The organism is Paenibacillus sp. 2KB_20 (assembly GCF_052115765.1).
GTDB lineage: Bacteria > Bacillota > Bacilli > Paenibacillales > Paenibacillaceae > Paenibacillus_AQ.
Window position 1 is genome coordinate 980,021 of the sequence record NZ_JBFRHH010000001.1, and the last position, 115,343, is coordinate 1,095,363.

The 115,343-nt window shown below is 48.1% G+C and carries 113 protein-coding genes, 1 pseudogene and 1 riboswitch (2 of these 115 running past the window's edge); of the genes and pseudogenes, 19 read left to right on the forward strand and 95 right to left on the reverse strand.

The window, feature by feature from the left end; translation table 11 throughout:
- Positions 1 to 31 carry the final stretch of a bactofilin family protein gene (locus tag AB4124_RS04605; protein ID WP_441971376.1) on the forward strand. The gene continues 389 nt to the left of window position 1, outside the view, so 31 of the gene's 420 nt are visible here — the last part of the coding sequence; the start codon falls outside the window, past its left edge; its stop codon occupies positions 29 to 31.
- Between the two features lie 135 nt (positions 32 to 166).
- Here AB4124_RS04605 and AB4124_RS04610 read toward each other — a convergent pair whose 3' ends face one another.
- Positions 167 to 943 (reverse strand): ABC transporter permease, encoded by a 777-nt coding sequence (locus AB4124_RS04610; RefSeq protein WP_441971378.1) that lies wholly within the window; start codon positions 941 to 943, stop codon positions 167 to 169.
- Entirely contained in the window at positions 933 to 1,850 is a 918-nt protein-coding gene (locus AB4124_RS04615) for an ABC transporter ATP-binding protein (RefSeq protein ID WP_076324733.1), read from the reverse strand. Before AB4124_RS04615 ends, AB4124_RS04610 begins: the two co-directional genes overlap by 11 nt.
- Before the next feature lie 586 nt (positions 1,851 to 2,436).
- Here AB4124_RS04615 and AB4124_RS04620 point away from each other — a divergent pair.
- Positions 2,437 to 2,628 (forward strand): annotated as a pseudogene (locus AB4124_RS04620) (helix-turn-helix domain-containing protein); the annotation flags it as partial.
- A gap of 111 nt (positions 2,629 to 2,739) precedes the next feature.
- Here the strand turns inward: AB4124_RS04620 and AB4124_RS04625 are convergent.
- Together AB4124_RS04625 and AB4124_RS04630 are read right to left on the reverse strand one after the other, a co-directional pair.
- Positions 2,740 to 3,666: an LCP family glycopolymer transferase gene (locus AB4124_RS04625; RefSeq protein WP_441971380.1), complete on the reverse strand. Its 927-nt coding sequence runs from the start codon at positions 3,664 to 3,666 to the stop codon at positions 2,740 to 2,742.
- Between the two features lie 387 nt (positions 3,667 to 4,053).
- Positions 4,054 to 4,371 carry a hypothetical protein gene (locus AB4124_RS04630; RefSeq protein ID WP_215157799.1) on the reverse strand — a complete coding sequence of 106 codons (318 nt, stop codon included), beginning with the start codon at positions 4,369 to 4,371 and terminating at the stop codon, positions 4,054 to 4,056.
- Between the two features lie 303 nt (positions 4,372 to 4,674).
- Between AB4124_RS04630 and AB4124_RS04635 the strand changes: the two genes are divergently transcribed.
- Entirely contained in the window at positions 4,675 to 5,043 is a 369-nt protein-coding gene (locus AB4124_RS04635; RefSeq protein WP_076324736.1) for a helix-turn-helix domain-containing protein, read from the forward strand.
- Positions 5,044 to 5,134: 91 nt separating this feature from the next.
- Here the strand turns inward: AB4124_RS04635 and AB4124_RS04640 are convergent, their stop codons facing one another.
- The 4 genes from AB4124_RS04640 to AB4124_RS04655 all read right to left on the reverse strand — a co-directional run bounded on the left by AB4124_RS04640 (position 5,135) and on the right by AB4124_RS04655 (position 13,941).
- Complete coding sequence (locus tag AB4124_RS04640) at positions 5,135 to 5,281, reverse strand: hypothetical protein (RefSeq protein WP_179090689.1); 147 nt, start codon at positions 5,279 to 5,281, stop codon at positions 5,135 to 5,137.
- A 320-nt stretch (positions 5,282 to 5,601) separates the two neighbouring features.
- On the reverse strand, positions 5,602 to 10,197 hold the full coding sequence (gene gltB / locus AB4124_RS04645) for a glutamate synthase large subunit (RefSeq protein WP_441971383.1): 4,596 nt from the start codon (positions 10,195 to 10,197) through the stop codon (positions 5,602 to 5,604).
- A gap of 697 nt (positions 10,198 to 10,894) precedes the next feature.
- The gene (locus tag AB4124_RS04650; protein WP_430136301.1) at positions 10,895 to 13,162 is read right to left on the reverse strand and encodes a YhgE/Pip family protein; all 2,268 of its coding nucleotides are present in this window, start codon (positions 13,160 to 13,162) and stop codon (positions 10,895 to 10,897) included.
- Between the two features lie 197 nt (positions 13,163 to 13,359).
- Entirely contained in the window at positions 13,360 to 13,941 is a 582-nt protein-coding gene (locus AB4124_RS04655) for a TetR/AcrR family transcriptional regulator (RefSeq protein WP_076324739.1), read from the reverse strand.
- A gap of 331 nt (positions 13,942 to 14,272) precedes the next feature.
- Between AB4124_RS04655 and AB4124_RS04660 the strand changes: the two genes are divergently transcribed.
- Positions 14,273 to 15,448 (forward strand): MGDG synthase family glycosyltransferase, encoded by a 1,176-nt coding sequence (locus AB4124_RS04660; RefSeq protein ID WP_430183286.1) that lies wholly within the window; start codon positions 14,273 to 14,275, stop codon positions 15,446 to 15,448.
- Between the two features lie 99 nt (positions 15,449 to 15,547).
- Here AB4124_RS04660 and AB4124_RS04665 read toward each other — a convergent pair whose 3' ends face one another.
- The 3 genes from AB4124_RS04665 to thpR all read right to left on the reverse strand — a co-directional run bounded on the left by AB4124_RS04665 (position 15,548) and on the right by thpR (position 17,852).
- Positions 15,548 to 16,231: a metal-dependent hydrolase gene (locus tag AB4124_RS04665; protein WP_076324741.1), complete on the reverse strand. Its 684-nt coding sequence runs from the start codon at positions 16,229 to 16,231 to the stop codon at positions 15,548 to 15,550.
- A 42-nt stretch (positions 16,232 to 16,273) separates the two neighbouring features.
- Complete coding sequence (locus AB4124_RS04670) at positions 16,274 to 17,173, reverse strand: cell wall hydrolase (protein ID WP_441971386.1); 900 nt, start codon at positions 17,171 to 17,173, stop codon at positions 16,274 to 16,276.
- A gap of 91 nt (positions 17,174 to 17,264) precedes the next feature.
- Positions 17,265 to 17,852 carry an RNA 2',3'-cyclic phosphodiesterase gene (thpR, locus tag AB4124_RS04675; RefSeq protein WP_441971388.1) on the reverse strand — a complete coding sequence of 196 codons (588 nt, stop codon included), beginning with the start codon at positions 17,850 to 17,852 and terminating at the stop codon, positions 17,265 to 17,267.
- A gap of 301 nt (positions 17,853 to 18,153) precedes the next feature.
- On the opposite strand from thpR, the gene AB4124_RS04680 reads away from it, so the two are divergent.
- A complete protein-coding gene (locus AB4124_RS04680) occupies positions 18,154 to 19,107 on the forward strand; it encodes a D-2-hydroxyacid dehydrogenase (protein ID WP_441971390.1) in 954 nt (317 codons plus the stop codon).
- Between the two features lie 309 nt (positions 19,108 to 19,416).
- Positions 19,417 to 19,728: an MGMT family protein gene (locus AB4124_RS04685; protein WP_441971392.1), complete on the forward strand. Its 312-nt coding sequence runs from the start codon at positions 19,417 to 19,419 to the stop codon at positions 19,726 to 19,728.
- Between the two features lie 126 nt (positions 19,729 to 19,854).
- Here AB4124_RS04685 and AB4124_RS04690 read toward each other — a convergent pair whose 3' ends face one another.
- Genes AB4124_RS04690 through AB4124_RS04700 form a run of 3 tightly spaced genes read right to left on the reverse strand, consistent with a single transcriptional unit; the run spans position 19,855 to position 21,626 of the window.
- Positions 19,855 to 20,835 carry a TRM11 family SAM-dependent methyltransferase gene (locus AB4124_RS04690; protein WP_441971394.1) on the reverse strand — a complete coding sequence of 327 codons (981 nt, stop codon included), beginning with the start codon at positions 20,833 to 20,835 and terminating at the stop codon, positions 19,855 to 19,857.
- A 50-nt stretch (positions 20,836 to 20,885) separates the two neighbouring features.
- A complete protein-coding gene (locus AB4124_RS04695; protein WP_441971396.1) occupies positions 20,886 to 21,467 on the reverse strand; it encodes a hypothetical protein in 582 nt (193 codons plus the stop codon).
- A 9-nt stretch (positions 21,468 to 21,476) separates the two neighbouring features.
- Complete coding sequence (locus tag AB4124_RS04700) at positions 21,477 to 21,626, reverse strand: hypothetical protein (RefSeq protein ID WP_441971398.1); 150 nt, start codon at positions 21,624 to 21,626, stop codon at positions 21,477 to 21,479.
- A gap of 216 nt (positions 21,627 to 21,842) precedes the next feature.
- On the opposite strand from AB4124_RS04700, the gene AB4124_RS04705 reads away from it, so the two are divergent.
- Both AB4124_RS04705 and AB4124_RS04710 read left to right on the forward strand, forming a co-directional pair.
- Positions 21,843 to 21,983, forward strand: coding sequence for a hypothetical protein (locus AB4124_RS04705; RefSeq protein WP_441971400.1), 141 nt, complete (start codon positions 21,843 to 21,845; stop codon positions 21,981 to 21,983).
- Positions 21,984 to 22,222: 239 nt separating this feature from the next.
- Positions 22,223 to 22,609 (forward strand): NAD(P)-dependent oxidoreductase, encoded by a 387-nt coding sequence (locus tag AB4124_RS04710; RefSeq protein ID WP_441971402.1) that lies wholly within the window; start codon positions 22,223 to 22,225, stop codon positions 22,607 to 22,609.
- A 157-nt stretch (positions 22,610 to 22,766) separates the two neighbouring features.
- On the opposite strand, the gene AB4124_RS04715 is transcribed toward AB4124_RS04710, so the two are convergent.
- The 23 genes from AB4124_RS04715 to AB4124_RS04825 form a co-directional block, all read right to left on the reverse strand.
- Positions 22,767 to 23,480, reverse strand: a complete 714-nt coding sequence (locus tag AB4124_RS04715; RefSeq protein ID WP_441971403.1) for a nitroreductase family protein — start codon at positions 23,478 to 23,480, stop codon at positions 22,767 to 22,769.
- The gene (locus AB4124_RS04720; RefSeq protein WP_441971405.1) at positions 23,440 to 25,209 is read right to left on the reverse strand and encodes a SagB family peptide dehydrogenase; all 1,770 of its coding nucleotides are present in this window, start codon (positions 25,207 to 25,209) and stop codon (positions 23,440 to 23,442) included. The genes AB4124_RS04715 and AB4124_RS04720 overlap by 41 nt, the downstream gene beginning before the upstream one ends.
- Positions 25,187 to 25,810: a hypothetical protein gene (locus AB4124_RS04725; protein ID WP_441971407.1), complete on the reverse strand. Its 624-nt coding sequence runs from the start codon at positions 25,808 to 25,810 to the stop codon at positions 25,187 to 25,189. Before AB4124_RS04725 ends, AB4124_RS04720 begins: the two co-directional genes overlap by 23 nt.
- A 32-nt stretch (positions 25,811 to 25,842) precedes the next feature.
- The gene (locus AB4124_RS04730; RefSeq protein ID WP_441971644.1) at positions 25,843 to 26,385 is read right to left on the reverse strand and encodes a DUF6609 family protein; all 543 of its coding nucleotides are present in this window, start codon (positions 26,383 to 26,385) and stop codon (positions 25,843 to 25,845) included.
- A gap of 210 nt (positions 26,386 to 26,595) precedes the next feature.
- On the reverse strand, positions 26,596 to 27,735 hold the full coding sequence (locus AB4124_RS04735; protein WP_441971409.1) for a M20 metallopeptidase family protein: 1,140 nt from the start codon (positions 27,733 to 27,735) through the stop codon (positions 26,596 to 26,598).
- Entirely contained in the window at positions 27,732 to 28,484 is a 753-nt protein-coding gene (locus tag AB4124_RS04740) for a hypothetical protein (RefSeq protein WP_441971411.1), read from the reverse strand. The genes AB4124_RS04735 and AB4124_RS04740 overlap by 4 nt, the downstream gene beginning before the upstream one ends.
- Positions 28,477 to 29,346 carry an ABC transporter ATP-binding protein gene (locus AB4124_RS04745; protein ID WP_441971413.1) on the reverse strand — a complete coding sequence of 290 codons (870 nt, stop codon included), beginning with the start codon at positions 29,344 to 29,346 and terminating at the stop codon, positions 28,477 to 28,479. Before AB4124_RS04745 ends, AB4124_RS04740 begins: the two co-directional genes overlap by 8 nt.
- A 10-nt stretch (positions 29,347 to 29,356) precedes the next feature.
- Positions 29,357 to 30,148, reverse strand: a complete 792-nt coding sequence (locus tag AB4124_RS04750) for a hypothetical protein (protein ID WP_441971414.1) — start codon at positions 30,146 to 30,148, stop codon at positions 29,357 to 29,359.
- Positions 30,149 to 30,166: 18 nt separating this feature from the next.
- Positions 30,167 to 30,982, reverse strand: coding sequence for a SagB family peptide dehydrogenase (locus AB4124_RS04755; protein ID WP_441971416.1), 816 nt, complete (start codon positions 30,980 to 30,982; stop codon positions 30,167 to 30,169).
- 39 nt (positions 30,983 to 31,021) lie between these two features.
- On the reverse strand, positions 31,022 to 31,813 hold the full coding sequence (locus AB4124_RS04760) for a hypothetical protein (protein ID WP_441971418.1): 792 nt from the start codon (positions 31,811 to 31,813) through the stop codon (positions 31,022 to 31,024).
- Between the two features lie 15 nt (positions 31,814 to 31,828).
- The gene (locus AB4124_RS04765; protein WP_441971420.1) at positions 31,829 to 32,662 is read right to left on the reverse strand and encodes a SagB family peptide dehydrogenase; all 834 of its coding nucleotides are present in this window, start codon (positions 32,660 to 32,662) and stop codon (positions 31,829 to 31,831) included.
- Positions 32,622 to 33,548, reverse strand: a complete 927-nt coding sequence (locus tag AB4124_RS04770) for a thiopeptide-type bacteriocin biosynthesis protein (protein ID WP_441971422.1) — start codon at positions 33,546 to 33,548, stop codon at positions 32,622 to 32,624. Before AB4124_RS04770 ends, AB4124_RS04765 begins: the two co-directional genes overlap by 41 nt.
- 44 nt (positions 33,549 to 33,592) lie before the next feature.
- Entirely contained in the window at positions 33,593 to 35,503 is a 1,911-nt protein-coding gene (locus AB4124_RS04775) for a TOMM precursor leader peptide-binding protein (RefSeq protein WP_441971424.1), read from the reverse strand.
- 2 nt (positions 35,504 to 35,505) lie between these two features.
- Positions 35,506 to 36,780: a hypothetical protein gene (locus AB4124_RS04780; protein WP_441971426.1), complete on the reverse strand. Its 1,275-nt coding sequence runs from the start codon at positions 36,778 to 36,780 to the stop codon at positions 35,506 to 35,508.
- 3 nt (positions 36,781 to 36,783) lie between these two features.
- A complete protein-coding gene (locus tag AB4124_RS04785; protein WP_441971428.1) occupies positions 36,784 to 37,860 on the reverse strand; it encodes a hypothetical protein in 1,077 nt (358 codons plus the stop codon).
- Positions 37,820 to 40,414: a lantibiotic dehydratase gene (locus AB4124_RS04790; protein WP_441971430.1), complete on the reverse strand. Its 2,595-nt coding sequence runs from the start codon at positions 40,412 to 40,414 to the stop codon at positions 37,820 to 37,822. Before AB4124_RS04790 ends, AB4124_RS04785 begins: the two co-directional genes overlap by 41 nt.
- A gap of 54 nt (positions 40,415 to 40,468) precedes the next feature.
- Positions 40,469 to 42,304 carry a TOMM precursor leader peptide-binding protein gene (locus AB4124_RS04795; protein ID WP_441971432.1) on the reverse strand — a complete coding sequence of 612 codons (1,836 nt, stop codon included), beginning with the start codon at positions 42,302 to 42,304 and terminating at the stop codon, positions 40,469 to 40,471.
- A gap of 3 nt (positions 42,305 to 42,307) precedes the next feature.
- Positions 42,308 to 43,354, reverse strand: a complete 1,047-nt coding sequence (locus tag AB4124_RS04800; RefSeq protein WP_441971434.1) for a hypothetical protein — start codon at positions 43,352 to 43,354, stop codon at positions 42,308 to 42,310.
- Positions 43,347 to 45,782: a hypothetical protein gene (locus AB4124_RS04805; protein WP_441971436.1), complete on the reverse strand. Its 2,436-nt coding sequence runs from the start codon at positions 45,780 to 45,782 to the stop codon at positions 43,347 to 43,349. Before AB4124_RS04805 ends, AB4124_RS04800 begins: the two co-directional genes overlap by 8 nt.
- 78 nt (positions 45,783 to 45,860) lie before the next feature.
- Positions 45,861 to 46,022, reverse strand: a complete 162-nt coding sequence (locus AB4124_RS04810; RefSeq protein WP_441971438.1) for a thiazolylpeptide-type bacteriocin — start codon at positions 46,020 to 46,022, stop codon at positions 45,861 to 45,863.
- A gap of 283 nt (positions 46,023 to 46,305) precedes the next feature.
- On the reverse strand, positions 46,306 to 47,280 hold the full coding sequence (locus tag AB4124_RS04815; RefSeq protein ID WP_441971646.1) for a TRM11 family SAM-dependent methyltransferase: 975 nt from the start codon (positions 47,278 to 47,280) through the stop codon (positions 46,306 to 46,308).
- 16 nt (positions 47,281 to 47,296) lie between these two features.
- The gene (locus AB4124_RS04820) at positions 47,297 to 48,247 is read right to left on the reverse strand and encodes an MsnO8 family LLM class oxidoreductase (RefSeq protein WP_441971440.1); all 951 of its coding nucleotides are present in this window, start codon (positions 48,245 to 48,247) and stop codon (positions 47,297 to 47,299) included.
- A gap of 24 nt (positions 48,248 to 48,271) precedes the next feature.
- Positions 48,272 to 49,687 carry a deoxyguanosinetriphosphate triphosphohydrolase family protein gene (locus AB4124_RS04825; RefSeq protein WP_076324747.1) on the reverse strand — a complete coding sequence of 472 codons (1,416 nt, stop codon included), beginning with the start codon at positions 49,685 to 49,687 and terminating at the stop codon, positions 48,272 to 48,274.
- 585 nt (positions 49,688 to 50,272) lie between these two features.
- On the opposite strand from AB4124_RS04825, the gene AB4124_RS04830 reads away from it, so the two are divergent.
- A complete protein-coding gene (locus AB4124_RS04830) occupies positions 50,273 to 55,234 on the forward strand; it encodes an alpha/beta hydrolase fold domain-containing protein (protein WP_441971443.1) in 4,962 nt (1,653 codons plus the stop codon).
- Between the two features lie 297 nt (positions 55,235 to 55,531).
- Here AB4124_RS04830 and AB4124_RS04835 read toward each other — a convergent pair whose 3' ends face one another.
- The 32 genes from AB4124_RS04835 to AB4124_RS04990 all read right to left on the reverse strand — a co-directional run bounded on the left by AB4124_RS04835 (position 55,532) and on the right by AB4124_RS04990 (position 82,181).
- A complete protein-coding gene (locus AB4124_RS04835; RefSeq protein WP_441971445.1) occupies positions 55,532 to 56,314 on the reverse strand; it encodes a glycoside hydrolase family 73 protein in 783 nt (260 codons plus the stop codon).
- The gene (locus AB4124_RS04840) at positions 56,301 to 56,753 is read right to left on the reverse strand and encodes a phage holin family protein (protein WP_441971446.1); all 453 of its coding nucleotides are present in this window, start codon (positions 56,751 to 56,753) and stop codon (positions 56,301 to 56,303) included. The genes AB4124_RS04835 and AB4124_RS04840 overlap by 14 nt, the downstream gene beginning before the upstream one ends.
- A 279-nt stretch (positions 56,754 to 57,032) precedes the next feature.
- The gene (locus tag AB4124_RS04845; RefSeq protein ID WP_441971448.1) at positions 57,033 to 57,170 is read right to left on the reverse strand and encodes an XkdX family protein; all 138 of its coding nucleotides are present in this window, start codon (positions 57,168 to 57,170) and stop codon (positions 57,033 to 57,035) included.
- A 19-nt stretch (positions 57,171 to 57,189) separates the two neighbouring features.
- A complete protein-coding gene (locus AB4124_RS04850) occupies positions 57,190 to 57,774 on the reverse strand; it encodes a hypothetical protein (RefSeq protein WP_441971449.1) in 585 nt (194 codons plus the stop codon).
- A gap of 11 nt (positions 57,775 to 57,785) precedes the next feature.
- Positions 57,786 to 60,434 (reverse strand): hypothetical protein, encoded by a 2,649-nt coding sequence (locus tag AB4124_RS04855; protein WP_441971450.1) that lies wholly within the window; start codon positions 60,432 to 60,434, stop codon positions 57,786 to 57,788.
- Positions 60,435 to 60,980 (reverse strand): YmfQ family protein, encoded by a 546-nt coding sequence (locus AB4124_RS04860; RefSeq protein WP_441971452.1) that lies wholly within the window; start codon positions 60,978 to 60,980, stop codon positions 60,435 to 60,437. It abuts the gene before it with no gap.
- The gene (locus tag AB4124_RS04865) at positions 60,977 to 62,035 is read right to left on the reverse strand and encodes a baseplate J/gp47 family protein (protein WP_441971454.1); all 1,059 of its coding nucleotides are present in this window, start codon (positions 62,033 to 62,035) and stop codon (positions 60,977 to 60,979) included. The genes AB4124_RS04860 and AB4124_RS04865 overlap by 4 nt, the downstream gene beginning before the upstream one ends.
- Positions 62,028 to 62,441, reverse strand: coding sequence for a DUF2634 domain-containing protein (locus tag AB4124_RS04870; protein WP_441971455.1), 414 nt, complete (start codon positions 62,439 to 62,441; stop codon positions 62,028 to 62,030). Before AB4124_RS04870 ends, AB4124_RS04865 begins: the two co-directional genes overlap by 8 nt.
- Complete coding sequence (locus AB4124_RS04875; RefSeq protein WP_441971648.1) at positions 62,438 to 62,734, reverse strand: DUF2577 domain-containing protein; 297 nt, start codon at positions 62,732 to 62,734, stop codon at positions 62,438 to 62,440. Before AB4124_RS04875 ends, AB4124_RS04870 begins: the two co-directional genes overlap by 4 nt.
- A gap of 6 nt (positions 62,735 to 62,740) precedes the next feature.
- The gene (locus tag AB4124_RS04880; protein ID WP_441971457.1) at positions 62,741 to 63,706 is read right to left on the reverse strand and encodes an XkdQ/YqbQ family protein; all 966 of its coding nucleotides are present in this window, start codon (positions 63,704 to 63,706) and stop codon (positions 62,741 to 62,743) included.
- Positions 63,707 to 63,718: 12 nt separating this feature from the next.
- A complete protein-coding gene (locus AB4124_RS04885; protein ID WP_441971458.1) occupies positions 63,719 to 64,438 on the reverse strand; it encodes a LysM peptidoglycan-binding domain-containing protein in 720 nt (239 codons plus the stop codon).
- A 1-nt stretch (position 64,439) separates the two neighbouring features.
- Complete coding sequence (locus tag AB4124_RS04890) at positions 64,440 to 66,317, reverse strand: hypothetical protein (protein WP_441971459.1); 1,878 nt, start codon at positions 66,315 to 66,317, stop codon at positions 64,440 to 64,442.
- A 193-nt stretch (positions 66,318 to 66,510) separates the two neighbouring features.
- Entirely contained in the window at positions 66,511 to 66,933 is a 423-nt protein-coding gene (locus AB4124_RS04895) for a phage tail assembly chaperone (RefSeq protein ID WP_441971461.1), read from the reverse strand.
- Between the two features lie 29 nt (positions 66,934 to 66,962).
- Positions 66,963 to 67,421 (reverse strand): phage tail tube protein, encoded by a 459-nt coding sequence (locus AB4124_RS04900; protein WP_430111902.1) that lies wholly within the window; start codon positions 67,419 to 67,421, stop codon positions 66,963 to 66,965.
- A 1-nt stretch (position 67,422) separates the two neighbouring features.
- Positions 67,423 to 68,742: a phage tail sheath family protein gene (locus AB4124_RS04905; protein ID WP_441971463.1), complete on the reverse strand. Its 1,320-nt coding sequence runs from the start codon at positions 68,740 to 68,742 to the stop codon at positions 67,423 to 67,425.
- Complete coding sequence (locus tag AB4124_RS04910) at positions 68,743 to 68,916, reverse strand: hypothetical protein (protein ID WP_441971465.1); 174 nt, start codon at positions 68,914 to 68,916, stop codon at positions 68,743 to 68,745.
- The gene (locus AB4124_RS04915) at positions 68,913 to 69,350 is read right to left on the reverse strand and encodes a phage tail terminator family protein (RefSeq protein ID WP_441971467.1); all 438 of its coding nucleotides are present in this window, start codon (positions 69,348 to 69,350) and stop codon (positions 68,913 to 68,915) included. The genes AB4124_RS04910 and AB4124_RS04915 overlap by 4 nt, the downstream gene beginning before the upstream one ends.
- Before the next feature lie 289 nt (positions 69,351 to 69,639).
- Positions 69,640 to 70,041 (reverse strand): hypothetical protein, encoded by a 402-nt coding sequence (locus AB4124_RS04920; RefSeq protein WP_441971468.1) that lies wholly within the window; start codon positions 70,039 to 70,041, stop codon positions 69,640 to 69,642.
- Positions 70,038 to 71,423, reverse strand: a complete 1,386-nt coding sequence (locus tag AB4124_RS04925) for a hypothetical protein (RefSeq protein WP_441971470.1) — start codon at positions 71,421 to 71,423, stop codon at positions 70,038 to 70,040. The genes AB4124_RS04920 and AB4124_RS04925 overlap by 4 nt, the downstream gene beginning before the upstream one ends.
- A 1-nt stretch (position 71,424) precedes the next feature.
- The gene (locus AB4124_RS04930) at positions 71,425 to 71,976 is read right to left on the reverse strand and encodes a YmfQ family protein (RefSeq protein ID WP_441971650.1); all 552 of its coding nucleotides are present in this window, start codon (positions 71,974 to 71,976) and stop codon (positions 71,425 to 71,427) included.
- A 7-nt stretch (positions 71,977 to 71,983) separates the two neighbouring features.
- Positions 71,984 to 73,138, reverse strand: coding sequence for a baseplate J/gp47 family protein (locus AB4124_RS04935; protein WP_441971472.1), 1,155 nt, complete (start codon positions 73,136 to 73,138; stop codon positions 71,984 to 71,986).
- Positions 73,138 to 73,596, reverse strand: a complete 459-nt coding sequence (locus tag AB4124_RS04940) for a DUF2634 domain-containing protein (RefSeq protein ID WP_441971474.1) — start codon at positions 73,594 to 73,596, stop codon at positions 73,138 to 73,140. The genes AB4124_RS04935 and AB4124_RS04940 overlap by 1 nt, the downstream gene beginning before the upstream one ends.
- Positions 73,589 to 73,978 (reverse strand): hypothetical protein, encoded by a 390-nt coding sequence (locus tag AB4124_RS04945; protein WP_194544499.1) that lies wholly within the window; start codon positions 73,976 to 73,978, stop codon positions 73,589 to 73,591. The genes AB4124_RS04940 and AB4124_RS04945 overlap by 8 nt, the downstream gene beginning before the upstream one ends.
- A complete protein-coding gene (locus AB4124_RS04950) occupies positions 73,971 to 74,948 on the reverse strand; it encodes an XkdQ/YqbQ family protein (RefSeq protein WP_441971476.1) in 978 nt (325 codons plus the stop codon). The genes AB4124_RS04945 and AB4124_RS04950 overlap by 8 nt, the downstream gene beginning before the upstream one ends.
- Positions 74,945 to 75,589, reverse strand: coding sequence for a LysM peptidoglycan-binding domain-containing protein (locus AB4124_RS04955; RefSeq protein ID WP_441971478.1), 645 nt, complete (start codon positions 75,587 to 75,589; stop codon positions 74,945 to 74,947). The genes AB4124_RS04950 and AB4124_RS04955 overlap by 4 nt, the downstream gene beginning before the upstream one ends.
- Before the next feature lie 66 nt (positions 75,590 to 75,655).
- On the reverse strand, positions 75,656 to 77,503 hold the full coding sequence (locus AB4124_RS04960; RefSeq protein WP_441971480.1) for a hypothetical protein: 1,848 nt from the start codon (positions 77,501 to 77,503) through the stop codon (positions 75,656 to 75,658).
- Between the two features lie 175 nt (positions 77,504 to 77,678).
- The gene (locus AB4124_RS04965; RefSeq protein WP_076324773.1) at positions 77,679 to 78,113 is read right to left on the reverse strand and encodes a phage tail assembly chaperone; all 435 of its coding nucleotides are present in this window, start codon (positions 78,111 to 78,113) and stop codon (positions 77,679 to 77,681) included.
- A 137-nt stretch (positions 78,114 to 78,250) separates the two neighbouring features.
- Positions 78,251 to 78,658, reverse strand: coding sequence for a phage tail tube protein (locus AB4124_RS04970; RefSeq protein ID WP_098748814.1), 408 nt, complete (start codon positions 78,656 to 78,658; stop codon positions 78,251 to 78,253).
- 60 nt (positions 78,659 to 78,718) lie between these two features.
- Positions 78,719 to 80,185: a phage tail sheath family protein gene (locus AB4124_RS04975; protein WP_441971483.1), complete on the reverse strand. Its 1,467-nt coding sequence runs from the start codon at positions 80,183 to 80,185 to the stop codon at positions 78,719 to 78,721.
- A gap of 2 nt (positions 80,186 to 80,187) precedes the next feature.
- Complete coding sequence (locus AB4124_RS04980) at positions 80,188 to 80,397, reverse strand: hypothetical protein (protein WP_076324776.1); 210 nt, start codon at positions 80,395 to 80,397, stop codon at positions 80,188 to 80,190.
- A gap of 10 nt (positions 80,398 to 80,407) precedes the next feature.
- Positions 80,408 to 81,247 carry a hypothetical protein gene (locus tag AB4124_RS04985; RefSeq protein WP_441971485.1) on the reverse strand — a complete coding sequence of 280 codons (840 nt, stop codon included), beginning with the start codon at positions 81,245 to 81,247 and terminating at the stop codon, positions 80,408 to 80,410.
- Positions 81,248 to 81,704: 457 nt separating this feature from the next.
- Positions 81,705 to 82,181 (reverse strand): ArpU family phage packaging/lysis transcriptional regulator, encoded by a 477-nt coding sequence (locus tag AB4124_RS04990; RefSeq protein WP_379407268.1) that lies wholly within the window; start codon positions 82,179 to 82,181, stop codon positions 81,705 to 81,707.
- Positions 82,182 to 82,479: 298 nt separating this feature from the next.
- On the opposite strand from AB4124_RS04990, the gene AB4124_RS04995 reads away from it, so the two are divergent.
- Both AB4124_RS04995 and AB4124_RS05000 read left to right on the forward strand, forming a co-directional pair.
- Positions 82,480 to 82,899 (forward strand): helix-turn-helix domain-containing protein, encoded by a 420-nt coding sequence (locus AB4124_RS04995; RefSeq protein WP_430111926.1) that lies wholly within the window; start codon positions 82,480 to 82,482, stop codon positions 82,897 to 82,899.
- Between the two features lie 70 nt (positions 82,900 to 82,969).
- On the forward strand, positions 82,970 to 83,395 hold the full coding sequence (locus tag AB4124_RS05000; RefSeq protein WP_076324780.1) for an ImmA/IrrE family metallo-endopeptidase: 426 nt from the start codon (positions 82,970 to 82,972) through the stop codon (positions 83,393 to 83,395).
- Between the two features lie 193 nt (positions 83,396 to 83,588).
- Here AB4124_RS05000 and AB4124_RS05005 read toward each other — a convergent pair whose 3' ends face one another.
- From AB4124_RS05005 to AB4124_RS05030, 6 genes are all read right to left on the reverse strand, one after another.
- A complete protein-coding gene (locus AB4124_RS05005; RefSeq protein WP_441971487.1) occupies positions 83,589 to 84,338 on the reverse strand; it encodes a hypothetical protein in 750 nt (249 codons plus the stop codon).
- Positions 84,339 to 84,438: 100 nt separating this feature from the next.
- A complete protein-coding gene (locus AB4124_RS05010; protein ID WP_441971489.1) occupies positions 84,439 to 85,218 on the reverse strand; it encodes a helix-turn-helix domain-containing protein in 780 nt (259 codons plus the stop codon).
- Between the two features lie 6 nt (positions 85,219 to 85,224).
- Positions 85,225 to 85,821: a LysE family translocator gene (locus AB4124_RS05015; protein ID WP_441971491.1), complete on the reverse strand. Its 597-nt coding sequence runs from the start codon at positions 85,819 to 85,821 to the stop codon at positions 85,225 to 85,227.
- Positions 85,822 to 86,155: 334 nt separating this feature from the next.
- Positions 86,156 to 86,299 (reverse strand): hypothetical protein, encoded by a 144-nt coding sequence (locus AB4124_RS05020; protein ID WP_430111932.1) that lies wholly within the window; start codon positions 86,297 to 86,299, stop codon positions 86,156 to 86,158.
- 222 nt (positions 86,300 to 86,521) lie between these two features.
- On the reverse strand, positions 86,522 to 87,271 hold the full coding sequence (locus tag AB4124_RS05025) for a polysaccharide deacetylase family protein (protein WP_076324784.1): 750 nt from the start codon (positions 87,269 to 87,271) through the stop codon (positions 86,522 to 86,524).
- Entirely contained in the window at positions 87,268 to 87,858 is a 591-nt protein-coding gene (locus AB4124_RS05030; RefSeq protein WP_213643276.1) for a YkoP family protein, read from the reverse strand. Before AB4124_RS05030 ends, AB4124_RS05025 begins: the two co-directional genes overlap by 4 nt.
- A gap of 608 nt (positions 87,859 to 88,466) precedes the next feature.
- On the opposite strand from AB4124_RS05030, the gene AB4124_RS05035 reads away from it, so the two are divergent.
- Positions 88,467 to 88,664 (forward strand): hypothetical protein, encoded by a 198-nt coding sequence (locus tag AB4124_RS05035; protein ID WP_076324785.1) that lies wholly within the window; start codon positions 88,467 to 88,469, stop codon positions 88,662 to 88,664.
- Between the two features lie 81 nt (positions 88,665 to 88,745).
- Here AB4124_RS05035 and AB4124_RS05040 read toward each other — a convergent pair whose 3' ends face one another.
- The 9 genes from AB4124_RS05040 to AB4124_RS05080 all read right to left on the reverse strand — a co-directional run bounded on the left by AB4124_RS05040 (position 88,746) and on the right by AB4124_RS05080 (position 97,132).
- Entirely contained in the window at positions 88,746 to 89,435 is a 690-nt protein-coding gene (locus AB4124_RS05040) for an ABC transporter permease (RefSeq protein ID WP_441971494.1), read from the reverse strand.
- Positions 89,428 to 90,351, reverse strand: coding sequence for an ABC transporter ATP-binding protein (locus AB4124_RS05045; protein WP_441971496.1), 924 nt, complete (start codon positions 90,349 to 90,351; stop codon positions 89,428 to 89,430). The genes AB4124_RS05040 and AB4124_RS05045 overlap by 8 nt, the downstream gene beginning before the upstream one ends.
- Before the next feature lie 143 nt (positions 90,352 to 90,494).
- Positions 90,495 to 91,427, reverse strand: coding sequence for a sensor histidine kinase (locus AB4124_RS05050; RefSeq protein WP_280530279.1), 933 nt, complete (start codon positions 91,425 to 91,427; stop codon positions 90,495 to 90,497).
- Positions 91,427 to 92,125, reverse strand: coding sequence for a response regulator transcription factor (locus AB4124_RS05055; protein ID WP_076324789.1), 699 nt, complete (start codon positions 92,123 to 92,125; stop codon positions 91,427 to 91,429). The genes AB4124_RS05050 and AB4124_RS05055 overlap by 1 nt, the downstream gene beginning before the upstream one ends.
- A gap of 697 nt (positions 92,126 to 92,822) precedes the next feature.
- Positions 92,823 to 93,182: a DMT family transporter gene (locus AB4124_RS05060; RefSeq protein ID WP_076324790.1), complete on the reverse strand. Its 360-nt coding sequence runs from the start codon at positions 93,180 to 93,182 to the stop codon at positions 92,823 to 92,825.
- 4 nt (positions 93,183 to 93,186) lie between these two features.
- A complete protein-coding gene (locus tag AB4124_RS05065; protein WP_076324791.1) occupies positions 93,187 to 93,756 on the reverse strand; it encodes a TetR/AcrR family transcriptional regulator in 570 nt (189 codons plus the stop codon).
- 274 nt (positions 93,757 to 94,030) lie between these two features.
- Positions 94,031 to 94,837, reverse strand: coding sequence for an energy-coupling factor transporter transmembrane component T family protein (locus AB4124_RS05070; protein ID WP_430111945.1), 807 nt, complete (start codon positions 94,835 to 94,837; stop codon positions 94,031 to 94,033).
- The gene (locus tag AB4124_RS05075) at positions 94,834 to 96,510 is read right to left on the reverse strand and encodes an ABC transporter ATP-binding protein (protein ID WP_441971499.1); all 1,677 of its coding nucleotides are present in this window, start codon (positions 96,508 to 96,510) and stop codon (positions 94,834 to 94,836) included. Before AB4124_RS05075 ends, AB4124_RS05070 begins: the two co-directional genes overlap by 4 nt.
- Positions 96,503 to 97,132, reverse strand: coding sequence for an ECF transporter S component (locus tag AB4124_RS05080; RefSeq protein ID WP_076324794.1), 630 nt, complete (start codon positions 97,130 to 97,132; stop codon positions 96,503 to 96,505). The genes AB4124_RS05075 and AB4124_RS05080 overlap by 8 nt, the downstream gene beginning before the upstream one ends.
- Positions 97,133 to 97,223: 91 nt before the next feature.
- Positions 97,224 to 97,336, reverse strand: a riboswitch (TPP riboswitch).
- 163 nt (positions 97,337 to 97,499) lie between these two features.
- On the opposite strand from AB4124_RS05080, the gene asd reads away from it, so the two are divergent.
- Complete coding sequence (gene asd / locus AB4124_RS05085) at positions 97,500 to 98,303, forward strand: archaetidylserine decarboxylase (RefSeq protein WP_076324795.1); 804 nt, start codon at positions 97,500 to 97,502, stop codon at positions 98,301 to 98,303.
- Between the two features lie 65 nt (positions 98,304 to 98,368).
- Here asd and AB4124_RS05090 read toward each other — a convergent pair whose 3' ends face one another.
- From AB4124_RS05090 to pdxR, 3 genes are all read right to left on the reverse strand, one after another.
- Entirely contained in the window at positions 98,369 to 99,214 is an 846-nt protein-coding gene (locus tag AB4124_RS05090; protein WP_441971502.1) for an SDR family oxidoreductase, read from the reverse strand.
- A 483-nt stretch (positions 99,215 to 99,697) separates the two neighbouring features.
- Positions 99,698 to 100,483 (reverse strand): helix-turn-helix domain-containing protein, encoded by a 786-nt coding sequence (locus AB4124_RS05095; protein WP_076324797.1) that lies wholly within the window; start codon positions 100,481 to 100,483, stop codon positions 99,698 to 99,700.
- 59 nt (positions 100,484 to 100,542) lie between these two features.
- Entirely contained in the window at positions 100,543 to 102,006 is a 1,464-nt protein-coding gene (gene pdxR, locus AB4124_RS05100) for a MocR-like pyridoxine biosynthesis transcription factor PdxR (protein WP_441971652.1), read from the reverse strand.
- Between the two features lie 123 nt (positions 102,007 to 102,129).
- On the opposite strand from pdxR, the gene AB4124_RS05105 reads away from it, so the two are divergent.
- Both AB4124_RS05105 and AB4124_RS05110 read left to right on the forward strand, forming a co-directional pair.
- Positions 102,130 to 102,744 carry a pyridoxamine 5'-phosphate oxidase family protein gene (locus AB4124_RS05105; RefSeq protein ID WP_441971504.1) on the forward strand — a complete coding sequence of 205 codons (615 nt, stop codon included), beginning with the start codon at positions 102,130 to 102,132 and terminating at the stop codon, positions 102,742 to 102,744.
- Positions 102,745 to 102,869: 125 nt separating this feature from the next.
- Entirely contained in the window at positions 102,870 to 104,168 is a 1,299-nt protein-coding gene (locus AB4124_RS05110; protein ID WP_441971506.1) for an aminotransferase class I/II-fold pyridoxal phosphate-dependent enzyme, read from the forward strand.
- Between the two features lie 116 nt (positions 104,169 to 104,284).
- Here AB4124_RS05110 and AB4124_RS05115 read toward each other — a convergent pair whose 3' ends face one another.
- Entirely contained in the window at positions 104,285 to 104,959 is a 675-nt protein-coding gene (locus AB4124_RS05115) for a hypothetical protein (protein ID WP_441971508.1), read from the reverse strand.
- Between the two features lie 235 nt (positions 104,960 to 105,194).
- Between AB4124_RS05115 and AB4124_RS05120 the strand changes: the two genes are divergently transcribed.
- Positions 105,195 to 105,317, forward strand: a complete 123-nt coding sequence (locus tag AB4124_RS05120) for a hypothetical protein (protein WP_009592125.1) — start codon at positions 105,195 to 105,197, stop codon at positions 105,315 to 105,317.
- A gap of 130 nt (positions 105,318 to 105,447) precedes the next feature.
- Here AB4124_RS05120 and AB4124_RS05125 read toward each other — a convergent pair whose 3' ends face one another.
- The 4 genes from AB4124_RS05125 to AB4124_RS05140 form a co-directional block, all read right to left on the reverse strand.
- Positions 105,448 to 106,668 (reverse strand): ABC transporter permease, encoded by a 1,221-nt coding sequence (locus tag AB4124_RS05125; RefSeq protein WP_441971510.1) that lies wholly within the window; start codon positions 106,666 to 106,668, stop codon positions 105,448 to 105,450.
- Positions 106,665 to 107,417, reverse strand: a complete 753-nt coding sequence (locus tag AB4124_RS05130) for an ABC transporter ATP-binding protein (RefSeq protein WP_213643262.1) — start codon at positions 107,415 to 107,417, stop codon at positions 106,665 to 106,667. The genes AB4124_RS05125 and AB4124_RS05130 overlap by 4 nt, the downstream gene beginning before the upstream one ends.
- Positions 107,418 to 107,527: 110 nt before the next feature.
- Positions 107,528 to 108,874, reverse strand: coding sequence for a DEAD/DEAH box helicase (locus AB4124_RS05135; RefSeq protein ID WP_441971513.1), 1,347 nt, complete (start codon positions 108,872 to 108,874; stop codon positions 107,528 to 107,530).
- Positions 108,875 to 109,131: 257 nt separating this feature from the next.
- Positions 109,132 to 110,016 carry a LysR family transcriptional regulator gene (locus AB4124_RS05140; RefSeq protein WP_339273690.1) on the reverse strand — a complete coding sequence of 295 codons (885 nt, stop codon included), beginning with the start codon at positions 110,014 to 110,016 and terminating at the stop codon, positions 109,132 to 109,134.
- A 211-nt stretch (positions 110,017 to 110,227) separates the two neighbouring features.
- Here AB4124_RS05140 and AB4124_RS05145 point away from each other — a divergent pair, with 211 nt between their 5' ends.
- Positions 110,228 to 111,508 carry an adenylosuccinate synthase gene (locus AB4124_RS05145; protein WP_441971515.1) on the forward strand — a complete coding sequence of 427 codons (1,281 nt, stop codon included), beginning with the start codon at positions 110,228 to 110,230 and terminating at the stop codon, positions 111,506 to 111,508.
- Here AB4124_RS05145 and AB4124_RS05150 read toward each other — a convergent pair.
- Entirely contained in the window at positions 111,495 to 112,247 is a 753-nt protein-coding gene (locus tag AB4124_RS05150) for an alpha/beta fold hydrolase (RefSeq protein WP_441971517.1), read from the reverse strand. The genes AB4124_RS05145 and AB4124_RS05150 overlap by 14 nt on opposite strands.
- 147 nt (positions 112,248 to 112,394) lie before the next feature.
- Between AB4124_RS05150 and AB4124_RS05155 the strand changes: the two genes are divergently transcribed.
- Positions 112,395 to 113,354 (forward strand): helix-turn-helix transcriptional regulator, encoded by a 960-nt coding sequence (locus AB4124_RS05155; RefSeq protein ID WP_441971518.1) that lies wholly within the window; start codon positions 112,395 to 112,397, stop codon positions 113,352 to 113,354.
- Positions 113,355 to 113,377: 23 nt separating this feature from the next.
- On the forward strand, positions 113,378 to 114,211 hold the full coding sequence (locus AB4124_RS05160) for a nucleotidyltransferase domain-containing protein (protein ID WP_441971520.1): 834 nt from the start codon (positions 113,378 to 113,380) through the stop codon (positions 114,209 to 114,211).
- 11 nt (positions 114,212 to 114,222) lie between these two features.
- Here the strand turns inward: AB4124_RS05160 and AB4124_RS05165 are convergent, their stop codons facing one another.
- The gene (locus tag AB4124_RS05165) at positions 114,223 to 114,996 is read right to left on the reverse strand and encodes an SDR family NAD(P)-dependent oxidoreductase (RefSeq protein ID WP_339267951.1); all 774 of its coding nucleotides are present in this window, start codon (positions 114,994 to 114,996) and stop codon (positions 114,223 to 114,225) included.
- A gap of 92 nt (positions 114,997 to 115,088) precedes the next feature.
- Positions 115,089 to 115,343 carry the 3' portion of a chemotaxis protein CheX gene (locus tag AB4124_RS05170; RefSeq protein WP_076324811.1) on the reverse strand. Its footprint extends 204 nt past the window's final position, so only the last 255 of its 459 coding nucleotides appear in the window; the start codon falls outside the window, past its right edge; the stop codon is at positions 115,089 to 115,091.

Below are 115,343 nucleotides of genomic sequence, written 5' to 3' on the forward strand. Positions count from 1 at the left end.
ACTGCCGCTTCAGCGCTCGGAAGCAGGTTAACCTGGCGTATGGACGACCACCCGAACCCGGCAGTTTTATATCGCTCGGCCCGGTCTTTCAGCCGACATAATCAAAGAGCCCCTTTCCATCCATGTGATTCACAGGGGTAGAAGGAGCTCTTTTCTTAACCATAAATTAAGCTGCAACGTCTCTCTTCGTAAAGGCCAACCAAGAGATAAGCATGAACAACAAGCAATAAACAACCAGAATCGTGATGGAGAAACCCAGCCCCGCTCCTCCCGGTCCGACAGGCGATTGGATATAGCCGCTTAGGTCGATGTGGAGAAAGAGTAAATACTTCGCCCATTCAAACCGCTCCGGATTAAAGATAAAACCGAAAATATCCTTGGTGAACAAGAGCATCAGCGATAATCCAATCGCCAGACCGCCAGAACGAAACACCGTAGAGAGCATAAACGCAATTAACGAGATGACCAGCGCCTGGATCGTATCGGTCAACAGGAGAAGCAGCGAGTTGTTCATCGATGATCCCGCGAATCCGTCCGATAATCCGGTGTTGCCGGAAAACAACAGCAGCGACATAGCGATCCCTGCCACGGCCGTAATTCCCGCACAGAGCAGACCGAATAGAATCAGGGATGTGAATTTGGACAACAGAATCTTCCCTCGGCTCCACGGCCGGATCAGCAGCAATTTGATGGTGCCTCCGGCAAACTCCCCGGCCACGATATCCGCAGCGATAATTACCGTAAATATCGTACTTAGGTAGATGGTGAAACTCTCCGTCCATGTAAATACGGTCCAGACATCCATCGGAGCATTCGTATAGTACAGCATGATAGGCATGGCCGCATTAAACAAGAGGAGAATCGCCAGCATGACCCATGTCCTTACGCGATAGTAAATTTTCATATTCTCATTGGCAACAAGACGGGTAAAGTTATTCAACAACGGATCCCCCTCCCGTCATTTCCAAAAATTGATCCTCTAGCGAACGGGTCACCGGCTGAATGGCATATACGCGTATGCCTGCCCCAACCAATGCCGCGTTGATATCCGCAATCATATTCTCGTCGCCGCGAACAATGATTCGGTGATCGCGGGCTGACGCTTGATATTCCTGGAGCAGCGCTGCCGCTGCATCCGCATCATTGACGGTAAATGCGGTCTCTTCAAACACCCGCTCTCCCTCAGCCGTCCGCAGCTGACGGATATCAATCAGCTTACCGTGACGTATAATGCCAACGGTATCACACATCAGTTCCATTTCAGACAGCAAATGACTGGAGACGAATACGGTCGTCCCTTCCTCCTGCGTCAATCTGCGCAAATAATCACGCAGCTCCCGAATGCCCTGCGGGTCCAAGCCATTCGTAGGCTCGTCCAGGATCAGAAGCTTCGGCCGGTGCAGCAGTGCCTGTGCCACGCCAAGCCGTTGGCGCATCCCCAGCGAATAGGTCTGCACTTTCTCATGAATCCGATTCCCGAGACCGACAAGTTCCACGACCTCATCGATACGTTCTTTGGTAATGCCCTGCATCATACGCGCAAAATGCTTCAGATTGTTATAACCAGACAAAAATTTATACATCTCAGGGTTCTCGACAATCGCCCCAATCTGAGCGGCTGCCTGTTCATAATTCTTCCGTATGCTGTAACCCCCGATGGTAATATCCCCTTGGGTAATGGACATCAGCCCGACCATCATGCGAATGGTCGTTGTCTTGCCTGCTCCGTTCGGCCCAAGAAATCCGAAGATTTGTCCAGGGGGGATATCTAAAGTCACATGATCTACCAAAACCTTGGACGAGATTTTCTTCGTAACCCCGAGCAGTCTTACCAGCGGTTCCTGTTTCATGTAATCTATTCTCCTTTGCCCTTGTATCATGTCAATCTCCACAATTATACAATACTAGGGCAAAGGACAAAATTGTTGAAATGCATGACCCCTACACTGCATAGGAATGGAGCCGTCTACTTGTAATGCACCAACAAAGCCGATTGACACTCCTTGCAGACTCCCGCCGGAACATTATGCTTATAGAAGCCGGTTTTATACAAGTTGTGGCATTGGGTGATGGGAAGCATCCGACAGCAACTGACGCAATACATCATCACTTCTTTCATCCCGTCATCTCCTCTTTCGGGATTGATGCATCTATTCTATGCACAGAATGATACATAATGTATCCACAATAAAAATTCTATATAAATTGTTACTCTTTGTCAAACGTAAATAAATCAAATCATGTTAAGACTATAGGACCTGAAATGTCTATTATATTAGAAGGTTAAAGATACATTTTTTTCTAAATTTTAAATAATTGCTACAATATGTATTGACGATAGACCGAAATTAAGATACATTTTGTATCATATTAGATGTTTTTATATGAATGTATGTTTGCTCTAAATTAATGGAACTTGTAGAGAGGTGAGTATAAATGTCATATGGATCTCGCATTGCAAAATTGCGGGAGCAAAATGGTTGGACCCAAGAAGAGCTATCCGAACGTATTGGAATCAGTCGGGCTTCTTTATCACATTATGAAAAGGATCGCCGAGAACCAAATCTGGAAACGCTAACAAGATTAGCGGACGTATTTCAAACCACGATTGATCAAATCATTGGAAGATAGTCTGTTCAATCCCCCTACTCAAAAAACAATCAAAATAACCTAAAACTTCGTTATTCTCCTTCACACACAAAACCCCCTCTACTCAAAAAGGGGGTTTTGTGTTACGAGTCATTCCATATACGCTCTTAAAGTAGACGTTATCTTGTCTCTTTCTTGATCACCGACGATATAATACCAAATTCCATTCATTTTTTGACCATGGCCAGCAATTTCAACCTGTTCAACCTTTTTCAGTTTTTGACGGTACTCTGTTACAAACATCTTCATCTCTTCAAACGAAATATCCGTTTTGACACTGCTCCCAATGTTATCCAGAAGTGATTCCAATTTAAACACAGTCGAAATCCTTATTAACTTATTTAAGATCCCTTTCAGAACTTCCCGTTGCCTTGTATTTCTACCTAAGTCTCCCTTAGGATCTTCAAAGCGCATACGCGAGAATGCCAGTGCTTCATCACCGTTTAAGTTCAACTTCCCCTCATCAAACTCATAGCCAGCATATGCGAACCCCATATTGTTATTTACGGTGACTCCACCCAATGAATCTACAATGCTGGAGAAGCCCTCCATGTCTACTTTAATGTAGTAATCGATAGGGTATTGCAAAAAATTCTCGACGCTGCTGACCGACATCTCAACGCCTCCAAAGGCATAGGCATGATTGATTTTATCCACCGTTCCATGTCCTACAATATCAGTCCTCGTATCACGTGGGATATTAAAAATCAGTACTGACCCCTTTGCAGGGTTTACTGCCATTAATATCATGACGTCGGATCGCCCACGATCATAGGGCCTTTGGTCTACGCCCAAAACCAGAACAGTAAATGGATCAGCGTCCCTCATATTTTTATCACCGACCTGAATTGTCGTCCGATCCTGTACGAAGGTTGGGACTACAGGCGAAGGCTCCCGTTCTTCGTAAATCCGATTAGCTGTCGATTTAATGGATTGATACGTATACAGAAGATACGCAGAAGGCAGCAGTATAAGAATAGCTAGAAGCCACAGGACCCATTTCCTTCTCATTTTCATCCAGTGATGCCCTCCATTGCATTGACCTTATCCTGTTCCGTTAAAGGTCAATGTTGAATCATTAAATACGTTGAATTCATAGTGAACAAGGGTCAGGGGATAAAGAACTCGCAGAAATATGTATCGAGGAGGTTTCATGATTACAATGAACTAGATATACAACTCCAATTCAAGATTGAATATAAATCTACATATGAAATCATATAAACATGTTCATTTATAGTAGGAGAAAAACAACGATATTCTAAACCCATCCCACATCATGCACAAGGATTTAAGGTAAAAGAACTAATGACCAAGCAACATAAATATAGTAGAATATCAATAAACCATGATAATGATTCATCGTGAATACCTGTTCGCTGCAGGCTATCCATGAATTACGTTTCAGTTATAGAGACTCATTTTATTCGACTCGCTGTGACCGAACATCATTCGGTTCAACATACCCACGATACGGGTCTTTTTATCGCCATCTGTATAGAATTCCGTATGATACAATTGGCGTCCATAAAAGAGTCCCCTTGATTCAATGTGGCCTGAAAGCAGAATATGATCCACATTATCATCAATTTCGTAACCCAATATAACATTAGAATGAATCGGTATTTCCCAAGGGCATAGGAATACAAGACCACTTGGCAGCAACTCAAGCGGTGTAACGGAATGACTTTTCCCATGAATGGTTAATTCCCCGATCTGCATGACTCTAATCCTTACTGTAATTTGGTGTTGCCGTTCTCGTAACATTGGAGGTAACTCATCCGCTCCTTATTATAATTTTTTGGTATGGGACATTTCTGCACTGGATAAAATGATACTAACTGTACCCAAACCTTTACATTGCAGATACAATATGTATCTTATTAATGTTTATAATACGATACATATTGTATCTAGTCAATAAAAAGTAGTCTTTTTATGTATATAATAAACCGGCAATTTCAACTTATAGATCTATTCAATTAACTTCTATAGATACAAGCCATTCGAAAGGGGGATCAATGCGTGAACTACGGAGAACGAATATCTGAATTACGTGAACAGCATGGGTGGACTCAGGAAGAGCTCGCTACCTCTGTCGGTATTACACGTGCTGCACTATCCCATTATGAAAAAAATCGGCGCAAGCCCGATTTCGAAACATTGACCCGCCTGGCAGATCTGTTTGACGTATCCATAGATTATCTGATCGGGAGAACGACACAGGAAAAGACGGTGCTTGATGCGGAGGTTCGATCGTTTGTGGACGGACTTGAACTATCCGATGAGGATTTATTGGAACGCTTTAACCTTACAGTGGACGGCCGCAAGCTCACTGAAGATGAAGCCAAGCGATTTATTGCATTTGTTCGCATGGAACGGGCCATGAAATAACGGCTTTACGCCCAAGAACTACAAATCCCCGACGTGTAGGATACTACTATCACAACATGTCGGGGATTTTCTCGTCACCATGAGACCCTATCTAATCTTTTCGTAATTCCTCCATTTGCAGCCATTTATCAGGATGGATTCCCAATTGAGTCATGAGCTTATTGATGTCGATGTTCGTTTTCTGTTGGTCAAGCCGCTGCTCGGTGCTTCCGGAGCCTCTCTCCTTGTCCACACTCATTTCCACAACTACCTCGCTTATCTATAATTTCCTCTCCATCCCAGCTGCTCATACTTGTTGAAATTACATGTATACAGCAACAACCTATTAAACAACTTACTTACCAATATTATAACCAACGAATCCACATGATGCTGTCGTCTTATGGAGCCTTTGTCCTATGCTTCCGGTTCTAATTTTGTCGAATTTTCTTTTGAAATATTTTGTTGAAAATACAAATTTCTTAATAAGACTCATCGTAACTTATTTATATATGAAAAAAAACCACATTGCATTCATTAAAGAACACAATATGGTTTCTAATATCATAACATCAGATGTTAGTTCCCTGTACGAGCCAATTCTTTCATATTCGCCTCAAAAGCGGCGAGGAGTGCAGCTTCACCCGCCAGGCCTTGGTCTTGAGCCTTCTCGATATGCAGCAGCATGCGCTTGTAATCTTTCGGAATAATACGGACAAAGCGGCTGAGCGCCTGATCCCAATCTCCTAGAATTTGCTGTGCCGGCACACTGCCGGTGTACTGCTCATGCTGCTGGATAAGATGATGGAGTGCTTCCGCTTCTACTGTTTCCTCCACACGCTCAAGGAGTACCATCTCCAGATTGCAGCGATCCACAAAAGTTCCTTCAGGATCATAGACGTAGGCTACACCGCCAGACATCCCGGCCGCGAAGTTGCGTCCGGTTTCGCCGAGCACGACTACCCGGCCGCCGGTCATGTATTCACAGCCATGATCGCCAACGCCTTCAACCACAATGTTCGCACCCGAGTTGCGAACGGCAAAGCGCTCACCGGCAATGCCTCTTACGTAGGCTTCACCGCCTGTAGCACCATAGAACGCGGTATTACCGGCAATAATGTTCTCCTCGGCTTTGAAGGTTGCTTTTGGCGAAGGCTTCACGATCAGCTTGCCGCCGGAAAGGCCTTTACCGATATAGTCATTCGCATCCCCTTCCACCGTCAGCGTCATCCCTTTCGGCACAAAGGCACCAAAGCTCTGGCCTGCGGAACCCACGAAGTTAAATTGAATCGTGTCTTCAGGCAGTCCGGCAGCGCCGTATTTGCGCGTGACTTCACTGCCCAGTATGGTACCCACTGCACGATCCACGTTTGTGATTGGGAACGTTCCTTCCACCGCTGCACCCGATTCCAATGTAGGCGCAGCGCTGCTGAGCAGTGAACGCATATCCAGCGTTTCTTCCAGGCCATGATTCTGTCTTTGACTGCGATAGCGAGTGCTGCCTGCCGGAAGCTCCGGCGTATACAGCAATGCGGAGATATCCACGCCTTTCTTCTTCCAGTGATGATCCGCTTTGACGGCATCCAGGCAATCGGTACGTCCAATCATCTCATTAATGGTGCGGAAACCAAGCTCTGCCATCAACTCGCGCATGTCTTGAGCGACAAAGCGCATGAAGTTGGCAACATGCTCCGGATCTCCTGTAAAGTTCTTACGCAGCTCTGGATTCTGCGTGGCTACGCCAACCGGACAGGTATCCATTTGGCAGACACGCATCATGATACATCCGACGGCAACCAATGGTGCCGTAGAGAAGCCATACTCTTCGGCCCCAAGCAGAGCCGCTACCACCAAGTCGCGTCCGTTCAGCATTTTGCCATCCGTCTCAAGCACAACGCGGTCACGCAGATTGTTCATGATGAGTGTCTGATGGGTCTCGGCAAGGCCAAGCTCCCAAGGCATACCCGCATGTCGGATCGAGCCTTGCGGCGAAGCCCCCGTTCCACCATCGTAACCACTGACCAGAATAATGTCCGCGCGGCCCTTCGCAACACCTGCAGCGATCGTCCCCACACCTACCTCGGATACAAGCTTCACGTTGATATCCGCACGCGGGTTGGAGTTCTTCAGGTCGTAAATAAGCTCCGCCAAATCTTCAATGGAGTAGATATCATGATGCGGCGGCGGCGAAATCAGGCCAACACCTGGCGTCGAACCACGAACCTCGGCTACCCAAGGATATACTTTACGGCCCGGCAACTGTCCACCTTCACCCGGCTTCGCGCCCTGCGCCATCTTAATCTGGATTTCGTCCGCATTCACCAGGTAGTTGGAGGTTACGCCGAAACGTCCCGAGGCCACCTGCTTGATGGCGCTGCGGCGGGAGTCGCCATTGGCCTCCGGGATGAAACGTGCCGGATCCTCTCCGCCTTCACCCGTGTTGCTCTTGCCGCCGATGCGGTTCATCCCGATCGCAATACTCTCATGCGCTTCCTTGCTGATCGAGCCGAATGACATCGCGCCCGTTTTGAATCGGCGCATAATGGATTCTACGGATTCAACCTCATCCAGTGGTACTGGTTCGCCGGCTGGCTTGATTTCGAGCAGTGAGCGCAGCGTAAGATGCTGCTCATTCTCCCCTTTCACAAGCTCTGCATATTTTTTATAAGTTGCATAGTCATTGGTTCGGACAGCCTGCTGCAGCAAATGGATGGTTCTCGGGTTGAACAAATGCTCTTCCCCGTCAGCTCTCCATTGATATTCGCCGGCTGAATCCAGCGCTTTATCGTTCCCATCCTTATCGGTAAAGGCACGCTCGTGATGGGCCAAAGTTTCCTTGGCCACTTCTTCCAGCCCAATGCCCCCGATACGGGATGGCGTCCGCGTGAAATAGCTTTCTACGAAATCTTCTTTGAGGCCGACAGCCTCAAAGATTTGGGCCCCGCGATAAGATTGGATCGTGGAGATCCCCATTTTCGACAACACTTTGACAACGCTCTTGTTTGCCGCTTTAATGTAATTCTTCACGGCTTTCTCATGCGAGATCCCGCGAAGCATGCCTTCCGCAATCATGTCATCCAGTGTTTCGAACGCCAGATACGGATTGACCGCACTCACGCCGTAACCCAGCAGCAGGGCATAATGATGCACTTCACGAGGCTCACCGGATTCAAGCAGGATCGCCACCTTGGTCCGGGTTCCCTGACGGATCAGGTGATGATGGAGAGATGAAACGGCAAGCAGCGATGGAATTGCAGCATTGTCTTTATCCACGCCGCGGTCCGACAAGATCAAGATGTTATGGCCCTTGGCAATGACCCGGTCCGCTGCCTCGCAAAGGGTTTCGATTGCTTGACGAAGCCCATCTGCACCTTCCGCTGCCGGGAAGAAAATCGGAATGGTCATGGATTTGAAGCCGGGACGACGAATGTGGCGCAGCTTGGCAAAATCTTCGTTCGAAAGCACCGGCGAATCCAGACGGATGTGACGGCAGCTTTCGGGCTCAGGCTTCAGCAGGTTACGCTCCGGACCGATCGTTGTTGCGGTTGAAGTGACCAGTTCTTCACGAATCGCATCAATCGGCGGGTTCGTCACCTGGGCGAACATCTGCTTGAAGTAGTTGAACAGCCGTTGCGGACGATCGGACAACACCGCGAGCGGTGCATCATATCCCATGGATGCAACAGCTTCCGCACCCGTGATCGCCATCGGCTCGATTACTTTGCGCAGCTCCTCATACGTATAACCGAAGGCTTGTTGCAGCTGACGTACATTTTCATGCTTTGGATCCGGCAGTTCCGGTGGTTCAGGAAGATCATGAAGCTCTACCAGATGCTCATCCAGCCATTCAGAGTACGGAAGTTCAGCGGCGATACTCGCTTTGACTTCTTCATCGGAGATGATCCGGCCTTCCTGCGTGTCAACGAGCAGCATCCGGCCAGGACGCAAGCGGTCCTTATACAGCACATTTTCCGGCGGAATATCCAGTACGCCCGCTTCGGAGGACAGAATGATCAGATCATCCTTCGTTACATAATAACGGGATGGACGCAGTCCGTTCCGGTCCAGGGTAGCCCCGATCTGCACACCGTCCGTGAACGCCATTGCGGCCGGGCCGTCCCATGGCTCCATCAGGGTGCTGTGGTATTCGTAGAATGCTTTTTTGGTCTTATCCATACTCTCATGGTTGCTCCACGGCTCAGGGACCATCATCATGGCCACATGCGGCAGGGAACGACCGCTGAGATACAGGAATTCAAATGTATTATCGAACATACCGGTATCGGATCCGTCCGGATTGATGACAGGTTTAACCTTCTCCAGATCGCTTCCGAACAGTTCATGCTCAAACAGTGATTGACGGGCGTGCATCCAGTTGACATTCCCGCGCAGCGTGTTGATCTCGCCGTTGTGAATCATGAAGCGGTACGGATGCGCACGTTCCCAGCTTGGGAAAGTGTTCGTACTGAAGCGGGAGTGAATCAGCGCGATAGCGGATTCCAATCCTTCTTCCTGCAGGTCCAAGTAAAATTCCCCCACCTGCTCCGTCGTTAACATGCCTTTGTATACGATTTTCCGACAGGAAAGGCTGGACACATAGAAGCTATCGCCTTCGGGCTTGCCGCTATAACGGATAGCCAGCTCGGCCCGACGGCGGATGACATACAGCTTGCGCTCGAACGAGAGATCATCCTGAATGTCGGCGCTTCGTCCTATGAACACTTGGCGAACATACGGCTTTGCCGCTTTTGCTGATTTACCCAGCATTTCATCATGGGTTGGGACATCACGGAATCCAAGCAGGGTCTGACCTTCTTCAGCAATAATCGAAGCCAACTGGTCTTCATGGGCCAAACGGACAGCAGGATCATGGGATAGGAACAGCATGCCGGCACCATAATGCCCGGCTTCCGGAAGCTCAAAGCCCAGTTTCGCAGCTTCGGAAGAGAAGAAAGAGTGAGGAATTTGCAGCATAATCCCAGCACCGTCACCGGAGTTCGGCTCGCTGCCCTGACCGCCGCGATGCTCCATATTAGCAAGCATGGTAAGCGCGCTGCTAACGATTTCATGGGATGGCTTACCCTTGATATGGGCAACAAAACCCATACCGCAAGCATCTTTTTCAAACTGCGGATCATAGAGGCCCTGTTTCTGGGGAAAATCAGTATGTTTCATAAGATGCAACCTTTCTTTGTATAGAATAAAATGCTGCTGATCAATAACAGAAAACATAAAGTGCGTGTTCAAAAAGGTCGGTTTTCAGCACCGAGAAGATTGGATGAAGCTAGGGACGTGAGGAGTGGAGCGTACGTTTTTGGTACGTGAGCACCGGAAGGCCCGGCTGAATTCAAGATTCGATGCCGAGTGGCTTCCTGATTCACTTCGTGATCAAAAGCGGACTTTTTGAGCAACCTCTTAAAGGTTGGACATCAATCCTCTCCTGCAGTGAACACACTGTCACGAGGCGATGCAGTATTGTGCAAAAGCGGCAAGGGGTAACATTTACCTAACACGTAAGATTTATTAGTTCTATATATTTTAGCACCGTCATACAGTGCAGGCAATTCAAAGTTTTTATGAATTTGATAAGAATTGTTTTTATGAGAGTTATCACAATACACTGTTAAAACTTATGTAGAATAGTGCAAAAAAACATGCAAATAAAACATTCCGAACAGGCGGTTTTGTTCACCTTCTCTCATTTCCACACAACCATCCGCTCAGATTTACACTTCACCTTCATATTCGAAAGGGGCCTTTTCTTCTTTTAAAACACCCTCCCGCTCCCAACATCTCTTCAAAAAAAAAGACTTCCCCGAGATCTGATCGATCTTCGGGGAAGTCCTCTTCCTTCATATAATAGCTATCTTACTTATGCAGTCAACGCTGTATCGGTGTCTGCTGCTTTCTTGCTGTTTCGAGTAGCCAGGAAGTACACAGCGGTCAGTGCCAGGAATACGAGACCGAATCCGGCCAGTACACCCACATTGGCCCACATGCCGTCGAAGCTTCCTGTGGAAATGACGTCCTTGTATCCTTTTACGCTGTAAGTCATCGGCAGAAGCGGATTCAATGCTTTCATCCAGTTCGGAATCAGCTCTACCGGGAACGTGCCTGCGCTTGTTGTCAATTGGAGGATCAGGATAACGATGACGACGAAGCGTCCAGGCTGATCCAGCCATGTTACGAACATTTGCACCAGGAACATGAACGATAAGCTTGTAATGATGGAGAAGAGATAGAAGAGCGGAACGCTCTGTACCTCAAGCTTCAATCCGTACAGCATGACGACCGCTGCCAGCAGCGCTTGAATCAATCCCATACCGGCAAAGGAGAGCGTACGGCTGACAAACCGGTTCCAGCCCGATGCATTCGGTACCGATGCACTGCGGATTGGCATAATAATTGTACAGAGCAGGGCTCCGACAAACAAACCGAGCGACAGGAAGTATGGTGCGAATCCCGTACCGTAGTTCGGCACTTCGTTCACTTTGTGCTCTTCAACCTGTACCGGACCGGCAAACATGGTGACCGTTTCATCGGTTGTTTTGATATCGCCTGTCTTGTCGGCAGCCTCGTTCAGCTTGCCTGCAAGCTCTCCGCTGCCTTCCTTCAATTCATTCATTCCGTTTACCAGCTCACCAGCTCCGGAATCCAGCTTCTTCGAGCCGTCGGCAAGCGTTGTAACACCACTTCCGAGCTTGCCTGCTCCTCCAGCTAGCTGCTGCGTCCCTTGCGAAAGGGTCGCTGCGCCGCTTGCGAGCTGTTTACCGCCAGCTGCCGCTTCGCTCAGCTTCGTGCCGAACAGCTTCATGCCGTCAGCCAATTGCTTTTGGCCAGCGTTCAGCTGTTTGGCACCAGCCAGCAGCTCTTGACCGCCAGCTGCGAGCTGTTTGCCGCCTTCAGCCAGCTGGTTCGCTCCTGCGCTCAGCTTGCCAGCGCCTTCCTGCAGCTGCAGCGTGCCTTGATTCAACTCGGCTGCGCCTTGTGCCAACTGTTTCTGGCCGGCATTCAACCCGCTTGTGCCAGTGGCAACAGATTGGCTCACAGCCAGCAGCTGCTGAACCTCCGGACTTTGCGCCAGCTCCGGATTGCTCTCAGCCAGCTTCTTCAATCCGTCTGCAACAGCTTTAGCACCTTGCTCCAAGGAAGCCGTAGCCTCCAGCGATTGATTCAGTCCGGCTTTCAGACTGCTGCTGCCATCATGAGCGCTTTTCGCGCCTGCTGCAAGCTGGGAAGCCCCTGCCTGGTTGGCTTGCAAGCCGTTATTCAGAGTGGTACTGCCCGCTGCGGCAGATTCAATTCCCGCTTGAAGCTTCGCACCACCCTTGCTCGCTTCCTCAGCTCCCGCTTGCAGCTTGTTGTGACCCGCTTTGAGCTGATCTAAGCCGGAAGCGAGGGTGCCCGCTCCTGTATTCAACTTGCCTGCACCGTTATTCAGTTCCTGCACGCCTTTGGTCAAAGGTGCGATTCCATCCTGAAGCTCCTGTGTGCCACTGACAAGTTTAGCCAGGTTTTCCTTCAGCTTCACGGCGCCATCATCGAGTTTCACGGCACCTTCGGATATCTTGTTCGCGCCGTCTCCCGCTTCGCTCAAGCCATCGGATACTTTGGCTACTTGATCGAACAGGGTTTCCGTATAGGCTTCCGTCACTTTCGCGGACACCTTGGCCTGAATCTGCTTCACCGCAGATCCACCGATCTGAGCTGCCAGGAAGTTGTACCCTTCATTCGGCTCAAACACGATTTGCGCAGGCTGCGGATGTTCATCCATTAAAGTTGTCGCCTGCTGTGAGAAATTCTCGGGAATGCTGATGGTCATGTAGTATTTGTTATCCTTCATGCCCTGCTCAGCTTCTTGCCGATCAACGAATTGCCAATTAAAATCTTTTCCCTTCTTCAGCTCGGCAACCAAATCCTCGCCAGCGTGAAGCGTCTTTTCTTCAAAAACAGCGCCCTGGTCATTATTGACGACCGCAACGGGCAAATCCTCCATCTTTCCGTACGGGTCCCAAAAGGCCCCGAGAAACATACCGCTATACATGACCGGTATGAACAGCACCGCGATGATCGGAATCAGTATTTTTTTATTCCGAACGGCAGCGCCAAGATCTTTTCCAAATACAGATAATGACTTCATCCAGTCTCTCTCCTTTTTTTCTCTAGATAACCAGCCGACATGAATCTGCATTCTCGCAGATCACATTCCAGTACATAATGACCAATATCCTCATCCAGTCAATTCGGGCCAAAAAAAACGATCCCTGGCAAGGAAGACGATCCCTCAAGCCTAGAGAGTCCGCCTTCCTCATCACGAAGGAGGTTCTTGCATCCTTCTTATGAAGTGGCCTTCAACCCGTTAGCCAGGAACACCATCATATATTCCTTGATCTGTTCCTTGCTCAGCGGCTTGTGAAGCTGATTAAAGTCCGTCGTGAGCGCAACATACAGCTTCAGCATCACGAAGGATACCACTTGAGCATCCAGGGGCTTGAGCTCACCGATTGAGATGGCCTGCTCCACAATCCCCTCGAGATACCCGACGATTCCGTTCTCCACCTTCGTCAACCCTTCATGTGCCTTCGGCGTGCCGATATCCCGGACTTCTTGCGATAGCTTAATGAACAGCTCATGCTCGCTTCGGAATTCAAGCAGCGCATCCAGCACCCGATACAGATTGTCGAAGAAATCTCTGTCCTTCTGGATCTCGCGCTCGGCAATACGTTTCATCTCCATAATGGCCGACAGCAAAATCTCGTCAAACAGTTCATCCTTATTCGTGAAAAACGTGTAAATCGTACCTTTCCCTACATTCGCAATCTTCGCCACCTGTTCCATCGTCGTCGCTTTATATCCGAACAAAGCAAACGACTTGGAGGCAGCATCTAGCACCTGCTTCCGACGGTCCACAGCTGACATGCTTACCCCTCCTTCTTGATCTTTTAAATTTGGCCTTCATTCCAAAACTGACCAAAATACTTTTTCGGTCATTCGGTCAAAAATCACTTTACCAGATAATCGGATTCATTGCAATATCTTTTCGTTAAATTTTTTAATATTTTATATGCAGGGTTCAAATCTGATCATGACGTCTAAGGTAAGGGTACACTCTGACTCCTAGCCGTAAAATAATTGAAATGCTTTTCCCTTTCGCGCGTATACTTATGATGCATACTCTTTTTTTTCGCGCCGCTCTTCAAAAAATGATTCCTGTTTTGTAAGATAGAGGGAGAAAGAAGTAGGTGAAACCATGCGATATACAAGAGTGCTCCTCTTTTCCGAGGGTTTCGGCACAGGACATACGCAAGCAGCGTATGCGCTGGCTGAAGGTATACAACGGATGAACCCCGGCATCCACTGCCGTGTCATTGAGCTCGGCAATTTTTTAAATCCAACCGTGGGGCCGTTAATTTTATCCGCTTATCGAAAAACCGTCAGCACCCGCCCGCGCCTTGTCGGCATGCTGTACCGTTCGCAATATAAGAAATCGTTAAACCGATTGACGCGGCTCGCGCTGCATCGGATATTCTATGCGCAGGCCCAGCAGGTGATCGAGCAGCTGAAACCGGATCTCATCATATGTACCCACCCCTTTCCTAACGCTGTGGTCTCCCGCCTGAAGCGTCAGGGGCTTGAGGTTCCGCTCTATACGCTGATTACCGACTATGATGCCCATGGCACCTGGGTCAATCCGGAAGTGGATGAATATCTCGTATCAACACCTCATGTGAAACAGCTGCTGCTGCTGCGGGACATTCAGCCCGAATACATTCATGTGACCGGTATTCCGGTGCATCCCAAGTTCTGGGAAAGGGGTAATCGAGAAGCGCTTCAAGCCGAGCTTCAACTGAAGAACATGCCAACCGTGCTGATTATGGGGGGCGGTTGGGGTCTCGTATTCAACAAGGAGCTGCTCAGCAAGCTGGCCAGCAGGGCCGACGATATCCAGCTGGTCTTCTGTATGGGACAGAACGAGAAGCTGGTTGCCAGCATGCGCGAAGACCCGATCTTTCAGCATCCCAACATTCATGTTCTCGGTTATCGTGACGATATACATAAACTTATGGAAGTATCCGATTTGCTCATTACGAAGCCAGGCGGGATGACGTGTACAGAGGGAGCTGCCAAGGGAATTCCTATGCTGTTCTATGAGCCTATTCCGGGACAGGAAGAAGTGAATTCCCATTTCTTTGTCAGCGAAGGCTATGCGGAAATTCTGGACTCTCCTGCCGTGATCGACAAATGGCTGAACCTGCTGTCCGATCATTATGATCAGGTAAGTAAGAAACGTAGCGGAGCAGGCCGGCGTCGCATACCGCATCTGGAGCCCGACCACTGTGCCAGCCAGGTGATGGGATTGCTGACCGAAGGACATATGCCCGGTAATCGGGAAGATCCCGTCAAACTGTTTGCGGACCAGCCCTAATATCTATAGCATGATTCTATGATTCCCGCTTTTGAACTTTTACCCCAAAAAAGCTTCCCTGTCTTCGCGACAGGGAAGCTTTTTCCATGAACAATCCATCTATATTTCCAACGTTTCTCCAGCCTTCAATGGATGACCCTGAATGCCTGTTTTGGCTAGTTCGCCGCAAAAGGCCCCAGCGTCCTGTTTAATGCCCGGGAACGTGTCATAATGGACTGGGATGACATGCTTCGCACGAATCCACTGTGCGGCCAACAGGGCGTCCTGTGGCCCCATCGTCAATAAATCCCCAATCGGCAGCGCAGCTGCATCAATTTGGTTCATCTCTCCGATTAAGCGCATATCGCCAAACAAACTCGTATCGCCTGCATGATAGAATGTTTTGCCGCCCATCGTCAGAATGACGCCACCAGGCTGCCCTGCATAGATCCAGGTGTCCCCTACCGAAATGGATGAAGAATGAAAGGCTGGGGTAAACTTCACCTTAAAGCCATCGAATTGCGCGCTTCCGCCGATGTTCATCCCATGGGATTTGGCACCCAGGCTGCCGCAATACACGGCGAGTTCATAGACTGCGATAATCGGGCAATCATTCTGCTTCGCAATCTCGATGCAATCTCCAAAATGATCGGAGTGCCCATGCGTCAGGACAACCGCATCCACCTTTACGTCTTTGGGCTCGATCCCGGAGCCTGGATTCCCTGATAGCAGCGGGTCGATGATCACACGAACTCCGCCTTCTTCCACCAAAATGCTAGAATGGCCGTAATACGTAATATTCATGCTTAAACACACCTCCTACATACTAGTTTACCCATACGGGCACTACTTGTAAAAAGAGTGATTCCCTATTTTTTTAACGAACGTTCTTGAATGGTGTACCGTCAGATCCTGAGCCAGCTTCAAAGACAGGAAAAAGTACGTATCGTCCTTTACCTCTTTTTGGCCATGAAGTGCCGCATTCACGGATTTAATCGTCTCTTTGTTCGGCTTGACACGTTTAAGACGCCCGTTCGCTACAGGACTAAATTGGTGCTTTTGATAGATGACATCGGTAATGGTATCGGGAAAATTAGCTGACCGCAGCCGGTTTAAGACAACGTTAGCAACTGCTACTTTGCCTTCGTACGGTTCGCCTTCCGCCTCTGCCATGACAATCTTCTGGAGCAGAAGCAGTTCTTCAGCTGACAAATCATAGGTCCAGGTCGCTTTGGCTTTCTGATCCTGGGTTAACGTATTTGTTCTTGTGAAGAATAAAGTTGTGGGGGGTGATAAGCTTTCAGTCTGAGATTTGACGACATGCGTCCCCTTTTGTTTTGCCGGTTTCCCGTCCGCAGTCTGAGATTTCGATGGTTTCTTTTTCTCATCTGCAGTCTTCAATACTTGTTGCGAGTTCCAATATCCGTTTTCAGCCAAAACTATGCCTTTTGCGCTTGAAAAAGCATGACTCTTGCTCCCCGGCTTATTCCACTCTTGGAAAACAATTGAAGACAAAATATTGACAGGTTCCCTATCCTGCCTGGTACTCGCGTCTTTTACGAAGAGATCAGGGTCGTTGACAGGAGCCGGGGCAGCCGTCACAAACTTCGGCATATCCAGCTGCTGTTCTTCCCCTTCCGTTGCTTCGGTCTGCATTCCAAGTAAACTTATAAGAGACAAACTCACAAAGAGCGCTCCGATGAGCAGCGCAACCCAGCGATTTTGCCGTAGCACTTTCATAACCATACTTTTCCTCCTATGATGTCGGCACATTCCTACACTATGTAACCACATTTTTAGGCGTTGAAAACATGGTAATTTTATGAACATTCTATTTTCAATTACAAAAAAATGTCGAAAGCCGCGCCACACCTACTGTTTCGTACATCGGACTTGCATGCAAATTGGTTCGAAAAAGAACGAGTTGCTGCACTTCCCACTGGATGGGTTTGGGTCCTGTTCCGATAACATCCAATGAAAATTTTTGATTCCCTTGAAATTTTCGGCCAATCGTAATATGCGGACGAAACGGTCGCTCCTCCGGCACAAATCCGAAAGCCTCCATCCTCGATACCACCGATTGCTGAAGCTGAGACAGAGCATTCAAATCCCCGCCGACTCCCGCCCATAAAATTCTTGGCGAGGCGCTTGCCCCGAACACGCCGGCATCATAAAGGCCAAGCCTGAAGGGCTTATGCTCCTTGGCGACTTCCTGCAGCGCCGCTGTAAGCTCCGCTATGCGATTTGACGGCGTATCGCCTAGAAACTGTAAGGTAATGTGGTAATCCTGCGGATGAACCCATTTTTTGAAATTCACTTGCTCCCTCAATGTTTCCGTCCAATCCTGAATCCGGGAAGACACCTCGGAAGGCAGATGTACGGCAACAAATAAACGATCCATAGCTCCCTCAGCCGAATGGCTCAACTAAGACACTTCCTTCCAATCCTCTTTTATCCTAAGCAGCCACCGGCTGCTATAAGCACCATGTTTTCACGGTTCGTTTATAGTTTGAGCAATATTACCTGAAAATAGTATGAGGGTACATCAAATTCGCCTAAAAATATGATGAAGCTTCAATTTACCACAAAACGGACAATAATTCATGTACAAATTTACCAATCTCGATAGTTCGTCCATGCGCAAAGTTATGATTTCTGATAATATGTTCCCAAAGAGCGTTACGCTTTTATTCTGGTTTATATCACATTCCTTAGGAGGTAGCACCATGCCGAAAATCGTTGCCATACACGACTTAACCACCGAACAACAGCAAAAAATCAAGGATATCGCCCCTGACTACGAGCTGCTGGTCACAAAAGCGAAAGAGCTTACGCCAAGCATCGTTCAGGATACCGAAATCATGATCGGCTGGTCACGCTCCATACAGGAGGATATATTGTCTGCCAACAGCAAACTGAAATGGATTCAAGCATGGTCAGCCGGTGTGGATAAAATGCCGCTCAAAGAGCTCGAAAAAAGGGGCATTCAGCTTACCAATGCCAGCGGCGTACATAGCGTTCCAATCACGGAGCATGTTTTTGCGATGATGCTTGCCTTCACGCGCAACCTTCATCTCGCTATTCGACAGCAATCGAACAACAAATGGGATACGTCCGGCACGTTCACGGAATTGGCAGGCAAAACCATCGTCATCGTCGGCGTCGGCCAGATCGGCAGTCATACGGCACGCGTGGCCCAAGCGTTCGGTATGCGGACCGTCGGGGTCCGTCATTCCGGCAAGTCCGATCCTTATGTGGAAGCGATGTATAAGGTCGATCAGCTTGATGAAGCGCTGGCGGAAGGCGATTATATCGTGAACATCCTTCCCCTTACCGATGATACCCGTGGACTGTTCAATAAAGCAAGATTCTCGGCGATGAAGGACTCCGCCTTCTTCGTTAACGTAGGCCGGGGTCAAACCGTAGTAACCGAAGACATGATTCAGGCACTTCAATCCGGGTCATTGGCGGGTGCGGGACTGGATGTGTTCGAGGAAGAACCGCTTCCGTCAGACCATCCGCTGTGGAACTTGGACAACGTCATCATGACTCCTCATATGGCTGGCGATACGGATCGCTACGGCGAGCGTGCCGTAGATATTTTCCTTGAGAATTTACAGAGCTATGTAAGCGGTAAGCCGCTGTCCCGAAATGTAATCGACTATAGCAAATCCTATTGATCATGTGATTGGTACCTGGTGCTATAACTAGGTGCTATAACTAGGTGTTAATACCCCTGCTCCAGGAGCAGTTTTTGCAAACATAGTTTTTAGCAGTCCTAGCAGTTTTTACATGTCGATTGCACCGACACACCTTAAATGAAAACAGACGGCAGTTAGGTGGTTGTCGCTGTCATTCTCCGATTATCGAAATCAAGGAAACCTATACTTAGATGTTTATATGCTCTTTTGAAAAAGGAACGTCCCGAGGCTTCCTGCCATCTTGGACGTTCCGATTTCTTTATTAATATTGAGGAGGTTCAGAGAGCGATGCAGCCATATACGAGACGAGTCATTGAAGTGATCCAGAGCATCCCGGAAGGCTATGTAATGACGTATGGACAGGTAGCCGGACTTGCTGGCAGTCCCCGAGGTGCCCGTCAGGTGGTTAGAATACTTCACACCCTCAGTCATATTCACAAGCTGCCCTGGCATCGAGTCGTTAACGCCAAAGGAGAAATTGCCATCAAGGATGATGAATCCCGACTCATGCAGGAGCTATACCTTCAGGACGAAGGCGTTATCATCAATCATAAAGGCAAAATCGATTTGGAGAAATATCGTTATCATCCTCCTGAATAGAATCGGATAGCGGATTGTTAGCGTAGCCATCGGTTCATACAGCGATTAATTTATGCAGGCCATTTACTCATATCACCATTTACTCGCATAGTCATTTACTCACACAGCCATTCCTCGCATATCCATTTACTCGCACAGCCATATCTCCCTCACAAAGCTTCCCTTGCGCGTCGTTCCATGACGAAGCAGCTTCCAGCCTGTATTCACGAGCCGCTCCTTTAATGGCTCTGTACTGACAATGACAGCGCGATCTGACAAACGGCGTAAGCTACGGAGCATCTGTAATTTTTCCTCCTCTGGGAAAACCGAACACAGATTATACGGCAGATCCAGGACCGAGGCATCATAATGCCCCTGCAATGAATTCATATCCTGGATCGCAACCAGATTTTCATCGTAACCGTAATGCCTGAGATTCACTCTTGCTCCCCGAATGGCGAGCGGGTTAATATCCCGACCTTCGGCCGTGATCCCTATCGACAACGCCTCAATCAATACATTCCCCATACCACAGCAGGGATCCAGGAGCATCACTTCGCTTATTTGAGGAACTGCCAGGTTGACCAATGCCCTCGCGATCCGCGAGCTGAGGCCTGTAGAGTAATTTTGCGGTTTCTGTTTATGATCCAGCCATGCGCGTTCAGGCTCATGAAGGATTCCCAATCTCCAGATGCCGCCTGTGGACACCATCCCGAACGTGACATCCGGATCTTTCATCTGTGCGACTCCTGTCATTCGGCGGCCAACCATCCGTTCATACCCGCGTGATTGCTCATAACTGAACCGATCTCCCGCCTTGAGACAGACGACTTTGAAGGTTCTGTTCTTAAGATGAATAGAACCTGCCTTCTCTGCCATTCGCTCTACAGATTCTCCTGTTAGCCTGACATCAAGGCAAGCTGTTAAAAATGGACTTCGATCAGGATCAATCCAACGCTCGCTCTGAAGCCAATTCTCTCCTTCAGGCTCATGACCAAACAGCTCCGTCAGCTCCATGCAGCAGAGCTCCTGCTCCGTTTCATGACAGGCGTATGTGTACAGATAAGATGGCTTATTACTTACAAATTGCTCTCCAAAAGCAATATCATATTCGTGTAAACTCATCATTTATTTCTTCTCTCTTCTATTATATATGTGCGCAGTTGAAACCCCGTTATTTACTGTTGTTCCATCAACAGCCGATAGGATTCCAGGCAAGCGCGATAATCGCTCGCGGGCCTGACGATGAGGAACTCATCGCAGCCATATTGCTCTGCCATCTCCTGCAATCTGCCTCGCACACTTGCAGGGGGACCGACGATGAGCCGCTTAGGCGGGCCTGCAGAAGTGGAACCATCGGAAGCCACCTGAGAACCCCTAGTTTCTTCACTAGGCTTTCCTTGAGCGTATCCGTCCCCAGCAGGAGTGGTGTCTCTTCTTCCGATAGCACGGGAAACATCTGTTTCATGGATTGGTGCTGGTTTCCCGGAAACTGAGTCAAGGCTATGCTCTTGACCCTGCGTTGTCTTATTACAGGGTGTGTAACGGGCATCGGCTTCGCAGAGACCTTGCTTAGGGTCCGCGGCCACGTTTCGCTGCCCCGGCTGGGGATTGTCAGCCGCCAACTTCTCTGCCTCTTCCTGTTTCTTGGCACAAACCACGCTTACTGCTACCATCGCTCGTGGTTCTTGCAGATGAGCGCTTGGCTGGAAGCCTTCCCTGTATGCCCGAAGAATCTCCGCACCGTCCGCATCGCTCATGAACTGGCCTTATACATAACCCATGCCGAATTCAGAGGCGTAGCCTGCACCTTTCGTATTTGTGCCCAGCATCCACATTACCGGTTGAGCTGCGGGAACCGGCTTCGCAGCGACCGGCACATCTTCGTATCGATACCGGTCTTCCAGCAGCTCGGTCAAAGACCTGATCCGCTGCGGCACCTGAATTTACTATTCAGGGTGCATCTGTTCGCCTAAAAATATGATGAAGCTCCAATTTACTACCATAAATCAGATAAAAGTACATGTATAATTTCACCAATTCAATATGTCACCTGTGCGCAAAGTTTTGAATATGTTTCAAGAAGAATAACGTTTTTCTATGGCTGATGATCATATTTCTTAGGAGGTAGCACCATGCCGAAAATCGTTGCGATCCACGAATTAACTACCGAACAACAGCAAAAAATCAAGGAAATCGCCCCTGACTACGAGCTGTTGGTTTCAAAAGCCAAAGAGCTTAATCCCCCCCATCCATTCGAGAAGCCGAAATTCTAATCGGCTGGTCACGTTCCTTACAGGAGGACGTCTTGTCCACTGACAGTCAATTAAAATGGGATTCAAGCATGGTCTGCCGGTGTGGATAAAATGCCGCTGAGCGAGCTTGAGAACAAGGGAATCCAGCTTACCAACGCCAGCGGCGTACATAGCATTCCGATTACGGAGCATATTTTTGCGATGATTCTGGCCTTCACACGCAACCTGCATCTCGCCATTCGCCAGCAATCGAATAACAAATGGGATACTTCCGGCACCTTCAAGGAACTAGCAGGAAAAACGATATTGTCGGCGTTGGTCAGATCTGCAGTCATGCTGCCAAGGTCGCCCAGGCATTCAGCATGCGATCCGTCGGCCTCCGCCATTCCGGTAAATCGGATCCTCATGTCGAAGTCATGTATAAAGTCGATGAGCTGGACCAAGCTTTAGCTGAAGGCGATTTTATTATTAACATTTTACCACTGACTGATGAAACTAAGGGACTCTATAATGCTGGGCGTTTCGAGGCGATGAACGATGGGACGTTCTTCGTGAACGTAGGAAGAGGTCCGAGTGTCGATACAGATGCGTTGTTAGCGGCTTTGAGATCGGGGAAACTCTTTGGAGCAGGCCTCGATATGTATTAACAGGAGCCTCTGCCAAGCGACCATCCGCTGTGGGAGATGAAGAATGTCATTATGACGCCGCATACAGCGGGTGATACCGTACACTATTCCGATCGTGTACTCGATATTTTTATCGAAAATTTGAAAGCCTGGCAGCCCGCAAATGTTGTAGGGCTGCTTATTTTTCTCTACCCAATGCATATGCCAACAGCTGTACTTCCTGATAACCGTCAATTTCGACGTACTCCTTCAGCGGTCGTTGATACAACCCAGCAAAGATGCATCCCACATAATTCAATGACATGGCGACTTGTGATATCCTCTGAACAGCAGCTCCTCCTCGAACTAATATTTGTCTATATCCGTGTGCACCAAGCATATCTACAGATCGTGACATAGAGCCGCTAACGATAATAATTGCAGGTGCATGTGCAAATTCCTCCTGAAGGGTATACGACACTGACTTTAAATCAAGGCATTGCATTAGTTCTAATGAATGAGAAGTCGAATCATAACGGCAAATCTGCCCCGACAAGAGAGATTCCACTCTTCGTGCAATGACATAATAGTTTAGTTTTATACCTAATTCATGCTGACAAGACCAATCCGAATGATCTCTGTATTCAGCCGCACGCAACATCATCCCTAAATCCTCTAATTGAACGCTCGCTTCAGCATATTGTCGAACAGAAACCCGAGTATAAAGAATCTCTATTAGTTGTTTCTCCCTGTTTTTAGACTCTGGTAATGCCACTTTCACACGATCAACTATCCCTAAAGTGTAATTATCTGCACCAAGGCAATCCATAGCAGTCTTTGCACGGTCCTTCTCAGTCGTTAACAGTAAATTCTCATTGATCATGGCTTGGATCATTCCATAGGCATCCACCATCGCGAGCCTTACCTCCTAACGTATATACTCCAGTAATCGGTTCTTTCATAGGATCAATTTGCAGCAGTTCGCACCATTTTGCTTCATTCCATTGTGAAAGAGGGCTAAATAAGATCCCAAACGATGCTGCTGCTATTTGCATCTGGGCATATGAAACTCCCGTATCCAGATGAATGACACGATAAGCAAACGCTGAGTATTTTTTTTGTACACGATCCAGTGCTCCCGTTGTTACGATGAGAGATTCGAAAGAGCCAATATCAGTGCCTATCAATGCTTGTATTAAATTCGTTGGCTCCCGTAGAGGAGCAATATAGTGCAACGCGTGTAATTGTGGTTGGTAATAGTAAATACCATCTTCCATATCCTTCACACCCGATAACAATATATAAATCTGTACTGATCCCAAGTTACCTCCAGTCGGTAGATAACGTTGAACCTTCTGTTCATTAAAACCAACTTGCTGATGTATATCCCGGATTCCCGCACCACACAATAATATAGAAGATAGAATATCTAATGATAATTCGGTATTGTCTTCTGCCTTCAAGTCATGATATAACAAGCGACTGACATTGTGGCAGTCTTCAATAGAAAGCTTACCTAGCGGGACAACGGGATAATTATCATATTGCTTGGTTTCTTGTGACAATACTATATTACTCGTTTTATAATGAGCCTGATGTGCCTTCGGTGTATTGAACAGTTTGGAAGGAAATTGAACCTCATACTCATACTGCATAGGCAGAGGGGGCAGACTTGGTGTAACACCTTCGATAGGTAAACAGTTCTTACACCCTGGTCGTCGTGGCACTCTACGCTTAAAACCATGCCAATTAGACAAGTTCAATACCATATAATCCATACCTGTAATGGATGGACCCAATCCAGAGATGAAATTACATACTTCAAGAATAGTATATTGTGTCCACATATCCATTTCATGAACAAAACTTCCTGTGTTATCACGAAACTCTACAGTATCTCTCTGCAGTTCCTCTAAACATGCGTAACAAGCAGTTTCAACACTATCAAAATAAGGCCCGAGTAAGCCGGTATGCCCACATGTTAAGCTAAGTAACCAAGGAATCCTCTGCTGCGTACAAGCTTCGGCAAGCTCCTCTAATCTGAGATCCGTCAATTTACCAGTTACCATTGCTAATATAAACTTTTCATTTGTAATCCTAATATCTGAACCATAGTCCAAAAGAGTTACTTTACCAATACCCGCTTGAAGCAGCCCTTCCTGAAGCAACCCTACATCTTCATAGTTTGTGTATATTCCCATATGTAAATCAGCCAGTTTCTTCATTCCTTGGCTAGCACTTACATGGTTCCGAGTTGTATCCTGTTGTCTTTGAAAGTAAGCCAGAATTTCTGGATCAAATTCAGATGTATCCAGTGTACATTCAACCACAGCATCTTCTAACAATCCCCTAGAGTACAATAATGCAAGGCAATCGAGCATGGCTTCCCTGGATAATTCTCGAAAATGATCACATAATTGATCTAGATCGCGACTTCCATCCAACATCGGTAATATCTTAAGCAATATAGCAGATGTTTTGCCACGAATAATAACGAGTTCCTCTGCTCCATGAATCACAAAATGATCCTCAGCAGGTATAACTTCAAATGCAGGTGAGAATCTTGGCATTTGAGGCAAATGAAATTGCAGATCAGATTGTACAACTTTCCCCATTCGTCTAGCTGTAATAGGAGAAACCATGTTTACGATGCCTCCCTTCATGGACCTTGGCTAAGCAGCATTTACACCTCACATCAGACAGAGCTTGAAATTGATATATCCTTCTACTAATCACATGCATCTTCCAAACATAACCGCAAGGCAAAGCAGGATGAGCCTTATACGATTGAAGACCCGCGGCAATGGCAGCAGCCCAACCGGCAAATGCAGGTAAAGAACCACGAGGACCCGCTTCTAGATTACGGTCATAGTAGTCATAGATTTCTCTGGTATAAGCAGAAATAGGAGAGCCCTGCAACTCCAATTCCTTAAAGCATGAATAACAGGGGCCAACTTCAGGTACGATCACGGGGCCAATTTCGATGTAAGGGTGATCATAAACAACTGGAAGCCATGATCTATTATGTAGATATGCGAATTCGTTAAGTTGTTGAAGCAATCCTGAAGCATGGTGCCATAAAGCGAGTATGTTCAAATCAACAATGGGGATCATCTGAGGATCAATTTGAGTGGTTTGTATGGGTAATGATGTCACTTTTAGCGAAGGAATCCTTAAACCTAATTGGCTTGCAAAATCTTGCCCAAACTTCCCTACAGCAAGCACATGCAGCATACGTCCCATATTAAGGCCTCCTGTTGCTATCTCTTAATCTATCATTGACGAGTATTAGAGCCCGTTTCCTGAAGTGGACTCTTAGAACAGAATAGAGCGATTCCAAAAATTAATTTAACGAATGCATCCATATAAGCAAAATAACGAAACGGAATATGCGGTGAGTAGATACCGATAAAAGCATTCGCAAATAATGGAATTGATAGATAAATCATCGCCTTACCATGCACCCTTGAAAAGGGAATAAAATGTAAGGCAATAGCTAAAAACGCTCCTAACCAAACCATTCTATAATCTTGTTGCGTATAATATTTCCCTGAAAACAGCACTAATAGCAGAAACATGAATATAATCGAGATAAAAGTCATGCGCTTTTGAGGTCTTGTCGGGCGCCCAAATGAGAGTATACGATATAGGAATTTATTGTTTAATATCAATACGACTCCCAGAACATACCCTGGATAAAATATCGCTGGCAGCATTAGTTGTGGGCCTCCCATGGCTGCACTAGCCAGTATGACAATTGCCACCCATATTAACCAAAGTCCACAGATGCGTTTATTGAGAAACAGTTCTTCTCTCATAACTCCCAAGATCATTCCCCCCTATATCTCACAGTCTATCGCAATCATAATCTATGCGATAAGATTGCCAAATGGATATATTTACTGTATTCGATTAAATATAGACATATGACATGTCCAATAATTATGAATCAGTAAGATAAGGGGGCAATACCTAAAGCAAACCGAAATGTAGCTAACCTGTAAACCTAATGTAATAAGGAGAATCGACTATTCCTTATGGCTTGCTAAATATTGCATAACTTGAAGAATTGCTTTAAAACTTTCCACACCATATAGCAAACAAGTTTCATCAATATCAAAGTATTCAGTATGTACCTTGATCTCATCTCCTAAGTAAGACCCGATAAAATAATAGCACGTCTTTAATCCAGGCAAATCCCTATAGAACGAAAAGTCATCACTTGAAAATAAAAATGGACACTCGACTACTAACTTCTCCCCAAAACATTTCTGAAAGACCTTCTTCGTCAAATCCGTTAATTGCTCATCGTTATACAGTGGAGGATACACTGACACTTCTTTAACTGCATGTATGTTCTGAACTGACGGATGCTGGGTAATGCAAGATTGCAGGAGTTGCAAGCCGCTATGGTTACACTCGGAATCTTGAGATCGAAAGTTAACATACATTGTCAATTGACTTGCAGTAATATTGTAGTAACCATTAGTACTAATATGCGTAATCAAACATTTCCTCTCATCATGATTATATTCCTTACAAAAGTGCTCTATTTCAGCAAGCAGACTTGTCATACTGGTACCTTCAGCCGCATGACCGTAATAAAGATTAATAGTAAGCTCTATCGTTAAACTGGCTGCCATTATATTCGCAGGACGTAACGAGAAGTAACTTGCATATAAATTAGGTGTGACATGCAGCGCATACATATAATCAATATGAAGAGTTTGTAGAAACGGCAGTAACTTACGAGCCCCAGCAAATACTTCTTCTGCAGCTTGGAACACAAACACCACATTTACATTGCACTTGTCCAATGAATCAACGTAGAGCAGGAAATGCAGCAATATTGTCATATGGGCATCATGACCACATGCGTGATGCATTCCCTCATTTTGACTACGATACTCCACTTGCTTTTGATCGATCAGAGGTAATCCGTCAAGTTCAGCTCGAAATGCTACCGTTAATGTATTGTCAGGAGACGTACTGTACCTCACAATCAAGCCTTTCTCAGAATCGTGAACAATGATCATGTTAGTTGTTCGACTCTCAATAAACTGCCTGATGAATTCTCTAGTCTTTACTTCCTTACCCGCAATCTCTGGATAAGAGTGCAATTGTCTCCTCGTTTGCTTCAGCTCTTCTAGACTCCAAATGCTGGTCATGCGGTTTCACGAACAGATTCTTTCGTTTTGTAATAAGCTTTGTAATAATAGGCGAAATAGGCAACCAACGCGATCAGCACAAGATAGCCAAAAATAATCAATAAATTCAAAGCTAAAGATCCAGGATCAGTCAATGAGGCAATAGCTTGATTCGTATAATAACCGGGGAAGATACGCTGCACATAGACCATAAATTGAGGGACCTGGAAAAATCCGACCGAAGTAATTGTCGTTGACATCACTAAAGCGTAAAGTGGAAAGGATACGGTTTGCAGCGTGACGATGTCAAATATAAATCCGAGACAAATACCAGCCAATACGTAAAACACACTGGAGTATAGCAAAATTAATTCGGTAGCCAACAATTGCCCATCAAATTGCAAGCCGTAAAAGACAACACCAAACACTATAATTACACAGATGATAATTAGATTTAAGAGGGTTTGTACAAATGCGGTTACAACTATAAATTTAGCTGGAGAATACGGGGTGATAACCAATACTTTACGAATATAGGTTTGAGATCGTGCAACGCGTGTGCTTAAAGTATTGATCCCTGAACCAACTGTTGCAAATGTAGTCGCCAACACTGCTAACCAGCTAAGGAATTGATTATAGTCAGCTGAGCTTTCCGGTTGCATGGTTTGAGCTAGAAATACCCAGAAGCCTAACGGAACTAACATTGTAAAGAAAATAAAACGCTTATTCCGAAGCACCTTAACAATCTCATATTTAAGAATATTAAGCATATCTGCCCTCCTCATCACTTACACCCTGCATATAAATGTCCCTATATACATCTTTCACATCTTTAAACCGTTCGGCATAATTCACATGCTGTTCATTTAAATAGAAGAGCAACTGATCATTCACAACCGATCCTGGAACGTACAAGATATCATCAACTATTCGTCCACCATAGTCGCGACAGACGGTTGATATCGTTTCAACAGCCGCATTTGCAATAACAAGTATACGTTCATTTTGCATTTCAACCTTGGAAATATCTTTTACGACCACACCATCCTTTAAGAAGATGAAGCGATCACAATAATCATTTAACTCGTCTAAATTATGAGAAGTGACGAAGATCGTTCTTTGTAACTTCTTTAGCTGAAGAATCTGCTTCCAGAATAGTCCCCTCGACTGAACATCCATCCCATTTGTAGGCTCATCTAAAAACAGTAATTTAGGGGCTACCAATAATGCGATCGCAAGGGACAGCCTTCGCTTTTGTCCACCAGACAAGCTATCAACCTGATTCTTGGCAACACTCGATAATTCTGTTGACTGCAGAACGTCATCAACCAAATTTTTCACACCATAGTAACTCTGATGTAAATCCAATACTTCACGAACTCTGAGATTTTCAGGAAAATAGTCATTTTGAAACATGACCCCTACATCATGCGTCGGACGAAATTGGCGATAAATGCTGCCACCATCTGGAGTTAATAAATCCAACATCAGATTAATAATCGTTGACTTACCACTACCATTGGGACCAATCAACGCAACACATTCACTACCTTTAAGTGTAAAGGAAACATTTTCAAGAACAATTTTCTTGCCAAATCGTTTAGAAACCTCGGAAAATTGCAAAATCTCCACATTACTCACCTCATCTTGTATGATTCATACAGCTACAATCAAAGAAAATTGGGTTAATGACGGAAGTCAAGCTTATGCGATGATCTGTGATGAGCAATTTACGTTCATGAAGTTGTCCCAAGCGGATAGAATAAGAAGCAAACATATCAACCAGCACTTTTACATACTCCGTTAGATAATAGTGTCTGGATAAACTAGAATAACCCTTATTTCCTATTATTGTATAATTTTCTTGTGTTTCAATCAAACATAACATGCATGATTCCTGTTCTACCTGATAGAAGGGGCCAATTTCGATGTAATTTCCATTTCTTACCTTACACAATAATAGACTCCTAACCCGATCTCTATTCAGATTTTTTAATAAATCGTACAATTCAGTGCTGTTCTCATACGTTACAATACCATGTACGACAACCTCACCTTCTTGATCACGTTCCGTTCGATCAGACAAAGCATCCCATACTGCACAAGGAGTTCCAATAAATTGAAAGGATGCTTGACGCATTTGAGCGATGGCCTGCTCCGACAAAATGGAAGGGTCGCATCCTTCAGCTTGTTCTATAACCCTTTTCATTATGGCGTATAATTCTACATCCTGTTCGTTAATAAAAATGCCACGAGCATACAACTGACGGGCTAATTCATAATCCAACATTACTTCCTCTTGCTCCATAAGCTCTAACAAACGAGAACCATCTGTTATGTTCTTTAGTGTAGCTACTGGCTTGGATCGCCGAAACACATTAAAAATGCCCCAACCATCCGCATATTTTTCAATCGTATAAAATGGATTTCGCATAATGTGCCGATCACCCCGTCAAAGTATCACGCTATATATACAATGTAAATATTTATTACGGCGGATGTTTAATAGCTCTTCAATGCGATCTATAAACATTCCAGCGATAGGTCGGGAAGTTTGGCCAAGTGCTGCGGATAACAATTGAATGTTTTGACATATATGCCCAGACTCAATCAAACTTAATGGATAAGAAGCAAAGCCGTACTTCTGAAATAAATAACGATAATTAGAAATAAAAAAAATAAATATGGATGCATTGGTCAACGAGTTTCCTGACACAGGCGACTGAAATTGAGAAGCAGGAAACAATCGCTCTATTTCCTTATGATCTACTTTACCGCGAAGCCGATAAAGAATATGCTCCTCGGCACCATAGCGATATAATCCATCCGGCAACCCTTCAACCCCTTTAGCAATAAAGAACAGAAGAACAGAATACATGGCTCCCCCTGATGGATAGGTTCGGAATCGAACGGGGACATCCATATCTAAATCTAATCCATCCCCAGGTCTGTTTCCTGCAGAATAAGCAAGCAGGATTGATAATTGTTCAATCGTCCATGTATACTCGAACTCATCAAAGGAACTGGAACGCCTGCTGTGCAGTACTTCGAGTAGTCGCTTTTGGACTAAATCATATTCTCCGCAATCCTGAAAGAGTGGGATAGCCTCCTCATAGATGTATGTTGGTAAACTATCATCACTCTTGATGTCACGTGGTTCAAAGTGTGTACGCCAGGCGATTGACCTTTGCTTATATTTTTCGATAAACTGGAAAAAATCTTTATAATTAAAGAACTCATTATATTCTCTGATTAATGATTCTTCCATAATCCTCTCCTTCTGCTTGAAATACATGAACCAAGCCGTCTATTGGACCTCATGATAGCAAGAGCAACGCGGATTGTGCGGTGGAATAACTGTAGAACATGAATAATCGTAATCCCGAGCCATCACTTTTCGTTCATGCGTCTTTGCTAGAGTGGTCATATATAATGTGTAATAATCAATTAGAGCCTTTAGGTACTCATCTTCTAACATCTCTGTCGGGGAACAATCATGATGGAATGTATAGATAAGTTGAAAGTTATCCAAATTATGAACCATACAATCAAAACAAAAAAATTCCGTAACCTGATAGCACGGTCCAATCTCCAACACTGTATTATTTTTCACCTTACATAAGAACACCGTGGAGCAATAATCTCGGTTAATCTGACTCACAAGCTGTTGTAATTCACTAATCGTTTCATAGATAAATAGGTAATGAAAATATTGCGCATTGGCGTTGCCTGAAAACACGGATAATCCAGTTAGCTTAAACTGATGAGCCTCATTCATTATCACCCGAATATCTGTCTTCTGTAGACATTGAATTATCACTTCTGAACTCCTATAACGATCAATTGCAGCTTCAAACTGTTCTGTCCACGCGAGCAGTTTACTATAAACCGCCATCTGTCTCTCATCTAATAAGATCCCTCGCTGAGAGAGCTTATATAATAGTTCATTATTCATATCGAGCGAACTTCCATCCAGGTGATACTTCAGAATCGTATTTGCGTTTGTACCCTTCAGCTTCAATATAGGATTGTCTCTATAAATATTCCAAACTACTAGATCATTCTCTACGCTTTCTATTCGATAAAACGGATTTAGCATATACAAGCCTCCTGTTTATCCAAAAAACAGACAATAAACAATATGTTTGTACTTATTTTTGCTGATGCCTAGAGCTTCAGCGATCTTATCCGAAAAATACCCACAGGAAGGCAAGGAACGCTTCTCCATAGAGGTTGAGACAAGCTGCATATTCTGTCCAATATGGCCGGCTTCAAGTAGAGCGAGCTGATGAGCAAGACGACCATACTTAGAAAAGCTATATTCTAAATTTGCTACTAATACAGCTATAAACGCTGTATTGGCTAAAGAACGATTATCATCCATTTGATAAGTTGTCATGGGAAACAGACCTGCAAGCTCACGTTCTGAATATTCCCTTTCTATTTGGAATAGAGCATTCTCCTCCGCAACATACTTATAAAAACCTGGTGCAAGCTCACTTACTGCGCGAGCATAAATATAAAGTTCAACTGGATAGAGCGCGCCTCCTGAAGGGTAAGTTCGTAAGGAGTTCTCTCCCATTTCCGTTTCCCCTAAATTTCCAATTACCTTCGTTTCTGTCCGTACTCCCGCTGCCAGGGAAAGTAATACAGCAAGATCATGCAAATGCCAAGACTGATCCATCTGGCTTAATACATAGGATTTTCTAGCACGCAAACAATCCATAAGCTTGGCATCGTTCATTGTTTCTTGTAACGGTATATCTGGCAATGAAACTTTCAACCATTGAGACTGCACCTTATCCGAAGGATTAGGTAAAGAATAATTTGAACGTGGAGCATGATAAGAACGCCACGCAACCGATCGCTGTTCCGATTTCATCAAATCTGTAAACAAGTCATCATAATCAAATTGCTCCAGTTTGCTCAAAAAAACTTCCTTCGACACGCAGTTCCCCTCCAAGCTCCTTTAACAGATAATACACAGCACATTCATACTCAGGAACAATACCTATTCGATTAAAAAACATATGTAAATGTGAATATAAAATGGAACGAAACCGCTTATCGTCCTTTATAGCATCTGCAATCTGGGTTAAGCCCTCCAATAATCCATCTTGGAATTCCAGATAGGTTGCATCCACTGCCAATCTCGCCACAATCTTCTGAATTGCAGCAACTTGCCGACGACAATGATTCAATAATGTTTCCGCATACTGTAAATCCGTTATCGAGTAAAGCTGTACCCAGCTTTGCATACAATTCTGATAGAATTCTTCCAGCGCTATCTTTGGCATTAACTGCTCCCATATCTTATGGGTTAGCCGATTCACAATAGCTAATGCATAAATAAATCTTGTGCTTAGAGAATTGCCTCTTGTAGCTTCAATAACCGCTGTCGCATACTTACTTGAAATCATAAATAAGTGCTCTGTAAGAGGCATAAGCTCCTGGCCACCGTAGCGATCATATTCCGGCTCATAATCCGCAGCAAGGATCTCACCATGTGCATGCCATGGAAGTGAGTCCAGTGTCCGTGGCACTCCATCGAACTTATGATTCTGATAATACTTTTCTTTCGATAACTGCGGGATTGTACTACGATCGACAAAAAACTGACGTATTGCTTCACAAAACTGCTCACTTAGATCATACTCACTTGGTGGCATCCATCTTAGCCGAATATGAGGGCCACCTTCCCAATACCTTATATAAAACCACTTTTGCAATTTCCCTTCACGAACATGTCCTTGTAAATAAGCCCCTAAAAGTAAGATTAATTCATCATGAACTGTATAATCATGAACAAAAACATAGCGAGCTTCCCACTTCATTCAGATCCCTCCTAGACATAATTTCTTTCTCTGCCTTAAAGTGATTAAGGGAATGGATGCGGGTCCTGATTGACAATAAAACGTTCAGATAATCCCCTTCGTTGTCGTTCCATTAACAACCGGTTGTGAATCACTCGTTTATGCTGATTGCCAAAAGTCATTGGCAACATCCCTGGGACAATGACCTTAACTGCACATAAACCAGCTTCCTCGATATGTTGTGGGGTAACATTTACAATTAGCACGTCCGAGTAATATTGCAAGACAAGCTGTATCAGATTTTCCAAGTCTCTCTTTAGATCGAGATGATTAAACTTATCTCTTAAGCCATTGTGTGCGTAGAGATCCCGAATTGGTACAGGATTACGATCACATTGAATAAAATTCAATCTTTGAGCGTTAGATTCCGTAGCATAAAACAGCACATGATCTTCAAACTCCGTTACTCCTTCTGGGTTTCCTTCCAGCCATGCCACACGCTCACGCACTCTATCATCTTTCGCAAGTAAGTGTTCATAGATCGGTAGCGACGTTAGAACTTCCAAAGCTGCACCCTCAATAGCCTTTTCTGGAATTAAGTGCGCTGCGGCGGCATTATAAGACTTCATACGTCCATTCGCGCTGGTATTGTTGGCAAGCGCCCATATACTTGGAATACCAAGTTCCATCGATATGTCGAAAAAGTGGACTTCGATCCCGTCCTGACGAGCATAAAACAACAACCGCTCCAATTGTGGCGATTGAATACCATGTATATCTATCTCCTGTAATGGGAGCTGATTATACCAGGCGCACAGAAAATTATCACGCTCTATGAGTTCTAAGAGTCCGTAAAGAACGGCTTCTTCATACGTACTGCCAAGCGCCATACCGTTAGAGCTGTCGTATGCAAAACGATTGCCATTGGAGCGATAAAAGGCATCTCCGAAAAACACTAACTGTTCCGGAACTAGAAGCTTTCGATCTTCTTTACAAGAATATGCATATTTCCAATAGATAGGTAAATTATCGTTATAAACTTTCAAATCATATTTGGGGTGGTTTATCTCTTCCTCACTGTGGAGTCCAAAAGCAACAGGATTGATTGCTTGTCCAATAAGCTCTTCATATGGCTCATAAATCGTAGACTGCGCACGCCGATCAAAGATACCGCAATATCGCTCCAACCCTTCAAGGAACCCTAACTTGGCGGCGGCTGTTCGCGAATAACTCCTGCCATATCCAGATTCGGTATAATCTTTCGTTACTTTCATTTCCACACCACTTGATTCAACATATGCGGAACGAAGCTCACGGAACTGTCTACGGAAGATTCCTGTATTAGGATCGAGAAATTGTTCCTGCAGTATGGAAATATCAATGGCAGGATTAACTCGATACTCGTTTACATGCTTTTTAGGAACACTTTGCAGCCTCCCCTCAAAGCTGACTTCATCTTTCATATACTCTCCACATGCTGGACATCGTTCATCCTTCACGACACGATAACTGGTGATTCGATCTGTTGCGAGATTAACGTGTTCCATACGATTTACATACCTATCCTGAAGCGATGGGTTCTGCTGAAGCAATCCGATTAAATCTACAATTAACGAAACATGCGCATCATTCAATAGACTTGGCAATGTCATACCTGTCGTCACACTAAGAATAGATTCATAGAAAGGCTCATGCATTCGTGCCTCCAGACAAGCTGGACAACTATCCACAGAAGATTTACGAAACGGTCCGACCACCAGTGTGTCTATAACAGCTTGAAATGAAAAAACGTTGGATCGTTCTACATATATTTCCTTAAGTTTCTCATATTGCAGATTATCCTCTAGTATATAAAGTGAATGCAGGGTAGCATCACAAGCATCTACCATCTGATATGCGATACCTTCCTCATGCAAACGCAATACCACTTTTCTTAATAACTCACTATTATTGTTGTATAACGCAATCTTCTCCACTACTACACCTCTCTCTTTTTTAAATAGAGTACATGTAGGTTAGCGAGAGTCTCTGCACTCATTTCATACACTTGAAAACGAGTTTGTATCGCCTGTAAAACAAGCTCAGCCTGCGCTTTCGGGAGATCTATAAAGACCTCAGGCAATGGAACAACATCATCATCTGCTATATGCCCACTTATTTTTATTTTATTTTGATAGTTAATGGCAAAATAGTGTTGCAGTACATCATGAACCAGAACTTCCACATCCCCCCCATAAATCGTCTGTGTACAAGGACGATCCGATTGAAAGGCTGTCACAGCATAAACATGAAGTTCGGTATTCTGTTGAATCTCGACCCTCAATTGCTGCCGCTCCCTCTCCGGGACAAACTGATCTATCATCTTCGTGACAGATGTACTTGCTGCTGGTCTAATCTTGCAATACGAAAGAGAGTAACGTTTAATCTTTGGATCAAATGCAGGTTCAAAGAGTAATCGCGTACATTTATTTACCAGTTGTCGCATGTCCTCAGCAACGACCCAAGATCCATCTGAATATAGTCCTGCCATAATATGTTCCAAATTTGCATAACTACAGTGAATTATTTGCTCAATTTGACTCCTGCCCACAAAATATGTTCCATCCTGGGAAACGGAAACTTTATATGGGATCTGGTCCCAAATTTGGTCTCGAACAATAAATTCATGCAGAAGATTGTTTTCCAATTGCTCAAGTCTGGTCAATTGTTGCAATGGATCTTGCTGATCACTTATCTTGATTTCTGAAAGATCGGTCTCCCAAAGAGGGAAATCTGATAACAGCTTTATTTCACGTGTAATATGGGAGCGTTGAAGATCAACGAAAATGCGCTTTGGAGTAAAGCTCTGGAGTTTATCTTCATTCCTGATCATCAAATGATGAACGTAAAGTTCTAATATAGGATCGGCTTGCTCTGCTAATAGATTCGCTTTAAGCTCCTTTTGATTCAAAGGAGACAGATGGTTAGCGATTAACCCTTTACCTGTCCCCAGACAAATAAATTGCAGTGCTTCTTCTTGGTCCATTCTCAGTGCTGCTGCAGCAGTTTCCATCGAAACCTGATTTGAGGCTACATTGATATTCCTGGTAAGCTTATCGACAATCGTATCACTTACCTCGATGATCGCTGAATCCAATGAGCCCATCATGGCCTTCACCTTATCGTGTAGTTCCGGTTTCAGAGCAAGCTGAAACAGACCCTTACTACTATAAATATAAAACTTGCTGCGATTGTTCACTAAATAATTGGTCATAGATTACGCCTCCAACTTGCGAGCCATGTCTTTGTATACCGTTCGCCAATCAGTAGAGAAATGGGATTCAACAGCGTCAGCGACCATACCCGTTATTTTTTGTTTTCGTACTGGGGATATATTGAGTAGAGGCAATAGGGAGTAAATATTACTTGCGATAAATCGATAAACAATAAATTCCTTAGATCGATATTGCTCCAAAAACTCTGCATTTGTGAAGAAGGACTCATGGAATTCACTTACATTGGAATGCCTCTCCAAAAAATCATCGCCAAAGTGCATATTTTGTGTATAGATTTCTCCTGCATCAAAGGCTTCAGAATAGATTTGCTGTAACCTCTCAATTAAATATCTCATATTCTGGACTATCGGCTCCTTATCAAAGCCCCCCTCCAAGAATTGTTCCACGCCATTCTGTACGAATGACTTTTCCATGTCGCTGTGAGTATGAATGACAGAATGTAAGGCATCGGCACGATCTTTATTTTTCAATTCAGTCAGCTGCTGTTTAAAATATTCAAAGTTCGATCTAAGAGATAAGTAACCGTAACGAATACCACCTGGACTCAATTGAGACGATATAAAGAATGTCTTCATAATTTCAATATTCTGCTGATCCACACTATAATTCATCCAATGAAAATAAAGACGTCGTAATACTTCTGTTTTCAGTTGCTCAACCTGGTAGTTAGCCTCTACACCGCATAGTGGATTATTTTTAAGCAAATTAGCAGAAGTAATCGACCGGACCTCTCCATCCTTAATCAGAGGCAATACCTCACCAGGGTAATCCTCCATCTTCTTTAGTGTTTCAACCATGACAGTAAATCTGCGGTAATCCTGTTCTACATAGTTGGATTGGTGATTAGCCATCAAAGTCGAAATGAACTGCTCAATTGCAGCAGAATATTCCTCTGCTTCCCACGTAAGATTTAGGTGAAACCCCTGCACCCAATCTTTTTGAATCACTACATTTCGCATATCCATCTCATTCAAAAATGTAATAATTTTACCCATTATTGAGTCTGTGACATCATTATCATAAAGAAAGCATTGCAAGGTTTTTAACTCCCTGTTCATTCTCAATCCCCCCATTATGAGTCATTTCGTATATATATTCTGTCACAGAGCTACTATCGTTGTGCATAATTGGTAGTTCTTCTTCTACGAGTACATACTCATTCTTATCTATAATTTGCATAAACAGATGGAACAACAACGGAGAGGAAAGATTAATAAATTGTGGCTTTCGATCTGACAGTCCCTCCGTTTTGGAAGGATCGATAGCGTACGGACGAAGATAGAATCGCAGAGGAATATCATGCTGCATGTAATATGTAAGTATTTTGCCCCATGTTTCAAAGCCTTTGTCGTTTCCGCTTGCCTTAATTAAGTCCTCGGTACGAACCAACCATTTTGCTCTCGACAGTACTAGCTTACCACTAGACATCGCAACTCTAGGAATTCTCATAACAGGTGGAATTGTACCCGTTTGAACATACTCCTGAATGAGCACTTCACCAAAATCAAAATACAATGTTCCATGAGAAGATAGTGTATCAAATACATTTAATATAGGAGGGGTCGCTAACAATGTCAGCGTTCCCAAAAACTGTGGGCGCACTCTCTTTCGGCTCTTTATTTCATAGAATTCAAGCAAGCTAGTATTCGAATTGTAGCTTAAACCCACATCCCTCCAGGTCAATGCATCCTTCGTGCCATTCTCAGTCATAATAGGAAGCTGGAATACTTGCTTGACTACCGATCCCCGCAAGTTCGCATTGAATCCGAATGTATTATGTATATCTGCAATTCCGTTCTTCTCAAAGCAATCTCGCACATAAGCATCATACTCCCGATCCGAATGGCTAAGATATTTCAAAAACCTTGCAAAAAACATCCCGTAGCCTTTGTAGGTATGATTCAAAACTATTTTTTCATTGGTATGCTGTACAAAAAAAGAATGTGAGATCAATTCATTTCCAATAATGCATTGAAGCTGGTTCACGGCCGATTTGATAATGTCATGATCAAGGTTTATTTCCTTATCATTGATCTTGGATTTCATATGATTAATCAGCATTCTAGCAACAGAATGAAGCTGGTTTACCTTATCATGGCTATATTTGCTCTCTTCCTTAAACCTGCCTCTTCCTGTGTCATAAAGGTCTTTATCAAAGAACAATGCCTGTGCCAAATCCCGCATCATACTGGATATTTCTTGAACGCTGCCTGGTTCCCAAGTCATCCCGTAACATTGTTTAAAATGCTGACTAGCGTAGTATCTCATCTTAATTGAAACATCAAATGCCATCGTCAACCATTGATAGTCAGCTAGTGCATTCTTCCAGTACCAGTCATCCGATAGCGCTTGAGCTTCTCGTTTTTCGTCAATCCCATCGATATAAAGCATTTCACGTCGTTCACACTGTAGATCAAAGTGCTTCATGATCTCTTCAATCATCTGATAGACCTCTTCCAGCGTATTGAAATTATTCATTCCATCCTCTAGATCAGTCAACATTCGTTGAAGATGATGCAATTGGGCTATCGAAGGATGATTAAATTCAAGCAATCGAAGCGTTTCAAGCAGCTCTTCCACCATATCTTCAGCTTGACCATTCAAGTATACTGAGCGTTCAAGAACACCATTTTCAATAAGGTAGTAAATAAGCTGAGTGGTTACTTCCTCCTCCATCCCGCATTTCTGTAAGCGTTCAAGCATCTGCTTATAAGACAATCGTCTCGCCTTATTCAATTCATCAAATAATACAACTAATGACGAATTTGATGGGAGCATGCATAATTGCTGACTTGCCTTATACAATTTCTTTTTCTTGTCCCCGTCCTTCAACACCGTTATATAATACTTACCTTCTTTTTCAATCAGCGTGTCATTAAGTTGATAGCTTAACTGCTTCATTATTTCTGGATAAAGGCATATTTGATCAAAAATACGAAGTAATATCGCATCATTCACTCTTGGATAAAGTCGTTTTCTTCCTGTTAGCTTCACTTGATTAAAAACTCCAATACCAGAATAGGTCAAATTGGCAAATGGGCTCGTCTTCATGACAGATCTAGTTAGAAAACGTGATAACACATAGTCTAGCTTACGCACCTGACGATTATGCTTACTTGCTTCAGTTGAAAGGTATGTTTCAAGATTTTTGAAGATCGACGTATTTAACAGAACTAATGAATTACGTAATTCAATATCATTCTGATAAACCTTCTGAATCCATTCTCGCTCTTGCCCGTATGCTTGTTCATAACTGTTCTGAATCTCACTTCGCTGTTGTGAAAGACGCTCTTGTTTCAGGAAGACCTCATGAATTAATACCTTAAGCTTAGACGAAAACATTTCTTGTATAGATTGAAACTTAGCCCGCGCACTGGGCCGCATATTAAACAAATCACGCTTAAAGTTGATAGCAAGTCTTCGGATTTGATCATCCTGAATCAATTTAATCTCAGCTTCCATCTGTGAAGTAAGATCAGAAATCTCTTCAACCAAAAGAGATTTCTGATCCAATAATCGCTTATACGACATACTCAGTTCCCCTAGTAAAGGGTGTATATAAGCAGCAGGAAAATTAGTCTCCCGATAGATATATAGAGGTGAGAGTTTCATCGGATATTCTCCTTTATCTCAATTACAAACAAGTTGAATTCGAACCTTACACGGTTACGGAAACGGATGCGGCGCTTCATTAATCTTCCATTCATTGATTCCTAAATATTCTCCTACCTGTTGGATTCGAGTTCGATTAATATGCCGGTTTTGTTCACCAAACCAAAGCTGCTGCATACCAGGAACAATCACTTTTACACATTCCAGTTGAAGTGGCAGAAAGCCCTCTGGGGTCTGACGAACAATCAGAATATCTCCGTATAACTCATACATCATATCCAACAAATTATGCACAACCTGTTTCAAGTGAATTTGACTGTGCTGCTTCTTATAAAAGTTCGTAAACGCTTGCTGAACCGTACAAACAGGGACACCTTGGTTCAAAAAGTCGAAGCAGGATCGTTCCGAGGGCAACGTATACAGTAAAGGGTGATCGTCTAACTCGCGTACTCCATTTTGCTTGACATCTTGAGCTTTCTGTCGCATTTTATCCAATTGTTGATCGTGAAACTCTAAGGCAAGCAACATCTCTTGAAGCGCTGACAATATAGCCTCCTCTGGATGATGATTAGCAGCACATGTGGAGTAAGTCGCAAATTTCAGCTCTGTTTGTCCCATTGCAAACGCCCAAATGGTTGGAATTTTAGTTTCCATTGTGATATCAAATAAGGTCACTTCATAACCCAGCTGACTCAATCGATCAAGTGCATAGTGAGCTTTCCAGCTTTCAACACTATCAATATCCAACCTGGTCGGCGTCCTTCGCAAATACCAATGATTTAAGAATGCATCTCGTTCGATAATTTCAAGGCAGGCGTAGTACACACTGTCCAGAATGCCTCCACCAAGTGCGTTACCATTAGAATTTCCCTTCGCCAGCATACAGGCATTTCCCAAATAATCCTGATCATATTTGTAATAAGCCAGACTTTCTGGAATGAATACACCTGTCTTTGACTTCCATGAATACGCCTCGATCCAGTATGTTTTTTGATCTGTGCTAAACGGGATAATCCTTTGATTCATACCGATGATATTATCCAAGAAACTCCTCGGGTCCCATACATTCACCGTCTTCTGCAAGCTGGCGTAATCCCCCCATATGTTTTCCTGTTCACGTCCTCGCGGATGGGTTCCAGCTAACCGTTCCATAGCTTCATAGTATGACTTCCGTCTGGTGTTCTCGAATTGAAAACCAGTTCCTGTAGAAACAATATATCGATCTTCGTGTGCAATTCGAATTGTAGAACCTATGGAAAACACAGATTGGATATTCATATCCTGGTATATAATGAAATTGGAATCATAATTGTATGGAGAGAACATCGTGTCAATTAAGGTATGATCCCTTCTATAACGATAAGCAGCTGAGCGCTCGACGATGAATTCATCATTCAATCCAAGCTCAATCCACTTGATATCATCGTGCCTGTGTTCTCCAGTACAATTCGGACATCTGTACATGGGCCAGAAATGGAAGCGTTCGATATGACCACGATAATCAACACGATAATAAGGATAGCCAGCTGAGCAATCTTGTTGACTGCACAGCAGCTCCTTTGCAAGTTCCTGTAAAAGATCCTGTTCTAACTGAAAAGGAGAAAGATAAACTATATTAGAATGCTCCTTCAGAAACTCATTTTCTCTTGCATTCCATTTTCTTCTTAATCGCAAACATGCTGGGCACCCCATAGCAGAGACAGCAAACAGCGGCCCAATGATTGCCTCGTCATGGTCCAAATAAAGGTATAGATATTGATCAACTCCCTTAGGAGTTAAAGCTTGATCCCAAACAGAGTCTGCATAATCCACAAGGCATAATAATGATTCTGTATCCGAGAGCGGGATCTTATAATCACGTTGATTAGTTGTTATGCGAGATATAGGCATGGCTTATTCACCCCGAATAATACAAAAGTTATATTTTCTTGTGAAACCATCATGATACTGCCATAGCTTGTCTAGCGTACCAATCCGTTTTTTCTCTTGTCTGTCATCTTCTCCACATTTATGGTATATATCGACAATCCCCTGTGAAATACTGTCGGAAATAGAGTGATAGTACTGGTTATTTATAGTCAGACGGACATGAATCAATGAGGATGGCAGCTCTTCAAATGTAGCACTTTGGAGCTTATCATCCATACCTAAAGCAATGACAAGTGGATAGCTAGAACAATCTATCATTTGTGGAAGCGGTCCTTGCTCCATTACAAGATCGCTAGCATTAAGATATTGCAAGTAGGCTGTCTTCCTTGAAAGACCAAGAAAAAAACCATCATAATTATAGAATTGTGTAAGGACGTAAATTAAAAATTTCTCAATCACATCACTCTTACTTATTCCATAGAAACGTTTTGTTCCATGCAAAAAATAAGCCTCGATCGTCCATAGGACATCAAAATAAAAATGATACTTGTGCAACATACGAGTAATTAGGTCTAAATCCATTAAAGTTTCATCAATTGTGCGTTCCCCATACCAATCCGTAAACGGAACGACTTCCGTTGGACAGCACTTAACGTGGGAAATAGTCGACAAAACCGATAGTGAATTGAGACCGTAGCTATCAAGCGTCAATACCATGTTGTTATTATAGTCCCGCTGCATTATCCAATTAGGAACCGGATATCTCGGAAGGTTACACACAGGATTATGCAGGGCCAGGCACTGATTACAAACATTCGAAACCAGTAATACTTTATCCCCCAATTCATAAGGGGATCTTTTGTACTCATTCCATACCTTTGAAGGGAATAACTCCTTCATGATTCTATTTAAAAGGTTCTTCTCCTCAAGTGTAAGATCGTCACTCGTTAACAGACGTGTAACCACATTGACATCGATATGGTTGATCTGGACAACTCGTCCATGCCCAGTGACAGTTACACCATCACCATTTCTAACAACCTTGATAGACTGTTCACTCAATTCAATCACCTACGATCTCATATAAATACTCTTCTACTGTATTATGATTCTCATATGGATTAGGCAGTGCTTCTTCAAATACAATAGCTAGTTCACTGTATTTCTTAACATTAACCTGAATATGCCTTAGCATATGTGAATAATACACAGGCTCCTCTGCATCAAAGAATATTGGTTTATGCAAACCAACATCACCATAGCGGATTTGTAATCTACTATTCTCAACAGGAAATAGACGGACGAATGTTTGAGTTGGAATGCCGTACTTAACTAACAATTCATGAAATTTCGAATATCCTTGAAAGTCTGACTTTATTCCACTAATAAGCCGGCTATGTACAATTTGTCGTCTTCTTTGTAACACCAAGGATCCATAAACGATACGTCCAATCTCCGTATACTCTTGAAGTGTTATCGATAAATAATGAACCTTCATTCCTTGAATAAATCCATTCTGGAAAATATAGGGGAGTACTTTCATCTGCTCTGACAGATGAGTTGGTGCCAACTGCCCGGTATAAAGTGGAATCCTATTTCCATCTGAATATTTCAAGTAAAATCGATGATATTGTTCATCCCAACAAAGCGTACATTGATCGAAAAAAGAAGGATGTTGGAAATTACTCGTCTTAGAATAATTGAACTTGCTGCATGCTTTACTGTAGGCCGCACTTAAATTCGGGTGGTAGCCATAAGACGGAGAATATGTAATCAATCTTGCAGCAGAATCATCAGACTGCATTCTTCGTTCTAGCAATTCAAAGAGATCATCATACTGACTAGACAGCCCATGACGAATAAAAAAGTTCAAGTAACTAAATTGAATATCATTGACAATGAAACGCTTGCTTGTATCATGTTGAATCAGAAATTTAGTAAAAGCTGTTGAATGGATAGGAAGGGAATGAAATTGCTGAATGATAGAGTTCATCAGAGCGTCGGTTAAATAAACATCTTCTCCGTTCAAGGAACCCATAATAAATTGCTGATATGTATTTCGTAGCTTTAACAATTCATGAGCAACCTCTCCTGAACTAAAAAAGCTTGTATGTATAGACTGATCAACAGAGAGTTGTTGATACTTATTGACGAGTTCATGTAATGTAGCTTGCAATTCAGTAAAGGGGATATCCCCTTTTTCATCTATTATTTGTTTTAGGTAGTGCTGAAAGATGATACGATTATCAAATACAGGCATTAAAGCATCAAGCACTTTTAAGTGTCGTTCGAATTCCTCGGGGATAACGTTTTGTGTTCCTTCGGTATTAAAATAACTGTTCTCGACAATCGGATCTAGAAATTGTGAACAGTAATTTTCATCACTAAGAGCGGCACAATAGGATAAATGACTGGAAATAGCATCTAAATCTCGCTCCTTATGCTGAATGTCAAAACATGCTTCAAGATGCTTACTGATCGCATAAGCTGCTTCTAAATGACCTCGAATCTCCTCTACTCTCTGAGATTGTCCGGCGTAAGTCGCAACAAGAGCTAGAAGTTGCTCTAGAGTCGGCTCTGGATACTCAATTTGCAACGTATTTTTGATAAATCCAAGAACTTGAAGTTTCTGAAGCAGTTCCGTCGTCACTTCCCCTTTACCAATAGCTATAAGTTGATCACTCGATAGCAAGTCACCACTACGAAATAGATCGCTTAACTTTTTCGGAACAATATAAACGAAACTTTCATTCCCATAGAATTGGTGTGATTCATGCACTTTCCTATAACGGCTGTTCGTTCTTGGCTTTCCATCTACTAACTTGTAATCAATCAGAAAGTTACTGTTCATAACCACTTCAGGAATAAGTAGAAACATATCCCACAGTTTCATAAGGATACTTTGATTAACTTCAACGAGTAATTTTCCGCTTCTCTCATCAAACAAAGTTATTGATGTATAAGTTGAAAAAGGTGCGGTCTTAGCGAACGCCCTCATCATTATTTTCCATAACTTAGATTTCTTTTTTCTTGATACTGTGTTTTTAAGCGCATCAAACATCTTCCTATTAGTCGTCAGTAGAGCGTTCTGAACATACCAATTTCGTTGATACAATTCACCTAACGCTTGATCACCCTTGTCTACTTCTATACCAAAAAGTGTATCTAGCTTAGAATAATACTTTTTTACACTTTTCTGAAATTGAAGATATTGCTGTAATTCATTCAAGAAGCTCTCAGGAAGTTGGTCGATCTTAGGAATACGATGGTAATCATCTTTTTCCTCACTGATCATCCTCTGAAGGTAGATATAAGCAATACGATGTGAAGCATCACAGTCAATCAAAGTGGATAACTGCTTATGAAGCTGCTGTCGTCTATCCTGGCATTGTTTCAGCATCCTATTGTAGTCAAGATATGCTGGATAATAGTCTCCCTTAACCTTGCAAATCTCCCTGACAGAAATATGATTTCGCCGCAAAGCTAACAGCATATTCATATCGTTACCTCCAGGCGTTTTAGATCATACCGCATAGGGGAGTACGCAATGACTCCCCTATGCGTTCAATGAAGTAGGTTAAGCGCAAGATGAAGATGTAGAAGAGCAAGAAGAGGAACCACAAGTAGAGCAACCCCAATTTCCACCAGAAGTTGCTGCAGTCGAAGGAACAGCCTCTACATGATCAAGCTCAATAACCTCAAGCTCGATGTCTTCCAGCAAGTTTTTGATTTCGTTCATTAGTATCACCTCCTGGTCTATTAAATTTTCTTTACCTGACTACTAAGTCCAGAGTAGTGGATAATATTTACCATAATAGGTAATGTTTATCCGACGACTCCAATTATATTCCTATATTTACATATTTGTAAACGGTGTTATTTTGTCGTTATTTGTAGAATAAGTATATATTTGTATTAATTTCATAATCTCTTTACTGCTTCAATCAGAATCGAATTTTATAAAATACTGAAATTATGAAATTTGATTCATTTACATAATTGTTTCACATATGCTTATCGGCCTATGAGCACAGCCATATATCACGTACGAATGTACCTTTTGATACTTGGATATGTCCTAACACTTGCCAGCCTGTTTCGTTAAGCGGACCTTCAAGCGACTCCGTACTCACAATAACCGCCCGATCAGCCAATCTTCGCAAACTGGTTAACATCCGCAGCTGGTCTTCATGCGGAAGCACCGAGCAGACGTTGTAGGGCAAATCCAATATGGCAGCATTGAAATGACCGACCAAATCGTTCATATCCCGAAGCGAAACATGTTGATCGGAATACCCATAATGCTGCAAATTCACTCTTGCCCCCCGGACAGCGAGTGGATTGATATCACAGCCTTCTATACTCAGCCCCATAGATAAAGCCACAATCAATACATTTCCCATACCACAGCAAGGATCCAGCATCCGTACACCCTCAGTGTCAGGTGCGGCTATATTTACTAGCGCGCGTGCAACTCGTGAGCTAAGCCCTGTCGAAAAATTTTGTGGTTTTTGCTTGTGGGATAACCAAGTGCGCTCGGGATAATGACATATCCCCAGCATCCAACTGCCTTTATGGAACAGAAGTCCCAAGGTTACATCCAGTGACTTCATAGCAGCCTTACCAGTAATTCGACCTCCTACCATCCGCTCCATTGTACGCTGCTCTTCATAACTGAGCTTGTCCCCTGCCTTCATATAAACCACTTTGAAGGTTGAATCGGTAAGTTGAATGGAAGCAGCTTGTTCAGCCATCTCTTGAATGGTGTCCTCAGTGAAAATAACATCCATTCTTGCGGATATAAATGGGCTTCTGTCCGGATTGATCTTCCGCTCACTCTGAACCCAGGAGATTCCTGTTTCAGGTTCATGACCCAGAAGTTCTCGCAGTTCCATACTACATAGCTCTTGTTCCGACTCATGGCAGGCATAGGTATAAATATATTTCTGCTCATCCATGTCAAGAATCAGGTTCTTCAAGTTTTCATGTTTCATCATACCTGTCATCATTCTTTCATTCATTGATTTCATCTAACATGGCCCCCGCTAGAAGTCGGAACGATTCCAATCGCTCTTCATACCTATCCATTGGCGTAAACACCAGAAATTCATTACATTGAGCTTGTACCGACATATTTAGTAGCTTAGCCCGAATTTGTTCAGGTGTGCCAGTTAAAAGACGACTATAGCTATCGTTCTCTGTCTGACCTTCTGGGAGCCCCGGACCGGGCATCGAAGCTTTTTCGGTTAGCCTTACCGCTTCTTCCTCGGTCTTAGCGCAGATCACCCCGACGGCCATGATACTTCTTGGTCGATCCAGAAGTGATGACGGTTGGAATACTTCCCGGTAGGTCCTCAGAACTTCCGCCCCATTCTTGTCGCTCATGAACTGCCCGAACACATAACCTGTTCCGAATTCTGCGGCCATGGCTGCGCTCTTCACATTTGTACCGAGCATCCAAAGCTCAGGAGGTATGCGGGGAACCGGCTTCGCTGTAACCGGCACATCTTCATAGGCGTAGGAATCGCTCAACAGTGCCTTGAGGGCTTGTACGCGATTCGGCATATCTGCAACGTTAGCTAGAAAATTGCCACTCAGCGCCATCGATGTATGTGCTGAGCCGCCGGGTGCACGGCCGACACCAAGGTCAATTCGCCCTGGATACAACGTAGCCAGCATGCGGAAATTCTCCGCCACCTTTAGCGGGCTGTAGTGGGGCAGCAGCACGGCCCCGGAGCCGAGCCGGATGCGCGTTGTCCTGGCACCGATATGGGACAGCAAAATCTCAGGCGATGCACAGGACAGATGCTCCAGATCATGGTGCTCTGCCGCCCAGTAGCGCCCGTAGTCCCATGCTTCCACTTTTTGTGCCAGTATCACCGCTTGCTGCAACGCTTCTTCGAACGAGCTCTCTCCCAAACGCGGAACCAGGTCAAGCACGCTCAGTTTCAATTGGCTATTCATGCCATCCCCCTTTTTCCGCCGATCCTAATCCAAATCATAGATCGAACCTACCTTGAGTCCATATAACTCGTTATAGATTTTCTCGGCAAAAGCGTCCGTCATCCCTGCGATATAATCAATCACCATATGCTCCCACGTCCAGATCGGCTGGGTCCGCTTCTGATCCGCCTCATAACGCTGAAGCCAGTCGGACGGAATAATCGCCGTTGACGCAACAGGATCCAGAAAAGCATCCCACAAGCGCTTGATGATCCATTCGCTGCGCTTCTGCAGGCGCTGAACCCGCAGGTCGCGAATCATAGTCACCCAAGCGAAACTCTTCAGGACGCTGACCGTACGCAGCATATCCTCATCTTCCACACCGTCTTTGACAAACGTCACCTTTTTCCAATCCCCGTTCGTAATTACGCCCAAGCTGCCTACAAACAGGCTGACCCAGTAGGCCTTGACCTCCCGCCGGGTACGGGAATAGTCATTCTCGCAGGTCGGCATTTTCTCGTTCCAGATTTTCAGAAACTCGTCCAGCACCGTATCCACCTTCGGATGAATCTGCTCCTTGGTCCATCCCTTCCATACCTCGTCTTCCAGCGTCATGATCTTCTCCACGATCAGTTTGTTCAGGTGACTGTCCCGCAAAAAGTGTTCGTGCACCTCGATCTTCCCGGCTTTGATGCCATCCTCCAGATCATGCGCGGAATAGGCGATGTCATCGCAAAGATCCATCAGCTGCGCTTCGAGCGTTCGATGCGTGCCGGGAATTTGCCACTCCTTCCGAATCTGGGAGATGTAATCCCATTCATGCCGGTACATCCCTTTATGATTATCCAACCCGGAGAACGGATATTTATTGATGCCAAGCAGCACCGCATCGGACAGATTGAGTCCGTTGACATTCTCTCTTTTCTCCAAAAACATGATCAGCCGAAAATTGTGCGCATTCCCTTCAAAATGCTCATATTTACGTCGCATCGCCTGCTGTACCTCGGCAGCCCGCTCCGGCGTCGGCGTACCCGGCTGACGCGTCAGCTCCTTCTCGGTTCTGCGGTCAATTAGCTTATCCAGAATGCCCTGCAGCACCTCTTCGCCCTTATGGCCGAATGGAGGATGCCCAAAATCATGGGCGATCGCCGCGCATTCCACCACCTCGGGATCAATCATCAGCCCAGCGTTCTCCGCCTGATCCGGCATCACTTCGGGATAATGGCGGCTCAAACTCCGTGCCGCTTCGCGCGCAATCTGCGCCACCTCGAGCGAATGCGTTAAGCGCGTCCGATAGTAATCGCCGGTGCCAGCACCGAATACCTGTGATTTTCCTTGCAGCCGGCGGAACGTCGGCGAATGGATCAGGCGCGAATAATCCCGCTCGTATACCGCGCGTGAAGCATCCGACTTCGTTTGCTCCGGGTATTGGCGATGCTCTCTAAGCTCATTCAGTGTCATTTATCCCACTCCTGTTTTATCTGTATAGGGTCGATTCGGAACCATTCGTTCTTTAGATTATATGCCATCCGGCAGCTGAAGAAAAATATGATTCCTAAGTAAAACCCGTTCCTCCTTGTATACCCGAATTGTGTCAGACACTATCTGCTAAGCACGATATTCCCGTCAAGGCGATGGGTGGAGCAAATTATACAAAGATGGACTCCAGTCTCCACGGCCCTATTTTTACACCCTCGGGAGGGTATAAACGTCAATGAATCTTCCATTATGCAAAAACGCCAAGCGCTTATAGGATTAACACAAGACCTATGCTTGCATTCTTGATACGTTGTTAGGTAAGCGCTGTCATTCGCTTCTTGAAGCGCGCCACGGAAAGGAGGGAAATGATATTCCATAAGAGTCATAAAGCAAATCCGATACCACCCCGAATCAGTCCGACCATGTCAAAGCCACCTTCTTCTCCTATACCCACATGCACCTCTAACATTCATTGGGCTTCTTATGCCCGGGGGGCAGTCAAGCGCCTACTCCTCGGGTTTTCTTAAACACGCTTCAATCACAAATTGAAAAGCGAGGGATGGAACGTTGAAGAAGACACTTAACCGAATCTCATGCCTAATCCTCTGCCTGCTGATCACCATAAGCATCATGGCATCCCCAGGGCAGCTTCCTGTTGTATCTGCACAATCGGTTTCAGAATTCGATCTTACAGATGAATCTGTTGCCTCGGATTCCGATCCCCTGCCGGAACCAGAAGGGCCAGATATTCGCTTCTTCTCCGATAACTTTGATTCGGACCGCTACGGAACCACGGGCGGCGTCGTCATCCCGCTGCCTTGGGTTCAGACCGGGGATGGCGGGAGTAAAGCCAAAACCTCCGTATCCGGCAGCGCGCCGTCCACGCCGAACCTCATGAAAATCGACGTGACCGATTCGGTCTATCTGCCCGTCAATACGACGGGTTATGGCAACATTAAGCTGAGTTATTATACGAGAGCCTCATCCTATGTCAGCGGAAGCATTGTTGCCGAGTGGTCAGGCGACGACGGAGCGACCTGGAGCATACTGGAGGATTTCAAGCTGGCCCCGGGAACGCCCGAAGCGCCTCGCAGCGAATCCAACACGATGAAAACCTGGACGCTGCCGCCGGAAGCCAGCAGCAATCCGAACGTGCGAATCCAGTTCCGGGTAGGTGATCCGATGAACGCCAATATGTATATCGACAGCGTCTCGCTGTCCGGTCAGGCCATACCGGGCATTCCGCCTGCGATCGATCCCGTGCCTGAACCCCCGCCGACCGAAACGGGCCCATACCCTGCGCCGGAAGGCGTAACCCTCTATGAGGACGTTTTGATCGGTAAAGCCGGCGATCGGGATCTCTTCACGTCCATTGCCGTTCCGAGCACTCCGCCAGCCGAGCCTATGCCGGTCATGATCTACATTCACGGCGGAGGCTGGAATAAAGGCGACCGCAAAAACGCTCTCGGCAGCATCTGCAACTATGTCCTTAAACGCGGGTACATCGGCGTTTCCTTAAGCTACCGGCTAACTCCCGAAGCGCCTTACCCGGCCCAGATTCAAGACGTGAAGCTGGCCATCCGTTATTTGCGAGCACATGCCGAGCAATACCACATTGATCCGAGCCGGATCGGCGTCTGGGGAACTTCGGCAGGCGGGCATCTCGCATCCCTGCTCGGAACGACCGGAGACCTGACCATCGAGGATACGGTCACGCTGGATACTGGGGATACCGTTCATCTTCCCGATATCGAAGGCGCAGGAGGCTGGCCGGAATACTCCACCAAGGTTCAGGCGGTGGTGGACTGGTACGGACCGGCAGACTTCACGACCGATTTTGCCGACCGCTACAGCTCGGTCACAAAGCTGCTCGGTGGGCATAACGCCCTGTCCGTCCCGATTGAGGCTCGGCTTGCCATGCCGGGGACATATGCCACTCCCGATGATCCGCCGTTCTGGATCCGGCATGGTGACGCGGACGCCACCATCCCTTACACCGACAGCGTGACATTCGCGGATCAATTGACAAGCGCCGGTGTTCCGGTCGTGGATTTTGAGATCGTGCCCGGCCAGGGTCATGGTTTTACCGGAGAAGCCAAGTCAACCGCAGATGCGGAAGCTTGGGCTTTCATGGATCAGCACGTGAAGAACCTGGAAGTAACAACGCCGATCCTCTACAAAGACGGCTACACGCCCCCTGATCCGACGGACCCCACCGACCCAATCGATCCCTCTACGGGCATCCCCGTTGAGGTTGGCCGTTTGGTGCCCTCGGACGATGCCCTGATCGACAGTTCCAAACCCGACACCAATATCAATTCCGCTACAGGCACAAGCCTTGGCCTTTTTAGCGTATCGTCCGGTACAACCAACAAAAAGGTTGTCTATTTCAAATTCGATGCTTCCACCCTGAGCGATCCGGACTACCGCTACGAATTCCAGGTCGCCGCGAAAAAAGGCACCAGCAACACGGACCTGGAGCTCTCCCTCTACGGGATCGAGAATATAGCCTGGAACGAAAGCGAGCTGACCTGGAATAATGCGCCCACGAAGAGCCTCGATCCGGCCGCTTATGTGGGATCGTTTACGGTAAAGGCCGAGAATAGCGGGCGCCCGGAGGTGTACAGCGTCGATGTGACGGACTATGTCCGCAGCCGTCTTGCGAATGGCAGCGTATCGTTTCTCCTTGCAGATGCGAACCATACCGGTGTCAGCGTCAATATCTATACCAAGGAAGCCAACGGCTCCAGCAATCCAAGACCTGCGCTGGTCGTAAGCGAGTTGGTGGATTCCAGTCAGGATAATACGCCACCGGCCTGGCCGGACGGAAGCCGTCTGTCCATCAGTAGCATTGGCGAAGATTATGTGCACTTGGCATGGCCGACGGCAGAAGACAACAAGTTGGTTGCGAAGTATAACGTTTATCAAAACGATGTCAAAGTAACGGAACTGGGCTCCGACATCACCCGCTATGAAATGGAAGGACTGTCTCCGCACACGGAGTACAGCTATAAGGTCGAGGCCGTCGATGCCGCCGGAAACGTCAGTCCGGTTCCGCTGACGTTATCAGTTACGACGCTTAGTGCTCCCTTAGCGCCTTGGCCTGTGGCCTCAGTCACGGCAAGCGGCAGCGACGGCAACATCGAGGATAATACCTTGGACCAAAATCTGTACACCCGCTGGTCAGCGGCCGGCGACGGTCCGTGGATCATGTTTGATCTGGGCGAGGCCCGGGACATCGGCTATCTTGGCATCGCCTTCTATAAAGGGGACGCTCGGGCGACGGAGATCGATATCGAAACCTCCGATGACGGAGTAACCTGGTCTCCCCTCTTCAACGGTTCGAGCAGCGGTACCACCACCGCGATGCAGCCTTTTGACGTTCCGAATACGAGCGCGCGTTACGTGAAGCTGATCGGGCGCGGAAATTCGGACGGCAGTGCCTACACGAGTCTGACGGAAGTCCATATCTATCCGCCTTTTGCTAACGGGGATACGCCTGTGGCGATAATACCGGATTTTGTACCGCAGCCGCCGGAGGGTACGGTTCCTTTTACCGCTCCCGGCATGAAAAATGCGGACGGCAGCGACCATCCTGTGCATCAGGCTTTTGCTGCAACCGGAAGGACACTGAACGTGGTCGATTACGGGGCTGATCCTGCAGACAATGCTGCGGACGATCGACCGGCGATTCAACGAGCGATGGATGAAGCGCTCCCGGGAGACGAGGTATTTTTCCCGAATGGGGTATACAACTTAAAAAGTGCACCCGATGGACTGACCAATCTGATGCTGAAATCCGAGGTTAATTTACGGGGCGAGAGCCAGAACGGCGCGATCCTGAAAACCTCGCTGAACAAGGTTCGGAACAGTACGATGCTGAGATCCGCCAAGCAGCATGATCTAACCATCTCCAACCTGACGCTGACATCTGCTTGGGAGGGTCAATATACGACGGATCACAGAATCAACAATCCGGATGCAGGCGGTCCTGACATGATGATCATTGCCGCCAATTATGGCGAGTCGCCTTCGTACAACATCACGATCGACAGCGTGACGATCGAGAAATTCAGCCGCATGGGCGTCCGCATCGAGAACAGCCATGATATCGTCGTCCGTTACACCACGTTCCGAAATGCCACGGATCTTGGACCTGGCGGTGCCGGATACGGCGTATCCATTCAAGGCGTACCGAAGGTCGACCGAAACGGTTTTGCCAATGATACCAGGTGGAATCTGGTCGAGGACTCTTCCTTCGAGGGGCCTTATCTTCGTCACGGGGCACTTATTCAATATGTAGCCCATAACAATGTGGTCCGGCACAATGAATTCCACCAGGTCCGGCTGGATGCGATTGATCTGCATGGGGAGCTGGAGTATTTTAACGAGATCCACGATAACCTGATCACCGACATGCCGTATGGCGGCGGCATCGGCATCGGGAATACCGGGGGGACCGCTCCGACCAATCATAGTAAATCCGGCCCGCAAAACTATATTCACGACAACACGATCCGCAACGCGCGGCAAGGCATCGTCGTATCCATGGGCTCACCGGATACCATCATTGAGAACAACCGAATCGAAAATACCGTCGATATTCCGGATGCTGCCGGCATCCATATTTTGAACGGACCGGGCACGATCATCAAGGGCAACACGATCCGTCAGAACACGGCCGAGCATTATTGGGGCATCCTGCTCGAGCATGACAACGGGGACACCAACGCGGGCGGTATTGGAGCCGGAGACCCGGAGAATGTGCAGATTTTGAACAATACCATTACCGGGAACAGCAACGGGATTCAGCTCCAGGCTGGCCAGAATATCAAGCTAAGCAGCAATACGCTGGACAACATCGGCGAGAACTTTACGGTAGCCCCTGGCGTCACGTATACCGATCTCACCGTGGGCCTGGAGTACAGCACGACGGCCCCGACGAATCGAGACGTTGTTGCAGTCTTGGTGTCGAATCGTCCGTTTACCGTTACCAATAACAGCGGATCTCCAACATACAAATTTACCGAGAACGGTTCATTTACATTTGAGTATGCAGATGAGAACGGTAACGAAGGTACGATGACGGCCACCGTATCGAACATCGATAAAATCGCCCCGGTGCTGAAGGTTACACTCTCGCCTTCCGTATTGAAGGCGCCAAACCGCAAAATGGTCGATATTTACGCTGACCTCGAATCTAGCGATGAAGGCTCTGGCGTTGCATCAATCACTCTAACCTCCATTACCGTGGAGAGTGCGGGCGGCAAGGGGCATGGCGGAGATACATCGGAGATTGTGAACGGTAAAGATAAGGACACGGGTAACAACAACAGTAAAGGCAAGGATAAGGAAGGCGACCGGGGACCGAATATTCAAGATGCCGAGTTCGGTACCTATGATACCCATTTCCGGCTGCGAGCTGAGAAATCGGAGCGCGGACGGAGCCGAATCTACACGGTGACTTATACCGTTACGGACCATGCGGGGAACCAAGCGCAGGCGGTGGGGACGGTGAGGGTGAAGTGAGCTTACTTAGGTAGTGAATTTTTAATATGAATATGTATGCACAGACACAGGGTTTATGGAATAAGCGAACGTGAATTGCGCCGAGAAAGTAAAGACGGCTCAAACACACTATAAAAGCACATTCCGGAAATGAATAATCGAGCATGAAGATGCTAGCAAAACACTAACTGATATAAACAACAAAAGCTGCCCATACCGTCCTAAACGGTTGGGCAGCTTTATTGTTCAACACAGCTCAAAAAACGCCTCATTATATAGATGGAACTTGCGAGAGCAGCTGCCATGTTAATTTTTGTATCACTTGCTCGGACTATCGAAAATCCCCAAACGATGCAGCACGGTCATGATTCGGTAAAAATCGTAGCTACCCTTAGGATCATGCAATACTTCTGCTTGCTGTGCAGCTTGTACTGCCGGTTCTGCCCAAGATGGAACTTTCGCCGGTTTCTCTGTCTCAACTGCCTTGAGCCTTACGTTCATCTGCTGAATGGTATTGCTTTGCTCCGTTAGCAGTTTCATCGCAGAAGCATATTGCTTATTAAGCTGCTGAATCTGCTCTTGTGTTTTTTGCAGCTCGGCCGTTAATTGTTCGATTTTCATACGTTCCTCCTCTGGACTAGGCACATCATATTGATAGAGCGAGTTCTGCTCCATAATGGAAATGAGCTTTTTCGGATAATTGGGGTCTGTGGCATAGCCCCCTCTCCAAATCTCGGTCGCAGCCGTTTTATAATCCGCCCACAATACGCCATGGTAGCGCTGCGGCTTGTCACGTGTGCCGTTCAAGATCAGCCGGGTATGATCGGCAACCGATTCATTCCAGCTGTTGTACTTACGAAACTGGGCATTGGTCGTATAGGGCGTCTGCCCCCGGTATTCGGTTGTCTGCATGGTGACGCTTCCCGCCGGCCCCGTTCCTTTGATGCCAAACAGATTGTTCGCTTTTTGCGTTAGACCGCTCAATCCCCAATTGGATTCCAGGATTGCCTGAGCAAGCGTAAGCGAAGCAGGCACCCCGTACTGACGCATGTCCTGATTGGCTATAGGTGCCAGCTTGGCTATAAATTCAGAGGGTTTCATCCTTTTTCTCCTCCTTTCGTGCGGTTGGCTTATCTCCTTCTTCGGATTTGATCTGGAATACCTGTACCACATTACGCAGGGACTGGGGGATCGGTATCCCCATTCTCCCAACGTTCTCAATAATAGACAGCAGCTCATTCGCGAGATAGAAGAAGATCACGGTATTCTGAAAATAATTCATCTCCCCCAGCACCTGGTCCACCAGATGCATCAGGGCAATGATGAGAAATATGGTCATTTTGCGTGCAATCCCAGTATAACCAATACGGCTGCGCAGCTCGCCGTTCATCCAGGCCGCGCCCCATCCGGTCAACCAATCGATCACCACGAACCACAACAACAGATGCATCGGCAGCGACCATCCGCCCCAGACGTAACCTGTCACGGCCCCCGTCCCCGCCACCAGCATCTTAAACAGTTGACCGATGTGCTCATACATAATTGTTCCTCCTTTATATGGTTTTGAAGTTGTGAAAAAGCCCTCGGAGGAGCCGAGGGCTTGGAGTGAAGTTATTCATAGCTGCTATAACAGAGATAAACCTTTTGGGCAGTACACCACTTCGCCTGCGGATCATGCTTCCGATCGCTGTTGCCCACAGATTTTCCTGAAAATTTATGGATAGGGTTAAAATCCGTGGACAAAGGCGACCGCTCCGCTTCTACAGCATGATTCCGCCTTCTTCGTTGAAGTCTTCTGTAGAGTAATTCAAAGCAGCGTTTAGTAAGCCTCGCCAGTGATGACTTCATATTTTTCGGGAGTGATCACGCCAAACGCAACATATTGTCTCAATTGAGGCTTCTGCGCCCACTTCTTTTCATAGTAGTACTTCAAGCGCTCAAAATCGTTCTCAAACATCGTCTTCCGCTCCTTTCGATCAGCTATTCTCAAGTGATAACAACCGTAATTCAAGCCCCACAATTTGAGCGCCCTGCGCCTCATTTTGCTGACGTAGCTCCATGGCCTCGAGCTCCCGCGCAACCATCTCAGAACCTAAGCGATCCACTTCATTAAGTTCCTGTGGTTGAGGTCTAGTTAGCTCCTCGATTTCTTCCGGGGTTAGACCTTCGATCCATAACGTCGGTTGCATCGGTGCTTGATAGATTGGCGGCTCCCCTCGTTCTTCCTCGGGTAATGCTGACCACTGATCATATTCTGACTTAAACGCGTCTTTAACGGAGCTTTCCGTATCCTGGTACGCCTCCCACGCCGCCAAGTCGAAGCGCGGACGGTACAAGCCAGGAATAACCGGGATACCTACGATAAATCCGGCGATTTCCAGTTCCGGCGTATCCTCCGGCTGCTCGTCTTCTGGTGCTGTCTCTAGTTCAACTTCGCCCGGATCAGTGGGCAGCGTCGGAATAACCGGCGCATAAAAAGGGACGGCACCGGAAAAGGCATCGTCCACGAGCGTATCCTCTAAATAGAGGCCGTCTGTATTTACTTTGGGTACGGCTTTCATGTGATACCTCCTTATTCTAAAGTGAAGGGCGGTATATTTAAGGACAACCAAGACGCTGGCTCTGATAGTGTTGGTCCGTACATATACGTAACTGCCCCATCGGTTCCAATTCTAATTCTAGTTACTTGCTCGGGGAACGTTCCGCTATAACAAATCGTTACAAATGTAACATTTTGATTTGGTCGATATCCTTCTGGAAGGTAAAATAGGTTACTGGGAGAACTCGCCCCCTTTTTTACTAATCCCCTAAGATGTACGAAACCCTGGGAGTCTTTTCTGTACTGTATCGTCGGATATCCGAGGTATTCCGCACCATCTGAATAAGGCTCCCACCCATTCAACAACGTCGGAGTAATCCATCCCGGTTGATCCTTGTCCACCTTCTTATTCATCAGCACGGATACAGCGGACGTATTCTGATGCACTGAATCGGTCAGCTCTTGAAGTACAGACTTTTCGTTAGCTGCGTATGATCCGGTGAATGGGACGATTGGCGACTTGTCCAGCATCAGGTACGTGACGGAATAGGTTGCGGAAGGATTATATTTATCTACAGTAGTATAAGCATAACTTTTTCCGTTAACTGTTGTTCCTGCCTCTGCTTTTCCAATCAACCACCGAGGATCTTTACTCCCATTGACGAATACAGCCGTAATAAGCTCGGTTTTATTTGACAGAATTGACGATGAGCCAGATGATGCGTAGTAATCATTTATCCGTGCGTATGTGTCTAAACCAGATGAAGGCTTAACATTCTCCCTCAGCACAAGACCCGTTCCAACCTCGATCTGGTTGTCGCCTTCATTAAACGTCAGCATACCTTCGGAAACGATAGGCTCGATCGTTGGCGTGGCGAGTTGGTATACGAGTTGGTAAGGCCTCCAGTTTGGAGCTTGGGTTGTTGGTAACGTTGCTGTTGGTCCTGTGAAGGTTCGGGACACTCCATCAGAGCGATAACACCAAGCTTTCGAGCCAGTACCGTCATATACATTTCCTGGCGGACTATCCGGCCCAGCGTTCCCATTTGCAAGTGAGCCGTCATACATGACCCAGCCCATAAAATACGCCTTAATCTCGTCAGGCGTCGGCGTGTAGTTGTCGCCCCATCCGCTGTCTGAGCTTCGTATTTTTAGATAAACTATTCGTTTACCAGCTTGAGGATAGATTGCAGCCTCATCTACCACTGTTTTGGAATGCCAATCTTTTATAGGTATAATTTTACCATCAAACTTTGTTGCAGTTCCTATACCCGTGACATAATTAAGATCATCAGATTCAAAGTAAACACTTTGGTATCCTGCTTCTTTTTGACTACCTCGTATCCACGGAAAGGATCCATCTAAAATAAGCTTTTTCCACTTCGCCAGCTTGAAATACTGACCGTCCTTCTCGAACACTTCGTCGGCATTCGCGCCTATCACCGGATTGGCGTATAAGTCCGTTTGCAGTGCGAGCATTGAGTCTTCGCGTGGTTTGAACGGTTTAGGCGTGGAGCCTAGTGTAAGCATCGGATTTTTGAAGTGATAAGCTCCGTTTATTGGTGCGCTATAGACATTAGAAGCATATATTCGGACAGTCGTTTCATTTATATTGGTAAAAGTTGCCGATTGCGCAGACGTATTATCTAGTATAGTTGTTTCTCTGATGAGATCTGTCACTGATAAATAACCGTTATGCTCTGCGCTAAATGTGTACTTTGTATTGGCTGGCAATTTCATGTCAATATAATAAAAAGCGTTTTGGGAATTAGTAACTTTAAAGTAAGCTGCATAAGGTTCAGTTATTGAACCTTCTGTGATTCCTATAGGAGTCCATTCATAAAACGGCGGCAACAGATTCTCCCCGTACCGGATCGCATACGGATTTCGTACAGGCTTAACACTATCGACGTACGGATACTCAGCGTCGACTTGTTCTGGTGTCATACTGCCAAGTGCGGTGTACTCCTCGGCAGATATCTCATATATTCTAAAACTATCAAAATATGCAAATTTACCGCCTGTTCCTACTAAATATCCATGCAAATACATGGTTGTAACTCCATTCATTTCGTCAGGGCTTACTCTGATAAAGGACGTCTCGAATTTATGAGCGGATGTTACTGAATTACCTTCCAAGCTGGCTTGGTTGGGTTGCAACTCTAAGTAAAGCTTTCCTTCCTCAGAATCACCATTCTTCACATCTAGTGCCATTAAATAATATTTAGTTTTATCTATCAGAGGACTAATTAATATTCCTATTGACGCAAAGTTAGAGTAATTTCCGTTGCTTGTAACCTTTACTGATGAATTTCCAGAAGTGAAGTTAGTTTTATCTAGTGTAAGTGTAGCACCATTTCCATTAGGACTTTGAAGAGTTTCAAAATTCCCATCCCGCCCCAACAAATTCACCAACGTCCGACCTTTAATCCCGCTCAACTTAAAAGGCGCGCTCCGCTCCGCGTTCACGTTCTGAAGCCCCGGCTGCAGTATGACTTCCCTGCGCTCTTCCGTGTCCAGACGCTTTTCCAATGCGCCGATGGCCTCGCTGCTTTCACCCGCGAACCGATCTACGGTATCCGCGTTCTGATCAATATACTTCTCCAGATCGAAATACGTCGTGGACGGCGAGGTTCGATCGATTTTGTTCAACCTGATATTCGGCGTAACCGGATTCGTCATTTAGGCTCCTCCTCCCAACAATCTGTCTTGTGTCGTTGCTGATATTTCCTCAAAGGTCATGCCCTCCACTTCAGCTATGGTGAGATAACGTAGTGCGTAATCGACCGCAATATGCGCTGGTTTGATCTCCTCGATGGCCGATTTCAAATCACTTAAATTCGGCGGGATGCCCAGCGTATCTTGAAAATGAATCGTCACTTTATACTCCGCTGGCTGGACGGATACCTCGATGCTGCCCCGCTCATAGGCTTGCGCCACATTTTTGAGCATGCTGGCAGACACCTTGCCGCTCCCCCGCATCTTCGAAATGATGACCGAACGACGCTGCTCGATCGGCTTGGAGAGGTTCACCGGAATGTTCAAGTCCTGCTCGAACCGGGATAGCGCCCACGTAGCGGTTTCGGGATAATACTGGTCCAACTGATCCTCCAGTTCCTGCACCAACTTGTCCAACTCAGCCCCTTCGACTCCGGCAATGGCTTTCATTTCTCGAACATCGTGATAAAAGGACGGCAGGTAACCCAGCCAGGCTTCGGCTTTACTCATCGGACTGTCACCGTCCCTAAGACAGCTACCGCTTCCGGTTCAATCGGAAGGCTTTCCGTACCTCCGTTTACGGTCAATACCTCGTAGTCGATGACTGCTGGTATGTCCAAAATCACGTTGGCAATCCGGTTATACCGGACCAACGGGTCGGACATAGCCAGGTCTTTCAGATACTGGCGCACCCCCTGCTCAATCGCTTCCTGCACGCCATCCATGCCGGCTCCATCGAGCAGCGTAACCTGTACTTCAATATTGACAGGCACTTCAGCCGCCCCAACAACGGTGACAACCGAACCGACAGGAGCTGCGCCTTCCCCCATGCCATCCATGGTCGGATCGATATACTGCTGCACCGATTCCACAACGGAAGGCGTAGGCGATCGCATCTCGTTATCCAGCAGCACCACCTTGACGGTGCCCGGACCATTCCATAACGGAAAAGCCTTGGCCTTGCCAACCCCGGCTTTCTCCCTCGCCCACAGTTCATACTGATTCCGGTTTGCACTGGTCACGGGCCGGGAGATTTTTTCGCGGTATCGGTCATATAACGCTTCGTCCGACTCGGTATCTTCGCCTGGCACCCAGAGCTCCATTAGCTCTGCCTTCACCAAGCCTTCGACGTATTCCAGCGGAAGCAGCGCGCCGAATCGGCGGTTGCCTTCCTTCCCGCTTGTCTCGCATTCGAGAACATATTGCCCTGCATCCAGACGAGTGATGACTTTGTAATTCAGCGGATCCAATGAAAAACGACTCCCTAGAGGCACATCTACCGCGGTACCGTTATTGCCTGAGAAGTGTCCCAGCAGCTGTGCTTTTGTAGCCTGCTTCCGGGTCAGACCCGACCATGCAATACTCCGATCCAAAAATTCGCCCGAGGCCGTAGCGGCAAATTTCAAGTTCATGGAGTACCCCAATTCCACATACATCTGGGCAAGCTCAGCTGCAGAAGGTGCCAACGCATCGTAGATGATGCTGCCTTCCCTTTTATCCATTCCATCCGGAATACGGTCCATCATCCGCTCCAGAATTGCTTCGTACGTCTGTTCCTCAACCATCCTCTCTCACCTCCTTGGTCATATTGAAAGCCCCATACACGCTTCGGACCGTAAATTCCGCCACGGCCTGATCGCCCACAAAGGTAATATTCATATCATCTACCGACAAAATGCGGTCATCCTGCAGCAGCGCTTCCTTGATGTGCCGTTCGATTTCAGCATAGGCCCACAGTGGGTCGCGGCCAATGACGGAGTCCAGCTCCTGCCCATAGTTACTGCTGTAGATCAGATGTTCAAAACGGCGTGTCTGAAGGATTTTTACGACAGCCTGTTTAACGGCCTCAAGACCGTCAATGTGACCGGATATCGTACCTTCCTCCAGATTTAAGTCATACGTCAGACTAGGCTGCTCCAGTGTTTCCACGATCTCGCTACCCGGTTGCAGCGTTCCTCCCTGCGGAATCATGACGGCTTCACCAACCGATCCAGCACGAGATACGTTTGCCCGCCCTGGTAACGAATGAGCAGCACCGTATCACCGATCTCCAGCCCTTTTCGAATTACATACTCCGCGCCGCCAATGTTCAACTTGTACTCGGTCATTGATTCTCCGATAACTAAAAAATCCTCCGTTAGGCTGAAACGCTGATCCACGTTCACCTCGAGAGGATGTGTTGATGTGACTGTGCCATACAGCACCGCCATCGGGTTTGTGCTTCCCACGGCGCTGAGACTGGCTTTTTTGATAATATCCAGCATCACTACTTACACCACCTTCATATTCAGCGACATCGTGTGCGTACCGTCCGAAAATTTATGCGTACACTCATCGATGAGATAAGGCTTCAAGCCTTCTTCTGGAAGATTCACATAGATCGTGTTTCCGGCACGAACCCGCAAATCTCCAATAGCCTCGATCGACAACGTCTGCTGCTCCCTGTTCTTCAGCTCCAGCAAGTTCTGTGCTAACTGCTTCAATTGAGCGGGGTTCATGTTCTCGTCAGCAACCTCATACAGCTGGAGCAGCCCCCACTGGGCGATGTTCTGCCCATGCTGGTAAACATACACGTCCCTCTTCCCCGTTTCCTTGTTGTCCCGCACGACTTTGATGCGGTTGTACGTCTCGTTGTCGATGCTTTTTTTATATGAAAAATCCGTCATGAGGCTGTCTTCTCCCACCGCGAGCATAAGCAGCATGTCGTTAATGTTGGTCAACGTCAGTTCACCGTACTGATCGTAAAACATATAGTACTGCTTGGTCGCGATCAACGTGGCCTCCAGAGCCTTGCAGATCATATCGATCAGTTTTTTGTCCGCTTCCAGCATAGCAGGGATCGTATGGCCGGTATCGGCAAGCGTGCCTGTCTTCAGATTGAAATCCTTGGCAATCTTCCGAATGATATCCTCCACCTTGGCATTCGTGAACCGGTAGGTGTCGTTGCTGGACAGGTAACGCAGCTGGTCATACGCCATCACCTTGACCTCAGCATCCATACCCCACTCCTTGGAAAAAACATAGCCATAAAACAGATCCTTATTATCCTTCCGAAAGCGCACAATGTCGCCGTTTTCCACTTCGAATTCCTTGCTCTGTGCAAGACCATCGTTCACATAGTTAATATCCAGACTCGCTGGCTTCGCCTGACGGCTTGTTTTCCAAGTGATGTCGGTTACGATCTGCCCCAAATCCCACACGCTTCCGTTCTTGCGGTCAATCATCAGTTCAATCATGGCGCCACCTCTTTAGGGAATCTTGAGAACCCGGCCTATAGCCAGCTTCCGGACTTCATGGTCCTTGATTCCGTTCAGTTTTTGGATGTCCGCATGACGGGAACCGCTGCCGAGCAGCTTTTGGGCAATGCTCCACAGGGTGTCACCTTTGGCAACCGTATAGGAGGTTGGTTTTTTGCGGTCATCCGGCCGGTCTTTCTTCTTCACGGCTGCCGCTTTTTTGTCTTTTATCGGTACCACCTTCCGAGCCCCATAAAACACATAGCGTTTGAGCGAAATCGAGAACTCGATATCTTCCGGCGATCCGGACATCGTATTCCAGTTGAAACTTTCGATGGAGGCCGCCATGTTGATGCCAAAAGACTTCATGGCCCGCACCACATTCTTACCGTCCGTACCGCTCAGCGGATCGGGAACGAGCCCCGTCATGACAAAACGCACAGGTCTCCGGCTCTCCATCCAGCCCTTAATGGTATTTACGTAATCGATCGGCAGCTTCAGCTCCTGGTCAGACCCCAGATGGACAAAAGGATACACCCTCCCTGGAAAAAAGCTTTCAAACGAGATTTCCGTCAGCTTCGGATGCAGAATCGCATTCACTTCGCCAAGCCCCGCTACCGTATAGGATTTGCCTTCTCCGCTATCCTTCACGTCAATCCGCTCAGGGTTCACCGGAAATCGGAAAACCTCCTCCTGGTTATTGAAGCTCAGAAAAAATCCATAATCGCTCATGCTACAGATACACCCCCTCGGCACTGGACACAAACTGCTCTTCCAGCGTCCGGTTAATTCTCGACATGATCGTATCCAGATCGGCCCCGGAGTTAATATCTCCTGTTGTCATCTGCACGGTAGGCGTCAGGGTAATCATATTGCTGATCGCATTCACTTCTGCCAGATCACGCATGATTTTCAGATCCTCGCTCGCCACGTCCACCGAGTTATCCACTTTACCAATGGAATCAATGCTTCCACCCGCAGGGGCTACCGGGATTGGGGCCGTTGCCATGGCGGGCATGGACGGAGTTGGGGCTGTTTTTGGAACGGGAACATCGTATCCGGTTTTCCCCATATTGTACTGTTCCAATAATTCCTCGTTGCTCTTGCCCGTGTCCTTAGCTGGCATGAATTGATTTTTGAACTTATCTATAGAGAAATCTTCAATATAGTCTTGCCCTTTATCCTTGAATTTCGTAAAATCCGCCTTATATTCAATCTCCGCAATTTGCTTGGTATCAACGCCAAGAACCTTGCCAAAAAAGCCCGCTACCGCGTTAACACCTTTAATGATCCCGTTAATAACTGAAATGACCGTGTTAACCGTGTTTTGCGCCAGATCGACAATGAAACCAAATACGTTGCTAAATATCTGCTTAAGGCCCATAGTCACCACTTGCCAAGCCCCGAATGCGGCCATCGCAGCGATAACTAAAGAAATGAACAGCATAAGAGGATTAGCCTTAACCACCATATTAAATAATCTCATTGCACCTGCCGCTATATTCGTAACCGTAGCCATCACAGTTTGTGCCGCAGTAAACGCGTAAGCTGATATTCTTCCCATAATCATCCCTGCATTTAACATTGCAAAAAAAACACCCACTAAAACGATAACAGGAAGCAACCCCATAAATATAGTAACCAGATTCCATATAGTGTTACCGACACCAGCAATCGTAGCTTTAATGAATTCCCAGGCTGGAGGGATCATTTGCGCTACCCACAAAAACCCCTCAGCAATTACGGTTAATCCTATGGATATAGCATCAATAAAAGGCTGGAAAGTCCCGTTTTCAAAAGCTGCATTCAACATATCCAGAATTGGCATGATTGCAGCTAATGCGCCACCCCCCATCTGAACAAAAGAATTGTTGACGGATCCCATTAGTTGCTGCCACTTATTAACAGGCGAATCCAGCATGGCATCCATAGCTTCCTGTGTCATGCCTGATTTTTGCAGAAGTTTGTCCATGGATGAAAGAAATGCAGTAAAATTGCCTTTAGATGATATGATTTCTGCATTAAAGCTTTTAATCTGGGAATCAGGAATATTAAAATCTTTAGCTAGAGAGCTGGTATCGCCACGCATCGCACTCATAATCGCCCCTGTTGCATCTTTTGAACTCTTGCCGTCTGTTGATAGTGTGCTCATTCGATCAGCGAAGCCATTTAATTGCGCAATTTGATCTGAGTTTTTAGTCATTGACATGAATGTTAAAGCATTATTTAACGAATCATTAACATCCAACCCGGTTTTTAATGCATTCTGTTTAATGTTTTCGAATATAGCTGAACCTACCTCAGCATCACCAGTCTTAACTTTAAAGAAGTCTTCCGTTACTTGTTCTTTTGCTGCTGGAATAATCGTCATTTTCGCAACAAAATCGGCCGCTTTATATGCGGATTTTAACAATTTAAAAGCATTCCCAAGCTTACTGGCTTTCTTTTCCCCTTGCTCAATCCGTTCATTAAGCTGCTCTTGTTCTGCTGCTGCCTCAGCAATTTGATCAACAGTTTGTTGAAAGCTGTTTTCAAGCTGTAACAGCTGATTGACGATCATTTCATTAGCCAAATTATTTAAGCGCATGAGTGCATCCTTTACACTCGCCATTCCCTCACCCCCTTTTCTACAACCTATCTCCGCTTCCGGACTCGCTCACGCTTCTCCTTCTCCACCCGCATCGAGATCATGGCATAGATGGCGGCCCGTTCCCGGACCGTCATCGCCATGAGCTGGTGAGGAAGGATGTGCAGTTCATGGAGGGCGTAGTACGCATAGTTCGCATCACCGTCGCCCTCTTTAATTAGTTTTTTACGTCATCCACCAGTTCGTTCATATCCCGGTCAAAACCGTTTAGGGCTTGTACCCGCTCGCCAAGCGCGGCAAATTCGCCGGGCAGCAGCATTTTGCGGAGCAGGGATTCTGCACCGAGCACGCCGTATGATTTTTGCAGCTCGCTGTTTTTCAAATCCGGGTAAATAACGCTGGATGCCATCAATTTCGTCATATAGTCATTGGGGTCAATTTCTGGCGTAAATACACCGTTCTTGCCTTTGACCTTACGGGTAGCCGCTTTGCGGCACTCCTGATTCTCTTCCTCCGTGATGCTGCGCAGCTTCCAAGGCACAGGACTCCCTTCAGCATTCTTAAAACGAACAGAGACCACGAATTCCTCTGTGATCTCCGCAGACGACTGCCCAGCAAAAAACATACTAAAATCACTCATATTCCTTCCTCCTCATTCAATGTTAAGTATTAGGCCAATGGATTAAACGGCGTCTCAATCCGCACATTCTCAAACGTGAAAGCTACTTCTTCCTCCAGCGCCTCCGCTTCGGTGTCGAGAGAAGCCATAATCACGCTGTCGAGGTTGACCCCTTCCAGAATCACCGTCTGACGCCCCGTCGACGAGCCCGGATCCTCGTTACGCACTTCGATCATGAAGTAAACGTCTTTGCCTGTCTGGATATATTCCATCATCAGCTCGCGGAACAGTGAGGTCACATAATAAATGGTCATCGTGCCGCTGCCCTTCCAGCCAATGGCTTTATGCTGTACGGCGCGCTGGCCCATCGTTTTCAGCTCGGCTTTTTCCTTCTCCACCGTAGCTTCCAGTGTTTTAATGTAGAACATTTCCTCCATACGGTCGCCAATTTTGACGAATGCCTTGCCCTCTTGCCCGGAAATCGTGTCGTTTGCCCGCAAAAATGCCATCTTAGACCACCTTCACTTTCATGTATACTTTTTCAATCGCATCCACTGGCTGTACCTTAATGTCCACAAACAGCACATCGCCTTCTGTGCCCGGCGTCACCACAATATCCTCGTTCGCATCGAAATTCTGGATGGCCCCGATATTCTGCAGAGATGCAAAATACGCCGCACATTCCGCCCAGAACAGCGTCCGGCCATCTACATTGTTGTCTACCTTACCGATATAAGACTTCTCAAAAATGAGCTTTAAGTCATTCGCAATGCCATCCAGCACGCGGACCACCCGATTTTTAGAAAAATGCCGCGCTTTGGCCGGCTCAATCGAGGTAAAGCTATTAATATCCTGCTCCACCACGGCCTTGCCGCCGCTGTAGTTGAACAGAAACTCGCCCTTCGTGAGCGCCGTTTCAATCTCCGTATGGCTCAAGCGAACATCGGTATCCACCGCTTCATCGTAAGCCGCGTACGTCAAAGATTCATTGACTGCTGCCGCTGCCGTGGCGCCAGTGACCCAGGCAACTGCCTTCACCTTGTCCACGACAGTGCCGTCGGTGAGAACAACGCCGTTTTTTACGCTGATAATACCTTCATAATCTGCAGCCGAATAATCAGACAGCACAGTTTGAACCTTCTTGCCTTCCTGCTCACGAAGACGCTTAACGAATGCGGTATACAGAGACTTGAGCGTTGGGTCACCCGACAACAGACCTACAGTCTGGAAGTCTTGGACCTCAAGCGCGGCAAGGAAATCCACATGCTCTTGGTTCGTTACGGTGCCGTTCGCGCCTCCTGTGAGAGCAAACCCAGCCGTTGCAGTTAGATCACCAGTATCCGGTGCGAAAGACACGTACAAGTTAGGTTCCAGCTCGGCCGCACTGGCTACAAGCTGTTTTTCTACGACTTTGCCGCTGAGCAGAGTACTGACCACAAACTTGCCAGGATCATCCACGGCGTTCTCAACAACGATCTGGATGTCATTCCCACGTTCGCCGCCGTAAAGAGCAGTTGCTTTCAGTCCGGCAACAGAACCTGCAGCTTGAGTGCCGCTATTTAAGCGGTACAACAGAAGCGTGCCAGCACGCTTAAGTACTTCTTTTACCGAGAGCAACTGTGGTGATGTGATATCATAACCCAGCACCTCAACCAGATTGGTACCTGGTTTGATCGTCAGGATTTTATGGGGCTCTCCCCATGGAAGGGTCAAGCCCAACGCCGCAATCCCCCTTTCACCTACGCGCCCAATCGGCTGCTCCTGCGATGAGATTTGGGTGTATACGCCTGGTCTTACTTTGTTAGGTGTTGTCCATGTTCCTCCGGCCATTTAGATGACCTCCTTTTTCAAAAATGTGGTTAATTGGTCCTTCGCTTGCTGTACGGTGTACGTCTTGCCCTCTTCGAGAATGGCGTTCAGCACATCCTTCTCGCGATTACTGAATTGATTGGATTGTGCCAACTGTTGCTTGTTGAACGCTGGTGCTGTTTCTTTTTTACTCATTTCAATCCGCCTCCCTGTTTCAATGTTTGCATCTTCATGTCGGTCTCTTCCTGATCCGTTGTCATCTGAATGACATACTCTGCGCGAAAATATCCTTCTCCCGTTGCCCCATCCTTCCCAGTTGGCCGCTCCCACGCCACTGAGGAAGCACGACATGGTCGACCGCCAACATCTAGTGAAGTCAACGCTTCTAGCATTTCGTCCATGATCGTTGCCACTGGCTTCCCTTCCATTGGTCCGTAAGAGATGTGGAAACGAAAACGAGCCGCATATCGACTTGTCGATATCGGCTCGAACTCGGCTAGGGTTAGTTCAGTTAGGAAGTATGGGGCTGGTGGTAATGATGCCGCATCCTCTTTAGAGATGAGGGAGATGTCTATAAATTTCATTTGTAAGACGCTTTTCAGAGAAGTTTGCATTTGCTGAACAATCATATCTATTGTTCCTCTCTTAAATGAATGTCTGCCTGTCCTTTATTCAATTTGATACAGAAAAAAAGCGGGACCACTCTAAGGCATGAGTTAATATTATTTTGTCGGTACAAGATCCGGACAGATAACATATGCATAACCCAGAACCTTTTCGTGATCATCTGGCTGCATCAGGTAAGTTGAGACGACTTGATCAATAGTGCCCTCGCCCTCATTTACCCGAGTAATGCAGGCATTAGCTACGACTCGCACCTGAAAATCTTTAAGCATCAGCAATCACCTTCCCTCTCCCTCATGAAAATAGGATCTCGGTAAGCGTCATTTCGACGTCCGAAACCCTATTTTTCAATGTTTCGTTTTCTGTTTTCAGGGAGGTCAACTGCTCCGTAAGCGGCGGTTGTGGCTCTTGAGGCGTCTCTGGATCGGTCGGATCAGGATAATTAAACAAAGGCTTAAGTGTTCCCAAGTCAATCCGTGTTATTACTCCACCTTGTGCATAATCTTCAGCATACGCCCCATACTCTAACTGTATCATCCCCACTGTCTCCGGTACTCGTTCATGCAAGGAGCGGTACGTCTCAAAATCCTGCTCCAACGTGGTTTCCACTACCCACCCGGTTCGCTCTCCTGTATCTTGAATCACTTCACCTGTCGCTTTCAGATAATATAGGCGTCTACCTATTGCGTTATTCAATGTGCCCAAGCCTCCCAGTAAATCTGATTATTTCGCCAATTGTAATTTTTAACCTCAAATCCGTTATTTCTGATGAGATTATCTGTAAGGGCACTCCCAAACCCTGACATCCCCCATCCGTCATTAGTTGTATCCGGGGTAATAAAACCATAGACGCGACGGATTGGTTCGTCGAAGAGAAAACAAGCAGTAAATCTGCCCTCGTCGTTAGAATATTGACCGTACAGTTTGACCATTTTGGGTCGAAAGGCCAACCCACTGACGTACACTTGCCCCTCCGAAGCATAAAGACTGCCCCCCGCATACTTGGAAACCTTAATCATCCAGATTTTTTGGGCAAGGACGGCATTCGAATCATTCGCCGTAGCCAATACACCTTTAGCGGTAATCTCATTGGCTATGACTTGCTTTTCGACTGTGGTCATACGTTCCAAAGTGCCTTGAATGCCAAGGATAGCTGTATCTTTAGGTATGTTTTCAGGCTTTAGGGTTGGTGCCGGGGCAGTTACCCACGTTTCTCCATTATAAAATCCGTGTGGAGGGCGGATAAAGACCCGATCCCCAGCCCAAACAGTTGATTCAAGTCCTGGCATATGATTGTTTTCAGCGCTTCGGTTCGGCATCTGACCCGGTTTTTTAACACCATCGTCGTACCCTGAGTATCCCGCGACAAGCATGTTCGGATCGAGCACTGCGTCTGCTGTATCAACTACCGTAGATTTTCCCGCCACACCGAAAATATTGACACCTGATCGAATATTACCCGATGTAAGATCAGGGTCATACGCTTGGATAGTTACCTGTGAACCAGGCGGGTAATAACCACTGTCTATATCAACGTATGTGTCAACGTAGGCGTCCCCGTCTGGATTCGACCATAATCCGGGTTTAAACTGATTTCCTCTCTTGGGCATAGTGCCCGTCATTAAACCGTCTTCCCCCGGAAACGTTTTACCCTCTAACACATCCCCCGGTGCTGCTGTTCCTACCTCACCCCCTTCACCCTGTAAAATAAAAGCCTGACCATCATATACCAATGTGTAGACGCCATCCTGCTTAAAACTGGCAGAACTGCCGCTTGTTTTAAGCACTGGTTTGGCCCCCAAACCATTAACGTTGAGCATTGGGGCTCCGGTGCTTGCAACGTTGATCTTTACTGTAACTCGAATCCCAGCTGTAAGGCTCGCCGGGGCAGGCTTTAGATTAACCTCATATTCGTTCGCTTTAGACTGAGTCGTTACCCCGTATCCTCCTGTTCTCCCCACAGCCTCATCAACCTTATCCCAGTTCTCATTCAGCATCGTCTCGATGTTAAAGGTCTCATTGCCATCCACCATCGGGTCTTTCTTCAACAATCCTAAATTCGGTGTGTTACTGGACAACTCAAACACCTCCTGCAAATTTGTTTAATGGCGTTTGGCCCATGTCCAACAGGGTCATCACGTCATGAATATCGCGTATCAGCAAGTAGTTGAACGCATACGCCACCGCCAGATGCGCCGGCTTGATCTCCTCGATCGCAGCCTTCAGATCCTCCAGATTCGGCGGGATGCCGAGCGTATCCACGAATTTAACCGTGAAGCCCCATTCCTCGGGCTGAAAAGATACCTCAACCGTGCCGCCATCGTAAGCTTCCGCCACATTTTTCACGAGCGCACCGGAGAAGGTTCCCGCTCCACGCAGCTTGGACTCCAGCACCGCCCGCCGCTGCTCAATCGGCTTGTTCCGGTCGGTTGGAATGCCAAGTTCCATTTCCCAGCGCTCCAGGCCCCAGGTCGCTGTACGGACAAAGAACTGATCTGCGGCTGAGTTCAGCGCTTGGTAAAGCGCGTCCAGTTCGCTGCCCTTGGCATCCATATCGGCTTGCATGACGCGAGAGGTCTCGTAATAAGCCGGAAGATAAGAAAACAGCTCGCGACCCCGCAAGCTGTTCATTCGGGCATTATTCACTTACGCTCACCGTCCCGAGCACCGCTACCTGACCGGAGCCAATTTCGATATTTTGCTGCTCGGTGTGGCCGTTAATCGTCAAATCCGAGTAGTCGACGATAATCGGAATGTCCAACAGTACGGCGGCAATACGAGTGTATCTTACCAACGGATCTTTCCTATTAAAAGCGATCTGCTGTAAATACGTGCGAACGCCGTCCTCGATCAGCTTCCGGATTTCTTCCATCGTCGAAGGCTGCTCCAGCGTGCGCTGCACTTTTACGGAGATATCAATCGCCACTTCCGCCGCAGGCATCACGGTGATAACCGGACCCGCTGGGGCAACGCCTTCGCCCTGTCCATCCTGGGACGGGTCAATGTACTGCTGAACGGCATCCACGATATCCTGGCTTGCCGCACGCTTGTCCGTATCTATGAGATACAGCCCGACGGTACCGGGCCCTTTCCATAACGGTGCCACTTCCACGCCGCCAACTCCGGCAATTTCACTGGCCCACTGCCTGTACTGCGCCTTATTGCCGCTGGTTCCCTGACTTCTGACCTTTGCGTAAAAACGCTCCAGGAGCGACTGATCACTTTCGGTATCCGTCCCGCTCCGCGTGGGTTCCGGGTTCGTAACCGATGTCACACCGCTGACTGACGTCATCATGAGCTGGATGACGCCTGCGGGAACATTGCCATTACTGCCCGGCGTGACAGCTCGGATCGGCGCCGCACCTGTACCCAAGTCACTCAGCGTAACGCCTGATGTGGTCACATACTCCACGGAGGATTCGCCGGAGCCCTCATCGGCTGGCGTAGCGACATAGGTTCCGGCAGGCACGGTTGTCCCTGGCTTCCCCGTAAACAGAACGCTGCCGGACGAAGCGACCGCTTCCCGCCTAGTAATCCCATGCTCTGCCGTCCTCAGATCGAGTTCAGCGGACCGAATATCTGGACGATCGCTTGCCACCGTGCTTGCAAAGCCTCGACGCAGCAGCTCCTGTGCCCACAAGGCTGCCTCAGACAGCATAAATGCCACCGGCGCCTGCGCATCCCAAATAAAAGAGCCTTCCGACTTGTCGATGTCCGAAGGCACTTTGTTCAACATGCGGTTCATAATGTTCTCTTCCGTCTGATCCAACAAATATAACGGCAAATCTGCCATCAGATCACCACGCTTTCTATAATTTCCGTCTCATCCCGAACGCTCGTAATGCGGCAGCTGAAACGGCAAGCTTCTCCTGCCCATTCAAAAAGGAACTGATCCACGCTCTCCGTCCGCGCGTCTGCCAGCAGCGTCTCGGTCACCATGCGCTGAATTTCGCTCTCTTGCAGAGATCGGTCATAGCCTTTGCCGACCAGTTCCTCCAACTCGCTGCCATAATCGCGCGTATAGATCAAATGACGGTAACGCGGCGTGCGAATCGCTTTTTCGCACCAGATGACCCAGCCCTCCTTCTCGTCCGCAACCGGAATCTTCCGGGTCGGGGACATCACGAACTCGCCAGCTTCAAAATCATACCGCCAGCTCCGTCCAAAAACAGCCCCGTCTCCTTCCAGTACCTCCGGATCGGTCGCATCCGTCCAGATCATGTCATCGCCTTCCGGGAATAAATTAGCCACCACTGCTCACCACCTTGCATACGACCACCACGTCGTTACCGCTGTTGACCCGAACGGCGAGCACGCGGTCTCCCGGTTTCAGGCCTTTTCCCAATTCAAAAAGGGTATCTTCAACCTCGTTCTCTTCGGCATCAAACGTCATGTCCTGCTGCTGCCCCCCCAAAGTCACGGTGCCCTTTGCCGTATAACGGGGCAAGGACAGCATTCCCGGCAGCTCCGCTACCATATAGTCCTGCAGCTCATGCTTGAAATCATCCAGCTTGAGTCCGGTCGAGGTAATCGTGCCGAGCACGGCCCCTACGCCGCCCATGGCTTGACGGGTTTGCTTATTCATTGAGGCGTATAAGGAGGACGCCAATTGTCCATAGGGGTCTTTATTCAAGGTAAAACCTCCTTTTTACATCGTCATAACTCCCCAGCTCCAGCATCATGCTCCCGGGATTCCCCAGCTCCCGGCTGACAGAAATCACGAGCAATTTCATCGAGCCCAGCATGACAGCATCTCCGGCGCGAATCGTATTGATATCGGGTGCATTCAGGGAGATCGTCTCCCGGATCCCTCTCAGTTTGCTTCGGGCCAGCTGGCGGGCAGCCGCAGGCGACTTCACTTCATCATCCTGAATAATAGCCTGGAGTTGGCCATATTTTGCGATATCCTTCTCCTCAATGGCCATGACCTTGGAAGGAACCTCTTTCCCGGTCTCGCTTGCGGCTGTCGCCAGCACCTTGACCTTGGTCGCCGCGCCCTCCAGCGTCCGCGATTGCGTAGTATCCGTGATGGCCTCCAGAATGTACACCTCTTTATTCGTTCCTAACTCATACAGCTCAAGCCCTGAAGAGATCATTCGCGGATGATACAGCTTGCCGCCGGCTTTGGCCGTCTCCCGCAGATCAGCGAACATGCTCGCATAAATCGACTGCGTCCGGTAAACGGAACGCCCCAGTTGCTTCTCGGTATCCGGCAAAACCGCAATTTTCAGGTTCCAGTCCGCTGCGTACTTTTTGAACCGCTGGGTAGCGGTCTGCTTCGCCGGAAACAGATATTCATCCTCCGATTTGTCCAGATATACCGTCCGATCGTACAGCGTGAGGGTCATCCGCTTCACCCCGTTATTCGAGGTTTCTACTTCCCACACGACAGCCGGGTGCAGCAGGGGGACATAATCCTTCTTGCCGTAAGGAATTCCGCTGATCCGGATCGCCATTCCAGGCGAGATTGGCGGTATATCCGGCGTTACGACCAGATTGACGGTTCCCTGATAAGCGACTTGTTCAAGCGAATCCCGTAGACTGATAGCTTCCACCAGGGGGGATAAATCGTATTGATCCTGCAAAATCACCTTATAACTCATGACAGCACCAGCTTCTGGCCAGGCTTGATGGCGTTCGGATCTTTACCGATCATCTTCTGATTCAGCTTGTAGATCTGGTTCCATTTCGAGCTGTCCCCGAGCTCCAGCTTGGCGATTTTGGAAAGCGAATCCCCTGCCTTCACGGTGTACGTCTTGTTCTGTTCCTTCATGTCCGCCCGGGGCTTTTTATTCGTTCCAGATGCCCCGCTGCTGCCAGCCGTTTTGGCTACCTTCATTTCGCTCCATGTCCGGAGCGTGATGTCAAAATACACATCCCCGACCTCCCCGCCACGGAACGTGGACTGATGGGAGGCGATGTACACCGGCACGTTCACCGCCGTCTTGGTAATGACGAATTGCAACGGCGTTTTATATGCCAGAAACTCGTTAAGTTTATTCATCGCGGTTTGCGGTTTAATATGATTCTTCTTCTCACCTTTGCAATAAGCTGCATCATACTCTTGTGGAAAAAATGAAGAGAATGATATCTCTTTAATCCGATTGCCTTGCGGAAAATCAAACTCCCCATAGTTGAGAATCGTAGCCGTTTCCAGGCCTTTTTGGCGTGAAATGGTCACCTCTTCGGGATTGACCGGAAATAGGAACGTCATGCCTTTTCCGTTCTTCAAAAGAAACTCCACCTTGGCCCCCTCCTTTCTGTATGGATGCCTTCGGACCGACTTCATGCCTGCTGTTAACCATCAGCTTCAATAGGCCATCGGAGTCGGCTTCCGGTTCTGCGCCGCTTTGCTGAATTCGGCTCTCAGCCGCTGCCCGATCTGAAGGATTAATCCTTCCACATCGATCGGATGCTCCTCATGCACCGTAACCTGCACCGCTCCTGGAGGTAGATTGTAGTTCACGGATGTCTCCGTTTTGAAGTCCGTCAGCAAGCCGGATATCGAACTCATCTGCTCCGGACTGATCTGAACGATCTGAGGCGACATCGTCTTCCCTGTAAAAGCTTGGTTTTGTGCAGCACTTGCAGGGGGGCCAAAAGTTCCACTGCTTGAAGAATGGCTAGGCGGCACGTATGAGCCGTATGTCGAAATCGATGATCGATCAGGTAAAAGCGGTGTACTGACATAAGTGGGAGCAGCATTTGGAATTATTGGTCCTTGAACAGCGACTGCCGTTGAATTAGAAGGTGGTGTCTTCGGAACATCCTTCGGTTGAGCAGCTTCCTTATCTTTTTTTCCGAAGGAAAACGCGTTGGAGAACCACTTGGATACCTTCTCCTTACCTTCTTTCAACTTGTCACCAATGCCGGTAAAGGCGCCGCCCACCTTCTCACCAATAAAGCTTCCTACGGTGCCGCCGAGCGTTGAACCGATCATCGTACCAGCAACCGGGATCACGGATCCGATGATCCCCCCGATCGTACTTCCTATACCTCCACCAACGGCAGAGCCTATGGCTTGATTACGTTCTTTTCCGGGTTCGGCAGAGGCGATTGCGGTCGCATCGGCTATAAAACTTAACGGGCCGAGTGCACGTTTACCAAGACCCTTCATCAAGCCGGAACCTAGGCCCTTTTTGCCTGCATTTTTTACTGTACTTGCTCCAGGGCTACCGTCAGCTGCCTGTTTTATTGCATCTGACCCTGCAGCGGTCTTGGCAGCACTCGTCATGCCTCCGGAAACGATGCCGCTGCCTCCGCCACCTCCAAACATATTTTTGGCTCCATCCCAGACCAATTTAAGCCCATTCACTGCCCCTTGTCCTAACATGCCAGCAGTTTCTACAAAGTCACCTGATTTTTCGGCTATATTACGAATCCTTCCCCACCTCGATAGAGGCTTACTTACCTGTTTAGCTTCGGGAGAAGCTGTGTTTTGTCGGGGTGGAAGTCCCTTATTTTGGCCATCCTTTTTATCTTTATTAGCTATAACAGTTTTTTTCTCGGCGGGTTTATTTTCAGTGGCTTTAGTTCCAGTGGGTTTTCCAGTGCCTTTAGTTCCAGCGGGCTTATTTTCAGCAGTTTTACTCCCAAAAGCTCCCCGCATGTCTTTGTATTTACCTTTCAACTGAGCTCCGCCTCGCACAGCTCCCCCCCACATGGCTGCTTTGACAAAAAAATTCAGAGCAGTATCCCATCCAGATTTTTCTCCACCACCGCCACCTCCAAAATCAAGCGATCCAAGCGTACTCGTAAGCTGATTCAACGCCCCGGTATTCGTCTCCAGCGCCTGTATTAACGGAGAAAAATCAAGTCCTGCCGCCCGCAAATCCACCTGAACGCTCGCTTCGATTTGCTTCTGCACGCTTACATTCAGATTCGTATCAATCTGCTTCTGCACGTTCAGCTTCACATTTGCCGAGGCCTGGATGACTTGCGACCTCACCCGCTGCATTTTGGCCAACAGGTTGTCCAGACCTTTCGAGGCGCTGTCCTTCAGCACAATTTCAGGCGCCATGCGGGTACGCCCGATTCGCATGACGCGTCCCTGGATCCGCTCAAAATAACGCTCCATCGCCCGCAGCTCGCGGTTGGCCTTGATCACGTTTTTCGGATCGATGACCAGATTCATGCGGTAGTTCATGGCTTCAGCCATTTCATTTCACCTCCTGTTCACTTCAAACTCTGACCGGCCATGCCCTCGATCTCCTCCTGGGAGAAAGCGAGCAGCAACAGGCGCTCGCCTCGCGGGAGCCGCCAAAAATCTCCGGGACGAAGGTGATGCCGGACCCACAGATGATACAGCATCGTCGTCATTCCCCCGGAGCCAATCAGTTTTTTAGGTCAGCAATCTCGACTCCGAAGCCGGACAGCTCCAGCACTTTATCGCCTACGGCATCCAGCTCTCCGGCCAGCAGCATGCGGCGAACCGCCTGCTCTCCGCCCGACAGCTTCAAGCGGCTTGTAATCCGCGGATCGCCCCAGCCGCTAAGCGTCAAACCCTTCACCGACAGACTGCTCGTGGCCTCGGAAATCAGCAATGCATTAAACGTTTCCGTATCCACCTTCTCATCCACCGCACCTTTTACCGTACGGCGAACGGTGCAGCGCTCGCGGATGCTGTCAACCTTGCTCGAAGTCAAACCCTGCAGCACCATCTTCATATCCAAGCGCTTAATGCGAACCGTTTCCTCCGGCAGCTTCTCGGCTGCCTCAAACAGGCTGTCCAAAATTTGCTCTTCGCTCATGTTCTCATGTAAGCTCATGCGTATATCCCCTTTGCTCATTAAATAATAGATTCCATTTCCTATTGCAGCGGGCGATGCTCGCCCGTATGAGGTACACCATCCCGGGCGAACCCCCGCTTTTTGACATACTCAAGCACCGCTTAAGCAGAAACCTCTTAATCCCCCTGAATCGGGTCCAACAGTTCGTACCCCTCAAAGGTAAAAGAAGTTTCCTCCTGCACTTCTTCACCGGCTGTCCAGTTAGCCAGCTGGATTTTGTCCGGCATGCAGCGGATCAGGCGAACACGCTCATGACCGTAGGACTCGGGATCATCCAGCTTGGAGATGATATCGAATTTGGTGAAGCCACGGGCGATCATATCGGAAGTGACCTTGTAACCGCTCATCGTGCCGGTTCCTTTTTTGCTGCCGTTTTTGTGCACCGTCCAGTCATTGCCGACCAGCTTCAGCTCGCGCTTCTCCAATTCCACGCTGGCTTCCAGCTTGTTAATATGCGTCTGCCAAACCCCGTCAATATACGCCTGGCCGTATGTCCCCATAATGACTCTTGAAGCATCCAACATGTTAAGTTCCTCCTCGATTTCTTTAAGTTTTTATAAGAAAAATGTTGATCAGCGTTCTAGTTATTGCACGTAAAATGTACCGAACAGCTGCTCCATCACGTCGGTCAGCTTCACATTCCACTGCAGGAAGACCTGATCCGGCTCCGGCGTGTTCACGGCGGAATCGCCATAGTACGCCGGATCGAGAATGACGTCGTAACCGTCCGGCTCGATGACATTGCTCAGCGACAACGAAGCGAGGTATTCCTTCACGGCGCCGATCAGCGCCAGACGGCCTTCCTCCGTGTTGTTCACCTTGCCGATGTAAGTCTGTTCCGCGGCCAGCTGCAAATCCGCATGAATCGCATCCATTACGCGGATGGAACGGATTTTTTTCCAGGCATTGTTTTGGCCTTCCGCCGGATTCACCAACGTGTTGATGCCGCGCAGCACCTTCACCTGACGTCCGTCATAGAAAAGCACGAACACGCCGTTGCGTACAGCCTGCTCTTGCTCGGAGCGCGTCCAGCGGCGAGTCACATCTTCGAATGGCGTTACCGCATATGTAGCGGACTGGTTCAAACGTTGACCGGCAATAAGCCCGGCCACATAAGCAGCCGTCTGGGCAGAACTATAGTTCACGCCGGACAGGCGAACCCCCGTACCTACATTGATAATCCCTTCATGGTTCAATGCAAGCGACCTGGCTGCCGCCAGTTTGGCTGCATCCTTGGAGGTATCGTCCGCAGCGCTGCCGCCGAATACGGCCATCACGCCGCGTCCTTCTTGACGAAGACGCTTCACCCAGGCCGCAAAGCTCTGCAGCAGAGCCATATCCGCAGCATAATCCAGCGCAAGTACGTTGAATTCCTGGCCTTCGACCGCATCCTGCATCTCGATATAATCTGCATTCGTCAGGCCGCCGTTGCCGCTTTTGCCTCCGGACAGCACAGCTCCGTTCACATCAGCAGGAACACCGGCCGCCTCCAGTGCGGTAGCCGTTACCCAGAGGTTCTCATCGTCTTCATTGATCTGCGCCGCAATCGACGCTGCTGTCCCGTCCAAGCTTGTATAAGTACCAAGCAGCTTGGCGCCTTCATAGAGGCGAAGCTCCCGTGCTGACGGGTCGATCAGCGACGGCTGCACGGTTACGGAGAAGCCGTTGCCTCGACTGCCCGGATATTTCGCCTGCAGCTTCAGCACGTCGGAAGGCGTGGCTTCCGCATTTTGCAGCGTTACGCTAGCCGCTGCCGCCGTGCTATCTGCCAGGCGATAAGCCAGCAGCTTCTTCGGACCGCCAAGCAAAGCCAGATAGAGCGTTTCGTAAGCCGTTGCCCCATCCTGGCTATCCGCAGAATACACCTCGGAAATCGCGAACTCGCTGCCGATCTCCACGAACTCGCGCACCGGGCCCCAATTGGCTTTAACGGGCACGACGACCGTTCCGCGGGATCCGCCCTGAATAGCCGACGCGGCTGCCGCCTTGAAATTCATATACAAACCCGGAAGTACCGGTTTATTTGTGCTTTCCCATGTTCCACCTGCCATGATTAGACCACCTTCGCTTTCATAAATTGTTGGATTCTTTCTTTGACTTCGGTTACCGTGAACAGCTCTCCGTCTGTCCCATACATGGCACCTGCGAGAACTTCCGCCCGAACCTCGAACAGTTCCTTGGCGTGTGTTTCGAGTTCATCTAGCGCATATCGCGGAGCGTTGATACTGCGAGCTTCTGTCTTGATTGTTTTTTTCACAGCCATTGTGACCACCTCACTTTAAAATTGGATGAACGTTAATGCGCCTGATCAAGGCGGCTTCCTCCGGTGAACTCATCTTCCGCTGCGCTAAGGTTAGCTTCAGCTGCCCGTCCAGAATGGGATCGGCCTGCATATCGGAGGAAATCTCCGCAACGGATAAATAGCGGCGATTCTGCGAATCCAGCATCAGTTGGACCTGGGTGCCAAGCTCCTCCACCAGCCTTGCAGCCGTGAGCTGCTCGTCCGCGGAATCAAGAGCGGCAATATGCCCGGTAAAGGTTTTGCGAACCTCGAACATCGAAGCGCCCGCCATCTTGGTCTCGCAGCCCGTCATCCGCCATAGTACGGCGTGATCTTCCCGTCCCGCCGGCCATGCCGTATGATAGATGCGCCAAGGATCACCCAGCACATCTTCTGTCCAGGCTGTCAGCGTATGCAGCCATTCGTCGGGTTGTCCGGTGGAACCGGCCCCGGATGCCTGCGGCATATAGACGCCGAATCGCATGATCCGGATCATTTTGCCTGAAACAGAATCGAACTTGTCGGCTTCCGGCACACCCAAATAATGCAGCTTGAATGCTTTCCCATCAGCTCCGATAACCCGCTTGCGATGAAGTCCCGGGATTAGAAGTTCCACCAAGCGATCCAACTGAAGCAATTCGGAACGATCCGCATACAGCTTCAACCGCACCACCTGCCGGTACCCTGCCCATGAAGATTTCCAGACGTCCTCGCCGAGCGTGATCACAGCATAAAAAGGCTCGCTTACCCCATCCGGCGGATGTACGTCATATATTTGGTCTTCAAGCTCCGGAACGATATCTAGAGCGGCCTGCTTAATCGCCCCTCTCATTCCGCAGATAGCCGAGTGGCTTCCGGTCGTATATAGGTTAGCCAGCTTCTTACGACGGTCACATGCTTGCGCAACACGGCCCCCTCCTTTCTAATTCATATAGGGATCGGAAATGAAGAAATCAAAGCCTAAAGCCGCAGCAAAAAACCGGTCCTTCTTGAGGCCGGCTCACATCTACACTGTGTGTGTTCGGTATGCTCTGTTTAACTTCATTTCCGATAATACAATCTTACACCCCTAAATCGGATGCGCTGACGTCTTATAGGACGGATAATGCGGAACTTTAAGTGGAATGTCGGCGGAAAATAGTACGAACTCATGTTCGTATTTTATAAGTCCTCTTGGTCTCTATCTCAGGCAACATCGCCCTCGACTTGAAACAGAAAAAAAACCGGAGGGCCTCCATTCTGAGGTCCTCCGGTTTTGGCTCGTTTTGATTATTCACGCTCGGCGCTTATCAGCTCATTTTGCTCTTTGCGACTTTCTCCAATTCCTGCAGCTTCAGCAGCCCCCTGTCAGCTAAAGCCAGTGCCAGTTTATAGAAGGCTCGGGTGCGGATCTTGGTATACGTATCCTTGCTGACCGGCGGTTCGAGGATATGGTTGTACACCTTGTAATCAAATACGTCGTCTTGTTTCATATACCGTTCCCGAATGAGAGTTTGTTCCCGGTCGCCAAGCCGTTCCACGATCGACTCGATGATCTCGCAATACTGCTTCCTGGCCGCAGGCATATCTACATTATATATGGCAACCGCTGCCGTTTGATCCGAGGTAACGTTGGTCGGTCCGTGAAATCGTTCCGTGTAGGATGCGGTCACGCTCGTCTCCCTGACTTCAAATGTAATGGTTTTATAGATACGATATTTCTCGAATATCGCTTCAACAGCATTTTGGGTCTTTCTGCGATCCAATTCCGGTAAAAATGGATTCATTAGGAAACACTCCCCTTTGGATTGTCATTGTCGAGGTTTAATTTGCCATTTGGCAGAAGGTTGTCTCATTTCAAGTGTTCGTATCTTGTTCGTATTTTTTCATTAATATACCACTATTTGGAGACCGGCGTAAACCTTCAAATAGGCGAACTATTCATGGGAATATGGATCATACCTTTCATATTCTTGCCTTTTGGCAATAATTCTTTCTTTTATTTTACCTGTTGGCAAAGGAGAGGGATATGTTTATACTATATGTAGATGTTTTAGATGGACTATGGTGAGGAGTGGCCGGAACGTGGATCACATATTTGGATCATACTTGAAAGAGATGAGGGAGAATAAAGGCTGGAGCATCAATCAGCTGGCCCAGGCCGCCGACATCAGCGGATCACAAATCTCCCGGATCGAGAATGGGCTGCGGGGCATACCCAAGCCGCAAACGCTTCGCAAAATGGCGGAGGCACTCGAGGTTCCCTATGAAGAGCTGATGAATAAAGCAGGTTATCTGCAGCAGGATGCTGCCAAGCATGAAGACATCTCGGCTCCCGCTTGGGCAACCTCCAGGGATAAACGGGATTTCAAGAAAATGCTTGAGGATGACGGTGAGCTCATGTTTGACGGCGTCCCTCTGAACGAGGAAGACAAGCAGCGCATCAAGGATGTCTTGACCGGACTGTTCTGGGAAGCCAAGCAGATGAACAAACGCAAGAAATAATTCTATATGATAAGGAGCTACATACCGATTACAACGATTCAACCAAAACCAATATTGCAGGTGAACCGGCATGGATGATCATTTACAACCCTTAATCCGTCAGCTGATCAAAAAACATCATACCAACTGCCCTTTTGAAATTGCGACTTCCTTGGGCATACATATTAGATTTGCAGATTTAGGCCAAACGACCAAAGGGCTGTATTTCCGTAAGCTAAGGCGGAGATTCATCGTCATCCACAATCAGCTGCCACCGCCATGGCAGCGTTTCGTATGCGCGCATGAGCTCGGGCATGACCGTCTCCATAAGGGAATCAGCCGCTTTTTTCTGGAGGAGCATTCCTATTTCAGTCCGGGCAAACTGGAGCGGCAAGCGAACCGCTTTGCCATTGCCCTATTGACGGCGGGTCTGGCTCCCGGACCGGGTGAGTCCTTACACGAGTTCTATCTACGAGCTGGCATTCCACAAGAAATGCTATATTTTTTTAGATTTTAAACGAACATATATTCTTGATTTGTAGTAAAGGCTTCCAGATGGCTAGCTCCCACCTACGAGCAAAAAAACAACCCGCTCTTGACATGACGTCAAAAGCGGGTTTCTATGCAATCCTCTTTTAGAGAAGAGTTCATCCAAGAGGTTAGCAGCAGGGGCAGACGGCTGTTCTATTGTTAGGTCCACTATCCTCCGTTCAAAGCGGTTCAAAGATGGCTACCTGTCGTTTGCCCACCTTCACATGCTGAATCCGTTGAAACCGGTCATGCTTTAATTTTTGCCCTTTATCGGATATGACCGCAACCACGGAACGGGCAGGGTCCAGGATGGAATGAATGCCGTTAAAGAAATCCTCCACCGGCTCATTGCTTTCGCCATCCCAGCTAACCAGGTCACCATAAGGGAGATCGGTCATGACGATATGGATTCCCTCGCAGGATGCCAGACTCTCCTCCGATTGAGTTATATCAGCTTGAAAACAAACCGTCTCTTCCACACAGGACGACCTAAGCAGCTCCTTCAATCGGCCAGCGCTTTGCAGTGCATCCTGGTGGGACGGCTTATGATACAACGCCAACAATTCTTTCAATTGTTCCGTGCGTTGTTCCAGCCCCTCTTCACGGAGCAGCGACAGGTTCTTCCGGGCTATTCCAAGCACCTCCGCGTTAATGTCGGAGCCGATCACGCGATGAATGCGCTGCCCGTGCAGCAGCCCAACCACCGTTAACAGATACGCGCCGCCGCAGCAGGGATCGAACAAGGTATACGGCCCGTGTACCCCTTTTTTCTCCAATAGTTGAAAGCACCGCTGGGCAATCTCACTGGCTAGTCTGACAGGAAACGAAGTCGTTCCCTGCGCATTATACAGAACCCGGCCGCTGGCGAAATCCTCATAGCTGCGCTGGGCTGATTCATAGATATATTCCATTCGAACGATTCCTTCCATCCGGCTAACGCCTGAGTAATATCAAATAATCCAAATACAGATTAACATCCCTAGGCCATATATCAAAATCCGCATGGTATATCTGCCCTGCTGCCCGCTTTTACTTATCCAGATGGGACATATAATCAAACGCCGTCGTGCCGTACACATTCTTGAAATGTCGATTCAAATGGGCAAGATCCGTGAAGCCGCACTGGGTAACGGCCTGATATACATCCCGGCTGTCCTCGATCAACTGTTTGGCGTGCTCCACTTTGCAATTCAGATAATACTGATACGGAGACAGACCCGTATTCGCTTTAAAGGTACGGATGAACTGATACTTCGACATCCCGAACTCCCCGCTTAATTCGTCCAAACGGAGAACATGCTCCAGATGATCCTGCATCATATTTTTCGCCTTCCGCGTAAACATACTGTCCTTCCGGCTATCAGGATTCAGAATATCCTCATTAAAATGCCCCGCCAAACCCAGAAGCAGCTCGCTGCTTCTAGCCTCCGGCTCACCGGTGAAGATGGACCTCGTCACATCCAGGATGCTCTTCCGCAGCCCGGCATGATAGACAATCGGGGATTGGAACCGGACGATATCCTTTTTCTGAATCAATTCCAGGAATAGCTCTGGATGAATGTATATCATCACATAATCGATGCCCGTTCGTTCCTGGGACCAGCCATCATGTTTCTGCTCTGGATGGAACAGCATAACCCCGCTTTGGTAAGAAGCCTGCTGACTGCCGTCCAGCGAGTACTTCTGAATGCCGCGCAGCGTGACGCCGAGGGCATACTCCTCGTGATAATGCTTTTTATATTTAAAATCCGTCAGGCTCGCGGACAGCGCCGTAATGCCCACCGCTTTTTTATAAATAAACTGCTCCATCTTCCATCACCCCTTTATGAGCTCCGGTATGCCGGATACGACGATTGCCGAGTACAGCAGAAACAAAGCCAGGATTGTGTTGGTCGTTCTCCGATATTTTTGCATAATTCCTTGAAAAAGGCTACCACACACGGCCCAGGTCATATACGCGGATAGCCCGATAAACGATACCGCGACAACAAACACCGAGATGACAGGGCCTGCCGTATAATACGGCATGACGTAGCTGGGAATGACCGTCAGCGTGAACAATACCACCTTCGGATTGAGAAACTGCATCAGAAAGCCGGACGTGAAAGACGCCGTTTGATTATTGCCGGACCGGGATACGTCCATGGTATATACTTGATACGTGAGATACAGCATGAACAGACAGCCGACGATCCGCAGGATCGGCAGTATGATCGGCATGCTGGTAGACAGCAGCTGGCCTAATACGACCGAAGCGGCGATTAATAAGAAAAAAGCGATGGAGGCCCCGGCGATGTAGCGCAAGGTCTTCTTCATGCCGGAATTTTGGACTGAAGACAATATGACGATATTGGATGGCCCCGGCGAGAATGCCACGATAAAACAGTAAATAAAAAACGAAGATAGGTTCATGATGATAGCTCCTAACAAAGGAATTTCCTTTGCCATTATAGAGCCGGAAGCGAAGCGGGGCATAGTACATTATTGCAGCGGAACAAGAGCCGAAACGAGCACGACTCTTCCGCAGATTCCGGTTCATTCTATCGCCCTTAGTGACCGGACTGGTGAGTCTTTGGTTGTTCCTGCGCATGTGCGCTGCCGGATAGATTCAGCAGAACGACCCCCGCGATGATCAGCAGGATCGAGAATACTGTCTTTCTTTCATATCCGATATATCAAATGATCCCGGCGTGTTTTCGATCGATTCGTCTCGTCATCCAATATTGAAATAACGTTGTTATAAGAATTACTGATTGGTATTTTGATTCTCAGTTGGGTAAACAAAAGAGCTCCGATCCAGTGCTCCAATAATTTTAATTCTCTGGGCGCTGCCCAGTAGTTTGGCCTGCTCCACGGAAATCTCGACGGATTGTGATTGTTCGTTTTTCATTCATATATCTCACCGATCTAATTTGTAGTTCATTCTATATAATTTATTTATTCTAATTTTATAGATCGATTTAAAACCATAATAATCCACACTTTTCCATTTGTAAACATGCAAAATAAAAAAGCACAACCTCAAAATCCATAAGGCTGTACCTTTATGTTCCAACACGGCTTTATTAAAAGTATCTGGGGCCATGATCATTCTTTGTTAATATTACACGCATCATCCAACCCGGAAGCCTTTTGAAAGTTCGCTGCGCGAATCATGCGGCTTATGCAGCAGTTCATCGGCGCGCACGCATTCATACCCCTTAATATGGACCGTGTCAATCACTTCCTCAAGGCTTGCGATCATTCGGCTCGGCGCATCAGGCTCCGCTCCCCAAGTATCTCCGCTGTCATGCAGCAGAATAATCGAGCCTGGCTCAAGCTGATCCAAGATCCGTTCTTTGAGCGGTTTGTTCTTGCTCCCCTTGCCCCAATCCCATCCCATGATCGACCACAGCACGATCCGGTATTTTCGCAAAGCAAATAAATCGCCTAAATTCAAAATTCCCCATGGAGGACGGTAAAATGCCGGGCGCTCGCCCGTGATTCGTTCGATGATATCGGCAGACTTGTGTACATGCTTGTTCCGTATATGGCGCGGACTCATTAGCCAATTGGGAAGATGGGAATAGTTGTGAATCCCGATTTGATGCCCTTCCATGTGGATGCGTTTCATAAGCTCCGGGTATCGCTCCGCTTTGCTGCCCAGTACAAAAAAGGTCGCCTTGATCCTTTTTTTCTTGAGAAGATCCAGCAGTTTAGGGGTATGCAGCGGGTCAGGGCCATCATCAAAGGTAAAAGCGATCTGCCGTCCACGCCGGCCGCGCAGGGTTACCCCAAATCCCCAGATCCGTGTGATCACATATGGAATGATCATATAGATAAAGACAAACATCAGCAGCAGATTCAGCATCACCATACTCATGCTGTTTCCTTAGAATAACGCAAAAGCAATGATTTTCTGGTCAGCATCAGCATTTTGGGCACAAGCTTGGGAGCATTTTTCTTCATGCGTTCCCGGCCCACCGGATGCAGCACCTTGAGTAAAAGCCGCAAATAATAAGTAGAGAACACGCGAAACCCCTTGGATTCCAGCGGATGCAGCTCAAAACCGAGCCCGTGAATAATACCGCGGTGCAGCAGCGTTATTCCAGTCAAAGCTTTGACCTGCGCAAGCTCGGGTTCCGTCTCCATCGCCTCGCTAATTTGCTTGATCGATCTCCGCAGCATTCTTGCGGTCAAAAGCGCGGCCCGGTCAGCCCCCAGCTCTCTGGAAAGCTCCAATACCTGCCGGTTGTCCAAATGGAGTTCACCGACCCAATCCCCCGAGTAAATCCACTCTCCGTCCTGGCACTTCAGGTTTTTTCCATGATGCCGGCGGATGACCAGCTTGCAAATCCCGTATCTTTTTATTCCGGCGCTGCGCAGTTTCGTGATTTGATCAAAAACCGCTTCCCAAGCCATCCATACCGACTGAGCGCTTGCCTTCGTAATGGTAGCTAACATGTTCATTATTGGTCACATCTTTCTTTTCCATTTTTGAATCGGTCTTCTGCAGTTAGACCTCGCCTTTATTCCCTGCAGGAAAGGCATTTGTTTAGTTAGACGGCGGATAACCGGAAACCCATGCCATTATTTTAAAAAATGATTCTATCTTTTCCCTTTCTTGTTTCTTAATGTTTTCTTAAGTCTTAATACTGGGGATATGCGCACTTTGTACGGCGGAATAGATGGTACCGATAATCCGGGCTGGAATTACCAAAAACAAGAGACATCGAGTGATCGAAAAGAGTAATGTTACTCCTATCAGCGCGTGTTTGATCTTTACCTAATGATAGTCCAGCGGTCCGTTTTACGTGGTGGCAGTACCAGTGCTCCGATTTAGTGATTGCCCCTCCTACCTCTCTACAAAAAAAGAGGTTATTGGAATATTGATGCAAAAGTGCACTTTTCCCCGGACTAAATCGCGCTCTTTTAGGAAAAACCTGCGAAAGTGCAAGCTTTTTCGACCCTATGAGCTCCAAACAAATTGATGATTTCGTCACGATCGAGCTCGTTGACAAAATAAATCAACTCGAATTAATTTATTAACATAAGTTAACGAATAGAGCATATCTTTTATGAACATCCGCGATATCCCCTTGGGGGAATTAAAAAAAGCCAAAACCAAAATCGCCCTCTATGAAGCCGGTATTTCATTCACTCATGACCGCATGTTTAAAGATGTGCTACTCGATGACATTATCGCTTTTTTATCCGAGATGGATATGCACTGCAAAATTGCCGGAGCTAAGCCGGGCCGAATTCCCCGGAGATGAACACCAAATTCATGTAGGTATCTCCGTAAAAAAGCACCCTTCTTTCAGGCGAAGCTGCCGTTAAGAAGAGTGCTTTTTTAGTTAAGCTACGTCCGTCTTATCTACGTTACGGAACGAGAGATAAGCAATCAGGAGACCGATAACTCCCAAGATCAACGGTATCGTTATATTTGTGCTAAGCGAAAAGCCCTGGCTGTTGTTGCTGACTAAGACCACGATAATGATCGAGGACACGATCGTTGTCGGTACGGATTTTTTTCGCATCCCGAAGAATAAAGGAATGAGGCTGAGGCACGCTGCTGACAGTGTTTGGATCAACAATTGGATCCCCGTATGCAGTAGTACGCCGGCCTCCAATTTTCCCGGAATATACTGAAAATGGCTGTTCAGAGCCAGAATGGATATACAGGTGATCAAAGTCGAGATGAGCATCGCTCCAAACGTAAGAGCCAGAGCCAGCAGCATTTTCGCAATGATCAGTTTTTTACGCTCGACCGGGTACGTAAACAATAAGCTGATCGTTTTATTTTTGTATTCCTCAATAATAAATCTGCTTAGCAAGACTGAAGCAAACACGATAAATACCGCACGGCAAAGTAGCCCCGCTATCGATAACGCATCGGCGAAACTCCCGAATGCAGGATCTCTGCTCCCCTCCGTGTAGGCTATAAGAAACATGAAACCGGCGCATAGGATCGTTGCAATAACCGCCCCTCTAAAAAACCAGGCTAACTTCTGCTTTTTCATCTCCATCCGGATCAGCTTAAGCAAACTGCTCACCTCCGCTAATCTGATGCATAAAATACTCCTCGAGCGAAGTATGCTTATGGTTTATCGATTCAATCGCCACATCATTCAGTACCAGCGCCTTGGTCAATTCCTGCTGCGTAAATTTGGACTCGTAAATGCGTATGACTGAATCACCGACGATTTTGAAATTGCTGACTTTCAGCTGATTTTCCAGTACAAATACAGCTTGTTTGCATTGTGGGGTCACAATTTCGATATAATCTGTGTTTTCGCTGCGCATCTCATCCATAGACACTTCGCGGATAAATTTGCCGCCCTGAAGAATGCCGATCGTATCTGCAACCTGTTCGATCTCGCTCAGCAAATGGCTGGAAACCAGCAGCGTCATCCGGTATTCCTTGCTCAGCATACGAAGCAGATCACGGAACTCCCTGATTCCGACCGGATCGAGTCCGTTGATCGGTTCATCCAGAATGAGCAGCTCCGGTTTGGTTATAATCGCGCGGGCCATGCCCAGACGCTGCTTCATGCCAAGCGAAAATTCGGATACCGATTTGCCTTGGATCGAAGTCAGATTGACCATCTCAAGCGCTTCGTTAATTGCATATTTGTTATAATAACCCATATATTCCGCATGCATCTCCAGATTTTCAATCGCCGTCATTTTATCGTAAAAAATCGGATACTCGATAATGCTGCCTATGCGTTTAAACATTTCAACCGATGAAGGCGTAAGCTTCTCTCCAAATATTTCAATTTCGCCGCTGGTTGGTTTGACCAGATTCAGCATCATTTTCATTAGCGTTGTTTTACCGGCTCCGTTTGGACCGAGCAGTCCGTAAATCTGCCCCTGCTTGATATTCATACTGACGTCAGAGACAACATCTTTGCCTTTATAGGTTTTGCTGACATGGCGGGTACTGATGACATAACTCATTTATATTTGCCCCTCTCACTTATCTCTTGATCATAGTATAACCGCCAACATTTTCATATTTCTTGCGCAATTCTTACGAATCTCTTAAGTGTGCGAGGTGGCCGCTCCGGTTTTTGTCTAGCACTAATATGCTGTTGAGCCCGCTAAGACAGCTTTTTTAACGAGATCGTAAAAACGGTCCGTTCATACGGCTTGCTCGCCACCCGGATTTCCCCGCCCATCAGCTCAATCAGTCTTTTCGTAATCGTCAGACCCAAACCGCTGCCCTGGAATCTTTTATTCCTTGAATCCTCCAGCGTATACATCCGCTCGAAAATAAGCTCCTGATCCCGTTCATGAATACCTTTGCCTTTATCCCAAATGTCGATAAGCACCCGGCCCTGCTCATCCCGCAGCTTCATGCCGATCACCTTGCCCTGTGAACCATAACGGATCGCATTGCTCAGCACATTGTTTAATGCGCGGTTTAGTCCTTCTTCATTGCCCCATGCATAAAGCGGTGTTTCCGGAATATCGATGTCAGCCTGCAACCCTTCGGATTCGATCAGATCATAAAACATCAGCATGCTGTTTCTGGAAATTTCATTGATATGTATGCGGGTCAGGGGCATCTCCTTATCCCCCGATTCCAGCTTGGCCAGGTCAAAAAAACGGTTGATCAACTCTACGATCTCTACAGTCTTCGTATGCACCTTATCCAGTAGCCGCTCCCTTTCCTCCATTGGCAAGTCGGCCTTCTGGTTCAACGTTTCGATATAACCGAGCACCACGGTAAGCGGCGTCTTCAAATCATGCGATATGTTTGCCAACATCCGGCGCATCGCGATTTCTGTACGCATAAATCCTGTCTCGGACTGCCTGGTTTGCAAAAGCAAGTGATTGATAGCAATCAACAGTCTACGATATCCTGGATCCTCCGTAAAAAGCAGCAGTTGCTCCTGCGAGGACGAATCCTCAATCGTATTCAGTTTATCGATGATGTAGCCGAGCTGCTTAGCTCTTTTTTTCCGACCCATCCACTGCATCACATTCAGCAACGCCAACATGATCACAACAATCAGCAGAACGGCAACCACTAAAATTCCCCCAAACGGTAGCCGATGCCCCACAGCGTTTTGATGTACTGCGGATCGGAGGGCTGATCTTCAATTTTGTCGCGCAAACGGCTCATATGCACATTAATGACATTTTCATCGCCGAAATAGTCGTCATTCCAGACGGATGTGAAAATGTGCTGCTTGGTGAATACCTTTTTCGGATTCGTCATAAACAGCTTTAAAATTTGCAGTTCTTTGGCCGTCAGCTTGATCTCCTGGCCGTTTTTGGTCACGGTCAAATGATCCAGATCCATCTCTAGTTCATGGACCCGGATGATTTTATTTTGCTCAGTTGGGGGTGCTATTGCATAAGCCGTCACGCGGCGGATAGCGGCCTTCACTCTAGCCGTCAGCTCAATCATCGAAAAAGGTTTCGTAATATAGTCATCCGCGCCAAAACCAAGGCCGAGCGCCTTGTCCACTTCCCCATCCTTTGCGGATACGATCAGTACCGGCACATGGCTTTTCTCCCTGACTTTTTTAAGAAAATCCATACCGCTGATCTTGGGCAGCATCATATCCAGCAGTACGAGGTCATAATCTCGTTCGGCAAACCGCTCGAGCGCCTCCTCTCCGTCTTTGGCAAGCACCACCTGAAAACCTTCCATCGTCAAATAGCTCTCTACCATTTCGCCAATCGAGCTGTCATCCTCTACAAGAAGTATGTTCGAAGCCACGTCATTCACGCCTTTCTTTTTACGTCCATAACTCTAATATACTGGAAACAACGGCTCCGAGGTATATTCAGATTCATCTTCAAATAACCGCTCAAACTAAAATAACCCCACAAACCGATCTGTTGCAGCCTTGCGTACCGCCGAGTGTCGCATGAAGCACGTGTACAAAAATACAAATCGAAGGCTGCATGACCCGCATCTTTTAAATGTGAGGGATGCACAATGGACGCTATTTTAGAACGTTGTTGCGGTCTGGACGTTCATCAACTCCTGCCAGCTCTTGGGCGGGGGGATGTCCAGGCAACCATGAGAGTGCTGCAAAAAGAAAAGTTCTCGCATTCCTAAGGGCAAACGTATGGATCGTCAAACGATAAGGGAAGACGGATTGTAATATGAAGTGCGACACCTAAAACAAAATGGCCCATGCTGGTTTCGTGTAACATATTCCATTCGACTGATTCCTTCCATCCGGCTAAAGCCTAATTAGTTTCTAATGACTTTGTGTTAATACTTTCGTTCCATAAAAAGAAATAGACCGCCCTTGGTCAGGATCACGGTCTATTTCTGATCGAATTCCTATAGTAAGGCCGCTCTTATGGCGGTACGTTGTACTCGGGGATCGTGTTCGCGCACGGTCCCTCTTCCATTCTACGCATGAGTACGGCTCTTCCGCAGATTCCGGTTCATTCTATCGCCCTTAGTGACCGGACTGGTGCGTCTTTGGTTGTTCCTGCGCATGTGCGCTGCCGGATAGATTCAGCAGAACGACCCCCGCGATGATCAGCAGGATCGAGAATATTTTCAGACCATTAATCTGCTCCGCAAAGAACATATAACCGATGACGGTAATGATCATGATGCCAAGTCCCGACCAGATCGCGTAAGCTACGGATATTTCAATCTGCTTCAAGCTCAGCGTCAAGAAGCTCAAGCTGCAAATATAGAACACCACCAGCAGAACGCTGGGCAGCGGTTTGCTGAACCCCTCCGACAGCTTCATGTTCAGTGTCCCAGCCACTTCAAATAGAATAGCCAAACTTAAATACAACCAATGCATAATCTCAAGACTCCTCCCGTTTCTCTGCGGCAATGCCGAACAATAAGATGTCCATGACGGACTGCAGCAGCTCCCCTAGCGGCAATTGATGCTTCACCGTTGCCCTCGAATCATAAATCTGATGGAGCGAGCCGAGATACAGATCAATGAATAGCGGCATATGAATTCGTTTGATACTTCCCTCGGCCATCCCCTGCTCCATCAGCTCAGTAACAATGCCCCATTCCTCTCTGAAAAAGGTGTCCAGCTTCTCCCATTGCGCATAATGCGAGCGCTTCAGATCCGGCAACATTCCCAAATCCATCTTCTCCATCTCCTGCGGCAGACAGATTAGAATCTGATGAATCTTCTCCAGAACGGTAAGCTCCTCATCCCCCGCAATTTCATGTTCGCGCTGCTGAATATGCCGGATCATTCCGTCGATGATATGTTCGACAATCTCTTCCTTGGATGAAAAGTGCTCATAGATCGTCCGTTTACTAATTGCAAGGCCGCGGGCCAGATCACTAACCGTAAAAGTAAACCCCTGCCGCTGAATTAAGCGGATCGTTTCATTCAATATTCGCTCGCGCAAGTGAACAAACTCCCCTTCTGGTACTGTAAATACTTTATCGGTACCATTAGTATTATAACGCCTCCATCGGCATGAAATCCAGACATGATTTCTATAAAATATACGTGTGAAGAAAAATGCGACCGTGCACTTTCTCAAGAGCCGGACCGCCGCTTATAATAGAAAGTTTTTCTTGCGAGATAAACAGGCTAGACCCTCTGGAGTTAATCTGATCTCATAAAAAAAAGAGCCTGCTTACATACCGTAAGCAGGCTCTTATCCAGAAAACAACCCTTTAATCAAACCGCACGTCGCCAATGCCGAACCAAGGAAAATTTCCGGCTGCAGCATAGGCGCAGAAAGCGGCAGCTGTCAGTAATCCGACGACCAGAAGATCGTAGCGGGAATAACGAGATGGGTAATAATACGTTCGGGCCTTCGCCCGGTCTCCGTCAAATTGCTTGGCCTCCATCGCAGCGGCTACCCGATGGGCCCGGCGGATGCTCTGCGCCAGCAGCGGCACCACATACAGTCCTGCGCGATTCACCATGCCGCGAATCCCGCGAATCGGGCGAACTCCTCGCACTTTCAAGGCTTGGCGGCGGATTACATATTCCTCCCACACCATGGGCAGCAGCCGGATCGAAGCCATGAAGCTGTAGGCATATTTGGGCGCCAGCCTCAGCTTCTGCATCAGGCTGTAGAATAAATCCACCGAGGACGTTGTCGTAACGAGCAGCAGCCCCTCCGAAGCAAAGGCAATTCCTTTAAAGCCCAAATGCAGCCCCCGGTAGAAGCTTTCTTCCGATACCCGGAACAATCCCCACTCCCACCAGATCGTCTCCCCCTTACCGAACAGCATCATGGAAGAGGCGGACGATATGAAGGCAAGCAGAAACGGAATAAAGAACAACAGCATTTTCCACGGCTTCACCCCGCTGAGCACCACCAGACAGACCATAAAGATAAGCGCCTGATACAAAACAAAATCAAGATCATGGGTTAACACCGTCATGAAAAACAGCACACAGATCAGTCCCAGCTTCACCACCGGATTCGCCCGGTGCAGCCAAGTGATCCGCACGGGGTTCCATATATTCATGCGTTCACCCCCGTGAGGCGATGATCGGCCGCGGCTAAGGTGCCCCGAGGATCGGCAGCGCCGTTTACTCTCTTAGCCGCCTGCTCGGATGCAATCCTGCCAGACCAGCGCGGGGAAGGCATGCTCGAAGTCAGCTGTCCCTCCCGGATTTCCCATATATGCGTGGCAACCCGCTGCGCGATCTCCATTTCATGCGTCACCATGAGAATGGCGGTTCCCGCGCGGCGCAGCTGCTCGCACATCTCCAGAATCGCGAACGTATTCCGCGCATCCTGTCCGAAGGTTGGCTCATCCAGGAGAAGGACGGATGGCTGTCTTGCCATGGCCGTAGCCACGCTCAAGCGGCGCTTTTGGCCTGTCGACAGCTGGTACGGATGCCTAGCCTCCATGCCCTTCAGTCCAAAGCGTTCAAGACAGCGGTCGGCCTGCACCTTCGCTTCCTCCGGCGGCACATGATCCACCAGCAGCGAGTAAACCACCTCATCACCGATGCGCTCCGTCAGGAATTGAAGCTCCGGATTCTGAAACACGAATCCGATTTGGCGCAGCTGCTGCTCTCTCTTCTTTCGCACCTTTCGGCGCTTGCCCTGAATGACCTCTTCCCCGCAAAGCACATAGGTCCCTTCGGAGCGCAGCAGCCCCATCAAACTTAACAGCAGCGAGCTTTTGCCTGCTCCGTTCGGCCCTACCACCGAAATGAATTGTCCCGGAACCACCTCCGCAGAAGGGAGAGCGATAACGGGTTTATCCCATCGGAGCCCTCTGAAATCCGCCAGTTGAATAACAGGCTCCCCACGCTGAGCGTACGTCGGAGCAGCCTCATGTACAAGATTACCCGACTCATCGCCAAACACGTCGACCAGAGCAAACAACTCTCTGCCCGCCCGGGTCTGCGCATAATCCTCCCATACGCCGGGATACCAGATTCCATAGGCTTGGAGTTCCTTCTCGTATTCAGCGAATATCGCTGCTGGGGGACCTTCGCCCAGAATTACCCCATCCGGGCTGAACAGCACGACACGATCCACATATTGGGCCATTTCTTCAATCCGGTGCTCCACGATGATCAGCGTACGCCCTTCCGAAACGGCCTTCACCGCGGACCAGATTTGCTCCCTGCCTTCCGGGTCGAGCAGCGCAGACGGCTCGTCAAGGAACAGCACTTCCGGCTCCAGCAGCAGAGCCGATGCCAGCGCAAGTCGCTGCTTCATGCCTTGAGACAGATGCCCGATCGGCATATGGAGCTCCTCAAGATCAAGCCCCACCTCGCGCAGGGCCGCCTGCATCCGCTCCTTCATCTTGTCGTGGGGGACACTTAGATTTTCCAGTACGAAAGCCAGCTCTTCATCCACGTACGGCATACAGAACTGGGTATCCGGATCTTGAAATACATAACCCCAAGAGCGTGGAATCAGCTGGGCCCCGCATTTCATCGGCACCTCCGTCGCGCGGGGAATCATCCCGCTAAGCACCTGCAGCAGCGTAGATTTGCCACAGCCGCTCGGACCGAGCAGCAGCACCTTCTCCCCGCGGACAGCCGAGAAGGAGAGGTCTTTGAACATCAATTGCTCCTCGCCCGGATACTTCAGGCGCAATCCCTCCACATACACGGCCGGTTCCGGAAGCATCTCAACAGACTGAGCCGGAACCGGGCTAACCGTGGCATTAGACATGGCGCGGATCATCCAGTGCTTCGTAATCCTTCTTCGACGCAGGACGGAGCAGTGATGTCACGCCCGTACGGTCAAGCGCTTTAGCCAGCAGGAGCATAAGAAGGCCTGCAATGACGGCGCCGCTAAGTACCCGCATACCGTATTTAGCGAGGAACATCCACGTCTGCAGGTCATCCGTATAGCTGTAATAGAAGTCCATGATCATCGAGCCGATGGCTGCGCCGGCACCGGCAATCGCCAGCGTCCACGCTGAGGTGCTCCGATAACGGAACGCCGCGAATACCAATTCAGCCCCCAGTCCTTGAATGACGCCATACAACAGTAGGGTCAATCCCCAGCCGCTCCCAAACAGCACTTCTACGTGGGCCGCCGCCACTTCCGCGATAATGGCCACTCCCGGCTTCCGGATCAACAAGTAAGCAAGCGTGGCTGCAGCGAACCACATGCCGTATAACAACTCATCCGCTTCAAAGAACAGCGGTTTTAATAGATTGTAAACCGAACCCCAGAAGTGATAAATGACGCCAAGCACCAGTGATACCAGTACCGTAACCAAAATATCGCTTAACCGCAGTCCTTTTCGGGGCTGAACCCCCAACTTCTCTTGCACAGACGTTCCCATAATAACACATTCCCCTCTCCACCTCTATTTTTGTGTAAACACAACAAAAAACCGTCTGGAAAAACGCGCAGACGGAAAAATAGGCCCTATGTAGGCAGGGTCGGATATTCTCTACGCTGGCATTACCCAGTTCAGATTAACGGTCAACAGCGGATAGCAGCTGCAATCTCAGCCTGATTCACTCAAGCCCCCGTATTCCTATTCGGTTTTATGTTAACTTTAAAATACACATTCACTCCGGAATAAGCAAGAACCTTTTTTCAAAAATGGCTATTTATTGATTTCCATCTCATTCTATGTCAATATCAGAGTGATTGGCTTTTCCACCAACGTTTATTGCTGACACCTATGCACAAAGGAGAATGACATGGCTAAACAATTGCTGCGTCTGATGACTGAGCTGTCTTCCCGCAAGTGGCTGTCCCGAATCATGGGGCATTGTTCCCACAGCCGGCTGAGCCGTCATCTAATACCTGCATTCATACGAATTTATCAAATTCCGGCGCACGAAGCGGAGAAAGAAATCAACGAATACCGCTCACTGAACGAGTTCTTTTCCCGCCGGTTAAAAATAGGCCTCCGCGCCATAGATGACACCGCCGACGCCATGGTAAGCCCAGTCGATGCCACAATTTCGGCAATGGGCGTCGTCAACGCCGGTACCATTCTGAGCGTTAAGGGACAGGATTATACCTTGAGCGAGCTGCTCGCGAAATCACCGAGAATGGAAAACTACATCCACGGTTATGCATTTGTATTGTATTTAAGCCCGACCGACTATCATCGCATTCATTCCCCGGTAACCGGTGTTCAGGCGGAAAGCGAGCATTTGAAGGGACGCGTTTACCCCGTGAACGATTTTGCGATGACCCATATCCGGAATGTGCTCAGCCGCAATGAGCGCCTCATTACCTATATTGCGCATGAGTTCGGCGAAGTTGCCGTCGTGAAGGTCGGAGCCATGAACGTAAGCAGCATCCGTTATGCTGACGAGAACGTGAAGAAATACGAAATCGGCGATGAACTCGCGTACTTTGAATTCGGCTCTACAGTTGTACTTTTGACGGAGAACGGCACGTTTACCCCTCGAGGTGACCTAGAACCCGGCTCCAAGGTGAAGATGGGAGAACTGCTCGGTTTGCTTCACCCGTCCCCAGCCAGAAAAGGGTGATTCCATCTACCTTACCAAACATCGCATGACAAGTTAAGGCCATAAATCATTGGCTGCATGAATGATTAACGCCGACCCAGCATCCGATAAATGATCCGCTGAAACAGCCGATCCGGCAGTACGCCCTTGATCCATGCGGTCGCCCGCGTGCCTCGGGGCAGCATATAGCGGAACCTGGGCTTAGCCATGGACGCAATTTTTGCCACAAGCCTGGCTACCTCCTGCGGATCCCCGCTTCCCCTGGCTGTCCGCTCGGAATAGTCCAGCACGCCCTTCAGCAGACCGCTGTAGGGTGATCCTTCCTTCACCGTAAGCTCCCCAAAGCTTTTGTTCCAGATCGGCGTACCATAGGCACCAGGCTGGATCAGCACGACATCAATGCCAAAGGGCATCACTTCCATGGACAGGCTTTCGCCAAACCCTTCCAGCGCAAATTTGGAGGACGCATAGGGTCCATAACCCGGAAATCCGACCACGCTGCTCATGAGAATGATTTTGGATTTTCCGGTTCGCCGGAGCAGCGGCAGCATATGCTGTGTCACCGATACGGTCCCGAAAAAATTCGTCTCCATCTGCTTTCGCCAGCCGCTGAGCGGCACTTCCTCCACCATGCCGCCTACCGCTTCCCCGGCATTGTTAACCAGCACGTCCAACCGGCCATACCTCTGCTCCAACTCCAAGGCAGCGGCCTTGACTTGTTCCTCGATGCAGATATCCAGCTGGAATACGTGAATACGCTTGGCAACATCGGCTTGTTCGGCTCGGGCCAACAGTTCTGCAGCCGTCTCCGGCCTGCGCAGACCCGCTGCCACGTCATAACCTGCTTTTGCCAGCTCCAAGCTGATGTGCAGTCCGAACCCGCTCGACGCGCCCGTGATCAGCGCAACCTTTCCTGCTCCCGCCGTTACCACCGGATCACCGCTTGCTCGGCCAATGCCACTCTCTCCATCACACCCATCACCCTTCCGTTATTCGAAATGCCTGCCCGGGCCATTTTTCTTAAACCCTGCCTTCAACGCTTTATTATTCCAAATACTTTGCGCGGACCCTAAAAACATATCGAAAAAAGGGAGCCATTTAGCTCCCTTTTGCGTTCATCCAGAGAAAAGCGTATATGATAACGGGATTCAACGTCACCCGTATGTAGGCCAGGTCTCATTTAAAACCATACATCCTGATGATCTTGAGTCGTTGTCTTCATACGGCGCAAGCGATTTCTGAAAATAGCGCAGCCACCACGACTGAAGAAACGTCCACGCACCCGTCTTCTTGGGCTCATTCCTCTCTCCCCCCTTCATAAAATAAAACTGTATCTCGTTTTTTACCCTAAATCGCTTGCTATGAAACCATTAACCCCTCCTACCAATCAGGTAAGTTATGGAAGGGCGAGGGAATCACCGAATTTCGGATGGGCTCTTGCCCGTATACTGCTTAAATTGCCGGCTAAAAAAGAAAATATCCCGGTAACCCAGCGCGTCAGCTACCTCCGTTACGTTCATGCCTTGGTGCAGCAGCAGATGCTGCGCTCGCTCGATCCGCATCTGAATGATGTATGATTGCACCGGCGTGCCGATCAGTTCCTTGAACTTGATCGAGAAGTAACGGGGGGACAACCCCGCTCTAGCGGCCAAATCCTCTACCCGATGGGGAACCCCCGGGTGCTGACGGACATAATTCGCGATTTCATGGATAGCCTCTGACAGCTGATTGCTTGCTTTTTTGACCACCGGCTCAGCAAGATCTGAACGCAGCAGATGAATCATCAGCTGTTTCAGAATAAGCTGCCCCTCCTCCAATGATCCATAGGGCTTGTCCAGATACAAACGCACGTAGCGCGCGAGCAAATATTCAAAATCCATCGTTTCCGTCAGCTTGCGATAGGATGCAGGGATATGCTGCACCGGGTCGGCCACATCAAAATGGATATATGTCAATACGAGCGGTTTCTGCGGATTGTGCGTCGCACTCGTATGATCTCCTGGTCGGAACAGGAAGCAGCTTCCTTTTCCCACAGCAAAGGGCTCGTCATTGAGCTCGACCGTGCCTTCACCGCTCCATACATAGAACAAATCATAATTCTGCATGGGTCTTTCGCGTTTTTGCCATTTCCAGCCTGGCTCACATACGATTTTGGCAAGCGCAGACATGATTATAAAAGAAGACGGCGATGCATTTAGCATCACGTCATAACCCCCTCATCTCATTCAAAAATTGACCTCTTTTCCATCATACCCGTTTTTTATGTTTTTTGCATGTCCAGCCATGCCTGCGCAATCCGGGTAACCCCTTCTTCAATGCTGGCTATGTCCAGATGCGAGAAGCCAAAGCATGCTGCAGGCAATCCGGGTATACGATGATATACCGATGCATCCCGAAACATGACACCGCGTTTGCGGGCAGCTTCTTGGAACTGGGCATACTCTTCCTCGGAGCGCAGCCAGTTCGCATAAACGTGCAGGCCGGCATCGCCGGGATGAAGACGAAACAGTTCGGAGGCATGCGTATCCATCGCCTGGCGAAGCGCCTCATACCGTGCACCATACAGCCGAGTCATTCTTCTAAGATGCCGACCGTAACCCCCTCGCACAATAAAGCGCGCCAGCGCGCGCTGCTCCAATACGGCTGGTGAGATCGGCTCGTACAGAGCCTTAGCCTGCACAACCGCCTCAACCAGGCTTGGGGGCAGCACAGCATACCCGATGCGGAGCCCGGTGAACATCGTTTTGGAGAACGAACCGACGAAGATGACACGTCCCTCGTTATCCAGCATTCGCAAGGGCTCAATTGGCTTGCCGCCCCAGCGGAACTCGCTGTCGTAATCATCCTCGATAATAAAGGCCTGACGGCTTCGCGCCCAATTCAGCAGCGCCCGTCTTCGCTCCAGCGGCAGCACCGCTCCCGTCGGGTATTGACGGCTGGGGCTTACGACAAGCAGACTTGCGTCCCAGTCACGCGGTATCAATCCGGTATCGTCTACCGGGGATGGCAGCGGAATCCCGCCACTCAGGCTGATGCCCCGATGGATTCCTTGATAGCCGGGATCCTCCATGACCACCTGATCGCCAGGATCAACCAGCAGCTGAAACATGAGGACTAGCCCCTGCATGGATCCGCTGAAGATCACGATCTGCTCGGGGTCGGCCTGGATTCCCCGCGTAAAACGCAGGTGTCCGGCTATCGCCTGGCGCAGTTCGAGGTCTCCCTCCGGCGGCGCTCCGTTCTGCAGCTCGACTCCCCCGCTTCCACCTGCATAGGATAACGCGCTCCGCCACTCCGAATACGGAAAATCCTCCATGGGCATCCGTGCATTCGCGAATGAGATTGTACCTGGGGGAGGTTCTCTCAGCAGCATCTGTGCCAAGGTATAATCCCCGCTTTGGCTCACCAGTCGTTGCCCCCAAGTAGAGAGCACCGGCGCTCCCTCGGCCAGCGGCGGCTGGTCTACCATGGCAATCCCCTCTGCTACGTAAGTTCCGCTGCCCTGCCTGGACACAACATAACCTTCGGCCATCAGCATGTCATAGCTCTGCGCGGCCGATCCTCTGGACACACCATACAGCTTGGCCAGCTCGCGTGTGGCGGGAAGGCGGGTTCCTTCCGGCAGCTTGCCGCTATGAATGGCAGCGCGAATCGAGTGGTATAGAGCCAAATATTTATATCGATATTGTTCCACATATGTCTCAAACGGCAATCCCAGCTCCATCATGACGACTCCTATCATTCTTGATATAAAATTGGACTATATAAATTACTCTAAATTGGCGCTTTTTCCTTGTCAATATTCATCATAAACTGTTATTCAAAATGATAGGGGGAGCGTTTAACCATGAGAAGAGACGAGTTTGCGATGGAGGATCAACAAGAGATCGAGGATTTCCTCAGCGGCATGAGCTTTGGTTTCCTTGGAACAGCCGATGAAGAGGGGATTCCGCGTGTAACGCCATTGAACTTTGCTTATGTGAACGGAGCGTTCTATTTTCACGGCAGCCGGATGGGTGAAAAAATGGATCATCTGCGCCGGACGCCCGCCGTGTGCTTTACCATAGCTGATGAGTATGCACTGATCCCTTCCTATTTCTCCGATCCGGAGATGGCCTGCCCGGCTACGGCCTACTTCAAAAGCGTAACGGCGATCGGCGAGGTGGTGATCGTGGATGATCTGGAGGAAAAGGCTCTTGCGATGGAGGCACTGATGACAAAACTGCAGCCTGAAGGCGGATACCGCGCCATTGACGCGAATGACCGTGCTTATATCCCCAGACTGAAAGGGGTAGCGGTCATCAAACTCGCTCCGCAGCGAATGAGCGCCAAGTTCAAGTTCGGCCAGAACCTGAAGCCGGATTCGCTTCAGACCGTAGTCGAAGGGCTTGAATGCCGGGGCAAAGAGCGGGATAAAGAAACCGCCAGACTGATATGCAAGTATCATCCTGGACCGCGTTAAAGCATTAAAATTATCCGTGACGGTTCCTGGGGTAGGTGGTATAATATTAGGCAATGAAAACGTAAAGGCAACTTGTCACCTACACTTACCTTAACCAAAAGTATTCGGAAGGAAGGAATCAGTTCATGAACCCATTGGTTGGTCAATTGAATGGAAAAATGCAAGCCGGCAATCCGCATGTGTATGACATGCTCTCCACACTCGGCAAAGAAATCTACTTCCCGAAAGAAGGCATCCTGAGCCAATCTGCGGAAGCGACGAGCCATGCGAAAAAATATAACGCTACGATCGGTATTGCAACCGAAGGCGGAGTCCCGATGCATCTGGGCGTCATCCAGGACAAACTTTCGGCTTACCAGCCGAAGGATCTGTACCCGTATGCCCCTCCAGCAGGCAAACCGGAGCTGCGCTCCGTTTGGCGAAACAAGATGCTTCAAGAGAACCCTTCGCTTGAAGGCAAGAGCTTCAGCAATCCCATCGTCACGAATGCGCTGACGCATGGTCTTAGCATCGTAGCCGATTTGTTCGTGGATGAAGGGGACGCCGTGATTTATCCCGATAAGAACTGGGAGAATTACGAGCTGACATTCGGCATTCGCCGCCATGGCATTCATGTAACCTATCCTCTCTTTACGGACGATATGAAATTTAACGCCGAAGGACTTCGTCAAGCTCTGCTCAGCCAGAAGGATAAAGGCAAAGCGGTTGTTCTGCTGAACTTCCCGAACAACCCGACGGGCTATACGCCTGGTGCTCAGGAAGGAGCTGCCATCGTGTCCGCGATCCAGGAAGCCGCCGAAGCCGGCATGAATATTGTCGTCGTTACGGATGATGCGTATTTTGGATTGTTCTTTGAAGATTCACTGAAGGAATCGCTCTTCGGACGTCTGGCAGGCCTTCACCCTCGCGTGCTTCCTGTGAAGGTCGACGGTGCGACCAAGGAAGAATTCGTATGGGGATTCCGTGTCGGCTTTATCACGTATGCGGCAGAAAATAAAGACGTGCTGGACGCACTGGAGCAGAAAACGCTCGGCATTATCCGGGCAACGATATCCAGCGCCTCCCACCCTTCGCAAACCTTTGTTCTGGAGGCGCTGAAGGCGCCGGAATTCCACGAACAGAAGGAAGAGAAATTCGTCATCATGAAAGGCCGCGCGAACAAAGTGAAATCCGTTCTCGACAGCGGCAAATACGGCGATGCATGGGAATATTATCCGTTTAACTCCGGCTACTTCATGTGCCTGAAGCTGAACACGGTAAACGCCGAAGAGCTCCGTTCCCATCTCATCCATGAGTATGGCGTAGGAACCATCGCCCTTGGCGAGCATGATCTCCGGATCGCCTTCTCTTGTATTGACGAGGAGTATTTGGAGGATCTGTTCGACCTGGTCTACAAAGGAATTCAGGACCTGCAGAAGGCTTAATGATCGGCTGTATATGAAGAAGGTATAAGCTCCAAATAACGAGAACATTAAACTCTTCAGCCCTCTCACTTCCCTACAGGAAGTCGGGAGGGCATTATTTATGTTCTGCGACATTCCTAAAATACACCGTTTATGCCGCCAAATATCCGACCTAAAACATTAAAATAGATCATGATAAAAGACAATATAAGGGCTATAGGTAAAACGACTACAAATTGCATTTTATTTTTAGGAATGATAAGTAATAAAACTAAGATCATCATTAGATATACTCCCATAAGCCATGGGATTAAATAGTAATGAGTGTGAATGGGTAAGTAAGCATGACGTAATTCAAACCCTTCTGACAGCAAAGCTGTGATGGGAAGCGCCGAAACCATATGAGAAAACAATCCATTTCCACGCGCATACCACATAATATAAGCGCAAACAGGAGATATCACCGCGCATATACCCCAAAAAACAATGGCTCTCTCTGGGAAAAAGTGTAGAAAAAGCACGGTGTAAGCATAATAAACGGTAAGCATGGATCCAAAGAAGACGAATACTTTTACAGCTGCTATTTTGGGCGAATAGCTGAACACCGATAAAAGCGCGGCAACAAATACCCATATGCCAAAACGTCCACCGATATTGTCAAATATGGGGTTAATACCCGGTGCATCCACAAGTTTTGCTGCTAAACCCAAAATAGCTCCGATTATCATTGCACTTACTATTGAAAAGACTTTTTGTTTTGTATTTGATTTGTTCTGCACTCTAATCTGATTCAACTTATGATATATTTCCATTTCTCCCTCCAATTTTCATGATTATTTAACATCCTAACATAAGTGAAAGGCCCCCGTACGGAACTTTCACCTTAACGATGACGCCCATGCTGAGCGTAATAATAAAGACCGGGGAGAATGATTCCTGGTCTTTATTTTTTCTTCTGCCATATCTATACGCTCGCCCATACACATAGACGATTAGCCACATACAATACCGTGTACTACAAATCAACGAACTGAAAGGGGAATGAACATGGGTGCAGTTGAAGAAGTAAGACACGGTGGATACGGCGGATACGGCGGTGGATACGGAGTTGGAGCAATCCTGGTTCTCTTTATCCTGCTCGTTATCATCACTCGTTCTTTCTGGGTGTAATGACAACTAGATAACAGCCGAACAGAAATCGCAGGTCGCCACACCACGCACTGCGATTTCTGCAAACGGAATAACCCATACTATAATGACAATAGAAGGCCGGGACGCTAACGTCCCGGCCTCTTCCCATTTATTCGTCGTCATCGTCTTCACGCCGGCTCTTCCGAGCAGCAGCGCTTCGGAACAGAAATACAAGCACGATACCTGCAACCAGCGTACCCAATATACGCCCGGGGGCACTAAGAATGCCCGGAATGAGCGGGAGCCACAGCAGGACAGCCCAGAACAGCTGCACCTGGAAGATGAGCTTCCCTTCATTGTCGCGGCGCGTTCCTTCCGGAAGCGGGTAGACATGCAGCCAGAACGATTCCGGATGAAGCTTTCGCAGTGCAGACAGCTGGAGTCCGATGATCATCAGGCTGATCAAATACACAATCGCCGATACCAGACTCTCCCGGGTTGCCCACACAAGAAAGGCACCCAGCAGTCCGACCCGAATCAGTATACCCAGAATATCACTGCGCGTCAGGCTCTTAATAAGAAGAAATCGATAGGCGCTTTCCTTCTTCCACGCCAATCCCTTGCCCCATCCGGACAGCCATTTCCGCGCATGGACACGCTGCCCGCGCTGAGGCACATTCACGAACCAGCTCAGCACCATCATCACCCGGCTCGCCTGTCTCTCATCGACGGCGATTAATCGCTCCCAAGCGACCAAATGCTTGACGGGGACTGACAAGGCGGCAACATACGTGAGGCCGAGCAGAGCCATAAATAGGAGAGCGCGGCCCGATGGATGCCATAACCAGGCGGCTAAGCTCAGCGCCGGAACGATCCAGCGGAGTGCCCGGTAGGCTGCTGCCGCGTTCCTTGACACCATAAGCTGCTCCTTCCAGCTCCCATAGCTGGATAGCAGTTTAAACAGCGTCAGAACAACAAACGTAGCGAGCAGCGGTTTTGGCGAAACATCGCTGCGTATGTATAGAGGCCATAGAATTAACATCACCAGTCCTAAACCGATGATTTTATAAATGACGCCGCTGAACCACGCTTTACGGAAATATTCCTTCATCCGTGATTCCTGCGGAATAAGGAACACCGTATCCGCCGAACGCAGATACGTGCGGATACTGCTGTTGATCATGAGAGGCACAAGGATAATCATCACGATCCAGCGAATCGGCAGATCTGGTGGAATATTCTGCAGTAGTGCGGTGTACCAGGCAGCGAACGCAATCAGAACGAACAGAAATACGACGGCTACCCCGCTCTGTATGACATAGCCCAGATAGGGGAAAATTTCACCCCAGAACTGTCCGCGTCGTTTGACATACAGCTCACGCAGATTCATTCGCCGTTACCGTCCTGAATCAGCACATTAAACAGCTCCTCCAACGACATGCCGGGTCTTCCGGCTTGATCCTGAATTTCCTTCAGCGTCCCCTGAGCAATGATGCTGCCGCGGTGCAGCACGATGAACCGGTCGCAATAATTCTCAATCGTGGAGAGAATATGAGAGCTCAGCAAGACCGAAGCGCCGGACGCCTTCAGCTCCAGCATGAAGTCAAGCAGCGAACGTATCCCGAGCGGATCAAGCCCAAGGAAGGGCTCATCAATAATGTACAGCGACGGTCTGGCTACGAACGCGCACATGATCATCACTTTTTGGCGCATACCCTTGGATAAATGCGTGGACAGGCTGTCCATCTTCTCTTCCATACGGAACATCTTCGCCAACTGCTCCGAACGCGCCTCATAATCTTCATGGGATACGCCATAGGAACGTGCCGTAAATTCCAGATGCTCGCGTACCGTCATCTCCTCATACAACAGCGGGGATTCAGGAACAAACGCTAGGGCGCCGTGATAAGCTTCCGAATGCTCTGTGCGGCTCTTCCCTTGAACCTGAATACTCCCTTTTTGCGGATTCATCAGCCCGAGAATATGCTTCATCGTGGTACTCTTGCCCGCGCCGTTCAGGCCGATCAAACCTACCATCTCACCCGGTTCAACCTGAAAGGTTACGTCATGCAGAACCGGTCGGTTCATGCTATACCCGCCGCTTAATCCTTGAACAGACAATACCGGCTGTTCACTCATTATTGATCACCTCTTATTCTGAAAAGTCCGGTCCTTATGGATTTCGACCACATCCGCTGAATCGGACCCGAAAACAACATACCGGTTACAAGCTTCGCGTTTATGGAGTATTAGCTCCGTGGAGGCTTGTTCTTCAACCATTTCGGAGCGCCCTTGTTCTTGCGGTCCCGCTCCCTTTCACTCTGACGCTGACCCGATGCCTTTCCGCTTCCCGCTTTTCCATTGGCGCTGGTGGAAGCAGGCTTTCGGGCTGGTTTCTCTTTACGGGCAGCATCCCCGGCTGACCCACGTGGACCATGTCCTCGATCGGTTGGTGTTGAACGCGGGGCTCTTACCTTGCCGCCATAAAGGGCGCGTTCTTCGATCGATATGCCCAGCTCGCGATTGAACTTGCGCATGATAAACGTCTGACGGTCCGTTACGAGCGTTATCGCCATGCCGCTCCGCCCCATGCGTCCAGTGCGTCCTGCGCGGTGTGTGTAATGCTCGGCATCAATAGGAGGATCGTAATTGATCACCATGCCGAGTCCTTCGATGTCAAGTCCGCGGGCAGCGACATCGCTAGCGACCAAGAGCTTGGTACGCCCTTCTCTAAACGAATTCAGAACCCGGCTTCTAGTCATCTTGTCGGCATCACCATAGATGGCAGCCGCATTTAAGCCGAGGTAGTTCAACTTCGCCTCAACCTCTGCCAAATTCTCGGTGGCATTGACGAAGACAATCGCACGGTCTGGATTGTAATGCCGGACCACGCGGCGCAGCATGTCCAACTTGTCACGCTCTTCCGTCACAAAATAATAATGCTCCAGCGCGGACGGCGTCCGCTGCTCCGGATCAATCCCGATTTCGACCGGCTGATCCATCTCCTTCTTAACGAGCTCTGCCGTTTCCGGACTTACCGTGGCAGATAAGAACACCAATTGACGGTCACGTAATGCACTGCGCAGAATGCGATCCACATCGCCGGCGCCGCCCAGATTAAACACCTGATCCACCTCGTCCACTACGATCGTAGTCACTTGGTGCATTTTCAGTTTCCGGATTTCGATCAGTTCCCGCACACGTCCCGGTGTCCCTACGATCAGCTGCGGATGCAGCTTAAGCTTCTCAATCTGACGCTTGGCTGCGGCACCGCCGATAAGACCAAGCACACCGATTCCGCGGGCTTCCCCGTAACGCTCGCTCTCTCTCACAATCTGAACAGCAAGCTCTTGGGTCGGAGCAAGAATCAATTTCTGGGCACCCTTGATTTCCGGATCGATGGCCTGAAGCACAGGCAGCAAATAAGCAAGCGTCTTTCCTGTGCCTGTCTGTGAAGTCGCGAGCACGTCCTTGCCTTCGAGTATGCGCGGTATAGCCTCAGTCTGAACGGGAGAAGGCGTGACAATGCCAAACTCCGTTAATCTGGAGGACAAATCCTCGGCTATTCCTAATGTATGAAATGTAGTTGCAGTCATATGTTAGTCCATCCTTTTTTTAGATATCAGAAGTCTATCATTCCAAAGCGCGTCTGCCTGATATCGCTAGAAAAACCTTCCGATACATGTGGTTTGTTTACTTTAATAGTGGTGGAAGCAGGCGTGTTTCCTAATAAGTGTTATTCGCTCTTTTTCATTATATGCCAAAACAGGAGTCCTCACCAAATCAAACATCCTAAACGGCGTGAACAGCACATCATACATGTTCATACGAATAGGCTTGATCACCCTTCTGTTTAAGGCAAAAGAGAAAGAAACGACTTCGCGGCAGCAGATAGCGGAACACCTCGAAGCGTTGCAATTCCTATGCTGCGCTCGGGAATTGGCGGATGGAGCGGCACCTCGATCAGCTGACCTGCTTGCAATTCCTCGTTAGCATAGTCTCGAATGACAAAAGCCAAGCCAAAGCCGCTCCGGGCAAACTGTACCAGCAGCTCAATGCTGCCAAGCTCAAACTCGGGTTTTAGCGTGACACCCTGCAGCTCAGCATACTGATCGACATACATTCTTGTGCTCCCGCCCCTCTCCAGCATAAGCAGCGGGTAGCTCCCGATATCGCGAAGGGACAACGGGTGTTGTAATTTGGCCCGCTCCGCAAATGATTTACCGGCAACTAAACAATCATGGATCGGGGAACTCGCGCGAAAATCGATTTGTTTATCGGAGGCCGGTAAATGAACGATGCCAAAATCAATCTTCCCTTCCTTGAGTAGGGACAACGTTTCCGGGGTTGTGCGGTTAGTAATGCGGATGCGAATATCCGGATAGGCGGCGTGGAAATACTCCAAATGCGGCAGCAGGTAATACTTGCACAGCGTATCGCTTGCTCCGATATTGATTTCGCCGCTATGCAAATTATGCATGTCCGCAATCGCCTTCTCGCCGATCTCGATAAAGCTGAAGGCCTGCTCGATATAGCGAAACAGCACATCACCCTCCGACGTGAGTTTAACCCCCCTGGTTGTCCGGAAGAACAGCGGCCCTCCGATCGTTCCCTCCAAATGCTTAATGGTATGGCTGACGGCCGGCTGGGTGATATGCAGATGCTCCGCTGCCTTCGATAAACTACCGAGCCGGGCAGTCCAATAAAAGACACGATACCACTCCATATTAATTTCCATCATGATAACCTCGATTTTATCAAATGATAACGGGAACCTGTATTGAAAGATATAGCTAAAAAATTCATCCGTTACCCGTATTCTTCTCTACAGAATCGTATAACATAAATTAATCTAATGTCTACTATTACTAATATCAATTTTATTTATAATGCTACAACTCATATAATGAGCCCTGTAAAAGAAAAAGACCGTAGGAGGCGAACACGTTTTGACAGTCACAGCCATTGTAGGAGCCAATTGGGGAGATGAAGGCAAAGGAAAAATGACGGATGTTCTTGCGGCGCAATCGTCGTATGTCGTTCGATTTCAGGGAGGGAGCAATGCAGGGCACACCATTATTAACGATTATGGGAAGTTTTCACTGCATATGCTGCCGTCGGGTGTATTCTATCCCAACGTAACGAATATCATCGGTCCGGGAACGGCTTTGGATATGGAGGTATTGATCAAAGAGCTGCAGGAGCTGGAAGCAAGGAACGTTCCCGCCCCCAAGCTGTTTATATCGGAGCGCGCCCAAGTCGTGCTTCCTATTCATCGGCTGCTGGATGAACTGGAAGAAGAGCGGCTAGGTGCCCGGGGATTCGGTTCTACGAAACGCGGGATCGCGCCATTCTATGCGGATAAATATGCCAAGCTTGGCATCCAGGTCGCTGATCTGTTCCACCCCGAGCGACTTCGTGAGCGGCTCGAGCAAATGCTCGCCATTAAGAACGTGCAGCTGCAGCATCTGTACGGGAGAGATCCGCTAAGCGTTGATGAGATGGTCACGCAACTGCTGGAGTCATTCCAGTTCCTGTCTTCGTATATCGAGGATACGACCACGCTGCTGCAGCAAGCGTATATGAAAGGCGACCCCATCCTCGTGGAAGGCCAACTAGGAGCACTGCGCGACCCGGATCACGGGATCTACCCGTTCTCGACCTCCTCCTCCACGCTGGCAGGCTATGCACCGGTCGGGGCAGGACTGCCGCCGTACGCCATCAGCCAAGTCATTGCCGTTGTTAAGGCTTATTCAAGCTGTGTTGGTGCTGGTCCCTTCGTGACCGAACTGCATGGGAATGAAGCGGATGAACTCCGTCGCCGCGGAGGCGATGCAGGAGAATACGGTGCAACGACCGGCCGGCCAAGACGAATGGGATGGTTTGATACGGTAGCCACTCGATACGGCTGTATGGTGCAGGGAGCTACCGAAGCCGTTCTCACCAACCTTGATGTCCTGGGGTATCTGGATGACATCCCCGTATGCGTTGGTTACGAGTTAGAGGATGGAAGCATCATTGACCATTTTCCGGTTACGGCCGATTTGCAGTCTGCGAAGCCTGTTCTGAGAACGCTGAAGGGCTGGAAATGCGACCTGTCGCATATCCGATCCTATGACGAGCTCCCGGAAGCCGCTCAGCAATATGTTCAGTTCATTGAATCATCCATTGGCGTTCCCATCAAGACGATCTCCGTCGGCCCGAGACGGGATCAGATTATGATGAGATAACCGGGTGACGGCTTGCTTTCACTTGATTTACGAATCCTTCCAGAACCCGCCGGACTCCACGGGGATCGCTCAGCATTGGCAAATGGCCGGTGCTGAGGCTTTCCACTCCATCCGCAGACAGATTGGCTATCATGCTTTCCTGCATGGATAATCCGAACTCTTTGTCTTGGGTGAGTTTCACATAAAGCTTTGGCACATCGGGAATAGACGCTTGAACGCGATCCGTATAGACTCTGCGAGCTTCCGGAACAAACTCCGCTACGATTCGGGAGGCCACTTCCTCCGGCAGGTCACTGCACAGCCCAGTACGGATTGCGGATTCGGGCGGATTCGTGCCAGCCGTTTTTAAGATGATCGGCATGATGACCCTGAGGGGAAACGGAAGCGCCGAAACAAACGAACCGCCGCGCTTAGGAATGGCCGCACCGATGGCAACAAACCCGGCAACACGGCCTGTGAACCGGGATGCCAGTTCGATAGCCAAAACCCCGCCCAAGGAATGCGCAACAATGACAAACTTGTTCGTCCCCCACGTTCTCACCTGCTCCGCCATATGGTTTACGTAATCCTCCAGCGCCAAATGATGTCCGGATATCTCTGCCCCATCCCGCAATGGATAATTCACTTTCAAACACGGATGACCCAGCCCTTCCACAACGAAATCCCATACTCCTCCGTTCAATCCTGCTCCATGAATAAAAACAAATCCCAGCTCTTCTTTAAACTTGTCTTGTTTCATCCTATATTCTCCTCCCATGATGGACCCTGTCCCAAGGATTCATCGTGAACCCTTGCTGCTTGAGAACATCATATCCCTTAAATAAGACAAATATTGTCTTATTTAGAGAATCAGATAAAATGAATGATATGAGACGGAGGTAGTTCTATGCAGAAATCCCAGCGCCTGATTCAATTAATGATGATGATCAATGCAAAAAAATCGTTTACCGTAAGAGAACTGGCCGATGAATTCGGTCTCTCCGTCAGGACCCTTTCAAGAGATTTGGATGAGCTGAGCGGGCTCGGCGTTCCCATCTACTCTGTGCAAGGTCGAGGCGGCGGCTACAGACTGCTGCAGGAGCGGATGCTGCCGCCGATCAGTTTCACGGAAAGCGAAGCGATCGCCATCTTTTTTGCCTGCCAATCCTTAAGCTATTTCAGCACCCTGCCATTCGGTGACGGAGCCGCCACGGCACTCCATAAGTTCTATCATTATTTGCCGACAGATATCAAAGAGCAGATCGACCGTCTTAAGGATCGCGTTATGATTCACAGTCCATTCCGTGCGATGTCCACCGAGATTTTACAAACGCTAATGGAAGCCGTCATGGTTCGGCAAGCGGTCACCATCTCCTATCGTTCATCCGCCGGAAGCAGCCAGCGGCATATTCAGCCTATCGGTTTGTATGCAAGCTCGGGCTACTGGTATTGTCCGGCCTACTGTTTCACTCAAGAGGATATCAGACAGTTCAGAGTCGACCGGATCATTGCGGCCACTCCCAATGCGTCCATCGCGATCCGTGAAGATATCGCTAACCAAACGCTGCGTGACATACCGGAAACCGGGAATGGGGAAATGAAGCCGTTTGAGGTACAATTAACTACTAAAGGGGTTTGGCTGCTTGAAACGGATACTCGCCTCGGTCCCCACATCGATAAGAACAAAGATGGCAGCGGAGTCGTTCAGCTTGAAATACCAGCGACCGACGTCAGCTTCTATTCGGACTATGTGTGGCGTCTCGGAGAGGAAGCAACCATCATCTCGCCTGCTGAAGCGGTTCAATGGACCCGGGAGAAAATTGAAGCCATGAGGCTAAGGTATACGGGTAAAATCGATTCCGCATAAAACATATAAAGGAGGAGAAGGTCATGACTTCACAAGTTGATCGTTTAATCCAGCGGATAACAGAAGAACTTCGGGAGGTACCCGGCGTTATAGGGGTCGTACTTGGGGGATCCAGAGCCAAAGGAACCGCCAAACCGGATTCCGATATCGATATCGGCATTTATTACGATGAATCACAAGGATTTAAGGTGGAGAACATCGCTAGGGTGGCGCAGAAATTAGATGACGAGCATCGGGATGGGATTATCACTTCATTAGGCGAATGGGGTGCCTGGGTTAACGGGGGCGGATGGTTAGTGATCGAGGGTTATCATGTGGATTTCTTATTCCGTGATGTACACCGCGTGTCCAGCATCATCGACGACTGTTCCGCAGGCTTGGTGTCAGCCCATTACCAAACCGGACATCCACATGCCTATCTGAATGTGATGTATATGGGGGAACTTGCGATTTGTCGTATGCTGTCGGATTCGGATAACCGAATACAGACCTTGAAAGCCAAAACGGTTCCTTATCCAAAAACATTAAAGGATGCGATGGTCGGCTTCTTTACCTTCGAAGCCTCCTTCTCCTTGATGTTTGCGGATAAAACAGCTGCCAGCGATGATATCACTTATGTTACCGGTCACTGCTTCCGCTGCATTTCGTGCTTGAATCAAGTGCTGTTTGCCAAAAATGAGTTGTACTGCATCAATGAGAAGCGTGCAGTAGCCATGATCGAAACCTTTCCCATCAAGCCGGCCAATTACAAGCAACGCTTGGATCAGGTAATCACACTGCTCTCCTCAGATACAGAAAAAACAAAACAAGCCACTGCGCTGCTTCAGGAGCTTGTTGCCGAAACCGAAGCGTTGTAGCGCCGCAGCCGTTATTTCTTATTCATCCATTTGTAAGACACGCGGTCTGCAAACCTTGGAAACAGCTGGTACAGCCTTATGCCCAGTGAGGCCAGCCTCGGAAGATTGAGTTCTTCCTTGCGCTTTTTCACCAGCTTCACGACCTGTTCCGCAACATACTCGGCCTTCATCATGAACCAGCTCACATTATTGACATAACCGCCTGTCGGATCTGCCAAGGAAAAGAACGGGGTATCAATGGGGCCAGGGTTTACAGTAGATACGGTTATGCCCGTGTTCCGCAGCTCCTGCCGGAGTGAATTGCTAAACCCAAGCACGGCATGCTTGGTGGCCGAATAGGCGGTGGATTTGGCCGTTCCGATTTTTCCGGCCATGGACGCAATGTTGACGATTTGGCCGTCAGCCCGCTTCAGCATCCCTGGCAGCACGGCTTGCGTACAGCGCACGATGCCCATATAATTGACGTCCATCATGTCCTGAAACTCTTCTTGACGCATGTCCATAACAGCTTCGAACTTGCCGTAGCCGGCATTGTTAATCAGCACGTCGATTCTGCCATGGCGGCTAAGAAGACCTTCCATGACAGACTGCACCTGCTCGGGGCTCTGAACATCCATGGTTGCAAGCTCATGGGGGCCTGGTATTCGCGCACCCACCTCCTGCAGACGTTCTGCCGAACGGGCGCACAGAACCACGTATGCTCCTTCCGCAGAAAGCTTCTCCGCGATCAAGGCGCCGATTCCGCTGGATGCTCCCGTAACGACGATAACTTTATTTTTCAGCATGATTTCATATCCCTTTCTTCGCCGACACAGCTCTTGATTCCTTATCATTAAAGAGCCTTACATACACGGCCATTGGGTTCGTTACTCCTATTTTATGAAATCATGACTTGAATATCCAGCTCTCCGATTCCTTCCATTCTCAGCGGAATACAAAGTGCCTTCTTCTGAATAAGAGTGGATGTGCTATCCGACCTCATTACTTTGGGAGGCGTAATATCCACGCTGACGCCCTGGTTCGATAAAATGGTGCTGGCATTGCCGCTGATCATGTTGCCGAGTTCTGAAATCGCGCTTTGTCCCATCTCATCCATCTCGGTAATGACATAGCCGCCCATCATCACCGATAC

Bases quoted from the DNA above. Each gene is read 5' to 3' on its own strand.
- AB4124_RS04615 (WP_076324733.1), bottom strand. From the start codon at position 1,850: ATGAAACAGGAACCGCTGGTAAGACTGCTCGGGGTTACGAAGAAAATC.
- AB4124_RS04625 (WP_441971380.1), bottom strand. From the start codon at position 3,666: ATGAAAATGAGAAGGAAATGGGTCCTGTGGCTTCTAGCTATTCTTATA.
- AB4124_RS04630 (WP_215157799.1), bottom strand. From the start codon at position 4,371: ATGCAGATCGGGGAATTAACCATTCATGGGAAAAGTCATTCCGTTACA.
- AB4124_RS04640 (WP_179090689.1), bottom strand. From the start codon at position 5,281: ATGAGTGTGGACAAGGAGAGAGGCTCCGGAAGCACCGAGCAGCGGCTT.
- gltB (WP_441971383.1), bottom strand. From the start codon at position 10,197: ATGAAACATACTGATTTTCCCCAGAAACAGGGCCTCTATGATCCGCAG.
- AB4124_RS04650 (WP_430136301.1), bottom strand. From the start codon at position 13,162: ATGAAGTCATTATCTGTATTTGGAAAAGATCTTGGCGCTGCCGTTCGG.
- AB4124_RS04655 (WP_076324739.1), bottom strand. From the start codon at position 13,941: ATGTCAGCTGTGGACCGTCGGAAGCAGGTGCTAGATGCTGCCTCCAAG.
- AB4124_RS04660 (WP_430183286.1), top strand. From the start codon at position 14,273: ATGCGATATACAAGAGTGCTCCTCTTTTCCGAGGGTTTCGGCACAGGA.
- AB4124_RS04665 (WP_076324741.1), bottom strand. From the start codon at position 16,231: ATGAATATTACGTATTACGGCCATTCTAGCATTTTGGTGGAAGAAGGC.
- AB4124_RS04670 (WP_441971386.1), bottom strand. From the start codon at position 17,173: ATGGTTATGAAAGTGCTACGGCAAAATCGCTGGGTTGCGCTGCTCATC.
- AB4124_RS04680 (WP_441971390.1), top strand. From the start codon at position 18,154: ATGCCGAAAATCGTTGCCATACACGACTTAACCACCGAACAACAGCAA.
- AB4124_RS04685 (WP_441971392.1), top strand. From the start codon at position 19,417: ATGCAGCCATATACGAGACGAGTCATTGAAGTGATCCAGAGCATCCCG.
- AB4124_RS04690 (WP_441971394.1), bottom strand. From the start codon at position 20,835: ATGATGAGTTTACACGAATATGATATTGCTTTTGGAGAGCAATTTGTA.
- AB4124_RS04695 (WP_441971396.1), bottom strand. From the start codon at position 21,467: ATGAGCGATGCGGACGGTGCGGAGATTCTTCGGGCATACAGGGAAGGC.
- AB4124_RS04705 (WP_441971400.1), top strand. From the start codon at position 21,843: ATGCCGAAAATCGTTGCGATCCACGAATTAACTACCGAACAACAGCAA.
- AB4124_RS04710 (WP_441971402.1), top strand. From the start codon at position 22,223: ATGGGATACTTCCGGCACCTTCAAGGAACTAGCAGGAAAAACGATATT.
- AB4124_RS04715 (WP_441971403.1), bottom strand. From the start codon at position 23,480: ATGGTGGATGCCTATGGAATGATCCAAGCCATGATCAATGAGAATTTA.
- AB4124_RS04720 (WP_441971405.1), bottom strand. From the start codon at position 25,209: ATGGTTTCTCCTATTACAGCTAGACGAATGGGGAAAGTTGTACAATCT.
- AB4124_RS04725 (WP_441971407.1), bottom strand. From the start codon at position 25,810: ATGGGACGTATGCTGCATGTGCTTGCTGTAGGGAAGTTTGGGCAAGAT.
- AB4124_RS04730 (WP_441971644.1), bottom strand. From the start codon at position 26,385: ATGAGAGAAGAACTGTTTCTCAATAAACGCATCTGTGGACTTTGGTTA.
- AB4124_RS04735 (WP_441971409.1), bottom strand. From the start codon at position 27,735: ATGACCAGCATTTGGAGTCTAGAAGAGCTGAAGCAAACGAGGAGACAA.
- AB4124_RS04740 (WP_441971411.1), bottom strand. From the start codon at position 28,484: ATGCTTAATATTCTTAAATATGAGATTGTTAAGGTGCTTCGGAATAAG.
- AB4124_RS04750 (WP_441971414.1), bottom strand. From the start codon at position 30,148: ATGCGAAATCCATTTTATACGATTGAAAAATATGCGGATGGTTGGGGC.
- AB4124_RS04755 (WP_441971416.1), bottom strand. From the start codon at position 30,982: ATGGAAGAATCATTAATCAGAGAATATAATGAGTTCTTTAATTATAAA.
- AB4124_RS04760 (WP_441971418.1), bottom strand. From the start codon at position 31,813: ATGCTAAATCCGTTTTATCGAATAGAAAGCGTAGAGAATGATCTAGTA.
- AB4124_RS04770 (WP_441971422.1), bottom strand. From the start codon at position 33,548: ATGAAGTGGGAAGCTCGCTATGTTTTTGTTCATGATTATACAGTTCAT.
- AB4124_RS04780 (WP_441971426.1), bottom strand. From the start codon at position 36,780: ATGACCAATTATTTAGTGAACAATCGCAGCAAGTTTTATATTTATAGT.
- AB4124_RS04785 (WP_441971428.1), bottom strand. From the start codon at position 37,860: ATGAACAGGGAGTTAAAAACCTTGCAATGCTTTCTTTATGATAATGAT.
- AB4124_RS04790 (WP_441971430.1), bottom strand. From the start codon at position 40,414: ATGAAACTCTCACCTCTATATATCTATCGGGAGACTAATTTTCCTGCT.
- AB4124_RS04795 (WP_441971432.1), bottom strand. From the start codon at position 42,304: ATGCCTATATCTCGCATAACAACTAATCAACGTGATTATAAGATCCCG.
- AB4124_RS04805 (WP_441971436.1), bottom strand. From the start codon at position 45,782: ATGAATATGCTGTTAGCTTTGCGGCGAAATCATATTTCTGTCAGGGAG.
- AB4124_RS04810 (WP_441971438.1), bottom strand. From the start codon at position 46,022: ATGAACGAAATCAAAAACTTGCTGGAAGACATCGAGCTTGAGGTTATT.
- AB4124_RS04815 (WP_441971646.1), bottom strand. From the start codon at position 47,280: ATGATGAAACATGAAAACTTGAAGAACCTGATTCTTGACATGGATGAG.
- AB4124_RS04820 (WP_441971440.1), bottom strand. From the start codon at position 48,247: ATGAATAGCCAATTGAAACTGAGCGTGCTTGACCTGGTTCCGCGTTTG.
- AB4124_RS04825 (WP_076324747.1), bottom strand. From the start codon at position 49,687: ATGACACTGAATGAGCTTAGAGAGCATCGCCAATACCCGGAGCAAACG.
- AB4124_RS04835 (WP_441971445.1), bottom strand. From the start codon at position 56,314: ATGAAACCCTCTGAATTTATAGCCAAGCTGGCACCTATAGCCAATCAG.
- AB4124_RS04840 (WP_441971446.1), bottom strand. From the start codon at position 56,753: ATGTATGAGCACATCGGTCAACTGTTTAAGATGCTGGTGGCGGGGACG.
- AB4124_RS04845 (WP_441971448.1), bottom strand. From the start codon at position 57,170: ATGTTTGAGAACGATTTTGAGCGCTTGAAGTACTACTATGAAAAGAAG.
- AB4124_RS04850 (WP_441971449.1), bottom strand. From the start codon at position 57,774: ATGAAAGCCGTACCCAAAGTAAATACAGACGGCCTCTATTTAGAGGAT.
- AB4124_RS04855 (WP_441971450.1), bottom strand. From the start codon at position 60,434: ATGACGAATCCGGTTACGCCGAATATCAGGTTGAACAAAATCGATCGA.
- AB4124_RS04860 (WP_441971452.1), bottom strand. From the start codon at position 60,980: ATGAGTAAAGCCGAAGCCTGGCTGGGTTACCTGCCGTCCTTTTATCAC.
- AB4124_RS04865 (WP_441971454.1), bottom strand. From the start codon at position 62,035: ATGGTTGAGGAACAGACGTACGAAGCAATTCTGGAGCGGATGATGGAC.
- AB4124_RS04870 (WP_441971455.1), bottom strand. From the start codon at position 62,441: ATGATTCCGCAGGGAGGAACGCTGCAACCGGGTAGCGAGATCGTGGAA.
- AB4124_RS04875 (WP_441971648.1), bottom strand. From the start codon at position 62,734: ATGCTGGATATTATCAAAAAAGCCAGTCTCAGCGCCGTGGGAAGCACA.
- AB4124_RS04880 (WP_441971457.1), bottom strand. From the start codon at position 63,706: ATGATTGAACTGATGATTGACCGCAAGAACGGAAGCGTGTGGGATTTG.
- AB4124_RS04885 (WP_441971458.1), bottom strand. From the start codon at position 64,438: ATGAGCGATTATGGATTTTTTCTGAGCTTCAATAACCAGGAGGAGGTT.
- AB4124_RS04890 (WP_441971459.1), bottom strand. From the start codon at position 66,317: ATGGCGAGTGTAAAGGATGCACTCATGCGCTTAAATAATTTGGCTAAT.
- AB4124_RS04895 (WP_441971461.1), bottom strand. From the start codon at position 66,933: ATGAGTGATTTTAGTATGTTTTTTGCTGGGCAGTCGTCTGCGGAGATC.
- AB4124_RS04900 (WP_430111902.1), bottom strand. From the start codon at position 67,421: ATGGCATTTTTGCGGGCAAACGACACGATTTCCGGGCAAGAGGGCAAG.
- AB4124_RS04905 (WP_441971463.1), bottom strand. From the start codon at position 68,742: ATGGCCGGAGGAACATGGACAACACCTAACAAAGTAAGACCAGGCGTA.
- AB4124_RS04910 (WP_441971465.1), bottom strand. From the start codon at position 68,916: ATGAGTAAAAAAGAAACAGCACCAGCGTTCAACAAGCAACAGTTGGCA.
- AB4124_RS04915 (WP_441971467.1), bottom strand. From the start codon at position 69,350: ATGATTGTTCAGCAAATGCAAACTTCTCTGAAAAGCGTCTTACAAATG.
- AB4124_RS04930 (WP_441971650.1), bottom strand. From the start codon at position 71,976: ATGAACAGCTTGCGGGGTCGCGAGCTGTTTTCTTATCTTCCGGCTTAT.
- AB4124_RS04935 (WP_441971472.1), bottom strand. From the start codon at position 73,138: ATGGCAGATTTGCCGTTATATTTGTTGGATCAGACGGAAGAGAACATT.
- AB4124_RS04950 (WP_441971476.1), bottom strand. From the start codon at position 74,948: ATGAGTTATAAGGTGATTTTGCAGGATCAATACGATTTATCCCCCCTG.
- AB4124_RS04960 (WP_441971480.1), bottom strand. From the start codon at position 77,503: ATGGCTGAAGCCATGAACTACCGCATGAATCTGGTCATCGATCCGAAA.
- AB4124_RS04965 (WP_076324773.1), bottom strand. From the start codon at position 78,113: ATGAGCTTACATGAGAACATGAGCGAAGAGCAAATTTTGGACAGCCTG.
- AB4124_RS04970 (WP_098748814.1), bottom strand. From the start codon at position 78,658: ATGTTGGATGCTTCAAGAGTCATTATGGGGACATACGGCCAGGCGTAT.
- AB4124_RS04975 (WP_441971483.1), bottom strand. From the start codon at position 80,185: ATGGCAGGTGGAACATGGGAAAGCACAAATAAACCGGTACTTCCGGGT.
- AB4124_RS04980 (WP_076324776.1), bottom strand. From the start codon at position 80,397: ATGGCTGTGAAAAAAACAATCAAGACAGAAGCTCGCAGTATCAACGCT.
- AB4124_RS04985 (WP_441971485.1), bottom strand. From the start codon at position 81,247: ATGAGAGGGGCGATTAAGCAGGCCGCTCTAGATATCGTTCCGGAGCTT.
- AB4124_RS04990 (WP_379407268.1), bottom strand. From the start codon at position 82,181: ATGAATCCATTTTTACCGGAATTGGATCGCAGAAAGACCCAAAATGCT.
- AB4124_RS05000 (WP_076324780.1), top strand. From the start codon at position 82,970: ATGGATGATCATTTACAACCCTTAATCCGTCAGCTGATCAAAAAACAT.
- AB4124_RS05005 (WP_441971487.1), bottom strand. From the start codon at position 84,338: ATGGAAGGAATCGTTCGAATGGAATATATCTATGAATCAGCCCAGCGC.
- AB4124_RS05010 (WP_441971489.1), bottom strand. From the start codon at position 85,218: ATGGAGCAGTTTATTTATAAAAAAGCGGTGGGCATTACGGCGCTGTCC.
- AB4124_RS05015 (WP_441971491.1), bottom strand. From the start codon at position 85,821: ATGAACCTATCTTCGTTTTTTATTTACTGTTTTATCGTGGCATTCTCG.
- AB4124_RS05020 (WP_430111932.1), bottom strand. From the start codon at position 86,299: ATGAAAAACGAACAATCACAATCCGTCGAGATTTCCGTGGAGCAGGCC.
- AB4124_RS05025 (WP_076324784.1), bottom strand. From the start codon at position 87,271: ATGAGTATGGTGATGCTGAATCTGCTGCTGATGTTTGTCTTTATCTAT.
- AB4124_RS05030 (WP_213643276.1), bottom strand. From the start codon at position 87,858: ATGAACATGTTAGCTACCATTACGAAGGCAAGCGCTCAGTCGGTATGG.
- AB4124_RS05035 (WP_076324785.1), top strand. From the start codon at position 88,467: ATGAACATCCGCGATATCCCCTTGGGGGAATTAAAAAAAGCCAAAACC.
- AB4124_RS05045 (WP_441971496.1), bottom strand. From the start codon at position 90,351: ATGAGTTATGTCATCAGTACCCGCCATGTCAGCAAAACCTATAAAGGC.
- AB4124_RS05060 (WP_076324790.1), bottom strand. From the start codon at position 93,182: ATGCATTGGTTGTATTTAAGTTTGGCTATTCTATTTGAAGTGGCTGGG.
- AB4124_RS05070 (WP_430111945.1), bottom strand. From the start codon at position 94,837: ATGAATATATGGAACCCCGTGCGGATCACTTGGCTGCACCGGGCGAAT.
- AB4124_RS05075 (WP_441971499.1), bottom strand. From the start codon at position 96,510: ATGTCTAATGCCACGGTTAGCCCGGTTCCGGCTCAGTCTGTTGAGATG.
- AB4124_RS05080 (WP_076324794.1), bottom strand. From the start codon at position 97,132: ATGGGAACGTCTGTGCAAGAGAAGTTGGGGGTTCAGCCCCGAAAAGGA.
- asd (WP_076324795.1), top strand. From the start codon at position 97,500: ATGGCTAAACAATTGCTGCGTCTGATGACTGAGCTGTCTTCCCGCAAG.
- AB4124_RS05095 (WP_076324797.1), bottom strand. From the start codon at position 100,483: ATGCTAAATGCATCGCCGTCTTCTTTTATAATCATGTCTGCGCTTGCC.
- pdxR (WP_441971652.1), bottom strand. From the start codon at position 102,006: ATGGAGCTGGGATTGCCGTTTGAGACATATGTGGAACAATATCGATAT.
- AB4124_RS05105 (WP_441971504.1), top strand. From the start codon at position 102,130: ATGAGAAGAGACGAGTTTGCGATGGAGGATCAACAAGAGATCGAGGAT.
- AB4124_RS05110 (WP_441971506.1), top strand. From the start codon at position 102,870: ATGAACCCATTGGTTGGTCAATTGAATGGAAAAATGCAAGCCGGCAAT.
- AB4124_RS05115 (WP_441971508.1), bottom strand. From the start codon at position 104,959: ATGGAAATATATCATAAGTTGAATCAGATTAGAGTGCAGAACAAATCA.
- AB4124_RS05120 (WP_009592125.1), top strand. From the start codon at position 105,195: ATGGGTGCAGTTGAAGAAGTAAGACACGGTGGATACGGCGGATACGGC.
- AB4124_RS05125 (WP_441971510.1), bottom strand. From the start codon at position 106,668: ATGAATCTGCGTGAGCTGTATGTCAAACGACGCGGACAGTTCTGGGGT.
- AB4124_RS05130 (WP_213643262.1), bottom strand. From the start codon at position 107,417: ATGAGTGAACAGCCGGTATTGTCTGTTCAAGGATTAAGCGGCGGGTAT.
- AB4124_RS05135 (WP_441971513.1), bottom strand. From the start codon at position 108,874: ATGACTGCAACTACATTTCATACATTAGGAATAGCCGAGGATTTGTCC.
- AB4124_RS05140 (WP_339273690.1), bottom strand. From the start codon at position 110,016: ATGGAAATTAATATGGAGTGGTATCGTGTCTTTTATTGGACTGCCCGG.
- AB4124_RS05150 (WP_441971517.1), bottom strand. From the start codon at position 112,247: ATGAAACAAGACAAGTTTAAAGAAGAGCTGGGATTTGTTTTTATTCAT.
- AB4124_RS05155 (WP_441971518.1), top strand. From the start codon at position 112,395: ATGCAGAAATCCCAGCGCCTGATTCAATTAATGATGATGATCAATGCA.
- AB4124_RS05160 (WP_441971520.1), top strand. From the start codon at position 113,378: ATGACTTCACAAGTTGATCGTTTAATCCAGCGGATAACAGAAGAACTT.
- AB4124_RS05165 (WP_339267951.1), bottom strand. From the start codon at position 114,996: ATGCTGAAAAATAAAGTTATCGTCGTTACGGGAGCATCCAGCGGAATC.